The following is a 115343-nucleotide window of genomic DNA, read 5'->3' as shown; positions in this document are numbered from 1 at the left end:
ATCGAACCTTGCATAACACCCTGAATAATATATTTCTGGGCGAACAAATAGATGATAATGATAGGAAATACCGTCAGTACCAAACTTGCCATCAGCGGACCGTAATCCACTGTGTAGGTTCCGTAAAAGTTGTACGTGGACAATGGAAGTGTCCTTTGCTCTGGATCAACCAGAATGAGGGAAGGCAGCAGAAAATCATTCCAGATCCACAGTACATTGAGAATGGAAATGGTGGCTGTCGTAGGCATCAATACTGGAAACACGATCCGAAAAAATGTCTGAATCCGCGTGCAGCCGTCAATCAGCGCCGCTTCCTCCAGCTCCTTCGGAATGCTTTTCACGAATCCATGAAAAATGAAGACGGCCAGCGAGCTGCCAAAACCTATATACATGTAAATCAGTGACCACTTGCTGTTCAGCAGATCAAGCGAGCCGTAAATTTTCACCAATGGAATCATGATGGCCTGAAACGGAATAATCATGGAAGCAACCATTAGCATAAACGTATATTGGTTGAACTTGGTGTTGTTTCTAACAAAATAATGAGCCGTCATCGCCGCGAACAGTGAGATAAACAAGACACTTAACACTGTTATGACCAAAGAGTTAGTGAAAGCATCGATATAATTCATTTTATTAAACGCATTCAAATAATTAGCCATATTGAATACCTCTGGAAGCGATAACGGATTGGAGGTAATGGCTATGTTTTCCTTGAACGAATTGATCAGCAGAAAAACGAATGGCACGATGAACAATATGAGCACGACTGTCAGTACAATGAACTTGATGATGAAGGAAACGGCTTTTTGACTTGTCATTATGCCTCCACCTCCAACTTCTTGCTAAAATAAACCTGAAGCAGGGTGATGAGAGCAACCATCAGGAATAGTACGAATGCTTCCGCCTGCCCCACACCATAATCACGGGAAAGGAAAGCCTTTTCATACACATGCATCGACACCATTTGAGTACTGCTGAACGGCCCGCCTTTCGTGAGCGCCAAGTTCACGTCATAGACCATAAATCCGCGCTGCAGGGACAAAAATATACATACGATGAAAGAAGGAACCATCAAGGGAAGGACCATTTTCCGCAGTCTAATCCAGCTGTTCGCCCCATCAATGCTTGCAGCCTCCATAATATCATTCGGCACACCGGTCAATCCCGCGATGTAAATGACCATCATGTAACCCGCGTTCTGCCACACAGTTACAATCACGAGTGCCCAGAAAGCTTTGTCGGGATCAGCCAGCCAAGTTGTGCTGAGTGACTGAATGCCAGCATGTTGTCCCAAGTAGACAAGTACGTTGTTGAAGATAAACTGCCAGATAAAACCGAGTACAATGCCGCCGACAAGGTTGGGCAGAAAAAATCCCGCCCGGAAAATACTCTGTCCCTTTAACCCTTTTGTCAGCACATAGGCCAGCATAAAAGCGATAACATTGATAAGAACTACAGTATAAAACACATATTTGAGCGTCAAGCCGAACGATTTCCAAAACTCAGTATCCCGAAAAACGGCAAGGTAGTTTTGGACACCCACCAGCGATAGTGTCGTGGAAATACCGTCCCAGTTCGTGAACGTCAAATAGATGCCGTACAAAAACGGAATGATCATTACCGTTATGAAGGCCAACAAGGTTGGACCAGTAAACAGCAGCCGTGACCGGAGCCGGTTCCACACTCCCTTTTCCACAATCATGATGATCCCCCTCTTTACTCCGGGTGGTTTCGAGAAAAACTTATTTTACGTTTTTCCAGTAGTCTTCGATTTCTTTTACCAGTGTTGCGCGGTCGCCCTGTTTCGCCAGATATTTCTGCATGGAAGAACCTACCTTGGACCAGTGGTCAGCAGGCAGTGTACTCATCGACTGCTCTGACTTGCCTTTTGCGATATAATCCTGGATGGACTTGCCAAGCGGGTCGGCCGCAGGTAATGTAATATTTTTGAACGCCGGGATAATGTTCGCTTTGTTCACGAGGAAATCCTGGCCTTTCTTCTCGTAGACAATCCAGTTCAGGAACTTCTTCGCTGCCTCCTGCTGCTCCGGCGTAGCCTTCTCTTTGTCAATAACAATGCGTTTGGATACAGCGGACGAAATCTCCTGATTGCCGTAGTCATTGGCATTGTTGCTGATCGGTACAGGCAAGAAACCATACTCTTTGTTAGCGGTATCAAAACCACTGATTTGCGGCCATGCCCAGTTGCCCATGAACCAGATGCCGACTTCACCTTTGCCAAGCAGCTCTGGTCCGCGTTCATAAGTCCCTGCCAGCGGGGAAGCCTGATCGATATTGTATTTCATCATGACGTCAAATGTATCCATAAGTCCGTTAAATACCGGATTGTTAGCCAAGTGGGCTTTGCCCGCTTTCAGTGACGCTATGAACTTGTTCACTTCAGCCATGTCTTTGTTCTGGCCAGCATAAGCAAGAGGCAAATAATGAGCGCCCAGGGACCAGTCCATTGGAGATATTACCAGTGCTTTCTTTCCGGATGCCTCTATTTGCTGAAACAGTTTTTCAAGGTCATTTCGGGTTTTAATTGTGGCGGGATCAAAGCTTCCACCTACCGCTTTATCAACAACGGCTTTGTTGTAAATGAATCCGTAGCCTTCAACAGCCAGCGGAAACGCGTAATTCTTACCATCAAATGTCGTAGCTGTAGTAGCGTTCTCAACAGTGTCCGCATTCCACTTTTCTCCGTTCAGATCGAGAATACGGTCCTTGAATTTCTCGACATCGCCTGTATCCAGCATGATCATGGTCGGTGGATTTCCGGATGCATACAATGCAGAGGCACGCTCAAAAGGTGATCCACCGGTCGGAACCGGCTGGATTTCAACCGTGATGCCCGGATTGTCTTCCTGGAATGCCTTGGCGGCATCCTCCAGCTGTGTAAGGATCTCACCTTTGGAATTCAAAAGCGTAATTTTCACATTTCCCGAATCCGCTGATCCTCCTCCAGAAGCCGAATTACCGGAGCTTCCGCATGCGGACACTACCATAACCAAAAGAAGCAGCATTACCATCCATTGAACTCTTTTGAATTTCCTCACTTTGTCATCCCCCTTGTTCTTAGTTGCTCTGATCATCTAAATAAAGCGCTTACAATTGAATTGTATGTCAAAGGGTTGACTTGTGTCAATTGTTTGACATATTAAACTTTTACATGTACTTAAAAAAATCCGTCTCCCCTTGTTAGAGGAACATATTTCAGTCAAGTCATTGAACGATCAATCAGTTCAACAGGCAGCAGATTAACAATCCGCACCTGTTCTCCCTTCGGTTGCTTATGAGTCTGCTCGACTCAAGGCTGACGTTGTCTACAATCGGCAGTCTTAACGACGTAGGTTCCGGCCTCAGCCAACAAGGTTCTGATCGTGCTCGTGACAGTCGCGGCTATCGCTTCTTTTTCAGTGCCCAATTATATGCTGACCTTTATATGATCTTAGGTATAATCCTGATCGGAATTGCTGCACAGCTCAACATTTTTCCAAAATAGTTTACTTCTCGCTATGCACAAAGAGGCTATGAGGGTTCCTCAGACTCCTCAAAATTTATCGCGGACAAGCTCCGTCACTTTCTGCTAACCTGGTTGAAAATACAAGGCATCATGTGTTGATTTAACTATATTCCGGTCATAAAAGTAGTAAAACACTTGAGGTATGTTCAAAGATGACGATCACTGAACTGATGCGCAGTTTGAGTATAACGAGGTTATTAATAAATTTTTATTGTTTCATCATCAAATAAAGTAGAAAAACCTTGATCCATCAATGTTTCTGACAATCAAGGTCCCCACTCTATCTCAAAACTGTTTTGTATAAAAAATCTCATTTATTAATTTCGTCTGTCTCAACTATAACAGTTACTCACATTCATTCTGCTATTTCATTTGAAGCATGTTATAAATCATCTCAGCCGCTTCCGCACGTGTGACTTCCTGCTTGGCACGGAAGCTACCATCTGGATATCCTTGTACTAAATTAATCTCGGTTAGGCCAAGTACATCCTTTCTGGCCCACTCTACAATTTGAGAGGAATCCGAGTATGCACTGCTTTCTTGCTGTGGAGTAGCTTTGATAATGTTATTCACCATTTTAGCCGCCTGCTCACGGTTAATGACCCGATCTGGGCCAAATTCTCTATTACTAAACCCACGAGCGACCTGATCTCTAATCGCCGTTTTGAGCAGATCAACGTACCACGCCGATGGATTGATATCCTCGAAGCCTAAAGTCACATCCGTTTCGAGCGGTAATTTCAAGGAACGGACCAGCATAGAAGTGAACTCCATACGCGTTACAGGTCTGTTCGGCTCAAATAGCGTGTGGGTCGTCCCCTTCACTACACCCAAATCAGCAAGTGCATTTATTTTCTCTCTATTAAATATCCGATCAATGTCACTAAAATGATTGGACTTCGTCTCAACTGACGTGGCTTGAACGAACCCTGTTTCTATTTGCTCCTTCACAACAGGTTGTGGATCTACAACAGACTGAATCGGTTTTACACTCGCCGCCCCTCCTGCTCCGCCACCTGTGTCCACAGGTTTCCCTGTAGTTTTACCGTTCACCTGTTTTGCCTCTGTGCGTTTTCCTTGACTGTTTTCTGCCCAGAGTTGAACTGTGTACAACTGCTTCTCTCTGAGTTCTCTCCAGATAAAGCTTCGCTCCTTACCACGGTATAGTTCTGTTCCTCCTTCACTGGTGAGAACGAAAATATCATTATGATGCTCTGATTCCCAATGGATGATAAACTCGCTATCCGTTGTTTCTGTCTTCGATAATTTAAAGTCTGGAGACGGCAGCAGTTCCACTTCAACTTCGGTCGGCTTACCTTCACCACTCGTGTTAACCGGCTTAACGGTAATACGATACACTGTAGAACTATCTAATCCGCCTACTTTAAACTCAAGATGGTTCGTATGACCGATAAGCGCCCCATTTTGGTATATATTGTAAGCATGCGCGCCTGGAGCTTCTTTCCACGTAACAACCAGATTCGTATCAGTTACGTCTTTCACAATCAACCTATTATCTGGTATTTCATCTGGCAACACACGATACGTGAAGGGAGCTATGTCACCTGCACCGCTCGTATTCATGGCTTGAATACCAAACGAGTAAATCATACCGGGTTGAATACCCGAGAGCTTAATATGAGCATCCCTGGTGTCTAAGACTTCACCCGTATCTCTGCGGATTACAGCATATTGATAAGCGCTCTTTGTTCCATCCCAGCTCAGCAAAATCTGGTCATTCCCGAGTTCTGTAACTTTGACATTTTGCACTTGAGGCGGAAGCGTCAGCAGTTCACCCCGCGCTGGCTGACTGAAACCACTGCTGTTACCGCTACTCACTTGAAAATTGTAGTTTTTCCCACCTTCTAATCCAGATACAACTACACGTGGCTCGGTGCTGTAATAATCTTGATCGTTGATCGTTACCTTATATTGAGTTGCTCCATCAACAGGGTCCCATTTCAATGTGGCCTCGTGCTCCCGAACATCTACTGCTGCAAGCTGTACTGCCCAAGCAGGTAGCGTCAATTCATTGATAGTAGCATCCTCACCTATGCCACTCCGATTGTAGGCCCGTATACGAATACTTGCAGGTCTCCCCGCTGGCAAGCTCTCAAAAGTATAAGAGTGGATACCCTGGGGAATCTCCACATTCGGCTCATCGTTAACATTCAAAATGTATCCTTCAGCCCCCTGCACATCTTGCCACACTACACCGACAGAATATACATCCTTCGTCACACTCGCCAGCGTAGTCACCCGAGCCGGTAATGTGATGACTCCCAGATGAGCATAATTTCCGAATCCCGTTGTATTTTCAGCCGAAATGCGATAAACATACTCTGTTCCCGCCTGAAGATCAGTATCTGTGAATTCCGTATACACATCATGATAAACCGATACTTTGTCTCGATCTAATGCGTAGTATGTGGCTGTAACTACATTATTCCATTTCAATTCAACTCCATCTTCTCTTACAGTTACATTTTGGAATCCGGCTGGGCTGTCTGGCAAGCTTAAAAAAGATACATGCTTTGCCGCACCCTCTCCAGTCTCATTCATAGCTGATACAGAAACATCGTAATATTTACCAGGCTCCATTCCCATAATTGGATAAACATCCTGTGTAACCGTATCCCTAAATATGACTTCTCCCGTACTTACGTCCGTTGCTACAATATTATATTTGTTAGCAGAAGCAACTGGCGTAAAGTCGGCCATGATCTCTGCTGGGTAACGAGAAACAGTTCTTAACTGGATATGATCGGGCGCATCAGGTAGCGTTAAAACACGCACTCGATTGGAATATGCATTACCTCCCACATGATTACTGGAACGCACTTCATATTCGTATTGATGTCCTCCTTGTAGCCCTTTATTGGTAAAAGAATTTGTCGGATGCGTAACATCCCAAACCTCATGGGTTGTTAGATTCCGGATGGTATAGACGTAACCATCATTCAAGCCAGATGGAAGAGTCCATTGCAAATCGGCCTCTGTGTTTCGTACGGATGTCGCAGAGAGCACAACGGGTTGGGGCTGCTTTTGAATGCGAAGTGCACTACTGACTGTTTCAGAAATGTTACCCGCCCGATCTTTGGCCTTGGCATGAACATACCACTCACCTTCATTTGAAAGATTCAACTGGATTGCTGTATCGGCCGCTGCATCCCAATTTTCAGGTGAATCAGGACTGTTGGTGATTTTATACTGCATTGTCGCTGGTTCGATCCCCGAATGCTGGTCGACATATCGTATCGTCACATGAATACTGGAATCCTTCCATTCGCGTGAATCCGGCGTCAGCTCAATCGTCGGGAGTTCCAAATCGATATAAGACGTTGCCGACACCGGATCACTTCGATTTCCTGCTGCGTCTACAGCTTGAGCAGTCACTTTTACGATACCGGAACGATTTAATATTCCCGATGACCCAGGTACATAGCCGCCAGAACCCCATTGATATTCATAATGCACTGCTGTATTATCGGTCGCACCCGATAGAGAAAATTGCACTGGCTTATTGGTGTACCGGGTAGGCATCGTCACCTCGGAAAACGTAACTTCTGGAGGCGTTGGTTTGGTTCGATCAATCATGACCGATTGAGTCACGACTGGACTAGGAACATCCAGGTTATTGATTGTCCGTGCTGATAACTCGTAATTCCCTTCATCAGTTAATGTCACAATTCCATGATATGTCTGCCACTCCCCTGCTGGACTCAAGCGATACTGTGTCATCTTAATTCCATTTGTAGGGTCACTTCCTGAATCAATGGCAATATTCACATCACGGATCGTTGGACCTGCCTCACTAGCCCGGATGATAGGAGCAGTCGGCCCCTTTTTATCAATAGTGACTTCTTTGCTTACTTCTTGGCTCACATTACCAACGCTGTCTATGGAGCGTGCATAAACCGTACTTTTGCCGTCTTTATTCACATGAAACACTTCACGATAGTCTTGCCAATCCTGATTCACAACACCCGTCATACGAAATTGAGTATGGGCCAGTCCAGAATAATCATCTGTTCCCGGCTGCAATGAAATGGCATAGTCATTACTATTTCCCGTTGCACTTATGACTGGTGGGGTTGGCGGCATCTTGTCTATTCGAACTTTCCCGGAGGAAAGACCACTGTACTGATTATTCACGTCCACTGTCCGGGCATAGATCGTATTTACGCCATGTTCATATACAGTAAAAGGTCCTGTGTATGGCTGGAATGCTCCTCCATTTAGGCTATATTCAAAGTATTTTAGCCCTTCAGGCGCCACATCCCCGTTAATCCGAACGGTTACAGGCTCATTGGTCCAGCCTGTAACTGCTTGCCCCTCTGAGCCTGCATGAATCTGGGGCGGCTTAGGCATCAAGTCCAATTTGGGAACGATACGTATGCCAAACCTAGATATTTCATTACTTGTCTGCTGGTTGTACCCCATGGCTCTAAAATACCGTATATCTCTTAATGTAATAGAGTCAGTAATCTCTACCCATTTTCCTTGATAAAAGCTATCTGCATAGAATTTCGTTACATTAATCCATGTATATAAATTCGTTCCGTCAGGCCTCCAACTGCTCCCCGCTGCGGCATTAGATGCATATATATCTGTGTGGTAAGACCCTTCAATGTAAACAAAAACCCTATAATCAGAAGTTCTAATAGATCTTCCAATATCAACAAAACGATTGGTTGGCTGCACACTGCCCTCACATTTATATCTTGCCGAACCCATGCCGCTGTAAACTTCCGTTACTCCTATCCCATTTCCTGACGAAGACCCCCATGTGTTGCCCCCACCCGGCAAATTGTTTTGGCAAAAAGGGCCTCCAATGATCTCTTGAGTAGCGGCTGAGACCCTTTCAGGAAATATGGGAATCGTCGTTAATAGGAGTAGTAAAGCCAAAAATCCATACACCCACTTGCTGTACTTCCTTACCTTTCGCTTATTTTTTCGAACCATACACTTCTCCTTACTTTATTTGATTTTCAAAGAGTTTTAAACTCGCTTCGGCTAAAATAGAAAAAGCACCTCAAACGAAGGCGGTAATGCCTAAGTTTGAGGTGCTTCCTCAAGTTCACGAGTATGTTTTGAAGCTATTATACTTCGTTCCTAGCAGGATGTAAACAGAACTGTAAAATTATTTGCAGGTTTTAATCTACCTGAACACCCAAGTTCCGAAAAAATCCCCGCATATTCTGCATGTAAGAGTCCTGAGTAGCCGAGGATTCCTTAAGAAGGTTTTGCATACTGTTCATAAATGCGGAAGCCGATGTCGTATCAGCTTTGTCAAACCGATTGTTTAACGGCGTGTTATTCAACAACTCCTCGGTCTGTCCCGCACGCTCTTTATATTTAGCAATCCAATCGGGGTGTTGAGGAACCTTTTGTGCAAAATTTAACAGCTGGCTTAGCCCATTTCCTCCACCTTTAATATCAGTCATGTAGGCCGTATATTTTTGAGGGTCCACCTGTTTCATCACTTCCGACAGCTTGACATAATCCTCAGGTGCGCCTAACGGGCGATCTGTTGGAGTCGTGTAGCTAATATCTCCGGTCTCTGAATCTATGGATCGTGTCAAAGCAATTCCAGCTATCTGGTTCATGGTTTCCAGAAATTCCTTGGCCTTATCGCCTTCCATATAATGATCTGCGATATACTTGGATTGGGAAACTCCCATCTCCAGCAACACAGCTCGCTGATTTTCATCCGTTACCGTTCCGTCGACGATAAAATTGGATTGAATCATATTGTACACTGCATTGGATACTTCTTCTGGCTGACCTTCCAAAACCCGGTTTAATGAATCGTTGATCTGGGTTGTACCAAAATACTTGGCAGCCTTTGATACGATAGCTCCTTCAGCCAGTTGTCTGCCGCTTTCACTAATCTCTACGGAGTCTTGAATGACAAATCCCGAAAGTTTTTCTTCATGGAGCTGGGGTACTGAGGCTTGCTTGGTTGTCGGATTGATCCGTAAGCTGCTAGAATTAACAACAGCTTGCTGCGCTCTAAGAGGCCCAAAATTCATCCTGTTTCCTCCTGTCATGTTTGTAACAGGCAATCTAAGGCGTATGTATAATGTAATGTGACCCTGTTTCTATATATATCGGACAAAGCATATATGGAATGAATATATGCTTTGTCCTAGAAATGAACAAATATTGAAAAAAGATACCTTGGCTTCAAATATAAAATATTCAAGTAACAAGTTACTGTGGTGATTTCATTATGAACCCATCTATCACCCGCCGTAAATACTATAGGCAAAGTGATATACAATATCTGTATCTATAATCGAAGTACCTGACACCTGAGCGGCTACCCCCGATAGATCATAGTAGTGTGTAAAACTGATGGCTCCAGGCAGATATTCCGCAATACTTCCAGTTGAAGATGGCAGGGAAAGGGTTACACTAAAGGCTCCATTCTGATCCGTATATGCCGTACCTGTGCGAGTACGGTTTCCGCTGCTTTCGGTCCAATTCTGGTTCAACCAAGTCACATCCACTGGTGCATTTGCCACTGGATAACCGTCAGTTGTCTTAACGACACCCTTCACGGTAAAGTTACTACGTTGATTAACCCGATAATGACGACCATATGAGTAGTTCGGATAATCATTAGGACCATTACTGGAATCATAGCCGGTAATTTCAATTTTTCCGGCCCGAAGTACCGGCTTAAGTGTGAGTGTATACAAATGATCGGGTGAATACTGATTTGTTGTGTACACTCGCACATAGTAGGTTCCTGTATTTAAGGTAACGTTGTGATTCGTTTGCGGTAAAAGCACCATTTGGTTTCCTGTAAGAGCTCCATAAACTTCTGCGTTGTAGCCGTCGCTTTCCGAAGTATTGTCAAGCTTTACATTCAAAGCATCATAATTGCGGCTGGCCGGGATCGTGATTTGATACCAGTCGTTATCAATACCGGAATGAATAGAGCGCGAATTAAGCGATGAGCCACCCGTACTAAAGGTGAAATTATAGGCATGAAAAGCACTCTCATCCGGCTCATAGGCATCATAGCTGGAGCTTGTGTCGACCGTTAGATAAAAAGGATCATTAATGCTAGATCCCTTCTTGGCATGGACTGCAAGCGCGTAAGCCTTTTCATATCCAGCAGCGTTGCGGGTGCCTACGTTTTCAGGAAGTGATGCAGCCCCCTGTTCATAATTGTTGAAATAAGTACCATAGGTGGAAGCGTCAATAGCATTGGGATTAATATCACCTGTCGTCATATCAAACTCGTACAAGTATAAGTCATAGTCTAGCTGTGCTGAAAATGGACCATCTAACTGGGCCTGCAACAGTTCACCGGGCTGCAAATAGATCGGATATAAAAACTGTGTGCCCCCCTCTTGCGTAATCGTACCGGAATACGTAGCAGAGGAAGCTGTGGCTGATGCAGCCATTGGGCTTGCTTTCAGCGAAGAAATGGTTCCCCTTTTCAATGAGGTTGTGTCTGGGGTCTTGAAGTTGAGTTCTTCCTTCATTGCATAAACCGAAGATGTAACACTGTCAGGCTTGTCTGCCCGCGTTAAACGCTTAATTACGTCTTCATTTTCAGTTGTTAGCTGAATTCCGGACTCGGCTTTAATCGCTTGATCCGAGGCACCCTCCGTGCTTTGACTCGCATTTGCAGTCATCCCGAAAGCAAACAGGAGCATCGTGCTTAACATAACTGCAATAGCCTTTTTGAACCTCTTCATACTGAAATCCCCTCTCAAATGGTTTAGGAATTCCCGCTATTCCCCGGATAAACCAGGGCGTTTCTAGGCTGTATGGCTCTATCATAAAGCATTTTTGGTTCTAATGGAATATACTGTGCCAAATATTTTTATTTGTAATCTATGATAACAGTGCCATTTGCATAGCATTGATGAAAAAAAATGAAGAGTCGCCTTTTAAGAAATGGATAGCATCCGCAAGCCATTCTAAAAGGCGACTCTTTCATGAATTACGCTACATTAAAATAATGTGTTAATTTCTCAAGCTATAAGTAAAAAGATACACAATATCCGTTGTACTAATCGAGGTTCCATCGACCTGAGCCGCTACTCCTGTAAGATCATAATAATGTGTAGAGCCAATTTCACTTATATAATCCACGTTTTTCCCTGTCGATTGTGGGAGGGAAAGAGTCACACTGAATGCCCCGTTATTGTTCGTATACCTAGAAGCTGTTCTGGTACGACTACTGTTGCCCTCACTCCAGTTCTTATCCAGCCAAACGACCGTGACAGGAGCATTGGGAACCAGTTGACCATCCGTTGTTTTAACGACAAATGATCAAATGAACGTATTGTTTCAACGGGATAGGCCCGCTATTAGTGAAGTGAAAAACCGGACTAATTCCAAAAAAATCCTTGGATACAAAATCAGCCACCAATGATGACGCAAGTGATGCAGTCATGATTAAAGGCGAAAAGTTCAAATGAACTTCCTCCAACGTAAAAATAGCCCCTGCAATGGGTGCATTAAAAGCTGCTGCCAGTCCATACCCAATAAGTCTAAATCAACTATTGACTTTACAGATAAGTAACCATTTCAATACTTCTCGACAATTTTCGAGATGCGAAGGCCCCGGGATATCTATGTGCGCTTGGGATTCGCACCAAATCCACTTCCCTATTGATCATCTATTATTGAAGAGTAGGTCAATCAACTTATTTTCGACACTATTTTACCATAAAAACCCTACCATTCTCTTATTTATACGGTATAATAAAATAATATGGATAGTTCTTTTTGGCTACAATGCACATCGAATTACCTATTACATACATAAAAAGGGGAATACAGATGAAAAAATTCAGCGTATTAATGTTAGTTTTATTTTGCTTTTCCATTTTGGCAGCCTGCTCTACCGATCCGGTAAAAAAAGATTTAATCACCTATGTGAATGATGGAATGCTTCCATTGGCACAAGAGGAAAAAACAGTAACTGATAAGTATACAGCTGCGACCGGAAATAACTACACTGATGACGTAACACTATATAATACTTTAAAAGATGATATTATCCCTGAATACACCAAATATGTTGATAAAGTAGAAGCTGTAAAGACGGAAACGCCTGAGGTAAGAGCCGTCCACGAAACTTACATCAAGGCCGTTAATACTCAAAAAGATGCTCTCATTATGATGCTCGATGCGTTGGAAAAACAGGATATGGGCTTAGTCAGTGAAGGTAACACTAAGCTCACTGAGGGTAGAAAGCTACTCAGAGATTTTAATGAACAAGTCAACACACTTGCCAAAGAGCATGATGTGACTTTGAATAAAAAATAAGTTTTAAAACTCCCTAGAAAGGGAGTTTTTTTCTATGCACTTATGAATATTCGAAGCAAATTACCGCTTTACTTAATTCTCTATCATAGAATAAATAGACGGTGTCCGCCCCAAACGCTTGAAAATAATATCCGGTGAAGGAACCGATATAGGTAAATGTATCACCATTGGAACGTTTGGGCACATGGAGCAAATTGGTTTGCTCGAACCGGAGCATCTCTTCGATCGATTCATCATATTCCTTTGTATAGCTTTGAGCCTCATCAGACTGAAATGCGATATCATCCAAAATGCCGTTGACCTCTGGGAAACTCAGCCCCCAACCATTGGACTGCTTTTCCTCAAAATCACGGGTGAGTTCATCTACAGATTCTTTGGCATTCCCAAAGGAGGAATATGGATAGATTTGATTGTTTTTCTGGAAAAACGCTTTGCGAGCTTGATAGTCTTGCCCGTTGGCTATGTACACATGCTCCAGTTCATCTAGTGACATGACTTCTCTTTTCATGCGTAGACGTGCTTTATCTCCGTTTGATTTCAGCGTTTCATAGGTGGTTTTCAATTGCTCTTTCTGGTGAAGTCTAAAGTAATTCCAGTCCGCTTCAAATTTGTATTTACCATCAATTACATCGAATCCCAGCATATCTTCCTTGGTAAATGGAGTGTGAAACGCCTGGGTATCCTCACCTACACTGCCCTCGTGAATTTATTTTTACGGAAACAAAATGCAACCACTCATTCTGCTCCGGGAACAAAAATTGAAGATTAATCGAGCAAATCGGCAAAAAATGCTTCCGATAATGTTCAAGATCGCTAACAAATACGTCTTCATAGCTGGAAAACATTTGATGAATGACCCAGGTATGTTCATAGATACTCTCCCTAGATTGTATAGTTCTCTGGCTGCTTTTCGATCTGAAACGTTCCTTCACTGGAAGTCACGCAATAGAGTTCATCAAACCCTTCTGCGTAGCTCGGAGCCTCTAGTTTACTCATAACGCTTTTAATACCGATTTCAGGAATATACTCTTTGCCTGTGCGCTCCTCATTGCGCTTGATGGATTCTACAAAATTGGGTTCAAAATAGTAGCCAATAATCTTAAATCCCTTATTCTTACAAGCATCTATATATTTCTTCCGTTCCACGACCGTTGGATTCGTATTGTCTACAACAAAAGGCTGCATTGTTTCGATAGAGGCTTGAAGGTAAATGTTTTCCCTATTCCGAGTTTTAAGCATATCGAGATTTATCCGCATATGTGTTTTAAAAAACTGTTCTTTATAAAATATCGACTTGCCCGAAGCCTGAATTCCTATAAAAATAACACACTCCAAATCTCACACATCCTTATCCAAGTATACATATTGATCAATATAATTTCTGTTTTGCGAAAAAACTGGCGTCTTATGATCAACATCCCACTTACTTCTTATGGCCTCACCTTTGTGAAATTGCTGTTTAGTAATACAGATTCCCCGCTTTTGCCAGACCGGAAGGTCGTTCCAGTTCAATCCTTTTTCCGTAAACAGCTTGTCCTGTAACTGATTACCGTTTAATCCTTCAAGCTCCGAATGCCTGAAATGAGCTTGGGCTACCATAGAAATACTGTTTTTAGTAGCATCTTGTTGTCTCCATAGAAAGTAGTTCGTAACCTCATCGTGGGGCAAAACCCATGCTCTTGCATCAAAAGTGGCTAAAGGCTTATCAGGGTAAACTTTTTGAATTTCCTCATTAAATTTGGCTGTAGCGAGAGAGGCAGATATGGACACCATCTTTTGAAGATTATTTTCAAACCAGGACTGCGTTGTTAATTTATCATAATTCGTAAGAAGCAGGGAGATTTCATCGCTCTGATGATACACCAGTTTACATCCCATAATGTTTCGTGCCAGATATTTACATGTCTCCCATAATGCCAAAATTAGATTTTCATCAAAAGGTTTTTTCATTCCACGTGTAAAGGTATGAAAATGAGCCCCATCGATCCTGATAATTACGGGTAGACGGCGTGGCAGACTTAATCTATAGACATTCTCGTAACCTTTCATTCTATTCCCAAAATCATCTTTTTTCATAATCAATGTAGGTTCCTTTCCTATTCGTGATTTATTTATAGAATAAGCTATATTTGGTTTCTTCAATACACATGTATCTATTCCTCATAGGTTAGGCTATAATAAGCTCAACTATTGATTTTATTCCGATGTGAAAAGGATGATATATATGAGTCAAGCTGCAGCCTCGATTCCACGTCCGCTAGTCAGGGCTAACCAGTGGGTGATTGTGCTGTCTGTCGTTTTCACCTGGACTACAGGAGTATACTGGGTACTGGCTATTCCGCTTGTAGCGGGGTTGCTCGGCGTACTTTTTAACTTCAATCCGGTGATGCGGATAGCAAAGCTATTTTTAAAGAGAAGCCCTTCCTCGTATATACAAGAAGACCGGGGACAGCAAAGATTTAATCAACTCCTGGCCGTCTTTTTCCTGTTGATGGCTTTGGTAGGATTTACGTTCCAATGGAGTATTGTCGCTTATGTGTTCTCTGCGATGGTGCTGGTAGCAGCAACAGTAGCGATTCTTGGTTTTTGTATCGGATGCTTTATCCTCTACCAGTGGTCTCAATATCAATATCGAAGAAGAAATCACGTATAAAAAGCCCTGCTCATCTTCACTCTATTTCGCTGTTATATTGTCCTCAAACACAAAAACGGAGATAGCTATATCTTCTTCCACTTTAATATCTGAAAAGAGATGCAGCAGCCGGGAATCCATATAATCCTCCAGTTCTTTATTGAACTGTACGGGATAGATTTTTTGAACCATTTTGGTTCGGGCTGCATGTACCATCTCTTTTCCGGAAGCTTCTTGCGCCAGAAACTTTTCGGATGGAGTTAAATTACCGTACAGCATCGTGACGGCCATATTATCTACAAAGGTCGTATGTATGCGTTCTGGGCCTTTTCCGAATAGCTCCTTTCGCACTTTTCGAATAATTTCGTTAAAACCCGTTTCCTTCCTCATATCGCACCGCTCTCCTAAAATCTACTAAAATCCCTGTTACTATTTCCATCATAACCGATTCCACTCATCATATCGAGGGAGTTTGATTATTTAAAACTTGCTCAAAGGGGAAAAGACGAATCTGAGCACACTTATGTTCCAGCAAAAGTCAGACTACTCCAGTAAGAATATCACGGCACGTGATCCGGTGTTTTTTGATACTATGCAAGGAACATTGTAAGAAACATACAAACAGTGCGCACCGCATAGCGTCGGTACGCACTGTTTTTCATTGAATATGAGGCTTATTCGTAGGCGCCTATGTTCACAGCGGCTCCCTGTACTCTAGGCTTCTCGTCAATATCCAGCGTTCCGATGATGGCACGGTCCGTGTCACCGGCATCAATTGCCTGTGACGAAGATTGAAGATGGAAATCGTCTCCCGCAGCATTCACAAATTTGGGGTCGATGAACAAAGAATGTGCATCGTTGCCGGTTCCCTTTTTATAAGCGGAGAAACCCGTATATTCCTTATTTTTCCATTTCCAATTAGCTTCCGAGCTGCCGCCGGGTGCAAAATATAAATTATAATCCACAACATTGCCGGAATTTTTGGTGTATTCATTGGAGATCAACACATCCGTGGAGCTGGCCACGAAAATATTGTTCTTGATCACGTTGTTTCGCGTATCGTACTGAACCAAAAGCTGGCCGCTTCCGTCGTCAAATGTATCGTTCTTGAACAGCGTATTGTTCACGATCTTGCAGTTTACCGTTGAGCCGCGCTCCTCATTGTAACCGCCCATGGCGATGCCGGTCAGCCGGTTGTTATATATCACGTTGCTGCGGACCGTAATATTGCTGGTGGCTTTGCCGGCATGCTCGGAGGCAATTTCGATGCCGATGTCGTTGTTGTAGCTGTAGTTCTGCTCGATAATACTGTCCTTGCCGCCATCCACATAGATGCCGCCGGCCGAGTTGTCGTCTTTCTTGTAAGATGGGTTATTTCGAACAGAATTATTGTACACCCGGTTGCCCTTCACTAACCCGTTCCGCGCCTGATCGTAAGCGGTGTTCGGCGCGGTTCCCTCAAAGCCGATCAGATCGATTCCGATGTTGTCGTTATCGTGAATGAGGTTGTCGGTCACCGCGAAGCCGTCCACGTTGCCGTTTAAAACGAGCGATTCACTGGAGCCCAGCACGAGATTGTACAGCTCATTGCCGCTGATCGTAAGGTCGTGAAGCGAAGCCGGAGCTTTCGTGCCATAAACAGCGATACCGTGGGCGTCTCGGCCCAGCCGATCTTTGTCGGTCGGAGTGACCGTATTTTTGATGTCGTGGATTTTGTTGTTGGACAGATTAATGAAGCCGCCCGAACCGTGGACATAAATACCTACAGGCACCGCGTTCTTGGAAGCAGTGGTGAAATTGCGGATTTCAAACCCCTGAACGATAACGTAATTGACATCGGCCAGTTCGATCAGCCCTTCAGTCCCGCTGACCGAAAGTCCGGTACCGTCAATGATGGCGGTCTCCGTCCCATAGTTGGTGAACACAATGGGACCCTGCGAAGCAGAGCCGGAGCGGGCGATCTTCAGTTTCTGATTGTACACGCCGCCCCGGACGTAGACCGTGCTTCCCGCGGGAGCCACGTCAGCCGCATGCTGCAGTGTCTTCCACGGCGCGTCGGTCGTTCCGGCGTTGGAGTCGCTGCCGCTCGTGGCCACATAATATTCTGTACCGGCCGCGGAGGCGGCCCGGGGCTGCACATTTACGGCCGCCAGACCAAGCCCCAAAACCATGGCTAAACCTACCAACAAAATTCTCCCCAATTTCTTCATGATTCCATACCTCCCCTTGTTTGGCCTTGTAAATTATACCATAAATTCATTGAGGCTAGTCCAACCAGATTTGCTGTAGAAAAGGAGCGAGCCGTGTATCAATCACTCTTTGATACCAGGCGTCATAGCGGGGTAACACATGATTTCTTTAGAACGCTTGTATTTTATTTATGGCATACGACCCCGCTGTTCGAATGATCTTTGTCGAAAGTGGAGCGAGAGCGAATGAAGTCTAAGACTTTATTTTCTTAAGACAAATAAAACACAGCCTGTCCCATCGACAGACTGCGAATGTTCTTACTCCAAACAGACTAATCCTTTACCAGTCGATTCGAAAGCATAAGCATAATAAAAGAGAATAGAATGATGACGGCTACCCAGCTCCAGGACAGTGTCATATTCCCAGCCTCCGACGCGGTGTAGATGGCCGTGGGCAAGGTTTGTGTTTGTCCAGGAATATTCCCCGCAAGCATCAATGTAGCTCCAAATTCCCCTAACCCTCGAGCAAAGCCGAGAATGTATCCTGAGATGAGCGGGCGGTAAGTCAGCGGCATCGTAATGTAACGAAACACTTGCCATTCGTTGGCACCTTGCACACGTGCAATCTGCTCTACCTCGGGATCTACGGCTTCAAAGCCTGCTTTGATCATCCGATAAGCCAATGGAAAGGCAACGATCACGGCAGCCACTACCGCTGCTCCCCATGTAAACACGATCGTCTGCTGAAAAAAACTTTCAAAGGCTATACCGATCCAGCTTTTCCTCCCCAGCACAATGAGCAAAATAAAGCCGACCACTGTGGGAGGCAAAACAAGCGGAAGAAGTAAAACCGTCTCGATCACGCTAATTCCCCTCCGCAACTTGCAATTTGCCATCATCCGAGCCACAACGGTAGCTAACAGAAAGACAAAAATGCTGGCGACGAGTGCTACTTTAACGGATACGATAACTGGAGGCAGGAAAGCCGACCAATCCAACGGGACCCCCTCCTTTATATATGGATTCTATTTTCCAGTCGTTGTTGAAGGAGCTGAAAACCCATCTTTACTGAACACACTCATAGCTTCATCTGTACGTAGAAAATCGAGAAACTCGCCTGCTTCTTTACTGTGTTTAGTTGCTCTGACAATAGCTTCCGGGTACAGGATTGGTGCATGCAATTCCTCTGGTACTTCCAGCGCAACAACAGCTTTATCGGATGATTTGGCATCCGTCAGGTAGACGAGTCCAGCATCGGCGTTGCCTGTTTCAACATAGTTTAATACCTGTCTTACGTCTTTGGCGAATACCATCTTGGACTCCAGCTTGTCCCATAGTCCGGCCTTCGTCAGCGATTCTTTGGAATACTGTCCGGCAGGAACGGTAGCAGGCTCCCCAACCGCCAGCTTCAGGAAAGAAGGACCCGCCAAATCATTGAGCGTAATGCCTTTGTTATCCGTGCTTTTCGCCTTATCTCGCGGAACAACCACAACCAGTTTATTTTGAAGCAGTACGTTATCCTTTTCTACCAAAGAAGCATCAGTCAATGCCTTCATTTGCTTCATGCCTGCCGAAATAAATACGTCAGCAGGTGCGCCCTGCTCAATTTGTTTTTGCAATGTGCCGGATGAAGCATAGTTAAAGGTCAGCTTGATATCTGGGTGCTGCTTTTCATACTGGTCCTTAAGTGTGTTCAGACTATCTTGAAGACTGGCAGCAGCAGATACGATCAGTTCTGTTTTGGGTGCGGACGGTGTCGACTGTACAGCAGCCGGAGACGAGCAACCAGCCAGTACCCATGCCAACAATCCAACGAGTGTTAATATGTACCCGAATTTCATTTTCAACTTGTTCTTCCCCTGTCCTATAAATTTCGAAATGAGATGACGATCTACACCCCATAACGGTCAAATCTATTGGGTCAACCCAAATATTTGTGATAAATAGATCTCGCCTCGGCGATGTCCTTCGTGCCATGGATTAAGACACGTCCATCCTGAAAAAGAACAATTCGATGCGTCCCGATAACGACGGATACCAAGTATGGGTTATGCTCCACCTTGCCTCCCTGACGGGATAACAGGCGCGCCGCTTCGTTCAGATCACGTACAGCACCCGGGACCGGGCGGATTTGAACCGTATCTCGTCCGCACAAAACAGCCGTTTTAGCCTGATGCTCCGATTGTAAAAAAGGATACACAGGATGCTCACCACATGTCGGGCAGTCGGTCTTCTTCATGGCGTTTATATGGATCGCCTGATGCTGATTGCTCCACAGATCGAAGGAAATCAGCTTGCTCTGCAAGGCTGAATCGTCCCCGGTGAGCAGCTTCAATGCCTCGGCGCTTTGGTAAGCCGCCACCATCTGTACAGCCGGGCTGATCACACCGACTGTATCACAGGTTGCACCGCCGAGCGGTACGGTTCCGAGCAGGCAATGCAGGCATGGTGTCTGCCCCGGCACGATGGTAAAGGTTGTCCCGTAGCTGCCCACGCACGCCCCGTAAATCCAGGGGATTCGGTGCTTGACCGCGTAATCATTTATAAGCAGACGTGTCTCGAAGTTGTCGGTGGCATCTACGATAAGGTCCACTCCTGCTGCGATATCGTCGATTTCCTCCAGCGATACGTCTCGGACTAGCGCACGGATCTCCACGTCCGAATTGATTTGCTGCAATCGCTTCTGGGCGGCCACCGCCTTGGGCATCTGATCACGGGCATCCGCTTCGTCATAGAGCTGCTGGCGTTGCAGATTGCTCCAATCTACATAATCACGGTCTACCAGCGTCAGCCGTCCGATGCCCGCTCGCACCAGCATGTCCGCATTGGCGGTTCCCAGTGCACCAGCACCCACCATCAGCACGTGCTTACTGCGGATATTTCGCTGGCCTGCCGTTCCAATTTTCGAGAATAATTCCTGTCTGGAATAACGGGCATGTGACGCATGCGTAGGCGCTTGTACAACAGCATCCGTTTTCAGGTCCTTGTTCATTTCTGACATCTTGATTTACGCCCCCCCTGTCCTCGCACTCATTCGGAAGCTATTGGGTGTTATGAGGGTTCCAGCCACCCAGCTGATGCCCCTTCCACTCTGAGCCGTCCTCCCACACTTCCTTTTTCCAGATCGGTACGATTTGCTTTAACTGTTCAATGGCATAGCGGCTGGCTTCGTAGCAAGTATCGCGGTGTGCAGCAGAAACAGCAATCACCACACTGGTCTCCCCAATCCTCACTGTGCCAAGCCTATGTGTAATGGCAGTACGTGTAGACGGCCAACGCGCTGCAATTTCGTCACCAATTTGCTTCATCGTGTTCATCGCCATCGGCACATACGCCTCATATTCAAGCAGCACGGTTCGCTGACCTTGCGTATATTCCCGAGTCGTCCCATTAAAGGTCAGCGAGGCTCCATGAGAAGGGTCATGCACCTTGGAGGTTACTTCATCGGCATCAATCGGGTCGTATGTGATCGCGAATAATCCACATTTGGAAACGACCGTTTCCATTCCGGGCGCCGACTGAAGAAGAGCAATAGTATCTGATGGAAGAACAAGCTCGTCTGGAGAAGCCAGCCTTTTATGGTGGGTAAAAAAAGAACCCTGTAGCTGTGAAGCCACTTCGGGATATTGCTCATACAGCCTTTTTCGAATGTCTGCAATCGTCACCGTCTCCTGTGAAAACTCCAACGTGATTACGTCACCAAGTTGCTCCGCCATAGCCGTGCATAGTTGAATCCGGTACTGCATATGCATCTGGCCCCCCTTGTATCTAATCTGTCGAATTTAACCAGCCTGCAATGAAAATCTACCCTCCTGAAACCGGTGGAATGATCGCAATCTCGTCATGTATGCTTACTACATCCTCCGGAGCGGCGTAGGCTTGATTTCTGGCAACAAAAGAGCTTTGCAACTGGGCGGCAGCCTCAGGGAAACGCTCAGACAACAAGCTTTTTAACGCGGTAATGGTCATCGTTTCCTGATCAGTAGGCACGGTAATCATCGCTCCTCCCATCAGTTCCGCAAGGCCCGCAAATACTTGAATATGATATTTCATTTCACATGTTCACCCCGTTTCAGGTACATTGAGGATTTCCATATTATATTTTAGATTCAACGAGTTCATCAATCCGCCCAGGATGCGTATACACATTCAGCGAATGACTTCTTATAAAGCCGACTGTAGTAATCCCCAGATCCTCAGCCAATTCAAGTGCAAGCTCAGTGGGAGCCGACTTGGACAAAACGACTTCACAGCCAATCTTCGCGACCTTCAGCAGGATTTCAGACGAAATGCGTCCACTGAATACAATAATTTTATCATGTAATACAATATCATTTTTCAAGCAATATCCATAGATTTTATCCAGTGCATTGTGGCGTCCGATATCCATTCTCGATAGAATGATCCCGTTTTTGTCACATAATGCGGCATTATGAACCCCGCCGGTCTCCTGAAACGTATGTGCCGAACTTTGCATTAAATTCATCAGGCGGAAGCAGTCGTCAAACGACAGCGTCACATGGGTGTCATTCATTCTTTTGGCCACTTTAGCATCATTCACAAAGTAAAAGCCCTGTCTGCTTTTCCCGCAGCAGGAGGTAATATACCGTTTGGAATGAAAGTTTTGATAAAACTCGTTCATCCGACGGGTTTTGATATGAACAAAACCTTCTTTTTCCTGAACCCAAATATCTTCGATATCATCGTATCGTTGAATGACGCCTTCAGAGGCCAAAAAACCTACTGCCATATCCTCCACATACTCCGGTGTACAAACCATGGTGGCAAATTCCTGCTGATTGATTTTGATTGTCACCGGATGCTCCGTCACCACAATGTCCTCAAAACGCTTGATTTGACCGTCGTGATAACGCAGAATCTCGCGTTTTACCTCAGCCGGCTTTTCCATGTGCTCAACTCCCTTGTTTCTGGCAGGTTGGCTCTTCGGTTCACCCGCCGATGTGTGACATTTCAATTTTGGACGACGCTTGCTGCGTGTGGGTCAACCGTTCCTCTGAATAGCGATCGGTACGCCCTCTCCAAATACGCTCAATGTAAGCTCTAATCTCATCATCAGACTGTTCGGAACGCAGCATCGCACGAAGCTCGTACCCTTGAGAGGCAAACAGGCACGTGTACAAGGAGCCTTCGGCAGAAATTCTCGCCCGTGTACATGTGGAGCAGAATGCGTCCGTAACAGACGAAATAATGCCGATTTCCCCGTCTCTGTCCCGATATCTATAACGCGTCGCCACTTCGCCCGTGTATTGGGGCGGGACGGGCTCCAGCGGCATTTGCTCATGAATGGTATGAAGAATTTGCTGCTTGGAAACGACCTGATCCAATTTCCAGCCATTGGTGTTGCCTACATCCATAAACTCAACAAAACGCAAAATATGCTTTTTCCTTTGAAAATAGTCGGCCATAGGCACAATATCCTGATCATTAAAGCCCTTTTGCACGACCATGTTTATTTTCACCTGCATCCCTGCCTGAGCCGCAGCATCAATACCATCCAGTACGGCCTTTACGCTGCTTTTGCCCCCATTCATTCGGCGGAAGCGGTCATCATTAAGCGAATCCAGACTAACCGTCACTCTCGTCAGTCCTGCCTCTCGAAGTGCCGCAGCATATTTAGGCAAAAATACGCCGTTCGTCGTCATTGCAATATCTTCGACCCCTTCGAGCCCGGTTAACGAATGAATGAGCGAGGATAAGTCCTTTCTCAGCAACGGCTCACCGCCCGTAATGCGCAGCTTCGTAACGCCTAGCGAGACAAAAATACGGGAAAGGCGTGTAATTTCCTCAAAGGTCAATATTTTTTCTTTTGGCAAAAACGGATAGTCATGCCCAAATATTTCTTCCGGCATACAATACCGACACCGAAAATTACATCGGTCTATAACGGATATTCTCAAGTCCCGTAACGGACGATTCCATTGATCGTCGCTGCGGTTTGCCATTACGTTCACCTCAATCTGTCATCGTTATAGACTTCTACAACGTGTGCCTTCATTCCAGAAATCTGGGCAACAGCGATCAAGCACCCTCCGCCTATGCAGTGGTGCTTGATATGAGCCTTGATTTCAGCTTAATAGCCAAAAAACCGGCATCGCAACAACTTCTTCGCCTTTGAAACTCGAAGAATCTGCCAATGCCGGTTAATTTATCTACATCAGGATTTTACGAATCCTCCATCATGTGATATAGAAAAATCAAACTAACAAGCGCTGCGACAAATAAAATATACGCGATTACCCACGTACACTCCATTCACGAATGCTCTGCAATAGATTACATTCCTATTGTTAGCAATCCCCGAACGTTTGTCAATGACTTTTGAATTTTTCAAGCGATAATCATCTTCAATTAAAAATTTTAATAATGTACCGTTGAACTATCTTAAATTTTACGCTATAGTTACACCAGATGAAATGCAGAAAATGACATATCTAAATGATGAATAGGCTATTGATATACAAACGGTGCGTGCTGTTTGTTATTAATACATACTCCCATGGCGGATTGGCCTCTAGGACTTAGAGCTTGGGTACTACTCCACCATAAACACAAGTGCTTGATCATGAGCACTTGTGTTTATGGTGGAGTTTTTTTATTCCTAATTTTTAAATTTAAAATCTGAAAGGAGCCTGAACCGTGGTTGATAATACAATCAAAATTACATTAAACGGACAGGAACTGAAAGCGAAAAACAGTGCAACAATTCTTGAAATCATTAACGAAAACGACATTGCCCATCCCCAACTGTGTTATGTTCCCGAAGTTGATCCGATCCGCACCTGTGACACCTGTATCGTCGAAGTGGACGGAAAGCTTATGCGTTCCTGCTCGACACTGGCTTCGGATGGAATGAATATTCATTTACATTCAGATCGCGCGAAAGCAGCTCAAACAGAGGCCATGGATCGATTGCTGGAAAACCATCTCCTCTACTGCACGGTGTGCGATAACAACAATGGTAATTGTACTTTGCATAATACAGCAGAGCTTATGGAAATTGAACATCAAAAATATCCGTATCAACCGAAGGTCGATCCGACAGAAGTAGATATGTCGCATCCTTTCTACCGCTATGACCCCAATCAATGTATTGCATGCGGCCAATGCGTAGAGGTATGCCAAAACCTTCAGGTCAATGAAACGCTGTCTCTGGACTGGGAAGCTGAGCGCCCTCGTGTCAAATGGGATGACGGAGTCGCAATTAACGATTCCTCCTGCGTCAGCTGTGGCCAGTGTGTAACGGTCTGTCCATGCAATGCCTTGATGGAGAAATCCATGCTGGGAGAAGCAGGCTTCATGAGTGGCATGAATAAGGATTTATTAAATCCGATGGTGGATTTAATAAAGGAAGTAGAACCGGGCTATAGCGGGATATTTGCCATTTCCGAGGTGGAAGCAGCGATGCGCGAAACACGTACGAAAAAAACGAAAACCGTCTGCACGTTTTGCGGCGTAGGCTGCAGCTTTGAGGTATGGACCAAGGGTCGCAAAATTTTAAAGGTACAGCCTACCTCTAAAGGACCTGTCAATGGCATCTCGACGTGCGTCAAAGGGAAGTTCGGCTGGGATTTTGTGAACAGCGATCAGCGTTTGACCACGCCTTTAATTCGGGAAGGCGACGAATTTGTGGAAGCCACCTGGGAAGAAGCACTGAGTCTGATGGCCAGCAAAATGGGAGCTATCAAGGAATCCTACGGCGGCAAGGCAATCGGCTTTATTTCCTCGTCCAAATTTACTAATGAAGAAAACTATCTGATGCAAAAATTGGCACGTCAGGTCTTCCAAACGAATAACGTCGATAACTGCTCACGATATTGTCAATCTCCTGCGTCATGGGGGCTGCAATACACCGGAGGCATCGGCGGAGACAGCGGTACCATTATAGACATTGCTCAAGCAGGCTTGGTCATACTGGTCGGTTGTGCGCCGGGAGAAGGACATCCAGTGCTGGCTACCCGCATCAAACGTGCACATAAGCTGCACGGTCAAAAGCTGATTTCGGTGGATCTGCGCAAGCACGAAATGGCGGATCGCGCAGATCTGTTCATTCGTCCGAAGCAAGGTACGGATTATGTATGGTTATCTGCTGTAGCCAAATACATCATCGACCAAAACTGGCATGATGCTAAATTCATCGAAGAACATGTCAACTTCTATCCTGAATATTTAAAATTACTGGAGACCTTCTCACTGGAATTTGCCGAACAGGAAACTGGCATTTCTAAAGAAACGCTGATTCAAGTGGCAACCATGATTCATGAAGCCGATGGCACTGCCATTTGCTGGGGTATGGGTGTAACTCAAAATATCGCAGGCTCTTACACTTCGATTGCGATTGCCAACCTGCTGCTGGTGACTGGCAACTTTATGCGTCCGGGTGCAGGCGCCTATCCACTTCGCGGACATAACAATGTTCAGGGTGCTGCTGACATGGGCACCATGCCGGACATTTTCCCGGGCTATCAGCCGGTGACAAACGATGCCATTCGTGCCAAGTTCGAAGCAGCCTACGGCGTACAAATTCCGCATGAACGCGGACTGGACAATATTCAAATGCTGGAGGCCATTGAAACTGGTGAGCTCAAAGCGATGTATATCGCTGGAGAAGAGATGGCATGGGTGGATGCGGACTCCAACCACACCCAGGAAATGCTGGCGAATTTGGATTTTCTGGTCGTACAGGATGTATTCCTGAGCAAGACAGCTGAATTCGCTGATGTCATTTTGCCAGCCGTACCTTCACTGGAAAAAGACGGAACTTTCACCAATACCGAACGTCGTGTACAGCGATTGTACGAGGCGCTTCGCCCTGTAGGAGACAGCAAACCGGATTGGTGGATTTTTAGCCAATTTGCCAAGCACATGGGATTTGATTGGGATTATAGCCATCCGAGTGAAATTTTTGAGGAAATGGCGTCGCTTACCCCATTCTTCTCCCAATGTAATTATGATGTATTGGAAGGCTGGAACAGCTTCCACTGGGGATCACCGGATGGCAGCAATACACCGCTGCTGCATACCAATGGATTTAACTTCCCTGATAAAAAAGCGCGTTTGGGGCTTTTCGAATATGTACCCCCTAAACAGTACCCAACCGAATACGATCTGACCTTAAATAACGGTCGACTGCTTGAGCAATTTCATGAAGGAAATATGACAACCAAATCAGCAGGTATCCAGCTCAAGCTACCCAAAGTATTCGTGGAGGTGTCACCCGAATTGGCTGAGGAGCGCGGAGTCAAGAACGGATCGCTCGTTCGATTGGAATCGCCATATGGCGCGGTCAAGCTGCGTGTTCTGGTCACAGATCGGGTACAGGGAACTGAAATTTATGTACCTATGCACTCCACCAGCCATGATGGAGCTGTAAACCTGCTAACCGGTGGAGCGTTCGACGTGATTACCCGTACACCTGCCTATAAACAAGCCAAGGTTCGGATGCAAATTTTGGAGGTAGACGGTCAAAATCCACTGCCGCGTATCAATCCGCGTTACAAAAAACGGCATCCGCAAAATGGGGTTGAAGTGGACCGTAAGTGGAATCGTCCCGGTTACGTCGATTTGGTGGATCAAAAATAAGGAGGTCGGACCCATGGCTAAGCCAATTTCAATTGTGAGAAAACGTGTTTTGACAGCAGAAGAACGACAAAAGCAATCGCTGGATCAGCTTACTGCTGATTTGGCGGATAATGAAGCCGCATTGCAGAAGACGCTTGAAATTGTACGTGAGCTGCACGACAGCGGTCTGCTCGAAGCAGTACAGTCTATGCTGAAAGCCAAAGAAAGCATCGCCAAAATCGCTGTGGGACAAGCGACACGCAAACCTGTAACCAATATCATCAACAATCTGATGGGCGCAGCCGGAATGCTGTCGGAGATAGACCCCGAGCTGATGAACAAGCTGGCAAGCAGCGTGACTTCAGGCCTGAGCGAAGCCGAAAAGCATCTACAGCAGAACAAAAAGACTCGGCTGCGCGATCTTATGAAGGCACTAAATGATCCGGATGTAAACCGGGCGATGGGCTTTGGCATTCATTTTCTTAAAGGAATGGGAAAAGGATTGTCCAATAAATAGTTAATATAGCATGTAGTTGGAAGCAACCAGAGAATTAATGGCTGGAGAGTTATTGACGGGGACATCTTAGTATAAGGTATACAGAGCTGGCTCCGAAAACGGGGTCAGCTCTTTTATTTATTTTTTGTCCACCTGCAACAGCGTCACCGTTTTCAGAGAAACGGCATCTTTTATTTGCTCCTCCGCGATGACCTTCAGTTTAAGCAAGCTGGCAATCTTAGCAGTATCCGGCTTGGAAAACAAGCGCCATAGCTGCGGATCAGGCAGTGCATCATACAGCTTGGTGTGATCATATTCCTTGCGGTGCTGCTGTACAACCTTGACCCGGTAGCTGCCAATTTCCCAATCTGCCACTTCCTGTTGGGTGCAATGATTTGTAATGTCATTACGCAGATCACTCAGCTCGCCTTCAATTTCTTTTTGCTTCTGCTTTAACTGATAGTAGCGACGTACCTTGTTTTCCAAATCCATCACGCTCCTCTGCTTACATATGTATGTTTGCAGGAGCGTTTTAGGACAAGTTTTGTGATGTAAGGAAATGTAGTCTATCCGCAAAAGCATTTCCCGGGTAATGGAAACTTTATTTAGGTACATTCGCACCCGGATTTACAGGCCCTGAGCCTTGGGATTCGCCCTTGCGCTTCATATAATTAGCCCAATAAGCCGTCAGAATAGGCACCAAAATGGAAGTCACAATCACCGAAGCCGCAACTAATGCCGTTGCTGATTGCGCCACTGGCAGAAACTCAGGCTTGATGTTGGCGACAATGACCGGGTTAGCTACCGCTGCACCTGCCGTACTGGAGGCTGCAATCCCTGCTGTACCATTGCCGCCGCCGATATATTTATCCGCCAGAATCAGTGGAATACCAGTAATAATAATGACAAAGATACCCAACAAAATACCAAGCACGCCTGTTTGGACAATGACACTCAGGTCAATGGAGCAGCCAAGTGCAAAGCCGAAAAATGGAATGAGGGCCTGCGTTGCGTTACCAAAATATTTGCGAAAATCGTGGTCCAGATTACCTAATGCAAATCCGACCAAAAATGGTAATACCGCGCCCACAAATGTCTGCGGCTCAAAAACAGCCAAGCCGGTACTGCCCAAAATCAGCATTGTCACCAACGGACCCGATTCCAGAGACATCAGCACGAATGCTCCTGCCTCTTCCTTGGAGCCATATTGCTGCATAATAGAGGCGTACAGCCCGCCGTTCGTCATATCCATGGCGGAAATCAGCGCCAGCACGGACAAACCTGCAAACAGCCCGCTTTCCACGCCACCAACAGGCAGCAGTCTGGACGCAATGATCGCCACTACCCAGGCGACTGCGATTTTAGTCAATACGAGCGTGCCTGATTTACGCAATACTGTACCCGTTGCCCGCACATCAATGGAAGCACCCATACAAAAAAACCACACTGCCAAAATCGGTACTGTCCCTGTCATCAACCCCTTAGTAAAAGATCCAAAGTAGTCTCCTGCCCATGGAGTGAACGTATGAAATAGTGCGCCGATAAACAGCGGCACCAGCATTATGCCCCCTGGAATTTTATCAATGTTTTGTTTGATTTTCATAACTTCGTTCAGCCCTTTCGTTTTTGCCAATGCAAAAACAAGGCCGGTTTACTTGCGGCTCAAGCCGAGATCGGGAATCAGTTTTGCGAAGGTATCATGGCTCTCCTTCAGCTGCCGTGCGAATGCCTCTGCATCCTTGACACGCAATCCTAATCCATGCTTACGCATTTCCTCCCTGAACTCCTCGTCCTTCGTCCCCTTGATCAGTGCATCTGCTAGCGTCCCGGCAATTTCATCCGGTGTATCCTTGGGTACAGCCAGCCCCCTCCAAGTGCCAATAAAATGTACACGCAGCCCAGTGGCCTGCTGTAGGGTCGGCACATTTGGAAACGCTTCCGAAATGGTGTCTGCCTGAATCGCCAGTATGCGAAGCTTCCCTTGGTCCACATATGTTTTCACTTCTGCGGGACTGACGGGTACAGCATCCACGAATCCGCTCATCAAAGCAGAAACAGCTGGACCCGCTCCTTCATAAGGGATGTGAGTGAAGCGGACTCCGCTTTTCTGCTCCAGCATCGCGGCAGCGAGGTGCCAGATGCTCCCTGTGCCTGCATTGCCCATTTTCAGCTTACCGGGATGGGCCCCTGCATCCTCCATAAATGCCTCCGCTGTCTTCCATGGCGCATCCGCCCTGACCGTAATAGCAGAAGGGTCCATATTGGTTTGAAGCAGCGGCTTAAAGCGCTCATAGGTGAGCGGCAGCAGCCCCAAATGGGGTAACGTAGTCAGCTCCGCAACCAGATACGTTACGGTGTAGCCATCCGCCTGCGCCTCGGCCCCCTCCATCAGCCCAACGGAGCCGCCGCCGCCTGTCCGGTTAACGACAATGATCGGCTGACCGAGATGCTTTTCAGCGGCCTTTGCCAGCGCTCTAGCAGTAATATCTGTACCGCCCCCCGCCGCATAAGGAACGACGAGCGTAATTGGCTTCGCAGGAAATGTACTGCTGTGATCCAGCAGGGTACGGTGATCCACATATTCACTGATACTCAAGGCAGAAAGCAAAGCTACTCCTGCCGCAACCAGCACATATTTTTGCCATGACTTTTTCTTCATTACGTGCCCTCTTCTCTAAAAAATAGACCGGGCCCAGCATGCACCCGCTTTCACCCCCCAACGTTTTCGGCCATGTTTTGCGTTTACATGAAGCCAATGTACCGCACCGTGGAGGGCCACAGCTATCGCTTAATCTTCGTATTTATCTTCTAAAACACCAGCATATTAACCTTTTGGTCGATCTGCATATTCATTGGAACATTTGCTGATTTCCCGAAATTTTCCCGGGGTCACCTGTTTATGCTTGCGGAATACACGAATAAAGCTGTTCTCATTCCGATACCCGACCTGATCTGCAATTTCACTAATTTTCAGATGGGTTTCGCACAGTAATGTACATGCTTTTTTCATACGTAGTCCAGTCAAATAGTCGTAAACGGTGCTCCCCGTTTCTTCCTTGAACATACTGCTCACCGAGGACACGCTCATGTGAACGTGATCCGCAATCTCCTGAAGCCCTATGTTTACATGCAGATGATGCTCCATATAATCAATCATCTCTTGCACACGCACAAAATCCTTGGATCGTCTGCGACCATTCCATTTTTCTTCCATATCCGTCAAAATGTTGACCAGCAATGCCTCAATGTCTTGAAGATCCTGCGTCAGAATCTGATTCCAATGATAATCAGCAAGCTTATCCGGTGGCGTTACACTTTGGGTGGCACACCATTTTAGTAAATCTTCCAGCAACTCATGGACAGACAGGTAAACTTGGACTGGGTCTATCCTGTGCAGACGAAGTTCTTCTACCCATTGGCCCATCAGCTTGGCACTTGCACCCGGTTCCTGTGACTCCAGAGCACGAATCATTTCAATACGCCGATCGTCCAGCATCGTTGAATTCTGAGCCTGCTTCTTGGACAGCACATCCGCTGTGCCATCCTTTTCCACGCATATGTTGCAATTCATATTTGTATGTGAACGTCCATATCCCTCATATAAACGCAAGTTAAGGGCCTCTTTTCCTTTTATATAGGACTCCCGCGCCTCTTGAATGTTTCCGACTACATGACCAACGCCAATAGAAATTGTCAAAGGAAGATGCTCACCGACAACCTGAATTAGCCTATCTGCACTTTTGTAAAGCACAATGCCCTCTTGGACAGCAGCCTCCGTACCAGCTTCGTATGCCCTCTCACTGAACTGTAACAGCACAACAAAGCCACTCTCCTCATCCGGGGCGCTTACCGCTTTCCAGTAAGGCTCCAGTGTCTCCAGCAAAATATTGTTCAGCGCATACTTAAGCAGCATCTTATCCTCTTCTGGAAAACTTGCGGACCACGTGGAATAGCGGTCGATCGACACGACTATGACAACCAAGGAATTGCCGTCCCAATCGGAAAAATACTGATCCCATTTCATACGCATTTCCTGTATACCCATCCTACGCTGGAGGACATCTTCAATATATTTGGAACGCAGCTCTGGCAGGCTTCGCTCTACCACCAGTGATTTGCGGTGGAACTCTCCAACTAACTTGCTAATCACAGGCTCCAGGTCGTACAACCCTCCTTGGCGCGTTCCTTTATTGCCCGAATTCAACAGGCTGTTAATCTTTTTCATGGGGCGAAAAGCCGCATAATTATAATAGTAGACCGCTGAGCACCCAGCCAGTATAGAGATAAAGGCCAGCCACAACATCATATTGCGTGCCAGCTTTACATTTTTCAGCAGCTTGTCCATAGGAACGAGTGATACCAAGCGCCAGCCCGTTACATCAGAAAAGGTCTGGTTCGCCATATATTCCATGCTCCCTATCTCTACATAAGCATACGGACTCACATCCAGCTGTTCCAAAACCCTCTCCATTTCCTTTAAGGGTACAGACGATCTCAGCTTGGGATAGATCAGTTCGCCTTCCAGATCATACACGTATTGCGAGTTGGATAAATGAATATACAGTTTGGAAAAAAAACGGTCGTAATCCAGATTGATCAGCACCGCACCGATGACCTTCCCATCCTCTACTATGGGCCTGGCCAGCGAAAGCAACTCTACGGTCCCGTGCTGGGGGTCTGTGCCATACCACCTCCGTTTAATCAGCAACGGCTTTCTGTGAATGTCCTGAATCCAGGGAACCCAAGTGGTATCCGGTGCCTGTTTCCAATCAGGCAAGAAGCCGTAATTGCTGGATACAAGCGCATGATTCTCCAATGAGATCACCTCAATCGAATCAATTTCTTCGTGTGAAGAAAGGGCTTTCAAGTATTTATGGAGCCGTTTTATAATGACGGCATGATTGGATAACGATTTCCCATCTGCCTGGGCATGAGCGAATGCCTCCACATCGGGGTGATAGGCCACATCAAGTGCCATGTTATCAGACTCACGAAAAGCACAATTGGTCACATCCAGATTAATTTGCAGCAGTTCTATATTAGGTGTGTTCAGCTCGGTATCCAAACCTTCACGATATCTTGAATAGGATAGCAGCCCAATCCCGCTAATAACGAGCGAAACGCATAGCGTAAGCACCAGAATCAGTCTTGTCTGTTTATTTTTCAGCATTAGTCGAAGCTTAAGTCGCAGCATTCCCGTAACTTCATCCTTCCGGGCTTCCTTCTTGTCTTGCTCAGGATGTAGATGTAATAACAAACTCTTCTTAAATCTATTTGACACCAGAGGTGGAATTCCCTGCCTATGTAAAATGGAACTTCAGAGAAGCCACATCCTTAAAATCAAAAAAGAAGAAGTCCCCGTTGGCAAGGGGTAGACTCCTTCTTTTAAACTGCCTATATTCATTACAACAAACTTAGATAATTCCTACTGTTTAGCTCGTTTTCTCCACCTGGAAACGATCCAGTTCGCGCTGCATCTCCTCACGAATCTGACGAAGCTCTTTCACCTTCTCAGCCGATTCCTCAAAGGAACGCTTCTGTTCCACCGTGGATGCCGTAATTTCTTCACTTCCTGCGGCAGACTGCTGAGTGATAGCACTCATATTTTCAATAGCTTGCTGCACCTGTATACTTAGTTCCCGCGATACATTCATATCTGTCGATAGCTTTCTGACTTGGCCAGCAATTTGCTGCACTTTGCCACTAATCTCTGCGAACGATTCTCCGGTAGAGGAGGTTGCCTTCTCCTGCTCACGGAACAGCTCCTGACTTTGCGCCACAGAAGTCTTCACCTTATCCATGGCCTGCATAATACTTTCAACAGCTGTATAAATCTGCTTGACAGCGGATTCCGATTGGTTTGCCAGTTTTTTTACTTCATTGGCTACGACGGCAAAGCCTCTTCCCGCTTCACCTGCACGCGCAGCCTCAATGGAAGCATTCAAGGACAGCAGCGATGTCTGGCTGGCAATTTCAGATACGTAGCCGGTCATGGTTGTAATCTCGGCTGCATTGGCTTCCAACTCCTTGACCGTCTGTTCCACTTCGGCCATCGCTGAACGATTTTCTGCGACGATACGCAGTTGATCGCTCATGACCTGAGTACCCTGCTCAATGGCACGCAAAGCATCCTCACTATACACGGTCGACTGCGTCGTCTCCAGCAGATTGGCCTCAAACTTCTGCTGCATCTCGTCCACAACACCAACCGTCGTCGACAGATCCTCGGCAATTTTCTGGCTGCCTATCGCCAGTTCCTCTGTTGACGTGCTGACTTGAGTCACAATTTCCTTCATGGCTTCGTTATGCTGGTCAATATCTCGAGCCATCAGATCGACACGATTACCCGCCTGATCAATGGAAAGGACGATGTTACGCAAGTTGCCGATCATGACCCGGAACGACTCGTTGAGCTCATCCAGTTCATCGTGTCCCTTCGTTTGGGCGATTTGCACAGTCAGATTCCCCTCGGCAATTTGCTTCGCGGCATCCGTTAACTTGCGGGTTCTGAGGGTAAGTTGCCTGGAGGTATATGTATTATATAGCCCGACCGCCACCATAAGAAGAACAGCACCTGCCAAGGCCAATTGCCAGGTAAAACGAATGTTCCTGGTCAAGTCCTCTGTATATTCGTCATATCGTGCCTTAGTCAGCAGGTCCAGCATAAATACATCGTTTTGAATCCCTTGTACACGCATGGCCTCCCGCTTGGACTCTGGGCTGTTTTGAGTACTCATTGCTTTTTCCGTTGCTGCCTTCAACTCGCTGAATTTGGTTTTAATTGTATTTAAACGCTTTTGCTGCGCATCGGTCTGCATCATGCCCTGTGAAAGCAAATTAATCGTTTTTTCAGACTGAGTCAGCTGGTTTAGCACGTCGGCTTTATTACTTTCAGACATGGTTGAAGAATAATTTTGTAAAGCCTGCCCCGACTGAATCAAATAAGCATTAAGCTGCTGTACATTCAACATAGCCGGAACAAGATTACTGCTTTGTGAGTTAATACGGATTAATTCGAAAATAATATATGCCACTAAAGCTAGGCAAGCAATCAGAGAAACCATCGCGTTCAACACCAGTTTACCTTGCAGTTTCATCAGCATTCATCCTCCTTTTGCAAAAATTATTGTGTAGGTACAATAAGTGTGCCGGACTTGATTTTATCCATCAAATCATCCAACAACTTTTGCTGGTCCGGATTCAGTGTCACGATACGAATGGGGGCCAAACCTATGCCTTCTTCCGCAAGACCGAACACCATATTCTTGTCCGTAAATTTTCTTTGATGATCTGCAAAACTTTTGACTGCCTTATATATCGCTACATCCACATTTTTAATCATTGAGGTAACTACCGCTTTTTCCGCAATGAAAAACTGATCGCTGTCGACCCCGATAGCAAATTTTTGCTGTTTTTGTGCCTCCTGAAGCGCACCTACACCTGTAAGCCCTGCTGCTGTATAAATAATATCAATCTGATCCTGATCAATCATATTACGTGCAATCTCCGTGCCCAGCTCCGGCTTCCCGAAATCTCCTGCATATGTAGTAGTGACATTGGCATCAGGCTTCACCGACTGGACCCCGGCGCGATATCCAACCTCAAACTTTTTCAGCAACGGGGATTCCACGCCTCCGATAAAGCCTACCTGTTCCGTGCGACTCGTCAAACCTGCGACAACTCCGGCCATAAAGCTGCCTTCTTCTTCTTTAAAGGTGATAGAGGCCACATTCGGTAAATCCGACTTTTCATCCACGATTAAAAATTTACGGTCTGGATATTTTTTGGCTGTGGCCTCCAGACTGTCCTTCACCATGTAACCCAATCCAATGGTCAAATCAGCTTTTTCTTGAGCAAGCTGTTCAAAAGCAGCATCATACGTCTTGGTCTCAGATATTTCCCGGTATTCAAAAACAATTTTTCCTTCATCCCTAGCTTTGATCAAGCCTCGAAAAGCAGCGTCACTGTAAGATTGGTCACCCAGACCAATGTCTGACAGTACGATCCCTACCTTAATAGGCTGGGCCTTGGTTTGTGCGGCCGATTGCCCACATGCACCCAACAGTAATGCAAAAATGATGACTATGGGAATCCACCTAAAATTTAATAATACAGCTCGCTTCTTCATGACATATCACCTCAGCATAATTTGGAAATCCCCAACAATTTTATATCGGTTGTAACAGCATATTTTTTCATGATAATTTCTGTAAATTAAGTTCTTTTATTTTATTAATGTGAAAATAAAAGAACTGATCACCAGGCTTGAACAACGTCGCCTAACAATCAGTTCCCAAATTTATTTGGTTTTACTCCATTTAGAAGTGATCACTTCAGTTTTACTTTCTATTAGATCCATGACGTCCTCGCGGCGTTTCGTCTTGAACAAATCAATCATGTCCACCAAATCGTTGCGGTCCAATAATTTAACTCCGTTCACAGCTGCAAGTGTTTTACAGGAATCCGTATAACGCCCGGAGGTAATCACGACAGACTTGTCTGCTGCATAATAACGCATGGAGGTGTAAATTTCCTGCACCGCTCCCAATCCTACCGGATGTTGTACACCATAGCGCTTGGCCTGGATTACGACTCTGGCGCCTTCACGATCTGTAAAAACCAAATCCGCTCCAAAATCCCGGCTGCCGGTTGTTTTATAAATGTCCTTATAGCCGAGGGACGATAGTAGCCGCTGCAAATAAAGCTCAAATTCCGTGCCGTCCTCCATACGGTCGATGTCCTGAATTCCGATTTTACGTGGGTCCAGATCGCGTAAAATCCGATTCCGGCGCCCCCGGATGAGTCCCCTAATGATAAGTGCAAGCAATACGAAGACTACAATGAGTCCTATCCCTAATTCCCTATATGCGGATAATTGCTCCAGCAACATTCCTCTTCCCCTTTTCTACAATAAACGTGCAGCCGCATAATCCCTAACTGATAAGTCCCTGTGTTACGCCTAGCTCACATATTAACATCATAAAAGCCCCGCCAGATTCGACGGGGCTATCTTCGTCTTGCCTCAAAGCTGTCTAAACTCTATCTCCGCACAATTATTCACGCTTCAGTAAAGACTCTCCAGCAATCCCAGGCTGAGTCATTTGATATGGGTCCAAAATAATGTCCAGTTCTTCCTCGGTCAGAACATTATACAGCAAACATAGTTCACGTACCGATTTTCCTGTCGTAATTGCCTCACGTGCGATACGGGATACAACCTCATATCCGAGATGAGGATTAAGTGCTGTAATAATACCTACGCTGTTCTCCACATATTCACGGCAACGCTCTACATTGGCTTCAATTCCATCCACACAATGGATGCGGAAGACGTTGAAGCCCTGCTTCATAATTTCCAGCGATTGCAGCAGATTATAGACAAGCACAGGTTCCATTACATTCAGCTCTAGCTGCCCTGCCTCAGAAGCCAAACAAATGGTATGGTCATTTCCAATGACCTGAAAAGCAATTTGGTTAATGACCTCACACATTACCGGATTGACCTTGCCTGGCATAATGGATGATCCCGGCTGACGAGCAGGCAGGCTCAGCTCTCCGAGACCAGCACGCGGCCCAGAGGCCATCAGACGAATGTCATTTGCCACCTTGGACATGTTCATCATACAAATTTTCAACGCAGCAGATACTTCGGTGTAGGCATCCGTATTTTGTGTAGCATCAACGAGATTCTCGTCAGCTTCCAGAGGGAAGCCGCTGACCTCTGCCAGCACCTCAGCGACACGCTGAATATAACGGCGGTCTGCGTTCAAACCAGTACCGACCGCAGTCGCACCCATATTAATCGTCAGCAGATGCTGCTTGGTCGCACGGACGCGTCCGATATCACGGCCCAGCACACGTGCATAGGCTTGAAACTCCTGTCCCAGTCGAATCGGCACTGCATCCTGCAAGTGAGTTCGGCCCATTTTAATCACACTGTCAAATTCTTTCGCCTTACGGGAAAACGCTTCTTGAAGCTCACTCATGGTGACCAGCAACTTGTCAATCATACTTAATACAGCCAAATGAACTGCCGTAGGAAAAGCATCGTTCGTCGATTGCGCCATATTGACATGGTTATTCGGACTGATCTCCAGATAATCTCCACGCTGCTTGCCAATAAGTTCCAGGGCTCGGTTTGCAATCACTTCATTTGTATTCATATTAATAGACGTGCCTGCGCCGCCCTGAATCGGATCGACGATGAAATGGTCATGCAACTCCCCTTGAATAATCTCGTCAGCTGCCTGGATGATGGCCTCTGCTTTGGGGCGATGCAAGCGGGTCAATTCCATATTTACCGTTGCTGCTCCCTTTTTGACGATCGCCATAGCCTTGATTAACTCAGGATGCAACCGTTGGCCTGTAATTGGAAAATTTTCTCTTGCCCTCAGCGTTTGTACACCATAATAAGCGTCTGACGGCACTTCCTTGGTACCTAAAAAATCATGCTCCAGCCTCATATTCTTCGATTCCTCCGCTGTATGTGCTACGATCTTCAATCCAGACCAGCCAAATTGACATAAAGAGACCTTGGGATAGTCCCTCACTTCATTATACGTTCCCATTCCCGTGCTTTTCCAGTCGAATAAATGCGGAAAAAGATTTGGCAATCCTATGACAGGTTATGATTACCTGTATATCCCATGATTATTCGGCAAATACTCAGCAATGACCGGGAGGTGTATTCAGTGGCTTATAATAATAGCGAGTGGCATCCAGCTGACCATCAGCCGACCTGGCATAACCCGGAATCACGCCCGCTTCTATAAAACCGATAGACTCATATAGTCGATTGGAAGGATCACCTACCCGCGTATCCAGCACCAGTAACGTTCTATCCTGACGAAGTGCCTCTTCTTCCGCCGCTCTCATTAATTGTCGCCCAATCCCAAGCCTGCGCCCGGACGGATGCACCATAAGCTTTGCAATTTCCGCACGATGAATAGCATTGGCTTTTTGAGCCAAGTGAAGCTGAACCGTACCAACAGGTACTCCGTCCTTCTCAGCAATCCATAGAACTACACCATCCTCAAGCACACTATTCCAATAAGCACCTGCTTCCGTAAAGGACAGTGGCGGCAAAAAGCCTATAGAGGCACCATCTGCCACCACGTCAATTAACAAGCGAGCCAGTGTATCTGTCAGCTCTTTGTTCAGAGCTTGAATAGGACGAACTATTATTTGTTTGGACACTATAATTCCCCCCATATAAAGTCGATGGCATATAACAAAGAAAGTAAACTATCCTTTGGCGATAGCTTACTTTTCATGATATTTCTTTTACTTCATTATTACTTTCGCTACTGTTTTGTTTACTGCTCTGCCATATAAAAGAACTCCCACAGATGACCATCTAAGTCCTGAAAGCTCCATCCGTACATAAATCCGTGATCTTGAGGTTCGTTCGAAGACTTACCCCCTGCTTCCAAAGCCTTGTGGACAATCTCGTCCACCTTGGCTCGACTCTCCACCGCTAAAGCGATAATCGCTTCCGTGCTTTGGGTTGCATCTGAGATTTTTTTTGTAGTAAAAGCTTTAAAGCGCTCTTCAACCAGCAGCATGACAAAGATATTTTCACTAACCACCATACAGGTCGCGTGCTCATCGGTGAACTGAGCGTTAAATTCAAATCCAATTGCAGTAAAAAAATCAATGGAGTGCTGCAGATTTTTAACCGGTAAATTCACAAAAATTTGTTTGGCTGTTACTCCCACGACATTTCACCTCTTCATCTATCATAAATTCTATTTTTTAAACATTACTTCTCAACAAAAGATAACTTAACTATCGTATAAAGTCAATCAATCTTACATTGATATCATCTATTGCTACCAATTCAGCTTATCCAGGGTTCGAGATAATACAGCCGCCGCTTCCGCCCTTGTTGCGGATGCAGTCGGAGCAAAACGGCCTTTTTCGTCTCCCTTCATGATCCCTAGTCCAGACAAGGTTTTCACAGCCGGAGCTGCCCACGCAGAAATCGTTAGTGTATCCGATAAAGGCACGGATATACTTCCTATTGCTGTATCTTCTGTATTTCCGGCGAAACGCAGCGCTCGCTCTGTGATCACAGCCAGTTCTTCCCTTGATAGTAGAGTGTCAGGTCGAAAGCTTCCGTCGGCATAGCCATTAATCAGCCCAACAGCAGCTGCGGTCCGTACCGCGTCCGCATACCACGCTTCTGATTGAACATCGTTAAAGCTCACCACTGTGCGATCTGAACGCTCCAGCCCGAGCGTACGCACCAGCATCGCAGCCAGCTCTGAACGCTTCACCCGACCTTCAGGATCAAAGCGTACGTTCGCCAGGTCCATTTCATTTGTCTTATTTGCCGTATATGCTGCTGGATCAGCCCCCGCCACAACCAGGCGAGTTGCCAGTCGTGTAATGTCCTGCTGTGCCCAATGACCGGATATATCACTGAACGATTTGTTTTCTCCAAAAGCGCCTCCATCCAGCACAGCGTATGTTCCTCCCGAATGTCCGTACACGATTATTTCCTCACTCGAAACGTGAAAAGGAACCGGTTGATAAGACAACTGTATGCCTTGGTTGGTCAATACCTTCACTACAGCAAGCCGGCTTGCATCGGCCCCTACAGGAACACGTAACAGATAGCGTTCATATCCATTACCCGAGTCCATTACGTTACCTATCAGCGGCTGTTTGCTTCTATCCTTGCCTCTCAGTTCAGCCGCGATATCCACAGCACGTAACAGCTTGCGCCCTGCCGGAATATCCCACCGATTAGCCAGCTCTTCGTTTGGAGCGACGGTAAAGCTCAGGGTCATTTGTTTTACAGGCATCTGCCCGGTGTCAGCCAGCTTTTGAAGAGATAAGCGACCTGTTGCTACTTCATAGCCACCCTGCGGCGTTTCCAAACGAAGGCTGCGAATATGATCGTTCAGGATGGCTTCCAAAGCTTCTCCGTTCAGATTAATCTCGAACATCTTGGTATCTGCTTGCTCTCCTGCACGGATCACAAGTGTCCCCTTCGCTCCGTTTCGAATTGCATTTTGTATGTCAGCAGCCAATACTTGAGCGACCGCCCTTTTCTGTCCGTTTTGCTCGGCCCCGCTCACTACAGTCTTGACGTGCAACACAGTCGGACCTGAATCGCCGTTTCCATTCTGATCACCAGCGGCAGTCTGATTCTGTCCATTCACGGTTCCATTCGTACTACCGCTACTGCCGTTACCAGTACTGGGGTTATTCCTGTTCTCCTGCTGTTCCTCGTCATCATCGTCATTGCGGCCACCACCATCTGTTGGTGGTTGATCTGTTTGGCGTGGCAGATCGATTTGCGCAACCAGTGGATCATGATCGCTCACTCGCCCATCCGCCGCACTAAAATCGGCATTGATATGAACGATATCCAGCACGGATGTTTGACTCAAGGATGCGCTGACCAGCATGTGATCGAGTGTCTGTGAATTGCCTTCATAAATATAGGAGTATCGTTCCTTTTCATCCAGCTTGTCTATCAGATTAGTCAGTTCCTGTCCCCGCAGCAAAGCCAATGTGTCTGAGAATTGGAAATCATTCAAATCCCCCAGCACCACAACGTTAGCCTTAGGGTTTACTTGCAATACCGACTTCACAAAGCTGTTTACAATCGCTGCAATCTTTGCCCGCTGTATTTCGCTGCTTCGCACAGGCGGCTGTGCCCCTCCGAATGGCGCCTGGTCGCCCCCTTTGGAGTTAAAATGGTTAGCGATCACGATCACCTGCTGGCCTTCAAACTCAAACTCAGCCGCCAACGGCTTCCGTGAATCATCAAATGATGCATTCAGCGGATCAATCCGCCCCGGATTGAGCGAGAGCCCCTGTGCACCGTAGGTGACAGACGTAACTGAATCTCCCTTGGGCTTATCCGTCAGCATGACACGCTGCGGGTTGTAGAGAAAGCCGACGCGGATGTTGCCACCGGGAGCACCGCCATCCTTATTATTTTCAGGTGCAATATCCATAAAAGCATACTCCGGCCCACCATGAGCACGAATTGCCTCAATAAGCACACGAAAGCTTTCAGAAGCGTCTGTCGTGCCATCATCCTTCTCACCGTTATTGTCCTGCACTTCCAGCAGTCCTATGATATCCGGCTGATTCAAATTCACGGCGATAGCCTTCCCAAGCTGATCAATCCGTTTACCATCACCGGGATCGAAGTTTTCCACGTTAAAAGAAGCTACTGTCAGCTTGCGATCATCCTGCATCAGACGCGTGTTTGCCGGTTGGAGGCCACCTGGTACAATATCCGGCAGACGCTCTGGTAACAATTTGTAATTGCTGAAGCCATAGCTCACAATTCCCGTGATAGGTCCGGCAAAACGATCTCCTGTTTTCAACGGAACCGTAGGCTTTGCATCAATCAAAATCCGTTGCGGATTCAGGCTTCTTTCGGTCAGCATGAGTCCGCCAGCCTCCGTCATTACCTCACCTGTGTTCGGACCGTTATTAATTCTGACCGGAATTTCATAGACATAAGGACCGATCACTGTTGCATCGTTTAGCTCTACACGCATCGCTTCCAGACATTCAAAAAAGTCCAAGCCATCCTCCTGTGGATCAAACTCCGTCATTCCATCATTATCCACTACAGATGTCGGCAACACATGTCCCTGTTTTCCAAGCATGATTGGAGTCGGCAGTGGACGGTCCTTGGCAGTCACCGTAACCGAAGAGGCCACTATTTCCGTAGTCGTTAGGTCAATTGGTTTGCTGGCGTAGGTTCTTTCTGTGTATTCCTTCACTGAGCCGCTAACCCGTACCTCATCCCCAACTTGCACACCGTTGCCAGGCTTGTACACTAAAATGGCTTCGGATGTTTTTTCATCCTGATCCACTTGAGCATCCGCCTCTTGAATATAGAAGCTGCTTCCCTTCACCATCGTAACAATGCCTTCAATATCCGTTACCTTTTGCCCCTCATAAGGTGAACGGTGGGCTGCTCCCTGGATGTCGTGGATACGAAGCTTTTTAGGCAAATAGACATCTGCATATACACTGGCCCCAACAGTTGTGGGTATTTGCTGTACTTCCTTTTCCAGCAAAGGTGTAGGCTCTGCCTCAGCCTTTCCACTAGATAACCATCCCATTCCTACCGACAGCACCAGTATTGCACTGAGCCCTGTAAGCCCAAGCCTTTTTAATTTCATGGATAACATTTTTTCTATGTATACCTGTGTCATCAAAAAATGCTCTCCTCCCCATTTTTGCTGTGATTACGCTTACAATATATTTCCTCTTTTAAGATACCATAAATTAGTCAATTCAGTACCTTAATTATGTAAAAATGAATTCTTCTTGCCGTAGCATAATCAGATCATATTATTGTAAACTTGTTCTAATACAGAAAAAGGTGGCACATACGCTATGGAGCATTTGCTTAATGATCAGGTTAAAAACATTCAAATCAGTGGCATCCGCAAAATTGCCAATAAGGTTGCCGCATTGCCCGGAACCCTGTCCTTAACGATTGGACAGCCGGATTTCCCTACCCCTGCGCATATTATGGAAGCCGCCCATCGGGCGATTAACGAAGGGCGCACCTCCTATACGCCTAATCCCGGACTACCCGAATTAAGGGAAGCCGCAGCAGCGTTTGTAGCCCGTAAATACGGGCTGAGTTACCGTGGACAGGATGAGGTTATCGTAACCAACGGAGCCAGTGAAGCGCTGGATATTACCCTGCGCACCATTTTGTCACCTGGCGATGAAGTCATTTTGCCTGTGCCCATTTACCCTGGTTACGAGCCATTGATCCGTTTGTCAGGTGGCGTTCCAGTGTTTGCCGATACCCGCAGTAGCGGCTTCAAACTCACTGCCGAGGTGCTGGAGCCTTATCTTACCGAGCGGACGAAAGCAGTCATCCTTGGCTATCCTTCGAATCCGACCGGGCGAGTGATGAGCCGTGAAGAACTGGAAGCGGTCGCCGATGTGCTGAAGGAACGCGATCTGTTTATCATTTCGGATGAAATATACAGTGAGCTGATTTACGATGCACCCCATGTGTCCATTGCAGCACTTTCAGGTATGCGGGAACGCACCATCGTCATCAACGGCCTGTCCAAGTCACATTCCATGACGGGCTGGCGTATTGGTTTTACGCTTGCACCCGCTGAAATTTCACAGCACATGGTTAAGGTTCATCAGTACAACGTGACCTGTGCCAGCTCGATCAGCCAGTATGCTGCGCTGGAAGCCCTGACTGTCGGTGTGGACGATGCACTTCCAATGCGCGAGGAGTACCGCAAGCGCCGTGACTATGTGCATGGGAGACTGACAGAGATGGGAATTCCGCTGGAGAAACCCGAGGGAGCCTTTTATCTATTCCCTTCCATCGCCCATTTTGGCTTAAGCTCGATGGACTTCACCTTGAAGCTGCTGGAAGAGCATGGTGTAGCTGTCGTGCCGGGAGATGCCTTTTCTTCCTATGGCGAAGGCTATATTCGCTTGTCCTATGCTTACGGACAGGATGTACTGGAACAAGGGCTGGACAAAATAGAGAGGTTTGTTAGTGGAATTGTGAGGAGTTAAGGTGGGGAGAGGCGCTACGCCTTAAAGTCCCACAAGTTGTCTAACGTGTGTGGAGCAGCTAGGGTTAAAAACAATACTCATCGCTTTGCGCGGTGAGTAAAAATAAAACAGGCTCTTGAATCTCCTCCTACCAGGAGATTCAAGAGCCTGTTCGTTTTCCTCTACTCCCTCACGGTCGGCGTGGGATTTAAGTGCGCACCTTTAAGCACGGCGCAGCGGAGGGGGCGGAATGGTGCTGGATAAGCGTAAGCGGTCGCCTTTAAATTCCGATTTTAACCTTTATACTTCAAATCATAAAAATCGGAATTTAACAGCGATGGTAAGCACCATCCGCCACCGCAGCGGCCTTTAATCCGCAAACCTTGAATCCACGCGCCACTCCCCCTACTTTAAATGCATTTTGAATTGCAGGAACAATTCATTGTAGTGAGCCAGCATCCGCTTGCCGAGATTGTCATACACCTCTAGCTTATCCGTAATTTCGGACGGAGGATAGAAACGCTCATCGCCAGAAATATCTGCAGGCAACAGCATTTTTCCGTCTTTGTTTGGGGTGGAATAGCCTACAAACTCGGCATTTTGAGCAGCTACGTCGGGCTGCATCATAAAATTGATGAATTTATGTGCCGCATCCACATGGGTAGCTGTTTTTGGAATAACCATGTTATCAAACCACAGGTTGGAGCCTTCATCCGGCACGATGTAATCCAGCTTGTCGTTCTGGTCCATGATTTCGGACGCATCACCGGACCATACAACTCCGGCAGCAGCTTCCTCATTGGCCAGCAGCATTTTAATCTCGTCACCGACAACCGCTTTGACATTGGGCGCCAGTTTCTCCAGCTTCGTCAATGCTTGCTGCAAATGCGCCTTGTTTGTATCATTCAAGGAATAGTGGAGACTGTTCAGCGACATGCCCATAATCTCCCTAGCTCCATCAACCAGCAGCAGGTTATTACGCAGCTTCGGATTCCACAAACCATCCCAGCTATGAAAATCAATGCCTTTCGTCAGCTCCGGGTTAAACACAATCCCGACTGTACCCCAAAAATATGGAACCGAGTATTGGTTATTTGGATCAAACGAAAGGTTTAGATAATGAGAATCCACATGCTTCAAATTCGGCAGCTTGCTGTGATCCAGCGGAAGCAACAGATGCTCCTGCTTCATTTTGGCCAGAGCATATTCCGAGGGAACCGCTACATCAAACGAAGTTCCACCTTGCTCGATTTTCGTCAGCATCGCCTCATTGGAGTCAAATGTCTGATAAATGACGGTAATCCCCGTCTCCTTCTGAAACCTTTCCAGCAGATCAGGGTCAATGTAGTCTCCCCAGTTGTACACCGTCAATGTGTTGCCACCAGAGTAGCCTTGGCTGGAATTGAGCCATGCTGCCACTCCCATCAGGCTGAACGAGATGATAAAAATGGACAGAAACATGCGCACAAGCGACTTCATCTAGGTACCCCCATTTCCGCCGCAGGCTCTTTTTTTCCACTACGGTTTGCCTTGCGCATAATAAAGTAGTAACCCACCACCAGCAGCACCGTAAACAGGAAAATGAGCGTGGACAGCGCATTGATGGACAAGGAAACCCCTTGACGGGCACGCGAGTAAATTTCCACCGATAGGGTCGAATAGCCACTGCCTGTCACAAAAAAGGTCACCGCAAAATCATCCAGAGAATACGTTAGCGCCATAAAAAAGCCCGCATAAATCCCTGGCTTGATAAACGGCAAAATGACCTTGGTCAGCACATCCAGCCGACTGGCACCCAAATCACGTGCTGCATCGACCAGGGATGGACTCATTTCCTGCAACCGCGGCAAAATCATAATGACTGCAATCGGCACACTAAATGCAATATGAGACAACAAGACGGAGTAGAAGCCCAGCTTAATCCCAATCATCGTGAACAAAATGAGAAAGGACGCGCCAATAATGACGTCCGGGTTCACGATCAGCACATTGTTGAGCGACAGCAGCGTATTTTTGACCCGACGATTCTGCATCTGGTGAATAGCCAGCGCGCCCATAATGCCAATAATCGTAGCCAACGCAGACGACAGCAACGCAATCACCAAGGTGTTAATGACAATAATGATCAGGCGAGTATCTGCAAACACCTCTTTATAGTATTGGAGCGTAAAGCCTTCAAACTCGTGCATCGTACCGCCGCTGTTGAAAGAATAGTACATCAGATACAAAATGGGTGCGTACAGCACGAGAAAAACGATCACCAAATACATATTCCCGAATCGATTTTTATTTGCCATGCCGCACCCTCCGTTTCGTTCCCGAGGTGAGCAGCATAATGATCCCCATCGCCAAAATCAGGAACACGGCCACCGTAGAGCCCATACCCCAATCCTGAGTAACCAGAAAATGCTGCTCTATCGCCGTCCCCAGTGTAATCACACGGTTACCTGCAATCAGGCGGGTAATCATAAACAGCGACAACGCTGGAATAAACACAGCCATGCAACCGGATCGCACACCCGCAAGTGTTAACGGGAAAATAACCCTGCGAAACGCGGTCCACTTGGAGGCTCCCAAATCTCGGGCAGCGTCCAGCAATGAAGGATTTAACCCTTCCAGCGCGTTATAGATGGGCAAAATCATAAAAGGCACAAAAATATAAACCGATACAAACACAAAGCTGGAGCTGGTAAACAATAATTGCTGACCTCCCAACCCAACCATACCTAACACCGCATTCACCGGGCCATAGGTACCAAATATCCCGATAAAAGCATACGTTTTGAGTAACAGGTTAATCCAGGTCGGCAAAATAATGAGCAACAGCCACAGCTGCTTATGCTTGGTGCGTGTGAGCAAATATGCTGCCGGGTAAGCAACTAACAGTGAAAATACAGTGATCAGAAATGCATACCAAAACGAACTAAGCGTCATGCTCAAATATACGGGTGTCAAAAACTGTGCATAGTTGCTGAATGTGAAATGACCGTCTACATCAAATAAAGAGTAGTAAAATACAAGTACAACTGGTGCTATCACAAACAGCACAATCCATAAATAATAAGGCAGCAGATACGCCGCTCTTGTATTACCGGACATGCTGATCCACCTCTTCATAGGCCTCCAGACGCCGATCAAATTCTTCCTCTGTTTCCCCAAAGCGCATCACATGAATCGCTTCTGGATCAAAATGCAGGCCGATTTCACTGCCAAGCTCCGCCTTTTTGGTAGAATGCACGAGCCATTCCTGTCCCGAATCATCATAGCAGCTTATTTCATAGTGAACACCACGGAACAGCTGAGTATCCACCTTTACACGCAGTTTGCCTTCTGCAACACTGGTAATTTCCAAGTCCTCCGGCCGGATCACAATTTCAATCGGTTCATTCGGACGCAGCCCACCATCTACACACTCAAACTGTCGACCGTTGAATTCCACTTGATAATCCGCAATCATACGTCCAGGGACAATATTGGATTCACCAATGAAATCAGCAACAAATCGGTTGATCGGTTCATCATAAATATCATTAGGTGTGCCACTCTGTTCAATCTTGCCTTTGTTCATGACAAAAATTTCGTCCGACATGGCCAGCGCTTCCTCCTGATCATGCGTAACGAATATAAAAGTAATTCCAAGGCGCTGCTGCATTTCGCGCAAAATATACTGCATTTCTGTACGCAGCTTTAAATCCAGTGCAGACAACGGTTCATCCAATAAGAGAACCTCCGGTTCATTGACGATGGCCCGTGCAATGGCTACACGCTGACGCTGTCCCCCGGACATCTCGGAAATTTCCCGTTCGCCGTAGCCTTCCAGATTGACAAAGGACAATGCCTGTGTCACCTTCACCTGAATGTCTTTTTTGTTCATCTTTTTGATCCGCAGACCAAAAGCGACATTTTCAAACACATTCAGATGCGGAAATAACGCATAATCCTGAAACACGGTATTGACCTGCCGTTCATTAGCTGGAACACGATTAATGAGCTTGTCATTCAAATAAATCGAGCCTTCCGTCGGCTCTGCAAAACCCGCAATCATACGCAGAATTGTCGTTTTACCACAGCCGGAAGGACCCAGCAGTGTATAAAATTTACCACGCTCAATCTCAAAGCTGACATTCGCCAGCACCGGGGGATCGTTGTCATATTGCTTGGTCACCCGTTCAAAGCGGATGATGGTTTGCTCTCCCATAACACCCTCCTTCAAAGATTCGACTTCATTCCATTTCATTCTGTTCATTAAACATAATTATTCAGGCCGTATCATTTACCCTTGAGACTTCCATGTAAAATAGTCTGTCAGCACACGAATGGCTACCTCGATTGCTTCCTCCGCAGGCTCCAGCTTGGCATGGTGCAAGCCATATGGCGTATCAACACCGAGCCAGAACATCAGACCTGGAATTCGCTCCAGAAAATATCCGAAATCCTCGCCGGTCATCGCTTCCCCGCATTCAATGAGCTGCACATCCTGCCGATCACTGACCCAGTTCATGAATTCCTCGGTCACCTTGGCTTCATTGTACACTTGCAAATAATTTGAGCCATAATGAATCTCCGCCTGGCATTCAAATCCAGCTTCCATACCACGTACCAGTGCTTCAATCCGCGATTTAACCAGCTTCATCGTATCGGCTGACAGCGTTCGGATCGTCCCCTCCAAACGGGCTGTTTCCGCGATAATATTCTGCTTCGTACCGCCGCTAACCTTACCAACGGTAACAACTGCTGCATCCAGCGGATTCACATTACGGGCTACAATCGTTTGTAGCTGTCCCACCAACTGACAAGCAGCAACGACCATGTCATTCGCCTTGTGTGGGTAAGCAGCATGCCCGCCTGTACCCTTCAGATCGATGAAAAGCTCCGATGTATTGGCAAATAAAATGCCCGGGCGCGTTGCAATTGTACCGACTGGATACTCCGGTGCAACATGCAGCGCAACAATTTCATCCGGCAGCCAGTCTGCCAGCTCTGCGCTATCGCGCATCGGCAACGCTCCGCCCGGTCCCTCCTCGGCAGGTTGAAATATCACAACCAGGTCGTCCTTAATGGGGTGGTTTGCAAAATGATTAACCATCCCCAGTCCAATCGTCATATGTAAATCGTGACCGCAAGCATGCATATAACCGGGATGGGTTGAACGGAAATCATACCCCGTCTCTTCTTCAATCGGTAAGCCATCCATATCGCAACGATATCCATAGCGGCGTTCGGGGGCCGTTCCATGAATGAACACAATTACACCCGTACGCCATGTACGAATTTCCAGACGCTCCTGAGGGAGCGTTCCCAAATAATTCAACAAATATTGCTGTGTTTTGTACTCCTCAAAACCCGGCTCGGGAATTTGATGTAAATCTCTTCGTATTTTAACAAAAGAATGGTAATCGACTGTGCTCATTTCGCTGCTCCGCCTCCTTTTTCTAGCCCATCAGCTTTTATCCGGCAAAAGAACAAAAGGACAAAAGCCCGGCGCAGCCGCCGAGCCTTGTCCGTTGTGCTTCGTCCCTAAGTTGTGCTGTCAGTGCATCATGTCTCTGACAAGGAATCGTTCACCTTTGGTACATTCAAACACGTTTTTCTTACAGAACGCGTAGCTCTTTCAAAATCTCAGTTTTGGATTTCGTCTTATCATCGACCTGTTTGATCACACGTGCCGGTGTACCAGCAACTACAGAGTATTCAGGCACATCTTCAGTTACAACAGCTCCGGCTGCAACAACCGCGCCTCTACCGATTCGTACACCTTCCAATACAACTGAGTTTGCACCGATCAATACTTCGTCTTCTACAATAACAGGCTGTGCGGACGGTGGTTCAATGACACCCGCAAGGACAACGCCTGCACCGATGTGACACATGTTACCTACTTTAACACGACCGCCAAGTACAGCATTCATATCAATCATCGTGCCTTCACCAATCGTAACGCCGATGTTAATCACTGCACCCATCATAATGACTGCGTTGTTACCGATGCCAACCATATCGCGAATATATGCGCCTGGCTCAATGCGAGCATTGATGCCCTTCAGGTCGAGCATAGGTACAGCAGAGTTGCGACGGTCATTTTCCACCACATAGTCTTCTTCTTTAGCGTTTACGCTATCCAGTACAGGCTTGATGTCTGCCCAATCGCCAAATACAACACCACTGTCTCCGGAAATAAAAGCTTGCACATTCTCGCCAAATGAAGCGGAAGCCAAAGCTCCTTTTACATATACTTTAACAGGCGTCTTTTTCTTGCTGTTTTTAATCACGTTGATGACTTCTTGTGTGTTCATTTCGATGGACATAATAAATCTAACAACTCCTTCATCGCTTCATACGACTTCGCAAGCCGGAATGATCTTATTCTCTCATCCTTTATAGCACAAAAGTGCAGGTCTCGCAATTACAGATTAGACCTTCAGAGCGCTAACCTGGTACCTAAAATAACAAATTTCAGCCGCTCGACTGCCTTAAATTCATTAATGTAAGCCAGCGACCACCCAACTTTAAATCAGGGTTATTTATTAGCTTGTAAGCTCTCCAACGATGTATAAATGAAGGATTCGAATTCTTCAGCAGGTTCACCTTGGGGAATGTACACTTTCACGATGAAAGCGCCCGTTACATTTTCCATTACAATATATTGTCGTGTGATCTTCGGACCGTTCGCTTGTAAGAAGAGGCGACTGCTGGTCAGTGCTTGAGGCACGGCTGCTTTGTCCAGCTTTTGCACCTTGCCTATGGAAGCCAGATCCTTCTCGCCATCTTTTTGAAGCTCATCCAGATTAAAATCGGAGGGCAGCTTCGTAATTTCAGCATAATAGTTATCATCTACAGCCAAGGCAACACGGTTTTGATCGGGAAACAGGGACATCGGATCAAACACATACAGCGAATATCCCTCTCCTTTTGCCAATGTTGCTGTCTGCTTTTCCTTTTTCCCTTCAAGGTTAAGCTCAAAAGCTTGAGTTTTCGAGCGTTCTCCGCCTGCTTGTTGATCGGAGCTTCCGTTTTGATTGCCATCTGTTGCAGCCTCTGTTTTTTGTATTTTCGTTAAAATCAGTTGCTTCGCCGTCGCATCGCCCTCTACTGCTTTTTCGTTATATTCAAACGCTACTGTATCGCCTTCCTTAAGTTCAGCAATTACCGTGTCCAGTCCGTCACCCAGCTGGAAGGATTGAGCTTCGCCATTCATTTCAATTTCAACTGTATGCGGATCAGCGGCTCCGTTGTATACACCTGTGCCTTGTTTGACCTCCGGCTCATCGACCGGCTCCGGTTTCACTTGCGGCTGTTGCGTTTGCGGTTGGTCTGCACCCTGAGGTGTAGTGTTATTCGTTTGCGGTTTCGTTCCACAGGCTGACAGGGCCAGCACTGCCACTACAGTCAATAGTATGATTGAAAATGTGTTGCTTTTTTTCATAAAATCCACCTCCACTATGATAGACGAGTTTGTCGGGCAAAAGTTCTACGCAGCAGCACACTTAAATTCCTTCCTCCTGCTCCCGCTTATTATATTCTCAGGATTTTGCAAAATCCTAATACCACGGGAATGTCAGGTACGGTATAATGGGCTGTATTAAACCTAATTTTCGAGATACCGTTGAAGGAACAAAGAGAGTATTTATTTTCCTCCATAGGAGCTGCCACATGAACCAAGCACACAAACCGTCGTTTTCCTTTGAATTATTGTACATCATAGGTATTATCGCTATTTCGTTCTCCTCGATCTTCGTAAGATGGTCTGAAGCCGAGGTGTCCGTTATCGCTATGTACCGTTTGTACCTGACCAATCTTCTCATGCTGCCATTGGTCTGGAAATACCGCACCGAACTTTTCAGCCTCACTCGCAAGCAGTGGATGCTCATCCTCTGGTCCGGTATCGCGCTTGGGCTGCATTTCTTGCTTTGGATGGGCTCGCTGCGACTGACCACCGTTGCAAGCTCTACCGTTATTATGACATTGGAGCCGATCCTTGTCATGCTCGGTTCTTTTTTGTTTTTCCGAACGGGCACGAATCGCGCCATGCTCTTCGGAATGGGTATGGCCTTTGTCGGCTCACTGGCCATCGGAGCGGGAGATTTTCACGTCTCGGGACAAGCCCTGCTCGGAGACACACTGTCCTTCTTGGGTATGGTAGCTGTTTCCATCCATATGCTAATGGGCAAGCATCTGCGCGAGCATTTGAGCGCGTTTGTCTATAATTTTTGGGTTTTCGCCATCGCAGCCACATCGCTTGCGCTGTATAATGTGGTCAATGCCATTCCTTTTACCGGATATGCACCACAGGAATGGGGACTGTTCCTGCTGCTTGCGATTGTACCCACACTGTTCGGACATTACCTGTTTAACTGGCTGCTCAAATACATTAACGCTACCGCGGTGTCGATGGCAGTACTCGGCGAGCCCGTTATTTCTTCCCTGCTAGCTTGGGTGCTGCTCGGGGAAAGGCTGTCTACCTTACAATTTGGTGCAGGCTTTTTCATCCTGTTCGGGGTATGGATTTTTATCCGATACGGAACGGATTTTAAAAAGCAAGTTGTCCACCAAAGTGAATTGCCTAACACAGAGCACCCCCTGAAGGCCAGTTCTTAGCTTATTTACCCCATTTTCATAATCCATACTCAATTCGTAAATGGAAGGATTTTGTGAAAATCCTCATATCACTACTGAAAAAAGGAAGGCGGAATCCTCTATGAAATCCATCGTATCCAAACGCTGGCTGCTGGCCCGATTGTATGAGCCAGACATGATTATTGCCGACTGCCGTTCCCTGCTCGGACAAGTCGGGGCTGGACGGACTCAATTTAATGAAGATCATATTCCAGGAGCGGTTCACTTCGATTTGGAAGAAGACCTCACCGCTCCTCTTGGCGAGCATGGTGGTCGCCATCCATTACCTGATGTGGATACACTTGTCGCACGTCTGAGTCGTGCCGGAATCAACGCATCTTCACGCATCGTTGCTTATGATGACCAAGGCGGTATGATGGCTTCCCGCTTCTGGTGGCTCCTGCGCTATCTCGGGCATGAGCAGGTATATGTGCTGGAAGAAGGCTACAGCGCTTGGAAGGAAGCGAAGTTCCCCGTTACGGCAGACCAGCCGATTCGCATTCCAAGTACATTCACGCCGAATGTACAGACGCAAATGCTCACAAATATCCAAGAGGTGCAACGTATATCCGAAGGTACGCTTCCTGATGGCTCTTACATATTGATTGATTCGAGAGAGCGTCCGCGTTACTTGGGGCTGGAAGAACCTATAGATACAGCAGCAGGACATATCCCCGGTGCGGTGAATTTCTTTTGGAAAGAAGTATTGGACGAAAAAGGCAGCTTTAAAAATGCGGAGCAATTGCAGCAGCACTTTGCCAACCTTGACCCACATGCAGAAATTATCGTGTATTGCGGTTCGGGCGTATCTGCCTGTCCCAATGTACTCGCCTTGAATGAAGCTGGATTTAGCAAGGTGCGTTTATATCCGGGAAGCTGGAGCGACTGGATCAGTTATGAGGAAAATCCGGTGGCGACCGGAGAGGAATAAACAGTTTTTAACGGATATACAGGTTTTAACGACAAATACACTGTCCTAGCGATTAGGCTTACGGCAGTGTATTTGCTTTGTTCAAAAGTCAACAAAAAATCAACTTGAGCAGAGTGAAGCAACCTTCTACAGAACTCAAAGCTGACTTTTTTCTACGTTCTGACGATTTGGTAACCGATTCAACAACGAATCATGAAATCGTTTGGTGTGTAAAATTACCGACAAATTCTTTGTGAAGGAACTGTCGCGCTTGACTTTTTCATATGAAAGCGTAGGCTTGTGATCTCACCTGTTTTTATTGATTCAATCCGTTCAAGCTCTATATCTCCAGTTTTATTTCTCATCGAATTTATCGATCATTTAATCCCTTTCCATTGAGAATGTCCTGCATACATTTCTCAACCCTTGACTCCCGAGTTTTGGACTGTTTGGGTGCAGAAAAATACATAACGTATGCTCTTTGCCGTCCCGGCGTCAATGCATCAAAAGCAGTTTTCAAGGCAGGATTTTTATCTAATTTATCTTGAAATTCTTCAGGAAATATGAGTTCTGTATTCTTTTTAAAATCCACTTTCAAACCGGCTTTTTCCACTTCAATGGCTTCAACAATATAGGCCTTCAAGATGGTTTCCATCTCAACGATTTCTCCAACATTGGTGAACCGAATCTGGCGCCCCGCCTGCGTATCCTCCCCAGGTTTGATTAGAATACCACTGGGGTCATTTAACAAGGCACCTTTGAAAAACATAAGTGCACAGTGTTCTTTAAAGCCTTGTATTATAGCTATGTTACTATTCTGAAACGTGTAACATGGTTTACCCCACTTCAATTCTTCAGTTAGCTGGCAGTCAAGCATGATCGCTCTCAACTTCTCCATTTCCGCCTGCCATTTTTTCACTTTATCTAAATATACATCAATTTTAGGATTCATTTTATCCCTATCTGTCATGTAGTTCCCCCCTTGTTGTTTTTACTCATAATGTTTATTGTATATATGTTTACAGAAAATCGATTTCTGATACTAAAATAGACGAAATCACGATACCAGGGGCAAAGCCCGCAGCGTATATATTTTGTATATGTATTCAGTCTTTCGAAGAATAGCCACCAATCCTCTTTAATATTACATCTATAATTTCATCAGTATTTAATTTATCTGTTACTATATGTTCTTCGAATTTATTACTTCTAAATGCATTTACACATTTGTCTATTTGTTGAAATTGCCACCCTCCAATAATATCGCCTCGCATTGTCAGACGTTTTCTTAATGTTTCTTCGGAAGCAATCAAACAAAAATGATATAATTCCTCATCAATGTCTTTAAAACCATGATATATATAATCATAATTAATTGGTTTATAAATTGTCATTGGCACGATTAAATGTTTATTGTATTTCTGTTTCAGTTCTTTAGCTATACTAACTGTGAGAATTCTCCACATATCTATATCTTGAAAGTCATTAGTACGTTCGTAGTCATCTCTCATTTCCTCTGGAATAAGCTCCCTTAGCATATAACCAATCTCTTCTGGATCACATAACATACTATCTGGAACAACTTTCTGAAGATTTCGAGCTGTCGCTGTCTTCCCCGAGCCGAAGGCTCCATTAATCATTATTATCATTTGTAACTCCTATCTATTGAATTTATTAGTTTAGAATGAATTCATATTATGTCTCTGTATTCATGAGCCCATCAGGGGTTGTCTGCTGAAATGCCTCTTAGAAATTCTTCCCGCAGACCCTGGCTTCCATTGGAGCCGCAGCTTGAATATTATATTTTAAATGTCACTTCCTTCATTGATTTCCTCAACGTTAATTTTTGTTCAACTCCTTTGTCAGTATTATTTCCAGAGGTTCAATCTCAAGCATTAAACATCCAGCATCTCTATATCCAAGCTTTCTATAAAAATGTTGAGCTCCTTCATTTGAAAGTGTTGAGGTCATCACCATTTCAAATCCTCTTTGTTTCATTAATTCTTCCCAATAGTGGACAACTTTTTTACCAATACCTGTTCCTCTATACTCCTCATCTATCCATATCATATTCATAAATGGTGTGTTGTCCCAAAAAAATCCGTATCTCATCCAACCTATTTCTTGATTAGATTCTCTGATTATTAGAATTTCATTCTCTTTTATTTTTGGTCTTATAAGTGTCTTATGTATGTGTTTGTCTCTTAACGAGATATACTCATAATCTGATTCAATCGCAAAATCAATCTTCATTGTAGCTCCTCCCATTTCACTCTTTTTCATTGAATATCTTCCTGGCTAACACTTAGCACTATTTTCTGATAACACTCGGCTTTCCTGATGTTCAAGCAACTTAAGGTGACCATTGGGATTGGTCGTCCGAATTAGCTGGTTGAGTGTATCGCCTGAATTGACTTCTCTAAAATCCCCTTGGCGACCAAGGGCGAATCCCCCTAGTGGGAATGCTTTATTAAGTGATGTCGGGGACATCCTCGATTTACTAAAAAAATGTTTTCATGATCTTACTTCCTTTAAAAATCTTGTTATTATCGGTAGGTCGGGAGGACTTATTTGATTTGGTATCTTGTTTAAATCAAAAAATCGTATATCTTGTACTTCATCTCCATCGCCTCTAATTATTCCACTGTATTCTTTACATAAATAAGCTGCCACTACGTTATATACTTCATCTCCATGCGGATATCGATAATAAAGTTCTGGGCCTGAAAATATATCAAGTAATTCTAACTCTTCAGCTTCTAAGCCTACCTCTTCAAAAAGTTCCCGGCTTGCAACCTCCTTCATATCCTCACCAGGCTCCATTGAACCTCCTGGTAATCCCCATAGACCATTGTCAGTTCTTTGTTGCAATAATAATCGTCCCTCATCATCTATAAGAATCACACATGCTCCTGCCATAATTATAGGTCGAGTACCTACTAACTCTCTTAATTCTCTTATGTAATTCAATATCTTCACGCCCCTTTGAGATTCCTCCAACAGACCAAGGCTCCGTTAGGAGCCACGACTTGAATATGATGTTATACGACGGATTCACTTCTTGAATCTGCCCTCACTATTGATTATCTCCAGGTAAATATTCAATTAAATCAGATAATTTACAGTTAAATGTATCGCAAAGCTTGAATAAAGTCTCCAGCTTTGTTGTTTCAATATTCGTTTCCCTATATAGCTTATTAATTGAATTCCGACTCAATCCCGATTTCGCCATCAATTCTGTTATATCATCTATTCGATGTTCTGCCATGAGTTCCCTTATATTACACTTGATTACGGTCATCTTTTCCCCTCCATAATTCTATCTTATCTCCCATATCAGTAATCATCAACGAAAAGCAAAGATTTAACTCTACAAAGTCAAATATTCACCTTGTAATTAACTTTACAAAGTTATATAATAACTCTATAAAGTTAATTGGAGGAGGAACAACATATGATTAATGCATTAGAATCATTGACAGATCCACTTATAAGAATACGTTTAGAATTAGTCTTTGCTGAGCTTCTGGAGTACCATACGGAGTACAATCAGCTTTCTTCGGAGACAGATCGATACTTTAGAACGCTTCGTGAAGCGTTACCCGATCAACTTCAACATACGGTTTTTCTGTACGAAGATGCTCAAATTTCTCTCCAATCCATCTTAGAAAGAAGCATCTACATACAAGGTTTCAAAGACGCTCTACAACTCTTTAGTGAATTGAAAAATTCTAACATCTAGAGGATCATATGATCCTCTTTTCTATTGTTTGATTCTGTCGTATAACGTCTTTTATTTGAAGTTCCTTCCTCTTCAAATCACAACCAAAATCACTATTTAATCTTCTCAGTAATGTTTAGTCCTATTTCTCTAAAATAATTTATTAGTTCTTCTGATTCTTGTTTAAGTCCAGAGTAACTAACAGTAGAACCTTCATGGGTTGTATAAGTAAAACTAAATCCCTTAAAACCACCTCTTGGGCCTACATACTTAATTTATCTTTCGCACTTCTATATTCTTCTAGTCTCTTCTTCTTAAGGTCTTCGGCTTTTTTTAAATATTCCTCATCGATAATTTCAAGTGAAGACCAAAGCACATCCAAAGATCCAATACCTGGGAAATGGACACCAGTAAAGTTATCATTTCCACGTGACCACATACCGAATCTGCCTATGGTATATCCTTCTGATCCCATAACCAGCCCTTTCAGGTACTTAGTTAAATCTGTATTAAGTTTAACTTTGATTTTTTCCTCCATCTTTGCAACAACTCCTTTGAGTTATTAAATAATGTTGTTGGTAGGGAATGTCATATAACGTTTCTGTATTCATAAACCCCGCTAGGGGTTGTCTGCTGAAATTCCTCCTCGAAATCCATCCAGCAGACCAAGGCTCCAACGGAGCCGCCACTTGAATATTATGTTATACGACGGAATCACTTCTAGAATCTGCTTTCGGCATTGGACAAGGCACATAGTACGGGTGGCTCTGCCACTTAGCTGGTTAAATGTGTCCGGTGAATCCGCTCCTCCCAATGCTTCCGGACCAAGGGTCGGGTTTGTCCCGGCCAGCTGCGTTGAATGCGATGTTAGATGATGTCACTCACTTCTTCGAGTTACATTCAAGGTAATTATTATTCTTGTTTCCATTTATGTGTTTCGAGTAGTTTTCCAGTTTCATAATAATACTTTATTACTTCAAGCATAGGAATTAATTGTATACAAATGTTATCACAATAATTGCCTAACTGACCACCAGCAACCAGAAGAATTTCTCTGTTTCCCTGTTTATCGTTCATAAGAGTATATATATTACCATCAATTGTAATAGACACTATGAAATATTCCGGTCCGCCGTCCAACTAATGCTGAATCTGTGTCTGATACCTCAAAAAAACTAATGTAAATTTATCTCCGTCGAGTTTTCTTAAAAAACTTAAAGTGTCTGCCCATGTAGGATTCATAACAATTTCTTCATTGAATGTGGTCCCATTCCATTCATCAATACTAATAGATTTTAGCATTTTTTCTTTTCATCCTTTATAGATGGTTTTATTTATTTGGGTGCTTTCATCTATCGTTTCCGTATCTATGACGTGACCTGACCTTAGATAGCTCTTATCTTAGGTCAGGTCGTATGTTATCTGAATATGCTTCTGTGCTTGACACCTAATAATCAAGGGGCAAAATCCCCGCAGCTTAGATGCATTGTTATATGTTTTCGGCGACATTTTCGATTTTACTTCACTTATTCTTTTTCAAAATTCACTTACGTAATTCTAATGTTTTCAAGTCAATAATAAAATTTTGTTGTTTAAGAATATCCAATCCGAGGAGTCCTTTATGATCTTTAGGCAGTATGCCTACATCTATTTCTATATTTTGAATGCTATTTGTACCTATTTCAATCCTGTCCATAATTTTTGTGTAGAAAGGAATACTTCCTCCGATCCCATATGCTTCATATATTGAATCCCCTGTTTCGTAAGTCACACCGATTTCCTCTAAAATATCAGGACTAATTATAGTATGTGAAGATCCTGTATCTATAATTACATCATCTATTCTCAATACTCTTCCTCTAAATGTAATGGTAAGTGACGTTGTAATTAACTGACCATCATAGTTAATTTTCATTAGTATTACGTCTTACTCTCATTAATGGATCTCTGCGGAGGTGAATCACAAAGTCTTGATTTGATGTATGGTACACCATATTTCCAGGCTTTACTTGAAAAAACTCTTTATTCGCATCTTGTTCTGATATTGTGCGAATCGGCGCAACGTCATCTACTATTTTTTTGTTATCTTCCTCATGATAATTAATTATAGAAACCAGCACAAATTGGTCAGGAAACAGTTCTCTAACTTCTTGCCATTTCATGTGTTCTACCTCCTACAAATTCGTCCCAATTCTTCTTTTTATCATTTTAACATATGCCGCTGACATCATATAACGTTTGTGTATTCATGACGTCCGACGAAGTCGGATGTGTCCGGATCCTACCGGACCGAGGGCGTATGCCCGATGCGTGAATATTATGTTATGTGAAGGAAATGGCCTCTTGATATACCCACAATCATTCTGTTCTATTTATCAGATTTTCAATAAATCCTTCTTTATTAATAGAAGGATGACGTATAGCAGCATTTACTGTTATTTCTATCAATTTTGCTTTGTCATAAGTTTCAAGTAAATGGGGATAGTTTTGAGTTAAGTATTGTAGCAAATGCGCCAAAGTTAAAAAATAAGTGTTGCTTGCCATGTCAAGAATTTTCAATTCATCTTCAATATTTGATTTTGATAAATCCATCTTAAATACAACACTCGAGGAGTATTCTTCTAAAATCTGTGTTCGATAAACCTCTAACGAAGTTGGATCTGAATGCTCATACTTACTGGCTTGTCTGTACAAAGATATATAAATGCCAAATTGCAATTTATCTTCTCTCGCTAAACTCGCTACAGTAATTGGCGATAAGGTTCTCGTATTATTTAGATCATATCCATTTCTTCTTAATTCTCTTTTTATATTGTTTAATTTATTGATCCTATCTGGAAATTCACTATCTCTGTACCATCCCTTATCAATAGCTTTTTTCAGATCTTTCAAAAACTTATAATCAGATTTAAGCGGTTGCATTATGAATTCTTTGTATCTTGATTTTGAACTATCATCATGACATAAGTATTCAATCAACATATAATTATTAATTTGTGACCTCAGAAGTATATAAGATTCTTCTGTATAGTTATTCTCTAGTAAGACCAGTAATCCATTAAGCAGATTTGTTTGCTTAGCGTATAATAATATAATATCACGTACATTTTCATAATCTTCTTGGATAATCATTGGACTTTCTTCCTTGAGAAAATGAGTGCTCACTTCCTCAATAAATCTTTTAATAAATGAGAGTTTTTCTTCTTTCTCCATAGTATCACCTCAAATTAATATATCTTTTCATTTCTTTCACATAACGTTGTTGTATTCACGACGCCCCACCACCTTAAAGGAACGAAGTGACTGGCCGCAACGCGGTTGGGTGGTGGGGGTGTGTTCGCCTGAATCCACTTTCAGCTTTGCCTCATCGGGCGAACCGAGGGCCGAAGGGCCCGAAGCGTGAATATTTTGTTATCTGAAGGATCGGTCTGCTTGAACTACTATCAATAACTATTCAACCTTTACTTCAGCAATAAAGAAATTCTCTCCAGGTATTGAATCTCCAGCCATTCTTCTTATCATTGACAATTGACCAACATGTGTCATTGCATCTGATAATGGCCCTTGAATCAGTTTTTCGATAATTCTATCTTTGTTTGGTATTCCATTTGATTTCATTAAATTGTCTAAGTTATGCAGCTCATTAAAAAATGTCTGTACTTCGTCATTCCAGTTTCCTGATTCTTTCTTAAGTTGTACTTGGTTATCAAAAACGGATTGGGCATATCTTATGACATCAGACATGTGTGCCAAAATTTCAATTGGAGTTCTTACACCGTTACCGAGCTCATAATTCGGGTAATTACTTGGAGCATTTAGAATTGCTTTTGAACATCGATACTTGAGAGACGAGAGGTAATGTCTTAAAAAGTAAATTTCATCCATTTTTATTATCCCCTTTTCTAATTCTTCTCTTTTTAAAGGTCTACCGATCTTTCATATAACGTTTCTGTATCTACGAACCCGAGAAGCTTAAGAGCGCAAAGCGACCGGATCCGATGGATAGCCTCGCAGGGTTGTTCGCTGAGTCTTCTTCTATGCCTACCACTTCTGGCGAACCAAGGGCAACGCCCGTAGCGTAGATACAATGTTAGCTGGAGTTCAGACTTCCTGATTAACTTTCAAGAATACTCTTTTTAAGAATAGATTTTAAAGTGTTTGAGTTATATTTCTTTTTTTTAAATTGCTTCTTTGATCCAAAAAAATCGAAATTCCCACTAGATATCTCCGTTAATCTGCTACATTCATAAATTGCTTTATCATCTTCATTCAGTAAATTATAATAGTGGTCAATGTAAGCACATACCCTATCTTGATTATCCTTCATTAAGGTAATATTCAAACTTGGGTAATTAACGGTATAGAACTCTAGTGATTTATCCTCGTCATCATCAAAGATGAAAATATTAAATGCACTTGAATCAATATGAAAATCTCGTTCAATAAACATCTCCATTCTATTCTGCTCTAAGAACACCTGAAACTCGTTATCATTCTTGACCTCATCAATTAATTCATTCAAATCTTTAAACTCTTCTCCGAAATAACCAGACCAATAACTGTGCTCCTGATACCTAGCCAATTCTAAAGTTTCCTTAATCTTTGTAATTAGTTCATCTAAATTTAAATATTCAGTTCTGTCACTCATGAAAGTAGGAAATAAATTCTCAATAATAAATTCTATAGTATTATTTATTGTTCCAATGATTTCATGAAAATCAATTTCTCTATATATACCAAAATGTGTTACTTTATTTCTAATCCGCCCCATTGCATCAAGAGATAACCGATCGCTATCCTTAATTCCTATAAAGCTACTTACTCTGTTTATCGCTTCTTTGTACGAAATAGTTTTAATATGAATATCTCTTGAATTTACAAGCTCATTTAATGCTCTTTTATGATTAATTTGTTCATGAATTCTTATAACTTCTAATAGATTTGGATTTGAAAGTTCCTCATAAATTAATAGTTCATTTTTTTTGACAAATAATACTTTAAAAAGATTTCCGCTGCATTTTGAAAGCAAATAACTGATAATTTTAAATATCTAAATCCATTACTTTCAAATAAATTATCTGATTGTAGGTATTTATTATAAAATTCGTTGCCACTAGCAAAAGAATCGATACCATTATCATACAAATTAAATTTCATGTTTATCTCCTTTTTTTCGAAATTTCAGCTAACGTTTGGCATTCCTGACGTTCAAGCAGCTTAAGTGACCGAAGGGAACGGGTCGTCAGACTTAGCTGGTTGAATGTGTCGCCTGATTCCACTTCTCAGAGAATCTTCTAGGCGACCGAGGAGCGTCAGCGACGAAGCTGGAATGCATTGTTAGAAGATGTGGCCGTCCTCCTCGAATTACATCCTAAATGCTCTCCCAGACTTTATAGCAAACGCATAATCTTTTCGTCCGTTATCTTCAGCAATTGAACTAGCTTTATCCCAATCATAGTGAATCATTACATGTTCAAAACTCCACTTTTTTGTCGCAGCAGTCTTGTAGGCAATGACATATTCAGCATAAGGTGAGTTTGATTCCATCACATGTGGATATGGCAATTCATCATCATAGGCAGGCAAACCTACACTACCAGCATTTATAATTAACTTACCATTCGATAAATAAGCCGTTCTAAACACGTGACTGTGTCCACAAAATATATAGTTCTGCGGAACTTTCTCAAGTTCCATTGAGAGATGATCGAGACTCTTATATCTAACACCATCTTCATCTACTTCTTCTAACAAATACTGGTCATTTAAAAATGGGGTTCCATGACAAAACAAAAGGTCTTCAATTACCCATGTCTTTTTAAACGAACTAATCCAGTTCTTGATCTCATTATTTAGTAATGGTTTTACAAATTTATAGGTAGCTAAATTACTTTCTTCTTTTAAAAGAATTTCGTCACAATTCCCCATAATATTTATTATATTTTTGTTGTCCAATAATTGTTTAGCGGTACCTAATGGATCAATGGGACCGAACAAACTATCTCCTAAATTCACTATTAATTGAATGTCCCGTACTGAAATATCCTTTAGTACAGCTTCTAATGCAAAACTATTACTATGAATATCTGAAATAATTGCGATTGACTCATGCATAAGTTCTCTCCTAACTAATTTTTAACGGCCATTTCTTCTAACGTTCCTGTATTCATGAACCCCGAAGGGGTTGTCTACTGAAATGCTTCCCTGAAATCCTTCTCGCAGACCAAGGCTCCAAAGGAGCCGCTGCTTGAATATTATGTTATACGATGGAATCACTTCTTCGGTTAACCAACATTCATTCTTGATTCTAATCTGTCATTGTTCTGCTATATGTTCCAATAAATCTCCTGGCTGACAACCTAAAGCCGCACATAATTTATCAATCACTTCTAACGACACATATTCGTTCGTATTGAGTTTCGCCATTGTAGCAGACGAGATACCTGTCATTTTCAATAAATCCTGCTTCTTAATCTCCCTGTCGATCAATAATTTTTGAAAAGGTTTATAACTAATCATCTGATATTCCTTTCATACATCAAGTGAATTTTTCTTTAATTATATGAAAGTATATTTTCTTTATCAAAAACATCTTCAACATGTATTGACTTAATTATTTGATATGATAAAATTATGTTTAATAAGTTGAACTTTTATTCATAAAATCAAATACATTGGATGGTGTTCAAAATGCATAATTCTTTAGAAGTCTTACTTGATTCACTGATTCATACTCGAATTGAATCTTTATATGGCGAGCTTATCAAAAACAACTCCAGCTACAACCAGTTCTCATCCGAACGGAATCTCTACTTCAAGCAGTTACATGAAGGAGTACCGGAGAATATACAGAAGACCCTATTCCTTTACGATGATGCTGAGCTTTCTGTTCAAGCTATTTTAGAACGTGAAATTTATTTGCAAGGTTTTAAGGACGCTCTTCACCTGCATAACGAATTACATATATCTTTAGATTGAGAGCCTTCTGGCTCTTTTTCATTTTGATTCTATTGTATAACGTTGTTGTATTCACGAAACGCCCCTGCCTTAGATGGCTCTTATCTTAGGCTGGGGCGTTTGTTGTCTGAGCTTCTTCCATGATTATACATCTGGCAACCGAGGGGCGGTAGCCCCGATGCGTGAATACGTTGTTATAGGATGTAAGCATCTTCTTCGAAAAACTATTGGAAGCTTGTTGTTCCTTATCGAATCTCCTTCTTTCGCCACAGGGTAGGAACCTTCTCTTGAGGGTAAAAATATGCCTTTTCCATATCGTTGTTTTAACTTTTTTTAAGGTTTCCTCCTCCTCCGGCATAAGCCCTTTGGTAATGCTTTTTTTCTACTTCCATAAAAAATTCATTGAATTCTTCGACTAAATCAGCGCTCTTTGTCATACGACCGACACCTATCCTATTTTAGTAAAATCAGACTATCACCCTGCTCTATTTGTCTATACCATTCATAAAAACCGCAATACACTATATCAACCTTAGAAAAGGAGTGATTTAGTTGGCAAACAGTGATGTACGTCTTGCACTTTGGTCTGGTACCAATTTTTCTGGTCGTCGGATCCTCTTCAGACGTGGAGGGGTTGCGGTTCGTGATCTTGGAGCGTTTCGGTTTGACAATGCGCTTTCAAGCTTTCGACTCAGAAATGTTGTGCAAAGCACTCAAGTAACACTTGTACTGTTTTCGGGAATTAACTTTCAGGGGTCATTCCGGGTGTTCCGTGGCAGTCAAAATGTGGCTAACTTGGGTAATTTCAATTTCAACAACGTCACATCTTCGTTAATCTTGGTAGGCCGCAATCTTACTAGCACGGAAATATCTCAAATTCAAAGCACTGGAAGACCGCCTCGAGACATTCTTATTATAAGACAATAGCACTAAATAATATGGCCTTTTGGGATAGGAAAACGACAGTCTACTATACCAGCGGCAATCTAGGGCTTATTTATCGTCCAAGGCTTACGATTTTATTGAACGCAACAAAGGCTCAGGGTTGCTTATTCTACGCCCTGAGTCTTTTTTCAAATTGAATTTGGTTATTTTTTAACCATCTTTCTCTAACTGCTGAGTAAAAGTAGTTTTACCAGAGCCCGCTACGCCACACATCATTACCACCAATGAAACAGTTGGATCTTTCTAAAGAATCGTATCTTTTTTTCAGAGTTCTCATACATCAGTATTCTCCTTTCATCTTTGGTTTAGCTATGTTTATATTTTTGTTTTGCGCTGATTTCCTATAACGTTCCCGTATTCACGACTCAGCGTATGCTGAGTGTTCGGCGAATGCCGGACCCAGGACGAATGTCCGCAGCGTGAATATTCTGTTATCTGTAGTTGATATCTTCCTGAATTACTTCCTACTTTATGATTCATTAATAATCTCTATTAGTTCTTTACTACCTATTCCTGAGTAATTTTGGAAAACTGTTTTTATAAGATTCAATTCGCTCTTATAAATTTTTATAATCTTTGGCTTAGGCACGCCCGAATCAATTTTTTGCTGAATTTTGTTAGGAATATATGCAGCAAGATCAGCTAGTGAACTATAAAGTAAAGCAGCTTTTGAATGAAAATGTGGATGCTTGCATATAGAAATATACTTGTCCGGAAATTTCTCATACAATTGTTCAATTCCAGAATATAGTTTTCTGAAAGTAATATCAGCAACATTTTTTATCTTTCCATCTAAAGAGTACTCTTGTTCAAAAGATATATGATAAATATTATTCTGAGTATTTGGAATAGTTATTACTCTCTCGAAATTGTTCCAAAATAAAGTAAAGTATATCTCTTCATTACTCATCTCCCCCTCATTTAATTCGATCAGTAATTCTTCTCTACTTTTCCCAATAAATAAAGCGGCTTTAGGTATCTGATTTACAATTTCAGTGTACCCAATAATAAATTCATCTCTTCTGTTTTTGAGTTGTTTGGAACCATAAATATCAGTAAAGTGAATTTTCTCAATTCCAAATTGTAACACTAAATCCTCAAGCTTTTTTTCAAGTCCATTCAAAAAGTTAATGTCCAAAAAAGGGATCATAACTAAGCAAACCCCATAATTTCCTTTGAACTCTGACTCATCGGATAAAATTGTACACAAATCTCCGTCAGGATTTACTACTGGCTTTATATAATCATTAGAATGATGCCCTGTGACTTTATACAATTGTTTAGAAAGATCTGTGGAGTCATCCGGTTTCTCATCATCATTTGTAAATCTATAATATTTAAAGTTATGCATTTTAAAAATTCTCCTTTATCAATTACAGATAACGTCTTATTTACGAACTTCCGAAAGAATGCTCTCTTCGTCATATTCACGAACTTCGTGAATCCTGCACTTTTCTCCTTATTCCCACACTTTCTGCGCTTCAATCCTCCAGCCCACCTATCCGATCATAAAGGACTTTGAATCCGCCCAATGTCCCGCTTGCTCACGTGTGTATACCGCTCCGTCGTTCGCACACTCTGATGCCCCAGCAGTTCCTGAATATAGCGAAGATCGATCCCATTCTCCAGCAAGTGGGTCGCAAAAGAATGCCTTAGCGAATGGATACTCACCTGTTTGCGAATGCCCGCTTCAGCCAGCGCTTTTTCAAACACTTTCTGCGCTGAACGTTCCGTCAGGTGGCGGCCTTCCCTCTGCCCTGGAAACAGCCAGTCTTCCGGCTGCTCCGCCCCTATGTACTGCTCGACCACCGCAAAAGCCGCTTCGGAGAGCAGCGTTTGCCGATCCTTTCTACCCTTTCCCTGACGGACTTTCAGCACTTTCCGTTCCCGGTCGCAGTCCTCGGGACGCAACCTCACCACTTCGCTTACTCGCAGCCCGGATGTATACGTCAGGTACAGAATAGCCCGATGCTTCGGATTTTTCACTACTTTCAACAGACGCATGACCTCATTCAGGGACAGCACATCCGGCAGTTTACTTTCTTTTTTTGGACGAACATAAGCGGCGGATTTTGGCTGCTTTAGCACATGGCGAAAGTAAAATTTCAGCGCGCTGATCGCTTGGTTAACATAAGCGTGCGAAAGGCCTTTTTCGAGCAGCGCCAGCGCATATTTTTGCACCGCCGCATCATTTATACTTGCTTCGGTCCCTTGCAAATCGGCGAAAAAGCGTTCCGTTTGCGATATGTAAGCTTTAATTGTCTTGCTGCTGTATCCCCTTGCCACCAATGCATCGCGCAATTCTTTCCGCTGATCCGGATTCCATTCATCACGTTCCGAAGGAGATAGAACCACATTGGCCTGCGCGCCCCGCCGATCCAGCCATTCTCGGATGTACGGCAGCTCTTTATTCAGGCGCTCGTCCCATTCGAACTCGCAGCTCCGATACGCTTCCAACAGGCTTTCTACAGCCACGATGCTGTACGGAATCGTCCAGATTTTTTCGTCTGGAACCCATTTTCTGCCCGGTATGGACCGAATCCCTTCTCGCTCCTTGACTCCGTATCGCTCCAACCGTACGCCAATCGTTTTTTCATCCCGATAAAGTAGGTTAATCTTCATCTCGTTGCCTCCTTAGTATATCAGTCGTTCAAAAAATTGGAAATCCAATTTTGCACAAAAAAGGGCCTTAAGATGGAGATTCATCTTAAGGCCCGATTCTTTCGGAGCAAATTGTTGAACCGTTAAGTCCAATTTTCATTATCATAGAATGCCTTGCCTTTACTTGTCCAGTTCCTCCGTCACATCATCCCATAGCACCGCACCACCTTTCCAACAGATAACCCGGCTTCAGGTTCAGTAGGTATCCTTTTGGAACTCCCTCTTCGCATCGTCAGCCGCCTCGGGCGTCGTTTAAATTGCTGTTAAAATAGGATACGAAAAGGTAAAAAGCCCGCGCTGGACGCGAGCTTTGCTGTAATACCAAAATCATGGCTATTCATGTTCCTCGACCTTAAACTGTCTTAATTCGTCTTGAAGCTTATTGGACAAATGGCTTAATTGTTTGGATAGTTCAGCAACCTGTTCGAAACTCTCCAATTGTTCTTGCGTGCTGGCGCTGACCTCTTCGGTTGAAGCTGAATTTTCTTCGGTGGTGGAAGAGATGATCTCCAGTGCCTGCAAAATCTCATCTTTATGCTTGTGGACTTTGGAGGTGTTCGTGCTGATCTGGATCATTCGCAATTTCAAATCTTCCAAATCCTTATTAATGCTAAAGAATACTTGCTTCGTGTCCTCCACCGATCTCGCATTTTCTTCTGCAATTTTCAGACCGTGAGCTGTATGCTCCACCGATACGCTGGTTTTTTCTTCAATCACACGTACCTTCTTATAGATTTCCTGTGTCGCCAGTGCAGTCTGCTCCGCCAGCTTGCGAACCTCCCCGGCAACAACGGCAAACCCTTTGCCCTGTTCTCCTGCACGCGCAGCTTCAATGGAAGCATTGAGCGCCAGCAGGTTAGTCTGCGTTGCAATTTGATTGACCGTGTCCACGATACTCGAAATCTCATGACGGCTCATATCAATATCCTGAATAATAGATGACATCGCTTGTGTGGAATTATGATTTTCTTCCGCCCATCTGGATAACTGGTCTACTACAGCAAGCCCCTGTCCGCTTTGCTCAGCAGAGATTTGTACCATCGTTTCGATGGCTTTGGCATCATTGGCAATTTCGTCAATTTGGCCGGATAATGCTCCGGTTTTTTGTAAAATGTTATCCGTTTCGATGGATTGGTAGTTCGTTGCATTGGCAATTTCATTAATTGCTGTCGCAGTATCGTTCATCGTGATCGCGGTTCTGGAAGAAATGGATTGCAAATCATGAGAAGACTGATTCAAGACTTGAGCTGAGCCGCCTACCATTTGGAGCATTCCTTGAATTTTTTGAACCATATTGTGAATTCCTTGAGAAATTTGCCCGATTTCGTTATTGGAATGTGTATCAAACTGAACGGTTAAATCTCCATTTTCAATCAGCTTGATTTTTGCGAGCAGCTTCGGTATCGATCTCAACAGATAACGGAGCGTTATATAACAAATCACAACCAGCAGGATTGTGGCTGCGGCAAAACCGCCAATAGTAAGCCAAGTAAAGGTTTTTAATTCTGTGAGCACCTCTTCTTCAGAAATAGTTAAGCCTACAGACCACCCCGTATCTTTACTGGTTGCATACCCGATATAACGACGTTCCCCATTATCATTAATGAGCTGTACTCCGGACTCGCCGGCAATCATTTTCTTTCCGATCTCCCCAAGATCACCTGTGCTTTCGTTAATCTTTTCTTTCAGCACTTTATTTTGATCGGGGTGATACAAAATATCACCTGTTTTGGATGCAAGAATCGAATAACCTGTGCTTCCAAGCGAATAGCTTTGCATAACGGCAGGAATGTCTTTGAAAGCAATATCGACAGCAGCAAATCCGATTAATTGATTACTGCTATCTTTAATCGGATAGAAAATGCCCATGAGCACATTACCCGAATTGACGTCCTTATAGGGTTCAGAGTAGTATAAACCGTCTGCTTCAACAGCTGGCTTGAAGTATGGGCGTGTATGGATATCGAAATCCGGTTTAGAAGCAACACCATCATTCTGTAGAAAGAAGCCTTTACCAGATATTCCTGCAATCCAGGCGTCGGCAAAAGATGGCTCTGCCTTGACAATGGCTGCCAGAGTCGCTACTGTTTCCGCAGCGTAAGAAGAAGTTTTCACCATTTCTGCCGATGGGGTGGTTTCTAAATATTGCTTAAAAAGGTTGTTCGTTGACATTTGTTTGACAAGCGATCCCTTTTCCTTGAATAACGCATCAAATTGACTGACGATGGCCTGCGTCTTGGTCTGGAGCATGGCCTCTTGCTGCTTGACAAGTATGCTTTGCGTGCTTGCAAACATAAACGTCCCCAAGGTTGCAAAGACGACAACGATAATGACTAACAAGACCATGGCCAATGTGTTGGCGATGCTGGATGATCTGGATACGCGCTTCTTAATATTTTGTGACATGCTGCCATCTCCCCGAGGAATATTGAGCGAAAAGCTCTTAGATAATATGTCGGAAGTTTGCAGTTGTTTTAATAGGTTTTTAGTATACACAATTTAAAGTTTTGCTATCTTCGTCTTATTGCCATTGCTCCAGGTGTATCCGCTGCCCTTATGTGATTAGCTATGGGGAGAATCAGGTGGCGACTCGCGTGGAGTGAGCTAGAGAATACAGGGAAAAGCCCGCGAGAGACGCGGGCTTTTAGTGCTGCAGTTTTAGAGGCTACGCCAATTATAAACCGGACGCAATATCGGCCGAGCTCATTTCATAATCGCCGTAATAACATGATCAACCAGCGCTTTTGACGAGATAGGACCGCCAAACGTCCATGTCTTGCTATCCAATGCATAGGTGTGTTTTTCTTTGACAAAATTCAGGCCGTTCCAGACCGAATTATTTTTCAGCGCTGCACCGAAAACATCATCGTCCGGCTGTACAATATAGATAAAGTTGCTGTCCTGAACGGCAGATAGAGCTTCAATGCCTACAGTTGAAAAACCATACGCTTCAAGCTTGGCTGGCTTCCAATCGTTAATCAGCCCGATCTTCGCCAGTGTTCCAGCAACGACCGAATTATCCGAAAACATGCGCAGGCTGGCCGCATTTTGATAAGTGAACGCCTGTGTCAGAATGTAGTGGAAATCCGCTTTACCAGCAGCGGCGAGCTTTTCTTTGGCATCCACATAATGCTGATCCAGCTCCCTCAGCACCTGCTTTGCTTTGTCTTCTTTTCCAAGAGCGACCGCGATGTTGTTGAAAATCTCTACCATTTTGTCATAATCGTAGCCCTTGCCGTTATTCAGACTATATTCGACTGTCGGTGCAATGGCTTTTAGTTGATCATAGATCGCTGCATTTCCATCAACATTGGAAATAATCAGGTCCGGCTTCAATGCAGCAATCGCCTCCAGATTGGGCTCGTCGCGTGTTCCAACATCGGTCACGCTGCTATCCAGAGCCGCCTCTGAAGATACATACTGCTTGTATCCGGCATTATCCGCATTACCAATCGGCTGAACGCCCAGCGCAACCATATCCTCCGTAAATGTCCATTCCAGCACTACGACACGCTTTGCTGGTCTGTCTAGTGTGATCTCGCCACGATTATGCTTAACCTTCACAGGACCAACCGCAGCTTCATTCGGTGTGCTGCCCGAAGTAGCCGTCTGGCTTTCCGATGTATTGCTGGCAGCTCCGCAGCCTGCCAGAACAAGCGAAAAAATCAGCAACATTACAATCCCGCTCAAACCTTTTTTCATAGAACATATTCTCCTCGTGTATGTACATTTTATAGATAATGATAATCATTATCGTTTTTTGGATTGTGACGGAGAAATGTAATTTTGTCAATGATAAAAGGTTATGTCGAGCGTTCTCCCTTTCATGGAGTTTATGCAAGACAAATAGCTGGGGGATTGGATTTCTTACCCCGTAGCCGTTGAGAGCCAATGAAGGCAAAGAGCCTAAGCTGAACACGGCTTGTTACTTTAAATGGCTGCCGAGACATTCTCGGCAGCCTGAGTTTCCCCTAAATGCGCTCTTGCTACGTTGAAAATACACATAAAGGCGTATTTATCAATCTTCCTATTTTATAGTCAATTTGGAAACAGTGCTGTCATACTTTATCAAAGCTTCCTTGAGCAAGTTTAGCACATGTACTACGTTATATCCTTTTCCCGTTCCTAGAGGTTTAAGCAACACCATGTTTAGATAATCAAATTTTTTATTTGGGTTCAGCTGGTTATTAAAATGGTGGCGGTGTGCTACAAATATTTGATTCAGCCCTTCCTCAGGAGCTGTCTCTAACAGCTGATCCAGCTCTCTCTGCACCAGACGTGGCTCAATTTGAACGTTTTGCTGGCTAAAAGCAATTTCTGCCGTTTGTCTCGCTCGGTTAATCGGACTCGCGCTGACTGGAAGCTGTATCGGGATTTTTCTTGCCGTAAGCAGTTCACCCAGCCTCCAAGCCTGTTCCCGGCCGAGTGCACTTAACATGACATCATCATCAACTGTATTCTCAGGCTGTGCATGTCGAAAATAGAGATTGTATCCTCCTTGGCGAAGCAGCATAAAGGGATCTGCCACAGGATCTTCGGAATGCAGCAATTTGTTTAGCGCCCAGCCCGTTTTGGACATACCTGGCTGTAGCGGCAATAAATCTTGCTGTTGCAGCAGCTTTTTCATTAAATCCCGACTGCTTTCCGCTGCTATGTTTCCTGTCGCCTCCGTTGATATCTCCACGATTGAGCTGCCAGCAACATTCCAAACCTCCGCACTTTCCTGTATACCGCTCCATTCCCCTTTATATTTACGGGCTGTGATCGGGCCGAACAAACTTGTTTTCGATAGCATTGTGGTAAAATTTAAATCACCCCATTGCTTCCGTAGCAGCGTCCGGTGCATGCTTCAGGAAAACGGCCTTCCAATCATCGGGATGATGGAGTGCGGATACATTTACTTTCACCTCGTATGAAAGGTTCAACGATTGATGTTCTCCACTCCAATCTACTTCCTTGTTCAACAAAGGATCATTCAGATCAAAGCCTGATTCTTCCATTTCTCTCATCGCTTGTTCTATATTTTTATTCTCGGTAAGTTCAATTCGCTTCTTGTAAGTGATTTCCCATTGATCTTTGCCCTGCTTGAGACGCCCGCGCAAAATCCAGCCTGCATGGTACAAATCCAACGCAGATGTATCCAAAAAGCGAATATCCAGTTGTTGATGTGCTGCCTGATCCAGATGTACAAGGTCAACACGCAATTCATGCTCATCTGACAGTACCTGATTACCGTCTAAGATAAATTTAATCTCATACTGCATTTCTGTTTGGCTCATAGCAGTGCCCCTTTTCGTTTATGACCAGCTACAAATAAAAATTTCAAATTTTTTCACTTACTATACTCGAACTGCCTCTTTTATTACTGGATAGAAGGTTCTTGCATTTTTCGCTCCATCTTGTGTTCGGAATACAGTGATATCAAGTTTTTCTCCATTAAGCTCAACCGGGATATGCTGCCTTCCGTCCAGAAATGCAACCGTACCAAGGGCGAGTAAACCTTCCGCACTTGTGCCAACAAAGAAACCTCCAATATCTTTAAAAAGCTTGGTTTTCTCACCTGATTCCTTCTCTTCTTCCAAAGTATATTTAATGGTTATAACTTCAGCCAGTTTACTGGCTTCTATTTTATTTACTTCTACATGCTTGATGAATACTATGGAATCCTCTTTTTTCAATTGCACATAGGGACCATCGTTAATTAAATAATGATACCAAAAATGGTGCCCCCCCAATTTTCTTCTTCTGCTGCCTTGTTCACCTAAGAACACATGTTCAAAATAAGAGGTGCTTTTTCCTAGGATCAATTTGAACCAAAGTGCTTTTAGCACATCCATCCACTCTTCATCTGAACTGCCATCTGTAAGATGTCCGTTGGATTGGGCGTATTCTCGGGCAAGTTGCATCGGTTTAGTTCCAATTGCAAACTGTAGAAACTCATTGACTTCAGCCTGCTCCTCAGGGGTGATATCTTCTTTCTTACCTTTGAGCCATTCAAAGTTATCATGCAGTTTAATAAATAGATCGTAGGATTTTTGTTTATTTTGCGGAATGTGGGTTTCCTTAAATACGGAAATTTCATTTTTTTCACTTCCGGGGGTTGTAACTTGATCCGGGGTCGGGTCCATATCAACGATAACATAACCTTGTTCCGAATCCTTTTGATTATCACTCAATCCTTTGATCAAAGGAATTATACCGTTTTCCTTCATGTCTGCTTCCCAAATTTGTTGAAATATCATAATTTGTCCCTCCCAGGTGGATTTATTTTTGAACCTGTATCATCTTTTGTATGTATCGTTACATTTATGTATAAACTCTAATGGTTCAACAAACAAAGTATGTTAATCTATTAATTCATTTTGTAAACATTATTTAGGGAGATGGGACGATTGAATTGTCCTCTTGGGGTCTGTCTATGATTACACAACATAATTTGGAGGGAAAGGTTGCCTTTTTGTGCTTTTCGTTCAACAGCTTGCAAACAAGAAGTCGGAGAAAGCAGTGTAGCAGCGCCAAGATACGATAGAAGACTCCCTTACCTTCGCAACCGGATTAATAATTATGGTAAAATAATCTCATAGTAATACTCCCTGGAGGTTGCGATAACTATGAAAATCGTATTCTTTTAAGTCCGAGGTCCGCCGTCTCACTCCATACACTCCACCAGTTAAAATCAGGCTTAAAATTAGGAGGATGATATGGATATTGTGATTCAGGAGATCATGGTCGGAGATGAAATGAACTGTAAGGAAATAGATGACAGTTTTACTGTTGATTCTACCATCGTCCTGTCCCTGACAGGTCGACAAATCGGATTTACGGTGAAAGAAATTCCTGGCTATACGAAAAGCTATTCAGAAGAACAGTTTGAAGAAGCAGCGGACGAAGACTATTCAGAATACATCGATAGCCCGGATCAAATCGTGTACTTGGCCTGCGTCGAGAATCAAGTAGTAGGCCGTATCGTACTGAAACGAAACTGGAACAAATATGCTTATGTAGAAGACATAGCAGTTGACAAAAAATATAGAGGGCGGGGAGTAGGCCGTAAACTGATCGAACAAGCCAAGCGGTGGGCGAAAAACGGTGGAATGCCCGGAATCATGTTGGAGACGCAAAGCAATAACGTGAATGCATGCAAATTTTACGAAAGTTGTGGCTTTGGAATAGGCGGATTTGATCTTCACTTGTATCAGGGTATTCATAAACACAGTGATGAAATTGCGATTTTTTGGTATCTGATCTTTGAATAACTTCAGTAGGTCTAGCCGAGATGTTGTAAACACCCGCCAACAGGCTAAGTACATCAATTATGCTCCATTCAGGCCCGCGTCAACATCTGCGCGGGCCTGATGCATTCTCAATCCCTTTCCTACACACAGAATTCCGATAACTGGATTTAAATTCACTGCGTTAACCCAATTGCATCGTGGTAATGCAGGTATCGTCGTTCTCAAACGTGGAGACTTGGGATTTTGCAGTTTTTCCTTTATGCTCGACCGTAACGCTATAGGTTTTGTCACGCGGTAGCCATAGATCAATAAATCCATTGGACTGGGATTTTACTAAGGCTTTATTCATGACTGAATTCCCAGCGGAATCATGAATCGTTACATTGAACTCTTCATCCTTCATTTCGCCTTGACAACCGGTCAGGCTATGGGTTGCACAAGGGTGGGTCTGTTCCATATATGGTGCTATCGAAACAAAAAACTCGTTAGCAGGTAAATCGTAGGTCTTTGTTGTGGTAGCATCCTCCGATACGCTCAACTGACTGGATGTGATGGAAGCAGACTGGGCCGTTGCCTTTCTTGTACTGAAATCATGCACCAATTGCTTGATATTTGACACTCCCTGGTTGCCAGCTTCTTCTCTCTGGGCATTTCCTGCAATCAGATATGTCCCTATGGCGACCACAACTAACCCAGTAGCTATCCCAGTAGTTATTAAGGTTATTTTTTTCATCTTGAGTTCATCTCCTTGTCCCTTTTTTTATTATTATAAATGAGAGCACATCATGATAGGCAGGATGAACGCTTAATGTCACCATATGCTCACATTCATCTCTGGTACAGGTCAAAAATTGAGCAATAGGCGGTTTTCTCTCCCGAACCGATGATGCCCAGCGTCTCATTTCTACTCAGTTATTGGGGATTCATTTCACTCTATTTCTTGTAAAAAATCCTGCACTTCACATAACCACACCATGTGACCTCCATCCTTGCCCCAGTAATCCTTCGCAATGGTGTAGGGTGCCCCGAATTTCCGCAGCCATTTAGTCTGGGCTATTTTGAAGCCGCTATCCAGGCAAAAATGCGTAACTTCCATTTCCTTCAGCCTGGTCATCAAAGCTCGAATTAACGCCGAGCCTACCCCTTGTCCCTGATAAGCGGGCAGCACATATAAACTTCCCAATGTCCCCACATGCCCGAGTTCATCGTTGGTGCACTTTCCGATATCTTCACCGCAAGGGCCATAAGAGATCGTTCCAACGACGTTATGGTTATGTTTGGCCATCAGAAAAAACAAATCTGAATTCGAAGCTGACAAAGATACTCGCAGCAACTGTTTTTTGTGCTCAATCTCATGCTGCATATCGTCGATTAAGGCTTCCAGACCCTCCTGTTCAAATGCCGCAGTTATGGAACTTTCAAAAACGACATCTGCTGCCTTCAGATCCGAAGGAGCAGCGGGTTGAATACTGAACTGTTTTTTCATACTGTCAAAACTCCTAGAACTCATATTCATCCTTCATTTAGGCTCTTTTCGGCCTTCTTCCATAATGCCTCAGTAAGTTCATCAATCGTCTCTTTCATCGAAAGCTTTTCACGCCAATGGCCCGGAATTCCACTTTGCCCGTAATAAGCCCCGGCAATCTGCCCGTACACCGCTCCGGTTGTATCAGCATCATCCCCAAGGTTTACTGCCAGCAGTGCCCCATTTTCAAATGAAGTTGAATGATAAAATGCCCATAACGCAGCCTCGAGGGAACGAATGACATAACCGGTTCCCTGTATTTCGGGCGGCTCCTTATGGCGGTAAGATCCCTGGATGATTTCTTCAATTGCTGCCGAATAAGCTAGCTTGTCCCGCCGCCACTTTCGGCACACGTCGGCCGATAACATTGCTTCTTTGTCTGCCCCACGCAGAGCTTCTACAAGGATTGAAGCAAGCACAGCACAGGCCTCAACACTTTCCGCTGCTGCATGGGTGGTGCGTGAACTCATCTCGGCATACATCAGCGCCTCTTCCGGACGGTTCGCATAGGCCATAGCAACAGGTGCAAGCCTCATAATGGAGCCGTTTCCTGCGCTCATAGGGTCAACAGATCCGCTGTACGGATCTCCAGTGGCTTCGAACCGATGCAGCGCCCCTCTCGTCGCACCACCGATATCAAAGCACGTTCCTGTGCTGCTCATATATCCCATATAGTACCAATTGGTATATCGCCGCATTTGGTCTGCCGGATCAAATTCATCTTTACGCACCAGACTCTCGGCTAAACAGAGCGCCATGGACGTATCGTCCGTCCACTGTCCCGGCTTTAATCCAAACACACCGCCGCCCACGATATCCGTTACAGGTTCAAATGTACCTGGACTGCTGAATTCCACCGTAGTTCCCAAAGCATCTCCCGCGGCCAGCCCGACCAGACATCCAAAAAAACGATCCTTGATAAGTGCCATTCTGGTTCTACCTTCTTTACAATTGTGATAATTAACGTATATTTTCCATGTTACCAGGAAGGAGCATAATCATAAAACACAGTACATTCGAGCTAAAGGTCTTCATAAATATTCTTGCATCTACGAAAGGCTTATTGAAACATCGTATTGAAAATCATATTCATCATGACTGCCCATAATGAAATTGATTATTTTGTGAGTTTTCCATAGCCTACATTATAAATTAATCTCGCTGGACTTCTATATTATAATATCTTTAAAAGATGAAGACACATACGAAACCCAAAAATGAATTTATCGAGCACGTAGGCCCGTTGCTGCGTCATTTGCTGGGCGAAAACCAAACCGCGTATTTATTTGAATACCTATCCCTTTGTTAATAAAATACTTTTGTACAAGAGAGGTGGACCTTATATGATCTATGTCGCATTGCTGCGGGGCATTAATGTGGGCGGCAATAACAAGATTAATATGAAAAAGCTCAAGGAAACATTTAAGAAGGCTGGTATGAGCCATGTGACGACTTACATCAACTCAGGAAACATCATTTTTTCCAGTGAAGTTCAATCCAACGAGGAGTTGTCGCTCCAACTGGAGCAGGCGATTCTGGAGGATTTTAGCCTACCCATCCGGGTCATTGTCCGCAATATGACTGAAATCCAGACCATTATGGAGGCATTACCGGAGGAATGGTCTAATGATACACAGATGAAAAGTGATGTATTGTTTCTGTGGGATGAAATTAACGATATCTCTGTTCTGGAGAAGCTTCCTTTGAAGCCGGAAATAGGCAATGTAATGTATACGCCTGGGGCTATTCTGTTTTCTGTCAGCAAAGAAAATGTCACAAAAAGCGGGATGACGAAACTGGTTGGCACCAGTTTGTACAAGCATATGACAGTGCGGAATGTGAACACAACCCGGCAAATTTATAAGCTGATGCAGATGGCTGAGCAAGAAGAGTTACGGGATACGGACTCCTGACTGGAATACGAAAGCAATCCTAGTAGAGTATGCTCAAAAAGGGAGCCTTCTTACGGCTCCCCGACTGTTTTTCTTCGTCCTTCATTTAAATACCCATCACTGTATGGACCTCGTTAAATTTTAAAGCCTTCGACCAGTTCATTCAGTCGGGCAGCGCTTCCCTTCACCTGATCGGACTGCTGTGCCACTTCAAGAGACTTTTCCGCCGAAGAAACCATATTCTCAGCAATGTGTTGGGTAGAAACGGCGGATTGTTCACTGGCTGTTGCAATCTCATGGATCGCTCTCACCATGGTTTGGATCGTGCATTCACCTGCTTAGAGGTAGCGTTCAAATCATTAACTGTATTCGTATGCTCAACGACATCATTGTAATATTGTTCTGCGGTATCCTCCAGCAGCTGATAATCCTTGCCCACCTGGGCTTGCAGAAAGTGCAGCAATTCTTCAGCATTAGTTGTCAGATTGGCTACAGATTGTACAACCTCTTGCGTAACACTCTGGATTTGGTCTACCGCCTGCTTAGACCCATCTGCCAACTTGCGAATCTCGTTAGCCACAACCGCAAATCCCCGGCCTGACTCACCGGCACGAGCCGCTTCAATGGATGCATTTAGAGCCAGCAAATTGGTTTGCGCCGTTATTTCCAGAATAGACTGGGAGAGTATGCGAATTTGGTCTACCGCTTTGGCTTGTTCCAGCGCTTCCTTCATCTTTTCACTGGTCTTCCGGTAAATCTCTTTGGACGCTTTATTGGACTCACTAGCCTCATGCTTTAACGCTTCGGCCTTTAGGCTTGTATCATAGGCAGACTGCGCTCTTTCTTGAGTTTTAACCGAAATGTACTCTGCCGCCCGCTGCATTTCACCCGCAGAATGATTCATGTTTTCTGTATATGCCGAAGTCTCCTCCATCGCTGCAGACAGCTGTTCGACTGTAGCTGATACGTCTCTAATCCGCTCATTGAGATCTGTCATATTATGATTCGTCTGGTCACTTAGCTGATTAATTTGACGAGATTCATTGATAACTCCCGTAATAACCATCGAGGTTGAATCTGTCATTTGTTGATGGCACGTGCAATGACAGCGATTTCGTTATTCCCCTTGAGTAGAGTCGGATCCAGTGCTGCCGTTAAATTTCCCTGGGTAATCTCTTCACAGTATTTCGTAATGATGCTCATCCGAGAACGAATATTCCGAATGGCCGAAAAGGAGATCATACTAAGTACAGCCAGTACCAGGGCCAGAATCCCGATCAAAATAATCGTGCGCATTTTAATCTCATTTTGCGTATTTTGATATAAGTTGGCCGATTGCTCATTGTTGTAATCAGAAATATCAGTCAGTATCTTAACAATTGCCGTACTGGATGTATTAATCCGGCCTCTCTCTTCTTTGTCATACGTTCCGGTATTTTTTTTGACTGCCATGATCTGCTCAATATCCTGATAATATGTGTTTATACTGCCTCTTAGCTCCTCGTATAATTTCTGTTCCTGCGAGTCGAGATTTTTTTGGGAGAATTTACTTAACCCTGATGAAACACTGTCCTTCCCCTTCTGTACCTGCTTATATTGTTTATCTGTGAACTCGTCATTATCGAGTACTTTGGTATAGTTGGCCCGCATGTTATAAAAATCACTTTTTACTTCCAGAATATTCGTTTGGTGCTGAAAGCGATCCATATATAGAATACCTTGGCCCTCTTTGGCTTGATACATGCCGAAAACCCCTACCAACGATACAATGAGCAAACCCACTAAGCTGATCATAATCATGAAGACCATCGTTGTCGTGACCTTTAAATCTCTAAATCCTTTTACTTTTTTAGTGCTGTCTGATAGTTTTGTTCTCATCAAAACTCCTCCAGTCGTCTATGTATAATAGATCACGCTGCTCCCATAAACACTATCCCCCAAACCATAAGAATTAAGAGATTACATCGTGATGATATATATATCGGTAGAAAACGCTTAATTTTATAAGAGAAATAACATTACTGCTAAAATAAAGAATATTCATTCAATGATAGTGAGCTTGGAACAGACCAAATATGTCTATGAATTTAGGTACTCATGAGCTTGGAAAATTTGCTAAACTAGAAGAGAATAAACTCAGAATAATAGGAGAGAACGTATAGTGACAAACCTGCAAAATCAAAAACAAGTGTATATCATCCATGGCTATACTGCTTCACCATCTGATCATTGGTTTCCTTGGCTACAAGACAAGCTACAGGAAGATGGCGTTTCTGTAGATATATTGGATATGCCCAACTCGCAAGCTCCCCGGCTTCATGAGTGGACCCAACATTTATTATCAAGTATTGAGGTTCTACATAAAGATACCTATTTTGTTGGCCATAGCTTGGGGTGTGTTTCCATATTAAGATATTTGCAGCAAGTAAGTATCTCAGAGCCACTCGGTGGTCTTGTCTTCGTCTCCGGTTTTACCGATCCAGTGCCAACCCTGCCGTCATTAGATGAGTTTACAATGGAACAGTTGGATTATAAGCAAATCATGGATTCGGCAAAGATGCGTACAGTTATTGCTGCAAAGGATGACACGATTGTCCCCTTTGTATTAAGTAAGAAACTAGCGCAAGATATCCAAGCTGATTTTCACGAAGTAGAACACGGAGGCCACTTTTTAGAGCGCGACGGTTTTACTTCCTTACCCATTGCATATCAAGTTTTAATGGATATGATCAAGAATTGAACCGCTGCTTTACTCTAACGCAAAATACCCCATCGCTTATATTAAGCAATGGGGTATGCACTTTTTTAACGGTCCCGATTAACCATATAATTCATTAAATGCTTCAAAAAAGCGGTGTTGCGGGGTACCTCTTTCAACGCTTCTATAGCAAGACAATAGTGTTCCCACATCTCTTTGCTGGCACCTTCCTGACCCAGGATGGACACGAAATTCGAATTGTTATTTTCAGAATCCTTGCCAACAGGTTTCCCGAGTAAGAGCAGATCTCCTTCCACATCAAGCAAATCATCTTTAATCTGAAAGGCAATCCCCGCGTGATAAGCGAATTTCTTCAAAGCAGCAATTTCCGGCTCCTTGACCTGTGCAAGCATGGCAGGCATAACCAGACAAGCCTCAAATGCCACTCCCGTTTTGTAAAAGCACACCATATTCAACTGCTCCAATGTCAATTCTTTTCCTTTAGAATCCAGATCCATCGCCTGCCCCATACACATATCCTCTGCTTTTTGGGCCGAGTATTGTATCAAGGCAAGCACAGTCTCAGCATTGAACTGGTCAAGTGACGATTGTTCCCCAATCGCTTTCTGGATCAGATACAGACCGGTTAGTTCCGCCGTAGCGCTATTGTGCACCTGATGTAAAGTCAGACGTCCTCTGCGGATAGATGCGTTATCCTGGGTTGGCAGATCATCAAAGATCAGGGATGCGGTATGCATATACTCCAATGATCTCAGCAGCGGCACGATTGCTGATGGGTCCAGTCCATATTCGTTTACGCCCATCACCCAAGTCAATATAGGCCGTATACGCTTCCCATCCCCTTCAAGACTGTAATTTGCGGCATCGATAAGCTGTTCTTTCATTGCCGGAATCCCTTGCGGTTTGGTAATTTTCAATTGCTTGTTTATCTGATGGCGAGCTGTTTTGAGTGTATTAAAAAAATCTTCCTTTTCTCTCGAATCGTTTTTCAGATAGGTAATCATCTGGTCCCGAAGCAGCTTATCGAAGAAATCAACATCGTCCGCTTTTTGCACCATCTGCTGGATGAGACGATTGAATTCCGGATTTCCGGATGCAAAGATCTCCATGATCTCGTTATACTTTTCAGTACCTACACGTTCTTTGTAACGTTTGAGTCCATTCATTGCACGATCCAGTATCACCTCACGAGCCATAGCATCGGAATCATACACGTTGTGGATCAAGTAGGAAATGACCACCCAGTATAATTCAAAGGGGTTGATAAGATCCGAACGCTTGTCATGATATTTTAAATAGTAGGTGTAGGGTGTTACCGCACCATCTCTCATATCGTCAACCATATCCGCAAAATCATCAGCTAACTGGTTATAGATACCATAAAAGAATGTTCGTTGCTCAAAGCCCTCATTCTCTGGAGCACCAATCACAGAACGAGCAATCAATCGGGAAGAAGAAGATTTTAAAATGACAGGTATATAAAGCTCTTCATTGGTGTAATTTGCTCGCGTCAGAACCTTCACGCGATCGATATCCTGAGAATGAAAAAAGACATAGGACTGCTCAAAAAATGTTTGCTGTGTGTCCGGCCGCTGATGTTCCTTAATATACTCAAAAGCATCCGTGAGCTCCGAATGTATGTATTGAATTAACTTCATATTATTTCCGGTCCAATCGCCCAACTCAGGCACTGATCCCGTGAGAAGCGCAGCACGTATCATGCGGGAGTATTGTTCTTTCTCTTGAGCGGTCAAAACCTGGGAATCGAGAAGATCGTCAATGAAAGGGTAAGTTAGACCATAGGAATAACCAAGCCTGATGGCTTCATCCAGTCTGCGAGTACGTTCCGCAGCTGATACTTTATCGTCCATTTCTTCCATCACATGCAGAATAACTCCAATTATGATCTTAATCAGTTTGCGCTGGGCTTGCTCTGCATCCATTTCCTTTGGAATATGGGAGGATACGGATCTAAGTTTGTTGATTACCCAGATCGTGGCGGTTTCTATGCCTTCCTTCTGGGCCCACCGATACAACCCGGCCAAATTCATAAATGCTGGCTGGTCTACCCCGTTTTCACTGGTTGATTGAATCAAGTGTTTTTTTATGTCAACAATGGCACGCTGAATCCGGAGCTGTGTGTCAGGAGAATTCAGAGCTTTGCCTAAATCCCTCATATAAATATAGGAGACGCTTCGATCCAGGTAAGCATCCAATTTGCCTGTATAATTCAGCCATTGAATGTATCTGTGATAATCCCGAGTATCAGGTTTTCTCTTGGTCCGCGAAAAAAAAGATAACCATGAAGAATGATGAATATGATTCATTTTCCACATTTGAATATCCTCTGTCAGGGTAGTCACATAAGTCTTGTCTCTGACCTGTGTATAAAGTGATGCAAAATACTGAGCGGCCTTCTGCTCAGCTTGCTGATATCCTTTATCGGCATGATTAATAAATTTCTCATTCATACAATGCATTACCTCAACTTCTATTTTTGTTAAACATGGTTGCATGTCTTCCCTAACAGGAACGGATTCGGGTCATGTTTTTATCTTTATACGGGAAAGAATCAATGAGGTTACGAAATTATCATACTGCTTGACAAAATGCTCTCCTTGGTTTAATCAAGCCGATGTAAAAAGCCCCGGCGCTTAGCACCGGAGCTGGTCACCATATGATCCCTTCTTCGTAGGCGTTTCAGTCCCTTTTGCATCCACCAGTTTAGCAACTGTTAAAGTATGTATGATCATTCCCCTTTCAGTATTCCAATGCCCACTTTCAACCCGCGAACTGATTTTTGAAAACCTGCGTTTGATCTAAAATCACCCACTGATTCAGCTCGTCGTATCCTTTTACAATTGCTGTGATCTGATACTTCGGATACATCCACTCAGGTGGTGTCTTTTCCGCATATGAACGAGTGTCTACCAATCCGACCGCATCATGCTGGAAAATATGTATAAGCGTTCCTTGTGGAAAAAATGCTTCAATATAACCCTCTACCTTAGTCCCAACGGGCAGTATGGTTTTGATTCGATGCCATTCCGCACTGGTGGTGTGGAGATAATGGGACCAGACTTCTTCAAACTCTTTTTCTGTAATTTTAGTATAAAAGGGCTCCATGTCATCTATCGCTTTCTCGGCTAACAAGAAATGATATTGCTCGTGCTTGCGATTAGAGGCAATATAAGTGCCGTCATCTTGGATGACAATTTGTCGATACGCTACACCATCTGAATCTATTTCAAAATACCACGTTCCCATGCCTGGCTCCGGGCAATCTTTAAGATATTTCATATGTCTCCTCCTCATCTTGTGATAAAGTTCATTCATGTGCCATTCCGGCGAGGACTAACTCCTCCTGAACCCAGCTACTTCGGGTAGACAGTTGCAGCAAGTCGGCAGAGACCTGCTTGACCTGCTCTTGTAGTACATGTGGCTGATCCGTTCCTTCCAGAAAGCGACTCAAAAAATGAAGAAATATATCTACCTTCCTGAGCAGCATCAATACAGGTAAAGCATCAATCTCGGTGTAGGACAGATGAACCCAGCGGCTGAAGCCCCGACAAAAATCCCGAACGGCTTGTGTCTCCTCCGGTTGTCCCAACAATCCTGATAAGATGACTGCTGGTTCCATGACCCGAACGTCCAGCGTACAAAATTCAAAATCAAGCAGTGCAGCCACTTGGCTATGATTAGTATTTTTTACCAACAAATTAGAAGCGTTCAGATCCCCATGTACCAGCTGATGCGGCAACTCTTCCAATGTATGAAGCGAATCTATAATCTTTTCATATACTTTTCCAATCCATCGCATCTCGTCATGCAAATCCTTTAGAGGCTCAGGCGGGTGTTGGCAAAGCTCTCGAACTCTCTCTTGGTTGCACAATGGATAGGATTGCTGCAAGGCATAATATGGTTGGTAGACTGGAGCCATATCAAGCTTGAATGCCGCAAGTACAGCAGATAACTCCCCCGCGGCCTCACCAAAAGAATAGGCAAAGCTTGAATCCTGCTCCAGCGGTGATTTGCCTTCTATGTATTCGAACAGACAAACATATTTGCCGTTTTCCTTCTCAGGCTGAGCGAGTGTTTCTCCCGTTATCGTTGGAATTGGCATCGGTATCCTGAATGATAGAGATTGCTTGCTCAGGGCCTGCAAAACCGCATGCTCAAATTCTATTTTATCCCTATCCCTGTGTGTATCGTAGACGCGCAGCACCCCGTTTCGTCCACTTCCCTTAACAAAATACGTCGTATTATTCCAGCCGCCGGATCGTTTTTGCAACGTTCCGTTCCATTCCGGCCAGTGCCGTCTTAGGATCGCTTCCAAGGATGTATCCTCCCTTTTGCCGGAGACAAAGGTATCCCGCAGCCTATCATTTCATCAGCCTTGAGCTGATGAATTTGCAGCTATTATAACAAATATAGACGCCCATTAGAATTGGGCGTCCTTTTATATCCTTCATTTCCTCAACTGTTTGTTTCGGATATTCTGCGGGGTGGCACCATACGCCATTTTGAACTTTTTATAGAAAAAGCTCATGCTGTTATATCCAACTTGTTTAAATATCATTTCGAACGGCAGGTTGGTATTCACAACTAGAGAATAGGCTGCATTGAGTTTAATGTTGGCAATAAGCTGAGTGTAAGTAAGACCGGTTACTTTTTTTAACTTATTACTTAAATACGTACTATTGTAATTAAAGTGATGAGATAGCTGTTGCAGGCTTAAATGCTGATAATGCTCTTCCATGTAATTCAGAATAGATGTAATATTATTCTCCTGCTGGTTTAAGTGAATATTATGCTCGCTTTCCAATACACGAACCAATTCTCCAAAAACAATTGGCAAATAAGCCTTGACCAATTCCATCGAATCCTCTTGCCTGGAGAAATATTCGATTAAGATTCTGTGCAGTATATATTGAAGGTTTTCATTATGCTGCGACTCAAAAATGATAAAGTGATTATGGTGCTGATGCTGGAGGACAGAGTTGGCGAGAAATTCGCCAATCAGACTTTTTTTCTTAGATAACCGTTGTAGAAACAGGGATGAAATCGTTTCTCTTTGCAGCAAGATATTAATAAGGATATCGTCTTCCCCCAAAGGAGCGATGCTGTGCGGCACATCCTTATCCAGAACACACACTTGGCCTTCACAAAGCTGAATTTCTTTGCCTGCTATGATTTGATTGCACTTACCTGAATAAACATAGTTTAATTCAATAAATTCATGCATGTGCTCCAGCATCGGAGCAAATCTATTGTGCTTGCTAATATAAATATCATGTTCGCCGAAGAAGAACAAAGCGGGCATACGATACATATTCTGATTCATATCATAGTATCGTTCGTCCTCCGCTTCTTCGGAGAGGTCATTAATCACCTGATTGTTTTGTTGCTGTAACCGTTCAATTTCCGTTTTGGTTCTCAGCAACTGATCCAACTCATGAAGGTTCATAAAACCGCCCCCTCCCCTTAACTGTGAACTGCCGCCTGAGCTTTGCTCCCCTTTCCTCTAATAGCGATTCCCAGACAGATGAGTGCAGCAATCATAAACACTATCGCAGAAACGAGGAAGGAAAATGAGGCGGTTTCATTTCCAAACAACATGCCAACTAACTTGATGACATAAGGCGAAGCAAACGCTCCCAAATTGGAGCCTACCATTGCAATCGAAATCGATATCGTCTCACTGCCTTTAGGCACGATTTTAGTTAGTATGGTAAAGATATAAGGAATAAACAGCGCAAAGCTAAAGCCAATGATAAGCATGGCAACGGTAACCATAGTCACATTCTGAGCAAACCACAGCAGTACAAAACCTGTTGCTGTTAATAGACTGGAGATAAAGGGAGCGTAATTTCTAAACCATTTATATATTTTACCAAACAAGAAGCCTGCAATCATGGTTGACAAGGAGAACAGCGTTAACGCGGTTCCTAAAAAACCGGGATTAGGCATATTCCTTTCCGCAATCATAATGCCTGTTTTGGTATACACAATCATGATAAAGGTCATAAACAGGAAAAGTGCAGCTCCTAATCCAAGTACAGGTAGGGATACCCCGCCGCTCTTGTGGCCCGTTCCTGTCGAACTCTCCACATTAGGCTCCCCACGCTCTGGTTCCGAAATGATAAAAAAGAATAACAGTGCGATAGGAATGGTGATTGCATAGCATAAAAAGGCAAACTGCCAGTTGATCAAAGCAAGCTGTCCTGCCACAAAGGTAGCCAGGCTGCTTCCGAGCCCTTGAACGGCGCTTTGAAAGCCTACTAATTGGGCACGTTCGTCCCCTTCAAAAAAATCACTAATTAAGCTGACGGCAAGTGAATTGAACATCCCGAGACCTGCACCTAACACCAAACGCAACGCGAGAATCCATGTAATGTTCGTAGTGAACATGGGAAGTATTCCGCCAATGACCACGAGCAAAAGTCCTAGCAGGACTGTATTCTTCTTGCCCAATCGGGAAGAGATCGGACCACTCAACAGCACAAACAGCATCATCGAGAAGGATGGAATCGTAACTACGCTTTCAATCAGCGAGCTGGAAACTCCTGATAATTGGTTCAGCATCATCGGTATGATCGCTGAAATGGCACTCGCTGATGTCAGGACTAAGGAAATGGACAGCAGCGCCGCTTTAAACAAACCTTTGTTTTTTATATTCATCAAGTTTCTCACCTCTAGTCTATGTTATTTAGCCTCTGGTTGCATGTGCAGGAACCTGGACAGCCTGGTAGTATCTGTATTGGAAGGCGTACTGCCCTGAACCGACCGTAAACGTCATCTCATGCTCTCCGTTCTTTTGGAAAATCTCCTGTTCCCCGGCAATCCCCATTCTCCCAGCCAGCTCCTGTGGTATATAAACTGGCGGATTCTGAATCGACGGATATTGCATAGCAATGGTCTTCTGTAATGCATCCGGCTCCATCACTCCCGGAAGTGTAATTTCAGCGGTCGTATTATGCGGGACGTGAACCGTCATCTGCATTTCTTCATTCACGATTTCCCAATGGACTTCAAGCGCACCATATGGCGTCTCCAGTTTCCCGTGGGCCGAAGTAAGATTGGCAGGCGGTTTGGGAGCTAGTCGTGATTTTTTATAACCCGCTTCAAGTACATCGATTCCGGCAATATTTTGGTACATAAAGTCTCCTACTGAACCGTACGAATAGTGATTGAACGAGTTCATATCCGTACTCCAGAACGAGCCGTCCACTTTGATGCTGTCCCAATGCTCCCACATGGTCGTCGCCCCCCGTTCAACCTGATAGAGCCATGAAGGATAATCATTTTGAAATAAAATCTGATAAGCTACATCCGTATAGCCATTGTCGGATAAAACCAGACATAGGTAGGGTGTGCCTACAAAGCCGGTATCCAGATGCATATCATTTTTTTCTAAGAGACGTACAAGCTCCTGAATCACTTGCTTTTTATATTTTTCTGGCACCAATCCGAAGTGCAAAGCCACAACCTGTGCAGTCTGGGTATTGGAGGTCAGTTTGCCAGCGTCATCGAAATAACGGTCCGCAAAAGCGGTTTTAATCCCCTCATGCAAGCTTCTATATGTGCTGTAATCGGTATAACGATTAAGCAGTTTGGCCGTCTGCGCCAAAATATGAGTCGAATACGCAAAGTATGCAGTCGCTACCAGCGTTCCATCTGTGGCCCCAAAATAGCTTCCTTCCTCGCTATCCAGCGCCAGCCAGTCTCCAAGCTGTAGACCCGTATCCCAAAGATGTTCTTCGTTCCCCTGGGCGCGGATGTAATCCACCCATGCTTTCATACTGTCATACTGCTGAGCTAAAATTTGCTGATCCCCATAGCATTGATATATAGTCCACGGACATATAACCGCCGCGTCTCCCCATGCTGCCGTCGTTTTGTCCATATTGTCGGCAAAGGTTCCTTTGAGGACATCCGGCACTACAAAAGGCACTGCCCCATTCTCCAACTGGTTGTAAGCCAAATCCTTCAGCCACTTTCGGAAGAATGAAGCCGCATTCATATTGAAGCTGGCCGTTCTGGCAAAAATCTGTGCATCACCGGTCCAGCCTAGTCGCTCATCACGCTGCGGACAATCGGTTGGCACATCCAGGAAATTTCCCTTTTGCCCCCACACAATATTGTGCTGTAGTTGATTAAGCTTCGGATCGGATGTCTCAAACCATCCGATCGTCTCCATGTCCGAATGCAAAACAACCCCCGTAAAATCATCAATTGTAACGCTATCCGGGAAACCCTCAAGCTTCACATATTGAAAGCCTTGAAAAGTGAAATGTGGCCGATATATCTCCGTCCCCTTCCCGCTGCAAATGTACGTAATCTGCTGCGCTGCGTCACGGATGTTATCTCTGTAAAAGTTTCCTTGCTGATCCAGCACTTCACCATGAACCAAATTCAAAACTGTACCTGTGGGAGCTTCAACCTTAAATTCCAGCCAGCCGACCATATTTTGACCCAAGTCAAGCACCAGCTCACCTTTGGGGGTCCGAATGAGTTCAACAGGCTTCAATCGGTTCATCACACGGACAGGCTCGTTTTCCTGAGCAACCAGATGACTTAATGGGAACAGGACGACCTGCATCATTTTCCGTTCGGTTAAAGAGCTATGTTCGGCTGTCCCCTGTTCAAGTCTGGCATCATAGATTTCGCCGTTATAAATATCCGACATTAAAATGGCACAGCTCGTTTCCTCCCAAGAAGAATCAGAGCATATGAGCTCAGAACGACCATCTTCATAGCTAATCTTCATTTGAAGCAGCAATGCATTCGTGTTCCCGTAGGTATCCTTGCGCTTCTGCCAGCCCAGATAACCGCTATACCAGCCTTCTCCCACCGTTGCTGTGATTCGGTTATGTTGTTCTCGAATGGCAGAAGTCACATCATAGGCTTGCACCTGGATACGATCGTTATAATCCGTCCATCCCGGGGTAAAGTAGGCATCACCCACTCTTTGTCCATTTAACTCCAGTTCATACAGACCAAGGCTTGTAGCATAAATGACTGCTTTTTTCACTTTTCCCTCAACCGAAAAGCGCTTGGAAGCGGCAAAAGGAGCCCTTGTCTGAAACTGTTCATTTATGCTCCGCTCTTTCACGGTGATCCACTGTGCCTTCCAGTCCTGCTCATGGAGCAGCCCCATTTCCCAAAAGCCGGACTCACTCCATTCCGATTCTTCCGGTTCCGTGTCACCCGCTCCCTGAGCCCATACTTTTACCCGATAATAATATCGTTGTCCTGATGCCAGTGGAGGACCTTCATATGGAAACAAAATAGATTGATCCGAGTAGGCAAAATGATTCCAGATCAGTGGTTCAAAAGTGGGATGAACAGATACTTGCAATTGGAACCGTTTTTGGGAAACATATATTTTGTCAGATTCAATCTGCCAACTTAACCGCGGCTTTAGACAACCTAGTCCAATCGGATTATTTAAATGTTCGCATCTAAGCGCTTTCACTTTTAGCATTCTTATGTCCTCCCTGAGGTCTTCTTTTGTATTTCTATACTCAAATTAAAACGCTTCCATCGATTATGCGCAATGTTGTATCCATGCATGTTATATGCTTGATTTACAGGTGTTGAAATCCCAGCCCTTATATTGAATCTTAAAATGGGTCTATTAGAAAAATATGTACGCTTGTGAACAGCTACACTCATTAAAAAAGCCCGAATCCGTTTGGGGCGGATTCAGGCTTGATTTCTACTACAAGAATCTATCTATTTTCAGCTAACCTATGCCTGTCCGGCTATCGCTTGTTCCGGCGAGGAGGTCGGATACAAGTGGCAGGCTACCTGCCGACCTGGTGCAGCTTCGGCAAAGATCGGCTGTACTTTGCTGCAAATATCCATGGCTGCCGGGCAGCGGTTATGAAACGCACAGCCGCTTGGCGGATTTTCCGGGCTGGGCACATCGCCCTTGAGCACAATCCGCTCACGTTCCGCTTCCGGATCAGCTACGGGTACCGCAGACATTAACGCCTTCGTATACGGATGCAGCGGCTCCTTGAACACTTCTTTGATCGGTGCCAGTTCGACCATCTTGCCCAGGTACATCACACCAACGCGGTCGCTGATGAATTTGACGACCGACAGATCATGGGAAATGAACATATACGTCAGGTCATATTGCTTTTGCAGGTCCTTCATCAGATTGAGCACCTGGGCCTGGATGGACACATCCAGGGCTGACACCGGCTCGTCACAAACGATAAATTTAGGATGAAGCGCCAGCGCCCGTGCGATCCCGATCCGCTGGCGTTGACCACCCGAGAACTCATGCGGGTAACGTTGGGCGTGATAAGGAGATAAGCCGACCACTTCGAGCAGCTCCTCCACACGCTCCTTGAGCTGTTCTTTGCTCAATTTTTCATGCGTGATGAGCGGTTCTTCCAGCACCTGCTGCACCGTCCATCTAGGGTCCAGCGAAGCAAACGGGTCTTGAAACACCATTTGCATATCCGTTCTGAATTTGCGCAGTTGCTCTGTATTCAGCTTCCGTATATCCGTGCCGTTAAACAGAATCTCTCCCTCGGTTGGTTCGATTAATCTGAGAATGGCCCGCCCTGTTGTGGATTTCCCGCAGCCGGATTCCCCTACGATTGCCAGGGTTTCACCCTGCTGTACAGTCAGGTTAATACCATCCACCGCTTTGACTGCTCCCACTTGTTTGGAGAAAAGTCCTTTTTTGATCGGATAGTGTTTTTTCAGATTACGTATTTCAAGCAGTGTACTCATGATATCCCTCCTGCTGTAACAAGCAGCGGCTTTTGTGCCCGAATTCTACTTCCACAAGCTCCGGGGCCTCTGCAAGGCAAATTTCCTTGGCAAACTGACAGCGTGGTGCAAACCGGCAGCCTTTTGGCATATCGAGCGGGTTGGGGACCTGGCCCGGAATAGAAGCCAGCCGCTCCTGATCACTGTACAATTGCGGCAAAGAGGCTAACAGACTTTGTGTATACGGATGCTTGGGATCTTTAAAAAGCGTTTTGACATCCGTTTCTTCCACCACTTGTCCAGCGTACATAATAACAACCCGATCACACATTTCAGCAACGACACCAAGATCATGGGTAATCATCAGAATAGAAGTTCCTTCAGACTTCTGCAGCTCACGCATCAAATCAAGAATTTGCGCCTGAATGGTTACATCAAGTGCCGTCGTCGGCTCATCTGCGATCAGCAGCTTCGGATTGCAAATCATCGCCATCGCGATCATAACCCGTTGGCGCATACCACCCGAGAGTTCATGCGGGTAAGAGACGGCTACCTTCTCAGGACGCGGGATGCCAACCTTCGTCAGCATTTCCACAGCCATGTCTTTCGCCTTCTGTTTACTTACACCGTGATGGTATCTGGCAGACTCCGCAATCTGCTTGCCGATTTTGAATACGGGATTCAGCGAGGTCATGGGCTCCTGAAAAATCATGGCCATCTCATTGCCACGAATCGAACGCATTTTCCGCTCTGAAAAATCCAGCATGTTCTCACCGTTAAATCGTACTTCACCAGCCGCTACTTTCCCAAGTCCTTTGGGGAGAAGCTGCATAATGGAAAGGGAGGTAATGCTCTTGCCACACCCGGATTCGCCAACGATTCCAAGTGTTTCCCCTTTGCCAACCGACAAATCGACGCCGTCCACTGCCCGGATGGTTCCGGCCGCAGTCTTAAACTCCGTCCGGAGATTGGTTACTTCAAGCAGTTGTGCCATGCCCTTTTCCTCCTCCTTGACCATCATGAACCTTCACCTTTTTTTATCTAAGAGAACAAGCTTATTCGGCCTTGCCCATCGTTTGCAGATGCTTCATGCTGCCATACAATTTTGTAATATGCTGAAACTCTTTTTCCGAATGAAAAGAGCATTGTCCACGTCCATAGGCCTTAGCTGTTTCAACAGCAAACTTGGCCGCCAGTGCAATATCGCCTTCGTGGCTGGCACCCGTCGCACTGCCTGGCACGGGAGCAGCGGCTGTAATGGCTACACCAACCACCGGAGCAGATGTTGCCACCGCTGGCTGCAAAATGCTGTTGATGTGGTACAAATCGTTGCCATAAGGCGTGATATCCTGCGTCGTTACAGCAAAAGTGACACATGGTTCACCGGTTACGGTCTGAGCAATATCGACAAGGTCTTCACTGATTCGTAGCACATAGCCTTCCCGTACCGTCGGGGAAATGGCAATACCTTTATGGTTGATGACACGGTTCCCCTTGGTCGTATCTATCGACAGGATCGCTTCCATGTCAGCAGTCACTTCATATTGGTTCATCGTCAAAATATCTACGGGTGAATCCATAAATGGAACCGGATCATGGGGCTGCGTGGGTGCATCCGGGCAAATATGTGTACAAATGATCACGTCTCCGTCAAGCACATCTCCTTTGGACTGCATACACAAAAGCTTGGCTGCCGCCGAAATTGCCGCTGCCGCTCCATCACCATCGGATACAAATCCAATCATTTCCGGTCTGGCTCCAAGCCCGCCAAGGCGGCCAACTACGCCCAGAGTTGGAGAATCTCCTCCCTGAATGCGACCGTTTTTCCCAGCAATGACGATTTTAATAAAATCCGTAGAGCCCTTTTCACCTTGCACGGTTGAGACCGTAATCTCCGCTTGACCCAGCTGCTCCAGGTAAGCTTTGACCTCTGCCCCGCTGGCAGACGGGCTATCCAAGAGTTCATAGACTTCATAGACTTGTTTCATCATGTTGCAAATCCCCTTATGCTTCTTTTTGTGTTGTTTTCAGATATTTAAGCGCCGTCAAAGCGTATACTTTCGCAGATTGAATGATCTGCCACACGGGAGCCTTTTCATTGAAGTTGTGAATAGTCCGCAGCTCGGCAGGCCCGTATTGCAATACCGGAATGTTATATTTGCGGAACGCACGTGCATCGCTGGTTGCCCATTGCAGTACACCATAGGCCTCTTTACCGCTGACTTCAGTGATCGATTCCACCAGATCATGCACAATCGGTTCGGTTGGCGGGGTCCAGTTGGCATTACCATAAAACCCAAACTGTTTGGGTTCAGCATCAATGCCCACACTGGCAAGCAATTCCTTCGCCTTTGCCAGTACGTCCCGGTGATCTACGCCAAATGGTACACGGGAATCCACCTGCACTGTACAACGGTCAGCAACCACATTAACTTTGGTGCCCCCCTGAATCGTACCAATGTTCACTGTTACATGGTCAAACGCTTGTCCGTAGCTCGGGTTTTCCCGTTCGCTTGCATAACGCTTGGAAATTTCAATGATTTCTTGGACTTCCTCCGGAATATCCGGCTTGATGTCCCACAGTTGTTGCAGCGCTTCAATTCCTCTTGCCGCCTTCAAAATAGCACTTTCACCTGCAATTGGCTGCAGACTGCCGTGACCCGGCGTGCCTTCAACGGTAAATTCAAACCAGCAGCTTCCTTTTTGCCCGATGGTCGGGTTTTGTGGGCCCGAAGGCTCTGCAATCACAGCGGCCGTTCCTTCAATCAGTTTTCTTTCCAGCACCCAAGGCACGCCAAGATGTCCCCCGGTCTCTTCATCTGGAACTACAAGCAACGACAACGCACCTTCGAGTGGTACGCCAAGCTTGGAAAACAGCGCCACGGTAAATATCAATCCAGCCAGTCCAGCTTTCATATCCGATGCGCCGCAGCCAAGCAGATAGCCGTCACGAATTTCGCCGCAGAACGGATCAAAATCCCAGCGGGTAAGATCCCCTGCTGGCACAACATCTGTATGTCCACAGAAAATCAGCTTTTTCCCATCCGCTGTTTCAGCGCCATAATCGGAAATGAGGTTCCACATATTCGGCCCGGATTCATGTACAGTTGTTTCAATTCCTGCTTCTTTAAGGTAATCCATAATAAACTGACTGATTTCACGTGAATCACCCGGAGGATTTTCCGAAGGAAACTGAATCAACCGCGAACAAAGCTCAAGCAGTTCATTCTGCCGTTTATCTATTTCATCAAGGACTAACGCTTGCCAATCTGTCATTTCATTCCAACCCCTTCACTTTTTCATTGCATGTAGTCAACTTCATCTTCCATTCCCGGAACATCAGCCTGCTTCAGATGTAAAATGATAGCCTTCGGCTGTAATCAACCGAAGGCATCCAGATAAGATGAACAACCTACTCTTTCTTCAATGAATAGAATCGAATGACTTCATCCGGATAGTACACATATCCTGTGATATCCTTGCTCATGCCGACAACCCGGTTGTATTCATATAGGTACGCCCAAGGGGAATCTTGATTGATAAGCTCTTGCGCTTTGCCATACAGTTCTTTTCGTTTATTTGCATCCTGCTCTTTGCCTGCTTGTTCCCACAACTTATCCACTTCCGGATTAGCGTAATGGATATAGTTCGAGGAACCACCACTGTACATCAGGAATCCAAGATGGTAACCCGGGTCGTTGACAAAGGAAGTCCATTTAGAAATGTATGCAGTCAGATTACCTTCTCTTTGCTGTTCAAGGAACTGTGCACGGGCAACGTTGACAACGTTCATTTTTACGCCGATTTTGGCAAGCTCAGCTTGAATCAACACAGCGTCATCCGCCCAGTCCTGGAAGCCGGAGCCCAGAGTCATATCGAAGCTAAAGCCATTAGGATAACCCGCTTCGGTAAGCAGCTGTTTCGCTTTGTTCAGATCGTACTTATAGTTGTAGCCTGCATCGGTGTAGCCCGGTGTGTTGCTCGCTACGGAACTCTTCATTTGCTTCGCTTGACCGTACATGACATCGTCGATTAATTGGTCGTAAGGAATAGCATAAGAAATCGCTTGGCGCACTTTTGGATTATTAAAAGGTTCTATTTTGTTATTCATGGCAAAATACAGAATCCGGTTGCTTGCGTTGGATTGAACCTTCAGATCGGTGTTGGTTTCCAGTTTGGCAACGTCCTTGGCAGGAATTTCAATCGCCATATCGACATCGCCTTTATCCAGCAGGAGTACACGGTTGGAAGCTTCCTTGGTAAACTTCATCGTTACTTTGCTCAGGCTTGGTGCTCCTTGCCAGTAGCTGGCATTGGCATTAAAGACGGCTTCTGTCGCAGGGTCCCATTTTTCAAGCTTGAACGGACCGGAACCTGCTGCATTTGTTTTCAAATACTCGCCATCGCCCTTTTCTTTGACAAGCACGTCATCCACGATGGAGAAGTTATACAAGGACAGAATTTGCAGGAACATATGATTAGGCTGGGACAAGGTAATGACAACGGTATGCTCATCTGGCGCAGTAGCGGTTTTGATCGAGCTCATGCCGTAAAGAAAGCTGCCGGAATCGGAATTTTTAAGCCGCTCAAAGGAATACAACACGGAATTGGCGGTCAGCGGGTTACCGCTTTGGAATTTAACGTCTTTACGCAGGTGCATTGTATAGGTCATGTTATCAGCGGAAACGTCCCATTTCTCAGCCAGCATGGGCTTGATTGCTTCCGTGTCTGCGACCTCACCGCTGTCGGTAGATTTTTTGCCGTAGGTCACAAGCTGATCATAGAGCGCAAGCACAAGTGTATCGGATGTAAGGTCACTTGCTTCAGCAGGGTCCATGGTTGACCCTCCCTCCGAGTAGGCAAGCGTAATCGCCTTTGGCGGAGCTGAAGCCTCTGTGCCTTTCTCTCCGGATGAAGCGGACGGGCTATTGGCATTGCTTGCGCAGCCTGCCGTCCAAAGCAACGTAGATAAGACGACAATTAGAGAAAGACTTTTTTTCAACATGGCTTACGCTCTCCCCTTTGATGATCTATTATTTTTTATTTGCTAGAGCGAAGTCTAGGATCAAGGACATCCCGCAAACCGTCTCCAAGCAAATTGAAGCCCAAAATAGCTGTTGCGATTCCTAGACCCGGGAAGGTTACAATCCACCACTCACCGGAAATGATATACGCCCGCCCTTCTGAAATCATGGCCCCCCATTCAGCAATCGGGGGTTTGACACCAAGCCCCAGAAAGCTAAGACTGGCAGACGTCAAAATGGCGAAGCCCATTCCGAGGGTTGCATTCACAAGCAGCGGAGCAAGTGCATTCGGCAGAATGTGGCGAAACAAGATCGTTCCGTTCGTTACACCAATGGCCCGGCTGGCCTCCACAAACTCCTTCTCCCGAAGAGAGATGGTTTGTCCGTGAATCAGTCTGGCGAATTCGGGGATACCCACAATCCCCACAGCGATGAGAGCACTCATCAGTCCTGGTCCCATGGCTGCGGCAATCGCCATGGCGAGTACCAGCGACGGGAAAGCAAGCAGGATATCCATACAGCGCATAATAAGACTGCCCATCCGACCGCCATAGAACCCGGCGACTGCTCCAAGTGGTACGCCGATGATAAACGAAATTGACACGGCGATCATCCCTGTCCAAATGCTGATTCTGGCCCCGTAAATAACACGGCTAAGAATGTCACGACCATAATTGTCGGTTCCAAACCAATGCTCTGCACTTGGTGGCAACAGCTTGTTCGCCGGGTCGGTTACATAAGGATCATGTGGAACGATCCATGATGAGAGGATGGCAACGAGCGTCCATCCAACAATAAAGATGAAGCCGATTAAAGCGAGCTTGTTGCCAAACAATAAGCGCCAAAAAGTCTTTCTTTTCGGTATAGCGGCTGTATTGGACTGAGGCACAGCCGCTTTTGCCACCAAATCACTTGCAGTGCTCATCCGAGTACCTCCCCCCTACTTTTGTGCTGCGTTTCATCATTCGTACCGGATACGTGGGTCAATTAATCCGTAAATCAGATCCACTCCGAGGTTGATAAAGCTGTAAATCAGCGCACTTACAAGGGTAAATGCTTGAATCGGTGCGTAATCAGCCGCTAATATGGAATCCGTCACATAGCTGCCCACCCCTGGCCAGGTAAAGATCGTTTCGGTAATAACCGCCCCACCAATCAGATAGCCGACCTGCAAACCCAGTACGGTTAGTGTTGGAATAAAAGCATTAATGAGTGCGTGCTTGTAAATGACACCCCCCTCACGCAAGCCTTTGGCTCTCGCTGTACGGACAAAATCCTGGCCGATGACTTCCAGCATGCTTGAACGCATCATCCGTGCCACAATCGCCATAGTGCCTGTGCTGAGACAGATCGCGGGCAGGAGCAAATGGGATAAGCTGCTTTTTAAAGCTACAAAATCTCCCGTCATCAAACTATCGAGCACATAAAATCCCGTAATGTGTGTGGGAGGATTGATGTCACCGCTAATCCGACCCATTGGTGCAGGAGCGATACCCCATTTAGCATAAAAAATATAAATGAATAACAATCCAATCCAGAAGATAGGCATACATGCACCGATTAAGGAAAACACACGTGAAATGTGGTCAACAATCGATTCTTTACGGGTCGCCGCCAGGATGCCGATCGGGATTGCTACCAGGATCGCAATGATCAAACTTGCCAATGCCAGCTCGATCGTTGCCGGAAACCGGGTAGCAAAGTCACTGGCCACCGATTGCCCGGTGTGGTAAGCCTGACCCAGATCACCATGGAACAATCCGACAACATAATGAAAGAACTGAATGTACTTTGGTTGATCCAGTCCCATGCTGCTGCGAATATTTTCAATCGTCTCAGGTGTAGCCTGTTCCCCTGCAAGCATCACAGCAGGATCACCTGGAAGCACTCTCGAGATTATGAATGTGATGACGACAATACCAAGCAGTGCCGGAATCATTTGAATCAGTCTACGCAGTGTGTAAACGGCCACAGCCTGTCCCCCCCTTGTTCTAAATCCCTTTCTCCCTGTCAAGTTTCTTTTCATTTGTTGTTATTTTGAATAATTGTACTAAGGAAACGAAGTAGGTTCCACGTCCTGAGTAACTAAAAATAATGACGAAATTTGTCGTTCGTGCACTAAAATAACTCTCCATGTAATTTAAATGTTATGTATTATGTAAAAATCAAAAACATGGAAATATTATAGTAAGCAGCATTACAGCAAAGGTCCTTCATCCAACAGGACAAAGGACCTTTCTCAACTGTGTTTTTGTTTAAAACCACCCATTTTTGCTGGATATCCGTAAGTCTCGCCTCATTCCACTTCCTGCTGATTTTCCTGAAATTCCTTATAATTTATTATACTTTTCCTCTTCTTATCCCCAACATAATGATAGCCATAACAGCTACCAAAACCGCTATAAGAGCAAAGGGGATATATTGTCTACTCGGTACAAGGTGGTCGTCAAAATAGGAGCAATAATTGCTGAGATTCCCTGTACCGCAGCAACCAAACCTGCAGCTCCCCCTTGCTGTTCCTGACTTCTTGGGACGAGGACAGCACCGCCGGGATAAAGCCACCTATTAAACCGCGTGTAACAGTCAGCAAGACTAACAGCAGTCCACCATTAGGCCATCCATGTAATCCACCAACAAGAGTAAGCGTAAACAGCAAACAGCTTACACACATCCCCATGAATCCAAGCAGGATTACAGGCTTACAGAAGTATACGGGTCATACCAAAAGCCTACTGCCTATACACGGATGAATCTGCGGTAAAAACGGATTTAATTTATTTTAGGCTCTATTAATAGATTTTGAGCAATTTGAATGGTATCGTGAAGTTGGTGAAACTGACTACCTTATATATGAATAGATGATATGAAGGAGAGGTAATTTTGAAGGAATTAGTTATTTTATTTCTATTCTCTATCACTTTGCATAATTTAGAAGAAGCATTATGGTTACCAGCTTGGTCTCAAAACGCCTCAAAATTTCAAAAACCTGTAGAAAAAAATGAATTTTATTTTGCGATAATTATTATTACTTCTTTGGCTTATCTTTCGACCTTTTTTTATTTGTTTTCCCCAGATTCCAGTTTAGCTAAATATATTCTTACTGGTTTCCTTGGTTCTATGATTGTTAATGCACTTTTTCCGCATTTACTTGCAAGTATCATATTAAAAAGATATGCACCAGGAGTTTTAACTGGGGTTTTATTAAATATTCCTATAAACAGTTTAATTCTATATCAATTTTTCCAAAGTCATGAATTAACATTTAAAATGTTGCTTCTCTCCACATTGGTTGTAGGAATAGTGCTGGTAGGTCTAATTCCTATTTTATTCAAGGTAGGAAAATCTCTTACGAAACAAATATATTAGAAATGTTAAAATACTTTCTTTACTGCTGATGGCTTCACTCCGTATTCACGGAAAAATTGCTCCGAGAATGCACTCACATTGCTATAGCCTACAGCCATCGCCGCTTCTGTCACATTAATGATAACGAATTTGAATCCACAAGCATTCACCTCAAATGTATTCATTCAATTTGATACTATAAGTGAGAATTATAATCATTAATATTAGCTGAATATGAACGGTTTGAACAGATGAATCTCATTCATAAATCCAGTGCTCAATGATCTCCTTCACCTTTTGCACATGATGCTTTGAAGGAGACAAAGCGGTGTTTGCAGAAATAAGATATAATGTTAATACGAATGTTAAAGGAGCTGAAAAAAATGTCAGCACAGATCATCCCTTTTCCAAAATCGGCTAAGCAACCGACTAAGGAATTTGACCCGTTTGAGGAAGCTCTTGTTGAAATGGAAGAAAGGCTCGGTGTTTCTGTTTCTGACTATTTAGGCTTTTCGGGAAATCCTAAAAAGACAAAAAAAATCGTAGAACGAAACATGAACCGTGAGACTTTTAAAATCCTCACTGATCTTAGCTATAACCGTTAAATGATACTTACCCATAGCTACAACCTTTCGGGTTGTAGCTTATTTTATTGTCAGGAGTTGGGTGGCGTATTTGGCCGCCCTAGACCTGGTTAAGCGTGAGCCCTTATTCCTGCGTTTGTTTTATTTTGTTGTCATGCCCTGGTTAAATTCGATCTGTCAGGTGCCTGCATATAAACACAAAAAAAGTCTGGTAAATGAGACAATCCCCTTCACCAGACTTAAAGTATGGATGTTAAAGATCAATATAAACCCACTATTTTGATTATTTTAGTATGTGATGATTCAATTCTGACCGATTCCGGTCATTTTTGAGCATTTTTACGTCAAAAATAAATGAATTCATCTTTTATTGAATAGAGAACCATGATATAATGACTACATAAGATATTTAGAATTCTATTGACTATAGTCAAAAAAATAACCGCAGCTATATGGGCTACGGTGCAGATTTATGTTTGGTGGAAAAATGCACAATGAATCACCGGCATAAAAAATCGTCTAAAAAGGATTACTCAAACTTGGCCGTGGGAGTAATCCTTTTTTGTGTTAATTGTAAAGCGTGTTCAAGTACATCAACAAAGAAATCAGACCAGTTATGGTCGTAACAATTAATTGAATTATTGCTATTGTATTTTTCATTTTTTGATCCTCCGATCAGCCGGAGGATTTGCTTCAGTTGCTTATTTTTCCAATCCTTAATCTGTAAGCATATTATAGCATAGACTCAGACAAGCGACCAGCGCTAAAACGGCTTAAACCCCTGTTATATCAAGCTCTAACATCCCGAAAACCTCAATTATATAAGGGAAATAGACATTCAAAAACTTGAAAAATTTTTTTTCAAGGCAAAAATTGCATCTCAAAAACTCCCAAATCCCCTCTTATTACGGAATAACAAAAAAAGCGGCCAACTGGCCGCTCTTTTAATCATGGTTGATACTTAATACCAAGTGCCTCTTGAATGGAATTTTGAAGCAACTGAAAACAATATAAATTACTCAACGCCTTTAAAGGGTTTAAGATAATCAAAGGCCGGGGTAATCCGGGCTTCCTTTTAAGCCAAGGTACGCAGAAGAGAATCTGCCTGGAAACCAAAGCCTCAAGGTAGATCCTTACGCATGCTTCTGCCTATTCCTTTAAATCATATAAGGAAACAATATCTGCACCCTTGTAAGCTTGTACAGGGCGGCAAGTGCCATAATAGGCCGTCCTAATGGAGCATCCGGAAGGCTACCATGCTTGTAAAAAGCCAAATAAAAAAAGCCGACGCTACGCCGGTGGTCTAAAACTTATGCATGTTTAGGAACATTACTGCTGAAATTTTTGTGTGATGGGGTAATAAGATACTATGAAAAGGGGCATTGCGAGTACCTTTTCGCAGAAAACGTGTTATAATAGTAATATACAGTGGAAGTCCAGGGTACAATAAAAAATAGCCGCGATGTTGGACGCATCGCAGCTATGACAAAGTGCCTGTAGGCAACCACGGCGAGAATTTCAGGAACGAAAAACCACCGGATTATGCAGGCGCTCACCTACTCCCGGTGGTTTTTCTTGTCTTGCGCTTGTTTCTTTCCAGGCGTTAAGTATACTCAACTTCTCGCTTTCCTTCTTCTGTAAAAATGATCTGAGTTTTTTTTCCCATCAGGATATTCTTTAATCATCTTTCCATTTTCCTCATAGACAGAAGGAACACCGTTTTTTTTGGCTTCTTGACGCGCTGATTCGGTCGCTCTTTTCAAAATATCTTTTAAGTCATTTGTAGAAATTCTGCTCACAAGACAACCTCCAAATCCCAAATATTTATCTTCTTATACATCAATTTTCACAGTTATACACGGTTTATGGATTCAGGATAATGACTTGGGCAGTATTTGCCCGAGCTTGATATTTTCTTTCATTATTTTTTCTCTTTCAAAGAAAGCATGGTTCCTTCCTGCCTATTCATATGGTCTTTCGGTCTAAATGTTCCGTCCGGATACCCTTGGACCATATTCATCTTCGTAAGACCCATAATCTCTCCTTTGGCCCACTGAGCAATCTTATCCTGGTCCAAGTATACCACTGATTCCCTCTCTCATTTTCGGCAGCCTGAAGCACTCTACCGATCATCTTAGAAGCTTGTTCTCGATTGAGTACCACCATTGCTGCAAACTCCATTCTCGTGACACTACGATTGGGCTCAAATATATCCGGTGTTGTACCACGAAGGATATTCTGATCCTGAAGGTACCGGATCTCTTTTTTAGCATAGGAATTACCAATATCCTTAAAACCACCATTTCGAGTTGAACCTTCAGCACCATCCGAATGATCCTTTTTTGGAAGGCATTGTTGACGGCCCAACTACCGGTTGTACTTTGGATGACCCTTCAGTATCCCCGTCAATTTCATCTGAGCCCTCTTCTTTTTTAGCGTGTAAGCTTCGGTTCGCTTCGAATTTCAGCCTCATTTTCGGTCCATATAAGAACCTCATATTTGGTGTTAGTCGTAAGTCCATCCCAGTGGAATTCTCGCGCCTTTCCCTTGTAGATTTCTTGGTTTTTGTGAGAAATAACGAAAATCTCATTCGGGCGGTCTTATTCCCATGTGTAATCAATAAAAGTTTCTGCCCAGTCAAAGACGTTAACCTGTCAACACGAAAAACGGACGCTGTCCTTGAAGAGACGGCATCCGTGTGAATATAAGAAACGCTTTAGATCGAAAAGCTCGTTTTCTTCAGTTCTTCCGTGCTGAACAGAATATCGTAATCCTTGATGTCTTCGAGCCGAACAAATTGCTCCGCAACTTTCTGAACAGACGCTTCATCGGGTCCATGAATCATGGCGTATAAATTATACGGCCAATCGGGATGCGCCCGGCGCTTGTAGCAGTGGCTGACTTCCGAATAACCGGCCAGCCTTTTTCCTGCCTCAGGTATATGCTCCTCAGGAAGTACGCAGATGAACAGGCCATTTGCTGAAAATCCCGCTTCCCTATGCTTTAGAACGGCTCCGATTCGTTTGAGTGCTCCTCCTGCCTGCAGCGCCTGCAAGCGCAGAAACACCTCTTCCAAGCTGCAACCTGTCTTATTGGCAATCTCGGTATACGGTTCAGTTGACAACGGAAGATCTCCCTGCAGTTCGCGGATCAGCTGCAAATCCGTTATTTCTATTTTGCATGGTTCCTGTTTGGAAGTTGCGACTCCATTCAAGTTCGGGCTGGGTGTAATGGCTGATGCATCAGCCTTATCTTCCATATTCAAGAAGACCTTTAGTTTGAATAATTGCTCGGAGGGAAACTCAAATAGAAGCGGCCCGCCCGCCGCTTCACGGATCGTTTCAAGAATAGCCCCCCGTTCTTCCTCGGTCCGGGAAGTCAGCGTGAACCACATATTGAGCCTGCTGCGCCGGCGGTAGTTATGGGTTACGCCTCTATACCTGTTGACGACAGCAGCGGTCTGGTAAAAAAGCTCCTCCCTGACTGCCATCGCATACAAACAGCCCCTAAATCCCAGTCCCGTCGGATTAAACACCCCGCCGATCCGCCGGATGAATCCCTCTTTCTTCAGCCTTTCAAGCCTTTGAAGCACATCTTCCTGGCGCAATTCCAGTTCCTCCGCAATGGCATTCCAAGGGCGTCTGACCAGAGGAAGCCCGATTTGCAGCCGATTCAGCAGCTTCCGGTCGTTCGAATCCAGGTCCACTGTTCCCACCTCCCCAGCTTACAGCGCCGCCGATCTTTTGTAACACCACGGCTCTTCGGCCATGAAATTGCCGCCGCTGTAATAGTACGATCTCGCCCGGCAGCCGCCACAAATGCCCACATCGGGACAGGAGCCGCATTCTCCTTCATATTTCTTGAAGTCTCTTAAATCCCGAAACACCGGATTATCCCGCCATATTTCATCAAAAGGCTGCTCGCGAACATTCCCCACCTTGACCGGCAGGTACGGACAAATATGCACCTCGCCACTCGGCAGCACCGAACAATAGGAGACCCCGGCCAGACAACCGCGCGTGTACCGCATTTCCAGCCCCATGCTCTTGGCAAGCGGCATGAACTGGGGAGCGCATGTCGGTTTGATTTCAAGGGATGTTGATTTCTGTTTGGACAGAACACTGCGCAGAACCGAGTAATACCGTTCCCGCTTCAGCCCGTCTTCTTCGATATGGATGGCCCGTCCGGTCGGGACGAGAAAGAACGGGTGCAGAGAGGATACATGAAGCTCCTCGGCAAGCTGGGCAACCTGCACGAAATCATCCATATTGCCCTCGGTCAGCGTCATGTTAATCTGCACTCTCAGCCCGGCTTCCTGGGCATAACGGATGCCCTCCAATGCTTGCTCCCAGCCTTCCGGCGCATTCCTGAACCGGTTGTGATACTCAGGCGTGGCGCTGTCTATGCTGATCGCAATGCCCCCCAGCCCCGCTTTTTTCAGCTCCGCAGCTTTGGCGGCGGTCAGAAGCGTGCCGTTGCTGCCAAGTGCGGGACGAAGGCCGATAGACGATGCATACGCGATCAATTCGCAGAGATCTTCACGGATCAAGGGCTCGCCGCCGCTGAATATGAGAAGCTTGAATCCGGCCTGCTTGATCTGATCAATGAGCCGGATGCCTTCCTCCGTGGCTAGCTGGTCTTCTACAGACGATGTCGGCCCCGAGTCGCGATAGCAGTGTTCGCAGTATAAATTGCATTTCTTGGTCACATTCCAGGAAACGAGCATGCGTATTCAGCCTTCCTTTCCAGTGTTATACGATTCCAATTTCACGGTCACTTAAATAACAGGATGGGTCCTCCGCCCAGAAATCACCGCTTACCGAAGCCCGGGCGCGGAAATTTCCGTTACAGATATCCAGCCAATTGCATTCTCTGCAGCGTCCCTTTAGCAGCGGTTTACGGTCGCGCAGGCCGGCCATTAGCGGATGAGCGGCATCACGCCAAATCTCGCTGAATTTCTGCTTGCGGATATTGCCGATTTCGATATCTCTCGTGAACTGATCGGGATAGACGTTGCCGTGCCAATCCACGCAGCCAATGGCTATTCCGGAACGGTTGCCGCCGTTTCTCTGAAGCAAGCCAAGCAGTTCAGCCGCGCGCTCCGGGTCGTGCTCCATCATCCGCTGGTATAAGTAAACGCCATCCGCATGATTATCAACGGTGAGCAATTCCACCGGTTTGCCTTTGCCATGCAGGTCCATCGTTTTAGCCATAATCCGGTCAAGAGCATGCCGAGATTGTTCATGGGTAACATCCTCTTGCTGCAGGGCGCTCCCGCGGCCGGAATAGACGAGATGGTAGAAGCAGGACCGAGGAATATTTTCCCACTCGATCAAATCAAGAACTCCATCCAAGTCTTCATATGTATGTCTGCTGATCGTGAACCGGACCCCTACCTTCTGGTCGATGGCCAAGCAGTTTCGGATACCCTGAAGCGCCTGTTCAAAGGCTCCTTTTCGCCCGCGAAATTCATCATGGCGCTCTTTCAGCCCATCCAGGCTTACACCGACATATTTAACCCCTGCTTCTTTTAGCATCTTCGCTCTGTCCATGGTAATCATTGTGCCATTGGTCGATACTACCGGCCGAAGCCCTTTGCTTGACGCATAAGAAATCAGCTCATAAATATCTTTACGGATCAAAGGCTCTCCACCGGAAAAAAGCAGTACCGGCACCTGGAAGGCAGCCAGATTATCAATAAACACCTTAGCTTCCTCCGTCGATATTTCATCGGGATCATGGACAGGACAGGCATTCGCATAACAATGTTTACAGGTTAAGTTGCAAGCTCGTGTCGAATTCCATACGACGACAGGCCCTCTGCCCGCGGAAACGCCATGCGGTTTGTGTTCCGGCTTAATGGTATAACGAAGGTCATCGCCTTCTCCCTTCATACCGGTAAGTAGTTTCGTTACATTAATCATTTCCGCTCCCTCATCTCCCTATAAATTAGATACCAGTTCTTTTTATCTTAAAATATCTTGTGATAATAAGGATATGCGCTATTATCTTGCTCTTGCGCCGCATTAATGCTTGGGTCTGCAATAAGAAGAAACGCCTGACGGCGTCTTATTAGAGCTTAAACTTCCGAAGTAGCGATACGAGTATCGCTTTTAGGTACGTTTTTCGTAAAAATATAAGACCATACGATAGGTGCGAAGCCTAAAAAGTCTTATATTTCAAGAAAAAAACCCGCAATGCTGCGGGTACCAAAAAGGTCGTGGCCGAAATGATTTTTTCTTACCGTTAGCCAGTTCTATGATCATAACAACAAGAACGAGCAATGAAATGAGCTAACTTTCCCGGGTCATGTACACAACGTCCATCATACTAAAGAAACAGCTGTAAAGTTGCAGAGAAATCCTCCGCAATGGACGCACCTATTCCAATAGTCTAATTACATTCAAATTATTATTACCCTTTTAATAATTTATCTTCTTTAATCGGAGCAGTAATTTCTTTGATCTCCACTTCATCATTCATTTTTTGCAAGTTCATTGGCATGGAGTCTAAATATTTGTATTCCTCGACTCTAACGGAGTCTTCTGTCCAATTCCCCTCTTTATCTTTCACAAAGACCTCTCTCTTCACCGGGAGCCCTGTTTTAGTATCAATGGTTACAGTCTCTTTTTTAAGATTGGTTTCTGCTACAACCTCTTGAAGTGATGCGTCATTTGATTGTGGTCGTAAAGATTTCACCCAATTTTGCTCTTTCATTTCTTTTTTCTGTTCTTCCATTAGAGAGATATTTAAAATTTTCTTATTTTCATTAGCCAGGTTAACTGGCAATATCCAAGTGTTCCCTACAAGTTTTCCTGTTACATGATCCCTTCCTATAGAAGTGACTCGTCTTCCCTCTTCAGAAACTATAATTTTATTTTGTAGGACTCCTCCGACATAATCTTCAGTAACTTCACTTAGGTTTTTCCGATCACGGATGCGTATTTGATAAGAACTATCTGAATAAGTGCTTGAAGAAACAGATAATTTGATATACTCCACCTGACTATTCGTGGCTTTGTCAGCAGCTGCGATCGTTTCACTCTGGGCACTGACAACTCTATCTGCGTTTAGATAGAAAAAACCTGAAGCAGCCACCACTACTAATGGAACTGCAAGGATACTAGTTAATGTTTTCTTTTTCATCATCTTCGCCTCCTTTACTCCGCTTTTAAATTCCAGCCATTCACATATCCGTCAGTATGGTAGTCCGTATCAAGAACCCTCCATGCATTAGGATTACATACCGTTGCTTTTAACTCATCATCATAAGCAGGGAGGTACTTCCCTTGAGGTTCAGTAATACCACTACTGCCCCCAAGATTCGGACAAGCATCCCTATAAAGCGTGCTCGATCGTGCTACCTTTGTTGTATGTGTATATTCGTAATTAAAAGGCCCTTGTTCTGCAGAAATATACCAAGCGGTATAGCCAACAGCCGCATTTGAATAATAACCAATACTGGCATCTGGGTAGTAGTTGCGGTTCCATTCCTGTCCATTACCCGTAATAGGGGCACATCCATTGGGTGTCGTTGGACAGTAACTAATAATATCTTCTCCATAGCTTACTTGGGCAATTACTGGATAACTAAATCCTGGTCCAGTTCTTACATTTAACCCTCCGATCACTACATCCATCACACTCGTCGTTTTTTCATATGGAGCAAGTTGTGCATGAGAAATTCCAGGCACTTGGGTTAAAAAAATACAAACAATGAGGGTGAAAACAAACTTCATACTTGATTTTAACATAAAAACCAAACACCTCCTATTTTTATGTAGCTGTCCTAGCCTCTTTGTTCAATAACGGTATCGGCATGACCGAACAATGGACTGTACCATATATCCTCACATCCGATTGTGTTGAGGGCTAGAATCTTTAGAACAAACGTTTTTCCTCACAAGTTCGATCTTTCTCTTTACTTTCATTAAATGTTTACCAGCAAAACCCCCACCTTCCCAATTAAATATTTAAAGCTCGTTGATAGGTGATGCTTATACAAATTCCAATCTATTTTTAAAAGATTAGGAAGTGTATACCTTTCAATTTAGATATTCATAAATATTTAATTAATGGTAATTATTTCAATGTTGATTATATCATATGGCTTCAGTTTTTCTAGAAATATATTCGTAAAATTACTATATTTGATTCTTCTTTCCCAGATACCTACATATCAGAAAGTTTATTTGCCTCAAAATAAGGCTAAAATATCTAAATTCTTTTTAGGACGTTAGATAGATTCACCTCATAACTGGTCAATTTATGAAATTAAAAAACTGGATTCGTTCGCTATTAAAGTAGTTAAAGGTATGCATTATATAAAAGCAAAAAAGCGGCTCTCGCCGCTTACAAAACATCTTATTTTATTAGCAGGAAGGCAGACAGCCTCTATTCTGGAGTTCTCTAATCTATCTCGATCGGTACAGCTTGACGAGCCCTTGGATCATCGGAAGCGTTATTCTCCCACCTTCTTATTTAAATCGACATGCGTAGAATAAGTTCCTGCATAACTTGTATATGATAGGGAAAAAAACCGCCAACACGTTTGGGATGTTGGCGGTTCTCTCTACATATTCCATTTGTGTAGAGGTAAGCAATGCAAACACATTTTATCATGTCTTAAACATACATACAAGAAATCTTAAGCCAGCCACTAAGGTTGATTCACTGCGATGAATTGTTTATTATTTTAGGTTCACTACTCTATTTGTTCTTTTTATCATTCGCTGATAATATATAAAAGTGTTAATGGAAAACCCCAAACGTAGAGAATTACCAAAATCAGAATTTGGTGCAACTATTGTCTATAGTTACTTGATAACTGAAGAATATCTAGTATTGAGGTGATATGTTTGTATTTAGTAGATTCTGCTATTAATGTAGATTTGGATATATCTGATCTCATAGAAGATAATATTAATGAAATGAAGAATAGTATGCTAGATATTACTTATTTTGATACATTGACAAATAGGGCCTCTCTCTATGAGGACCAACAGGGTAACTATGACTATTCATTGTTTTCAAATATTGGAGTGACATATCTTTACGTACGTCAAAAAGATAAGAAGCGCGGTCTACAGACAAAAAAAGAATATATATCGATAATATTGAATTTTTTAATTATTCTTCCTTCTTTGTATAATAAGAATGATATAGAGAACTGAGCCGTTATGATATGGAGAATTACCAAAAGCATCTGGAGAAACAGTATCCCAAAAAAACTACCCGCTCTAAAAAGGTAACTATTTTAAAAGGCTTTTTAGATTGGTGCTTTGAAGAAGGGTATCTGAAGAAGAAAATTTCACGGGGACTCTCGCCAGTTAAAATCGATAAAGAGGAAATTCCTCATCGCGTTATTGATCCGGCTACGGTTGAAGCAGCAGTTCGATATTACAATGGGAATCCAAAGATAAAGTCCCTCATTTTACTGCTGGCCACTACTGGCCTACGGCTAAATGAAGTAATCACCCCACAGATGAAGCATATGTCTTATGATCCTAGAACAAACCAGTATTATCTTCAGACGATTACAAAGAACAAAAAAAGCGTTTTGCACTAATCAAGCCATACGTACTTAGTGAATTACGTGAGTATCGTAAAAGAATCGGCCTTCGTACAGATATAGATGCAGATGATGAAACCCCATTTTACCCTAACAAATTTGGTAAACACTATAACCGTTCGTATCTTTCTACGATGCTATCAGACCATATGCTAGCAGCTGGCCTGGTAACTATTGATAATAAAAGAATTACTCCTCACTATGTACGGCATTTCTTTGCACAAAGTGCATGGCATGCAGGCGCTTCACTTGATGATATTGCTGAAACACTTGGCCATAGCAGTACAAAAACACCGAAGGAAAATTATCTCCGGACGCAGCTGAAAAAGGAAAGAGATGTTAGTCATTTCGTAGATATAAATATCTAATGCAAAAAAACACGACATTAAGTGCCGTGTTTTTTGCTATGGATTATACTGCAGCCATTCATAAATATAGAACAAGATAAGGATTTACAATACTATATACATAAGAAAGAGTCACAAACATACGCCTCTTCCGCCTCTTCCTCTGAGGCTCTATTTAATCAACCTATGCGTCTAACCTCAAGGCAATCTCACGTAATTTCATAATTTTATTATGTTCTTCTATAGTTATCTCTTCATGATCGGATGTATTGGGAAACATGGACAATGATTTGCCGTTTTCTGATTTTACCAAATAACTGGGAAGTATTACTCAAGAAAAAGATGCATTTATATTCCCTCAGTGGATATTAAAGAAATACACCGTAACTTAGCGTTAAAAACTTTTAATGCTGGCTGTTTGGTGAAGTAGGGTAGTTCCCACCTGTTCCATTTTTCGCCCAGCTTAAACCCTTGAAACGTAATCATCCCCATCTATGGCTTAAAAATGTTCTCCATCGATTTTAGCAGGTTTAATAGTAGAGTGTAATAGTGTATAAAGTTATTCCCATCAAGCATTTTCATGTGCACATAGTTTCCTAAATTCACTCAATTTACATTGATTGAGAACTTTGCTTTTATTAAGTTCGATAAAAATAATACTTTTTCAAAAAAGATAATCTCCTTTTTTTAGAAAACTATCAAGATCGTATGCTGTATATTTTGGCCTATTGCCTGTTTCATTTATATTAAAGTTATATATTTGCTGAATGTTTTCGGGGTATAGTGGGACTAATTCATTTATCATTCTTGTTGTCATAAAACAAGCAACAGGATCAGCACTAAAGATATTACCCGTTAGTATACTAGCTCTAGCACGGCATCCTGAATTACAAATCAAGATATATTTACAATTAAGACAATCTTCAATTTTATTTAAAGGGATTTCATTTTCAGTAACGTATTTTTTTTCTTTAAATGCCTGTTCGACACTCTTACATCTAAAATCCGCTATTTCGTTATGAAAAAATTGACAAAATGTTGATATTCCATTGCTACGAATTGAAAGTTGATGTGAAATGTAGTGACAAGGTGATTTGGGTAGTCTATAGGATATCAAATCATCAAGTTTGATGTCGGTGTAATCTACTTCTACTTTTTGCATTTCAGAGGTGAAGATATTATTAATCTCCATATTTAATCTTTTGTGAATTTCATACGTAATAAAATTTTTTATTATTTTCTTTGAAACTTCAAAAAACTTATTGTAGTAATCATTTAAATTCATTTCTTTTTTGTTGCTTGTCACACCACCTTTATATCCAATATCAAATATACGCCATCGATGTGCTCCTATCTGTAGTATTTTTTCATAGACATTGTATAAATTTTCTACATTGTGAGGTGAACATACTGTGTGTATACAAACATTTATATCATTCCTTTGCACTAAGAGGGCAGCTATATCCCACAATTGCTTGTAAGAACTACCTTTTCGATATTCGGTGTGCTCTTCAAATCCGTCTATGCTCAATCGTATTCTTTTTAAGCCAGCTCTTATTAATTTATCTGCCATATCTTCTGTAAGCAACATCCCATTAGTAACCATGTCTGCTTTAATATCGAGTCTAGTGATTGATTCAACAATTTTCACTATATCCTTACAAAGTAGAGGCTCCCCACCAGTAATCAAAATCTTGTTAATCGGAAATTTGCCTTTAAGTTCATGAATAAGTGAAATTATTTTCTCGGTTTTCATATCATCTTCTCTATTTAAATGATCTTTATTGTGACAATACACACAATTTATATTGCAGCGTGAAGTAATTTCTAATCTTATTGAAGAATATTCTTTATTAGCTACTGTAACCACATCCCTTTGAGTTTAAGTTATCGTTAATTTCCAGTTATTATATGCCGCATGGTTTTTTCGTTTTTCTTTTTCTCATCTTCTAAACTACGCTTTGTTATTTCTTTTCTTTTTATTTCTGTTATAGTAATTTCTTCTTCGTTATCCCCATTTTCAGATGTCTTGTTTATAATTGTCTCTTTTTCGATTAACTCTTTTTCCGTGGTTTTTTTAATTACTTGCTCATCTTTCTCATGATTTTTCTCATTTGACATATTCGACACCTCCAATTGTATTACTAACATTAATGTCCATTATTTTTAATTTAATAACAATACATTTCATTTTTAACAGTGCGAGGGTCCGAAACGAAATGGGCAAACGTCATTTTGAAGGGAAATTTTTGATAGTGAATTTGAGTCATGTCCCCCAGTGTTCCATGACATCAATGCTTGTAATACCAATTTTCATAATCAAAAAGCTCCAGTTCCAGATGACGCAGGCTCTGGAAGTTCATCTGGTGACGAACTCCGTTTTCATGTAGAAGGTGGCCTCATCCACGGCATTATCGTAAGAACAGCTTTTCATACTGAGCGATCGGCCAATACATCTTCACAGGGATTGTTCTTTACTGAAGTAAATTGTAAAAAAATATTTTAGTATTTCCTGCTCTTGGCCGCTTATTTCCCATTGCTCATAGGCAATCTCATATAAAATCCCATGTCATTCCCACCGATTACACTTTGTTTCCTTAATTATATTATGACTCCCTCTAGTATCTGCTATTAAATGATGTCCTCATTCTTGAATGCTTGTACCCCTGAGAACGCACACGAATTTTCATTAAAGACTAAATAAAAAATGCACAGTAATGCGCTCTATTTGAATAAAGGACGTTTTTAAGTATAGTATACATGTACTTTTATAATTATTGTCTAGGGAAAGTTGTATGATTCTCGGTGATAGAATTAGAATTACGTATGAAAGAAAAAAGAAAAAGCTAACTCAAGAGGAGCTAGCTTTAAGAGTTAACTAAACAAATGCTGCTATTAGTAACTATGAGAATGGGTACAGTGCCCCGTCAAATGAGACATTAGTAGCTTTGGCTGTTACCCTCGATGTAGATTACATCAGAGCTCTGATAGATCGCAATTGTATATCTAATCAGTGTGAATAGGTCATATATATATCATTCCTTAAGCCTAACGGTTCACTTTGAATTAAGAGGAACTTCATCGATTAAACTTGCGTTTGTATGGCGAACATTGCCTACAGCTTTTGAAACTGGATACGAGTTCATTAGCCCAGCAGGGTATGATCGAAGCATTTCTAATGCATGTTCTGTTTTTGTTATTCCAGGGTCCAGCCATTCATCAACCGCGTCCTTCTCCAAAATCACCGGCATGCGATCATGAACAGATTGTACTAGTTCATTGGGCTGGGTTGTGATAATGGTGCAGCTACGAAGTATGTCTCCCTTAGAGTCCGCCCATTCGTCATATAGGCCAGCAAAGCCAAATACCCCTTGCTCTTTGATAACAAAACGATAAGGCTGCTTTCCATCATCTTCTTTCATCCATTCATAGAATCCATCCGCTGGAATGACTACTCGATTCTTGGCCAATAGATTGCGGAAGGCGGGCTTGGTATCCAATGTTTCAGCTCGTGCATTGATCATACTAAAACCAATTTTGATATCCTTTGCCCATCGCGGCACGAGTCCCCATCGGTAACCATCAAGCACTCTACGCCCATTATTATTATTTATTACAGCAATGGTCTGGGATGGTGCAATGTTATATCGGGGTGTGTGCTCATAGTGCATGTCCTCTACCGAAAAAGTGTCCATTACTTCGATTGTATCAGCTGCAAGCGTAAATCTTCCACACACTTCAACATCCCTCCTTTATCATAAGAGTAGAAGACGAGAATTTCTATCCGTTGTTAAAGAGAAATGTAATGGCAAAAGTTGAGGTGAATAGAGAGAAAAAACCCAAGGAAACAGCGAAAGCCCTAGCTGGTAAATTGCTTGAAGACCAAGAGTTAAGCGCATTCGTCGAGTACATTGCCAAAGGCTATGAGAAGGATATTGCCAGCAGCAAGCGTGCGCTTGTATCCTACCATGCAAAAAAAATCCCCATTAAGGGGTTGCTTNCGTCCTACTCTCCCAGGACCCTGCGGTCCAAGTACCATCGGCGCTGGAGGGCTTAACGGTCGTGTTCGGGATGGGTACGTGTGGAACCCCTCCGCTATCGCCACCAAACATGTATTTGATTCGCAAATACTTTACTCAGGAACAGCATCGCCAAATGCTGTGTGTTCGCTTGACTTATATAAGCTACTCGAACTTATATGGTGCAATGCTTACACCCTGAAAACTGGATCCGAAACTTCATTGCGTCTTATTTTTAGGATAAGCCCTCGACCGATTAGTATTGGTCAGCTCCATGCATTACTGCACTTCCACC

Annotated in this window: 102 protein-coding genes, 1 rRNA gene and 5 pseudogenes (1 of these 108 running past the window's edge); 18 read left to right on the top strand and 90 right to left on the bottom strand. The window is 44.1% G+C overall.

Going from position 1 to position 115343, the window contains the following annotated elements; all coding sequences use genetic code 11:
- The 8 genes and pseudogenes from LCF57_RS22840 to LCF57_RS22810 all read right to left on the bottom strand — a co-directional run.
- On the bottom strand, window positions 1-821 hold the 5' portion of the coding sequence (locus LCF57_RS22840) for a carbohydrate ABC transporter permease (protein ID WP_226002760.1). Its footprint begins 7 nt before the window's first position; only the first 821 of its 828 coding nucleotides appear in the window; it begins with the start codon at window positions 819-821; its stop codon lies beyond the left edge, outside the window.
- The gene (locus tag LCF57_RS22835; protein ID WP_025719533.1) at window positions 821-1705 is read right to left on the bottom strand and encodes a carbohydrate ABC transporter permease; all 885 of its coding nucleotides are present in this window, start codon (window positions 1703-1705) and stop codon (window positions 821-823) included. The genes LCF57_RS22840 and LCF57_RS22835 overlap by 1 nt, the downstream gene beginning before the upstream one ends.
- Window positions 1706-1745: 40 nt before the next feature.
- A complete protein-coding gene (locus LCF57_RS22830) occupies window positions 1746-3062 on the bottom strand; it encodes an ABC transporter substrate-binding protein (RefSeq protein ID WP_226002759.1) in 1317 nt (438 codons plus the stop codon).
- 830 nt (window positions 3063-3892) lie between these two features.
- Entirely contained in the window at window positions 3893-8494 is a 4602-nt protein-coding gene (locus LCF57_RS22825) for a fibronectin type III domain-containing protein (protein ID WP_226002758.1), read from the bottom strand.
- A gap of 191 nt (window positions 8495-8685) precedes the next feature.
- The gene (locus LCF57_RS22820) at window positions 8686-9564 is read right to left on the bottom strand and encodes a hypothetical protein (RefSeq protein WP_226002757.1); all 879 of its coding nucleotides are present in this window, start codon (window positions 9562-9564) and stop codon (window positions 8686-8688) included.
- 213 nt (window positions 9565-9777) lie between these two features.
- The gene (locus LCF57_RS22815) at window positions 9778-11247 is read right to left on the bottom strand and encodes a hypothetical protein (protein ID WP_226002756.1); all 1470 of its coding nucleotides are present in this window, start codon (window positions 11245-11247) and stop codon (window positions 9778-9780) included.
- A 271-nt stretch (window positions 11248-11518) separates the two neighbouring features.
- Window positions 11519-11821 (bottom strand): annotated as a pseudogene (locus LCF57_RS28350) (hypothetical protein); the annotation flags it as partial.
- Window positions 11814-11987 carry a chloride channel protein gene (locus LCF57_RS22810; RefSeq protein WP_264083764.1) on the bottom strand — a complete coding sequence of 58 codons (174 nt, stop codon included), beginning with the start codon at window positions 11985-11987 and terminating at the stop codon, window positions 11814-11816. The pseudogene LCF57_RS28350 and the gene LCF57_RS22810, both read right to left, overlap by 8 nt.
- A gap of 353 nt (window positions 11988-12340) precedes the next feature.
- Between LCF57_RS22810 and LCF57_RS22805 the strand changes: the two genes are divergently transcribed.
- Window positions 12341-12829, top strand: coding sequence for a hypothetical protein (locus LCF57_RS22805; protein ID WP_226002755.1), 489 nt, complete (start codon window positions 12341-12343; stop codon window positions 12827-12829).
- Window positions 12830-12869: 40 nt separating this feature from the next.
- On the opposite strand, the pseudogene LCF57_RS22800 reads toward LCF57_RS22805, so the two are convergent.
- The 3 genes and pseudogenes from LCF57_RS22800 to LCF57_RS22790 all read right to left on the bottom strand — a co-directional run bounded on the left by LCF57_RS22800 (window position 12870) and on the right by LCF57_RS22790 (window position 14905).
- Window positions 12870-13700, bottom strand: a pseudogene (locus LCF57_RS22800) (siderophore biosynthesis protein).
- Between the two features lie 11 nt (window positions 13701-13711).
- Entirely contained in the window at window positions 13712-14164 is a 453-nt protein-coding gene (locus LCF57_RS22795) for an ATP-binding protein (RefSeq protein WP_226002754.1), read from the bottom strand.
- 3 nt (window positions 14165-14167) lie between these two features.
- Window positions 14168-14905 (bottom strand): tRNA(His) guanylyltransferase Thg1 family protein, encoded by a 738-nt coding sequence (locus tag LCF57_RS22790; protein WP_226002753.1) that lies wholly within the window; start codon window positions 14903-14905, stop codon window positions 14168-14170.
- Window positions 14906-15053: 148 nt separating this feature from the next.
- On the opposite strand from LCF57_RS22790, the gene LCF57_RS22785 reads away from it, so the two are divergent.
- Window positions 15054-15482 carry a DUF4395 domain-containing protein gene (locus tag LCF57_RS22785; protein WP_226002752.1) on the top strand — a complete coding sequence of 143 codons (429 nt, stop codon included), beginning with the start codon at window positions 15054-15056 and terminating at the stop codon, window positions 15480-15482.
- Window positions 15483-15503: 21 nt separating this feature from the next.
- Here LCF57_RS22785 and LCF57_RS22780 read toward each other — a convergent pair whose 3' ends face one another.
- The 9 genes from LCF57_RS22780 to moaA all read right to left on the bottom strand — a co-directional run bounded on the left by LCF57_RS22780 (window position 15504) and on the right by moaA (window position 23613).
- On the bottom strand, window positions 15504-15851 hold the full coding sequence (locus LCF57_RS22780) for a DUF2294 domain-containing protein (protein ID WP_226002751.1): 348 nt from the start codon (window positions 15849-15851) through the stop codon (window positions 15504-15506).
- A 284-nt stretch (window positions 15852-16135) separates the two neighbouring features.
- Window positions 16136-17671 (bottom strand): right-handed parallel beta-helix repeat-containing protein, encoded by a 1536-nt coding sequence (locus LCF57_RS22775; RefSeq protein WP_226002750.1) that lies wholly within the window; start codon window positions 17669-17671, stop codon window positions 16136-16138.
- A 311-nt stretch (window positions 17672-17982) separates the two neighbouring features.
- On the bottom strand, window positions 17983-18648 hold the full coding sequence (gene modB, locus LCF57_RS22770; protein WP_226002749.1) for a molybdate ABC transporter permease subunit: 666 nt from the start codon (window positions 18646-18648) through the stop codon (window positions 17983-17985).
- A gap of 27 nt (window positions 18649-18675) precedes the next feature.
- Window positions 18676-19497, bottom strand: coding sequence for a molybdate ABC transporter substrate-binding protein (gene modA / locus LCF57_RS22765; protein ID WP_318840755.1), 822 nt, complete (start codon window positions 19495-19497; stop codon window positions 18676-18678).
- A gap of 74 nt (window positions 19498-19571) precedes the next feature.
- Complete coding sequence (locus LCF57_RS22760) at window positions 19572-20642, bottom strand: thiazole biosynthesis adenylyltransferase ThiF (protein WP_226002831.1); 1071 nt, start codon at window positions 20640-20642, stop codon at window positions 19572-19574.
- A gap of 49 nt (window positions 20643-20691) precedes the next feature.
- A complete protein-coding gene (locus LCF57_RS22755) occupies window positions 20692-21396 on the bottom strand; it encodes a molybdenum cofactor biosynthesis protein MoaE (RefSeq protein WP_226002748.1) in 705 nt (234 codons plus the stop codon).
- A gap of 58 nt (window positions 21397-21454) precedes the next feature.
- Window positions 21455-21703 (bottom strand): MoaD/ThiS family protein, encoded by a 249-nt coding sequence (locus tag LCF57_RS22750; protein ID WP_226002747.1) that lies wholly within the window; start codon window positions 21701-21703, stop codon window positions 21455-21457.
- Between the two features lie 43 nt (window positions 21704-21746).
- Window positions 21747-22559: a formate dehydrogenase accessory sulfurtransferase FdhD gene (fdhD, locus tag LCF57_RS22745; protein ID WP_226002746.1), complete on the bottom strand. Its 813-nt coding sequence runs from the start codon at window positions 22557-22559 to the stop codon at window positions 21747-21749.
- A gap of 40 nt (window positions 22560-22599) precedes the next feature.
- Window positions 22600-23613: a GTP 3',8-cyclase MoaA gene (gene moaA, locus LCF57_RS22740; protein ID WP_226002745.1), complete on the bottom strand. Its 1014-nt coding sequence runs from the start codon at window positions 23611-23613 to the stop codon at window positions 22600-22602.
- 694 nt (window positions 23614-24307) lie between these two features.
- Here moaA and fdhF point away from each other — a divergent pair.
- The gene (gene fdhF / locus LCF57_RS22735; protein WP_226002744.1) at window positions 24308-27250 is read left to right on the top strand and encodes a formate dehydrogenase subunit alpha; all 2943 of its coding nucleotides are present in this window, start codon (window positions 24308-24310) and stop codon (window positions 27248-27250) included.
- Between the two features lie 13 nt (window positions 27251-27263).
- On the top strand, window positions 27264-27746 hold the full coding sequence (locus LCF57_RS22730) for a DUF1641 domain-containing protein (protein WP_226002743.1): 483 nt from the start codon (window positions 27264-27266) through the stop codon (window positions 27744-27746).
- Window positions 27747-27863: 117 nt separating this feature from the next.
- Here the strand turns inward: LCF57_RS22730 and LCF57_RS22725 are convergent, their stop codons facing one another.
- The 11 genes from LCF57_RS22725 to LCF57_RS22675 form a co-directional block, all read right to left on the bottom strand.
- Complete coding sequence (locus LCF57_RS22725; RefSeq protein WP_226002742.1) at window positions 27864-28217, bottom strand: hypothetical protein; 354 nt, start codon at window positions 28215-28217, stop codon at window positions 27864-27866.
- 109 nt (window positions 28218-28326) lie between these two features.
- The gene (gene kdgT, locus LCF57_RS22720) at window positions 28327-29328 is read right to left on the bottom strand and encodes a 2-keto-3-deoxygluconate transporter (RefSeq protein ID WP_226002741.1); all 1002 of its coding nucleotides are present in this window, start codon (window positions 29326-29328) and stop codon (window positions 28327-28329) included.
- A gap of 48 nt (window positions 29329-29376) precedes the next feature.
- Entirely contained in the window at window positions 29377-30384 is a 1008-nt protein-coding gene (locus LCF57_RS22715) for a tripartite tricarboxylate transporter substrate binding protein (RefSeq protein ID WP_226002740.1), read from the bottom strand.
- Between the two features lie 165 nt (window positions 30385-30549).
- Window positions 30550-32919, bottom strand: a complete 2370-nt coding sequence (locus tag LCF57_RS22710; protein WP_226002739.1) for an AraC family transcriptional regulator — start codon at window positions 32917-32919, stop codon at window positions 30550-30552.
- 238 nt (window positions 32920-33157) lie between these two features.
- On the bottom strand, window positions 33158-34822 hold the full coding sequence (locus LCF57_RS22705) for a methyl-accepting chemotaxis protein (RefSeq protein ID WP_226002738.1): 1665 nt from the start codon (window positions 34820-34822) through the stop codon (window positions 33158-33160).
- Window positions 34823-34848: 26 nt separating this feature from the next.
- Window positions 34849-35853: a BMP family lipoprotein gene (locus LCF57_RS22700; RefSeq protein ID WP_226002737.1), complete on the bottom strand. Its 1005-nt coding sequence runs from the start codon at window positions 35851-35853 to the stop codon at window positions 34849-34851.
- Window positions 35854-36024: 171 nt separating this feature from the next.
- Window positions 36025-36615, bottom strand: a complete 591-nt coding sequence (locus LCF57_RS22695; protein WP_226002736.1) for a restriction endonuclease — start codon at window positions 36613-36615, stop codon at window positions 36025-36027.
- 163 nt (window positions 36616-36778) lie between these two features.
- Window positions 36779-38188, bottom strand: a complete 1410-nt coding sequence (aspA, locus tag LCF57_RS22690; protein ID WP_226002830.1) for an aspartate ammonia-lyase — start codon at window positions 38186-38188, stop codon at window positions 36779-36781.
- Window positions 38189-38390: 202 nt separating this feature from the next.
- On the bottom strand, window positions 38391-38921 hold the full coding sequence (locus tag LCF57_RS22685; protein ID WP_226002735.1) for a GNAT family N-acetyltransferase: 531 nt from the start codon (window positions 38919-38921) through the stop codon (window positions 38391-38393).
- Between the two features lie 119 nt (window positions 38922-39040).
- The gene (locus LCF57_RS22680) at window positions 39041-39442 is read right to left on the bottom strand and encodes a VOC family protein (RefSeq protein ID WP_226002734.1); all 402 of its coding nucleotides are present in this window, start codon (window positions 39440-39442) and stop codon (window positions 39041-39043) included.
- Window positions 39443-39556: 114 nt separating this feature from the next.
- Window positions 39557-42919 (bottom strand): S-layer homology domain-containing protein, encoded by a 3363-nt coding sequence (locus LCF57_RS22675; protein WP_226002733.1) that lies wholly within the window; start codon window positions 42917-42919, stop codon window positions 39557-39559.
- 184 nt (window positions 42920-43103) lie between these two features.
- On the opposite strand from LCF57_RS22675, the gene LCF57_RS22670 reads away from it, so the two are divergent.
- Window positions 43104-44267 (top strand): aminotransferase A, encoded by a 1164-nt coding sequence (locus LCF57_RS22670; protein WP_226002732.1) that lies wholly within the window; start codon window positions 43104-43106, stop codon window positions 44265-44267.
- 384 nt (window positions 44268-44651) lie between these two features.
- Here LCF57_RS22670 and LCF57_RS22665 read toward each other — a convergent pair whose 3' ends face one another.
- The 7 genes from LCF57_RS22665 to LCF57_RS22635 all read right to left on the bottom strand — a co-directional run bounded on the left by LCF57_RS22665 (window position 44652) and on the right by LCF57_RS22635 (window position 51669).
- The gene (locus LCF57_RS22665) at window positions 44652-45725 is read right to left on the bottom strand and encodes an ABC transporter substrate-binding protein (RefSeq protein WP_226002731.1); all 1074 of its coding nucleotides are present in this window, start codon (window positions 45723-45725) and stop codon (window positions 44652-44654) included.
- Window positions 45722-46543 carry an ABC transporter permease gene (locus LCF57_RS22660; RefSeq protein WP_226002730.1) on the bottom strand — a complete coding sequence of 274 codons (822 nt, stop codon included), beginning with the start codon at window positions 46541-46543 and terminating at the stop codon, window positions 45722-45724. The genes LCF57_RS22665 and LCF57_RS22660 overlap by 4 nt, the downstream gene beginning before the upstream one ends.
- Window positions 46533-47345: an ABC transporter permease gene (locus LCF57_RS22655; protein WP_226002729.1), complete on the bottom strand. Its 813-nt coding sequence runs from the start codon at window positions 47343-47345 to the stop codon at window positions 46533-46535. Before LCF57_RS22655 ends, LCF57_RS22660 begins: the two co-directional genes overlap by 11 nt.
- The gene (locus tag LCF57_RS22650) at window positions 47335-48444 is read right to left on the bottom strand and encodes an ABC transporter ATP-binding protein (RefSeq protein ID WP_226002829.1); all 1110 of its coding nucleotides are present in this window, start codon (window positions 48442-48444) and stop codon (window positions 47335-47337) included. The genes LCF57_RS22655 and LCF57_RS22650 overlap by 11 nt, the downstream gene beginning before the upstream one ends.
- 75 nt (window positions 48445-48519) lie before the next feature.
- On the bottom strand, window positions 48520-49656 hold the full coding sequence (locus tag LCF57_RS22645) for an N-acetyldiaminopimelate deacetylase (RefSeq protein WP_226002728.1): 1137 nt from the start codon (window positions 49654-49656) through the stop codon (window positions 48520-48522).
- A 181-nt stretch (window positions 49657-49837) separates the two neighbouring features.
- Window positions 49838-50551 carry a 2,3,4,5-tetrahydropyridine-2,6-dicarboxylate N-acetyltransferase gene (gene dapD, locus LCF57_RS22640; RefSeq protein ID WP_226002727.1) on the bottom strand — a complete coding sequence of 238 codons (714 nt, stop codon included), beginning with the start codon at window positions 50549-50551 and terminating at the stop codon, window positions 49838-49840.
- A 212-nt stretch (window positions 50552-50763) separates the two neighbouring features.
- Entirely contained in the window at window positions 50764-51669 is a 906-nt protein-coding gene (locus LCF57_RS22635) for a hypothetical protein (protein WP_226002726.1), read from the bottom strand.
- Window positions 51670-51896: 227 nt separating this feature from the next.
- Here LCF57_RS22635 and LCF57_RS22630 point away from each other — a divergent pair, with 227 nt between their 5' ends.
- Window positions 51897-52841, top strand: a complete 945-nt coding sequence (locus tag LCF57_RS22630) for a DMT family transporter (RefSeq protein WP_226002725.1) — start codon at window positions 51897-51899, stop codon at window positions 52839-52841.
- Between the two features lie 100 nt (window positions 52842-52941).
- Window positions 52942-53790 (top strand): sulfurtransferase, encoded by an 849-nt coding sequence (locus LCF57_RS22625; RefSeq protein ID WP_226002724.1) that lies wholly within the window; start codon window positions 52942-52944, stop codon window positions 53788-53790.
- A 349-nt stretch (window positions 53791-54139) separates the two neighbouring features.
- Here the strand turns inward: LCF57_RS22625 and LCF57_RS22620 are convergent, their stop codons facing one another.
- From LCF57_RS22620 to LCF57_RS22600, 5 genes are all read right to left on the bottom strand, one after another.
- Window positions 54140-54739, bottom strand: a complete 600-nt coding sequence (locus LCF57_RS22620; RefSeq protein ID WP_226002723.1) for a YdeI/OmpD-associated family protein — start codon at window positions 54737-54739, stop codon at window positions 54140-54142.
- A gap of 136 nt (window positions 54740-54875) precedes the next feature.
- Window positions 54876-55418, bottom strand: a complete 543-nt coding sequence (locus LCF57_RS22615) for an AAA family ATPase (protein WP_226002722.1) — start codon at window positions 55416-55418, stop codon at window positions 54876-54878.
- Between the two features lie 190 nt (window positions 55419-55608).
- The gene (locus LCF57_RS22610; protein ID WP_226002828.1) at window positions 55609-56022 is read right to left on the bottom strand and encodes a GNAT family N-acetyltransferase; all 414 of its coding nucleotides are present in this window, start codon (window positions 56020-56022) and stop codon (window positions 55609-55611) included.
- 261 nt (window positions 56023-56283) lie between these two features.
- Window positions 56284-56739, bottom strand: a complete 456-nt coding sequence (locus tag LCF57_RS22605; protein WP_226002827.1) for an NUDIX hydrolase — start codon at window positions 56737-56739, stop codon at window positions 56284-56286.
- A gap of 106 nt (window positions 56740-56845) precedes the next feature.
- Window positions 56846-57070, bottom strand: a complete 225-nt coding sequence (locus tag LCF57_RS22600) for a helix-turn-helix domain-containing protein (protein WP_069291285.1) — start codon at window positions 57068-57070, stop codon at window positions 56846-56848.
- 153 nt (window positions 57071-57223) lie between these two features.
- On the opposite strand from LCF57_RS22600, the gene LCF57_RS22595 reads away from it, so the two are divergent.
- Complete coding sequence (locus tag LCF57_RS22595; protein WP_226002721.1) at window positions 57224-57511, top strand: DUF6809 family protein; 288 nt, start codon at window positions 57224-57226, stop codon at window positions 57509-57511.
- A gap of 241 nt (window positions 57512-57752) precedes the next feature.
- Here LCF57_RS22595 and LCF57_RS22590 read toward each other — a convergent pair whose 3' ends face one another.
- From LCF57_RS22590 to LCF57_RS22550, 9 genes are all read right to left on the bottom strand, one after another.
- Entirely contained in the window at window positions 57753-58028 is a 276-nt protein-coding gene (locus LCF57_RS22590) for a hypothetical protein (RefSeq protein ID WP_226002720.1), read from the bottom strand.
- Between the two features lie 374 nt (window positions 58029-58402).
- Window positions 58403-58567, bottom strand: a complete 165-nt coding sequence (locus LCF57_RS22585) for a hypothetical protein (RefSeq protein WP_226002719.1) — start codon at window positions 58565-58567, stop codon at window positions 58403-58405.
- A 466-nt stretch (window positions 58568-59033) separates the two neighbouring features.
- The gene (locus LCF57_RS22580; RefSeq protein ID WP_226002718.1) at window positions 59034-59405 is read right to left on the bottom strand and encodes a retropepsin-like aspartic protease; all 372 of its coding nucleotides are present in this window, start codon (window positions 59403-59405) and stop codon (window positions 59034-59036) included.
- Window positions 59395-59652, bottom strand: coding sequence for a hypothetical protein (locus LCF57_RS22575; RefSeq protein WP_226002717.1), 258 nt, complete (start codon window positions 59650-59652; stop codon window positions 59395-59397). The genes LCF57_RS22580 and LCF57_RS22575 overlap by 11 nt, the downstream gene beginning before the upstream one ends.
- A gap of 196 nt (window positions 59653-59848) precedes the next feature.
- A complete protein-coding gene (locus LCF57_RS22570; protein ID WP_226002716.1) occupies window positions 59849-60703 on the bottom strand; it encodes a DUF5677 domain-containing protein in 855 nt (284 codons plus the stop codon).
- 237 nt (window positions 60704-60940) lie between these two features.
- Window positions 60941-61375, bottom strand: a complete 435-nt coding sequence (locus tag LCF57_RS22565; RefSeq protein WP_044788082.1) for a hypothetical protein — start codon at window positions 61373-61375, stop codon at window positions 60941-60943.
- A 229-nt stretch (window positions 61376-61604) separates the two neighbouring features.
- A complete protein-coding gene (locus LCF57_RS22560; RefSeq protein ID WP_226002715.1) occupies window positions 61605-62519 on the bottom strand; it encodes a hypothetical protein in 915 nt (304 codons plus the stop codon).
- 335 nt (window positions 62520-62854) lie between these two features.
- Complete coding sequence (locus LCF57_RS22555) at window positions 62855-63604, bottom strand: metallophosphoesterase family protein (RefSeq protein WP_025717122.1); 750 nt, start codon at window positions 63602-63604, stop codon at window positions 62855-62857.
- A 201-nt stretch (window positions 63605-63805) separates the two neighbouring features.
- Window positions 63806-64009 (bottom strand): helix-turn-helix domain-containing protein, encoded by a 204-nt coding sequence (locus LCF57_RS22550; RefSeq protein WP_010345194.1) that lies wholly within the window; start codon window positions 64007-64009, stop codon window positions 63806-63808.
- 171 nt (window positions 64010-64180) lie between these two features.
- Here LCF57_RS22550 and LCF57_RS22545 point away from each other — a divergent pair, with 171 nt between their 5' ends.
- Window positions 64181-64468: a hypothetical protein gene (locus LCF57_RS22545; RefSeq protein WP_103049512.1), complete on the top strand. Its 288-nt coding sequence runs from the start codon at window positions 64181-64183 to the stop codon at window positions 64466-64468.
- Between the two features lie 531 nt (window positions 64469-64999).
- On the top strand, window positions 65000-65374 hold the full coding sequence (locus tag LCF57_RS27980) for a hypothetical protein (RefSeq protein ID WP_318840753.1): 375 nt from the start codon (window positions 65000-65002) through the stop codon (window positions 65372-65374).
- A 487-nt stretch (window positions 65375-65861) separates the two neighbouring features.
- On the opposite strand, the gene LCF57_RS22540 is transcribed toward LCF57_RS27980, so the two are convergent.
- The 7 genes from LCF57_RS22540 to LCF57_RS22510 all read right to left on the bottom strand — a co-directional run bounded on the left by LCF57_RS22540 (window position 65862) and on the right by LCF57_RS22510 (window position 74295).
- Window positions 65862-66743 carry a hypothetical protein gene (locus tag LCF57_RS22540; RefSeq protein ID WP_226002714.1) on the bottom strand — a complete coding sequence of 294 codons (882 nt, stop codon included), beginning with the start codon at window positions 66741-66743 and terminating at the stop codon, window positions 65862-65864.
- A gap of 155 nt (window positions 66744-66898) precedes the next feature.
- Window positions 66899-68014 carry a site-specific tyrosine recombinase/integron integrase gene (gene xerA / locus LCF57_RS22535; protein ID WP_226002713.1) on the bottom strand — a complete coding sequence of 372 codons (1116 nt, stop codon included), beginning with the start codon at window positions 68012-68014 and terminating at the stop codon, window positions 66899-66901.
- A 372-nt stretch (window positions 68015-68386) separates the two neighbouring features.
- On the bottom strand, window positions 68387-70459 hold the full coding sequence (locus tag LCF57_RS22530; RefSeq protein WP_226002712.1) for a methyl-accepting chemotaxis protein: 2073 nt from the start codon (window positions 70457-70459) through the stop codon (window positions 68387-68389).
- A 297-nt stretch (window positions 70460-70756) separates the two neighbouring features.
- Window positions 70757-71755, bottom strand: coding sequence for an ABC transporter substrate-binding protein (locus tag LCF57_RS22525; RefSeq protein ID WP_226002711.1), 999 nt, complete (start codon window positions 71753-71755; stop codon window positions 70757-70759).
- Window positions 71756-72080: 325 nt separating this feature from the next.
- The gene (locus LCF57_RS22520) at window positions 72081-72848 is read right to left on the bottom strand and encodes a histidine phosphatase family protein (protein WP_226002710.1); all 768 of its coding nucleotides are present in this window, start codon (window positions 72846-72848) and stop codon (window positions 72081-72083) included.
- 16 nt (window positions 72849-72864) lie between these two features.
- Window positions 72865-73332 (bottom strand): hypothetical protein, encoded by a 468-nt coding sequence (locus LCF57_RS22515; RefSeq protein WP_226002709.1) that lies wholly within the window; start codon window positions 73330-73332, stop codon window positions 72865-72867.
- Window positions 73333-73392: 60 nt separating this feature from the next.
- Complete coding sequence (locus tag LCF57_RS22510) at window positions 73393-74295, bottom strand: hypothetical protein (protein WP_226002708.1); 903 nt, start codon at window positions 74293-74295, stop codon at window positions 73393-73395.
- A gap of 459 nt (window positions 74296-74754) precedes the next feature.
- Between LCF57_RS22510 and LCF57_RS22505 the strand changes: the two genes are divergently transcribed.
- Window positions 74755-75309 carry a GNAT family N-acetyltransferase gene (locus LCF57_RS22505; protein WP_226002707.1) on the top strand — a complete coding sequence of 185 codons (555 nt, stop codon included), beginning with the start codon at window positions 74755-74757 and terminating at the stop codon, window positions 75307-75309.
- A 160-nt stretch (window positions 75310-75469) separates the two neighbouring features.
- Here LCF57_RS22505 and LCF57_RS22500 read toward each other — a convergent pair whose 3' ends face one another.
- The 3 genes from LCF57_RS22500 to LCF57_RS22490 all read right to left on the bottom strand — a co-directional run bounded on the left by LCF57_RS22500 (window position 75470) and on the right by LCF57_RS22490 (window position 77742).
- Window positions 75470-76021: a CueP family metal-binding protein gene (locus tag LCF57_RS22500; RefSeq protein ID WP_226002706.1), complete on the bottom strand. Its 552-nt coding sequence runs from the start codon at window positions 76019-76021 to the stop codon at window positions 75470-75472.
- Between the two features lie 195 nt (window positions 76022-76216).
- Window positions 76217-76774: a GNAT family N-acetyltransferase gene (locus LCF57_RS22495; protein WP_226002705.1), complete on the bottom strand. Its 558-nt coding sequence runs from the start codon at window positions 76772-76774 to the stop codon at window positions 76217-76219.
- Window positions 76775-76800: 26 nt separating this feature from the next.
- Window positions 76801-77742, bottom strand: a complete 942-nt coding sequence (locus LCF57_RS22490; RefSeq protein ID WP_226002704.1) for an ADP-ribosylglycohydrolase family protein — start codon at window positions 77740-77742, stop codon at window positions 76801-76803.
- A gap of 414 nt (window positions 77743-78156) precedes the next feature.
- Here LCF57_RS22490 and LCF57_RS22485 point away from each other — a divergent pair, with 414 nt between their 5' ends.
- Entirely contained in the window at window positions 78157-78726 is a 570-nt protein-coding gene (locus tag LCF57_RS22485) for a DUF1697 domain-containing protein (RefSeq protein ID WP_226002703.1), read from the top strand.
- 113 nt (window positions 78727-78839) lie between these two features.
- Here the strand turns inward: LCF57_RS22485 and LCF57_RS27975 are convergent.
- A pseudogene (locus LCF57_RS27975) lies at window positions 78840-80583 on the bottom strand (methyl-accepting chemotaxis protein).
- Between the two features lie 283 nt (window positions 80584-80866).
- On the opposite strand from LCF57_RS27975, the gene LCF57_RS22465 reads away from it, so the two are divergent.
- The gene (locus LCF57_RS22465) at window positions 80867-81445 is read left to right on the top strand and encodes an RBBP9/YdeN family alpha/beta hydrolase (RefSeq protein WP_226002699.1); all 579 of its coding nucleotides are present in this window, start codon (window positions 80867-80869) and stop codon (window positions 81443-81445) included.
- A 65-nt stretch (window positions 81446-81510) separates the two neighbouring features.
- Here LCF57_RS22465 and LCF57_RS22460 read toward each other — a convergent pair whose 3' ends face one another.
- From LCF57_RS22460 to LCF57_RS28345, 14 genes and pseudogenes are all read right to left on the bottom strand, one after another.
- Window positions 81511-83904 (bottom strand): polyprenyl synthetase family protein, encoded by a 2394-nt coding sequence (locus LCF57_RS22460; protein ID WP_226002698.1) that lies wholly within the window; start codon window positions 83902-83904, stop codon window positions 81511-81513.
- 301 nt (window positions 83905-84205) lie between these two features.
- On the bottom strand, window positions 84206-84724 hold the full coding sequence (locus tag LCF57_RS22455) for a hypothetical protein (protein WP_226002697.1): 519 nt from the start codon (window positions 84722-84724) through the stop codon (window positions 84206-84208).
- Between the two features lie 28 nt (window positions 84725-84752).
- Window positions 84753-85760 (bottom strand): phosphotransferase enzyme family protein, encoded by a 1008-nt coding sequence (locus LCF57_RS22450; protein ID WP_226002696.1) that lies wholly within the window; start codon window positions 85758-85760, stop codon window positions 84753-84755.
- A gap of 132 nt (window positions 85761-85892) precedes the next feature.
- A complete protein-coding gene (locus LCF57_RS22445; RefSeq protein ID WP_226002695.1) occupies window positions 85893-86891 on the bottom strand; it encodes an AraC family transcriptional regulator in 999 nt (332 codons plus the stop codon).
- A 17-nt stretch (window positions 86892-86908) separates the two neighbouring features.
- Entirely contained in the window at window positions 86909-88105 is a 1197-nt protein-coding gene (locus tag LCF57_RS22440) for an MFS transporter (RefSeq protein WP_226002694.1), read from the bottom strand.
- A gap of 28 nt (window positions 88106-88133) precedes the next feature.
- Window positions 88134-90911, bottom strand: coding sequence for an alpha-L-rhamnosidase (locus tag LCF57_RS22435; protein ID WP_226002693.1), 2778 nt, complete (start codon window positions 90909-90911; stop codon window positions 88134-88136).
- A gap of 266 nt (window positions 90912-91177) precedes the next feature.
- Window positions 91178-92179 carry an ABC transporter ATP-binding protein gene (locus LCF57_RS22430; protein ID WP_226002692.1) on the bottom strand — a complete coding sequence of 334 codons (1002 nt, stop codon included), beginning with the start codon at window positions 92177-92179 and terminating at the stop codon, window positions 91178-91180.
- Window positions 92163-93152: an ABC transporter ATP-binding protein gene (locus LCF57_RS22425; RefSeq protein WP_226002691.1), complete on the bottom strand. Its 990-nt coding sequence runs from the start codon at window positions 93150-93152 to the stop codon at window positions 92163-92165. Before LCF57_RS22425 ends, LCF57_RS22430 begins: the two co-directional genes overlap by 17 nt.
- 61 nt (window positions 93153-93213) lie before the next feature.
- Window positions 93214-94149 (bottom strand): DUF1177 domain-containing protein, encoded by a 936-nt coding sequence (locus LCF57_RS22420; RefSeq protein ID WP_226002690.1) that lies wholly within the window; start codon window positions 94147-94149, stop codon window positions 93214-93216.
- Between the two features lie 13 nt (window positions 94150-94162).
- A complete protein-coding gene (locus LCF57_RS22415) occupies window positions 94163-95434 on the bottom strand; it encodes a M20 family metallopeptidase (RefSeq protein ID WP_226002689.1) in 1272 nt (423 codons plus the stop codon).
- Window positions 95435-95570: 136 nt separating this feature from the next.
- Window positions 95571-97163 (bottom strand): ABC transporter substrate-binding protein, encoded by a 1593-nt coding sequence (locus LCF57_RS22410; protein WP_226002688.1) that lies wholly within the window; start codon window positions 97161-97163, stop codon window positions 95571-95573.
- Window positions 97164-97198: 35 nt separating this feature from the next.
- Entirely contained in the window at window positions 97199-98107 is a 909-nt protein-coding gene (locus tag LCF57_RS22405) for an ABC transporter permease (protein ID WP_226002687.1), read from the bottom strand.
- 36 nt (window positions 98108-98143) lie between these two features.
- Window positions 98144-99154, bottom strand: a complete 1011-nt coding sequence (locus LCF57_RS22400) for an ABC transporter permease (protein ID WP_226002686.1) — start codon at window positions 99152-99154, stop codon at window positions 98144-98146.
- 555 nt (window positions 99155-99709) lie between these two features.
- Window positions 99710-99883, bottom strand: a pseudogene (locus LCF57_RS28345) (MFS transporter); the annotation flags it as partial.
- A gap of 179 nt (window positions 99884-100062) precedes the next feature.
- On the opposite strand from LCF57_RS28345, the gene LCF57_RS22395 reads away from it, so the two are divergent.
- Complete coding sequence (locus tag LCF57_RS22395; protein WP_226002685.1) at window positions 100063-100548, top strand: HXXEE domain-containing protein; 486 nt, start codon at window positions 100063-100065, stop codon at window positions 100546-100548.
- 5 nt (window positions 100549-100553) lie between these two features.
- Here LCF57_RS22395 and LCF57_RS22390 read toward each other — a convergent pair.
- Window positions 100554-100664: pseudogene (locus LCF57_RS22390) on the bottom strand (helix-turn-helix domain-containing protein); the annotation flags it as partial.
- 246 nt (window positions 100665-100910) lie between these two features.
- Between LCF57_RS22390 and LCF57_RS22385 the strand changes: the two are divergent.
- Window positions 100911-101132 carry a hypothetical protein gene (locus LCF57_RS22385; RefSeq protein ID WP_226002683.1) on the top strand — a complete coding sequence of 74 codons (222 nt, stop codon included), beginning with the start codon at window positions 100911-100913 and terminating at the stop codon, window positions 101130-101132.
- Between the two features lie 1592 nt (window positions 101133-102724).
- On the opposite strand, the gene LCF57_RS22380 is transcribed toward LCF57_RS22385, so the two are convergent.
- From LCF57_RS22380 to LCF57_RS22345, 8 genes are all read right to left on the bottom strand, one after another.
- Complete coding sequence (locus LCF57_RS22380) at window positions 102725-102910, bottom strand: hypothetical protein (RefSeq protein ID WP_226002682.1); 186 nt, start codon at window positions 102908-102910, stop codon at window positions 102725-102727.
- A gap of 122 nt (window positions 102911-103032) precedes the next feature.
- Window positions 103033-103197 carry an S-layer homology domain-containing protein gene (locus tag LCF57_RS22375; RefSeq protein WP_226002681.1) on the bottom strand — a complete coding sequence of 55 codons (165 nt, stop codon included), beginning with the start codon at window positions 103195-103197 and terminating at the stop codon, window positions 103033-103035.
- Complete coding sequence (locus tag LCF57_RS28340) at window positions 103128-103478, bottom strand: S-layer homology domain-containing protein (RefSeq protein WP_226002680.1); 351 nt, start codon at window positions 103476-103478, stop codon at window positions 103128-103130. The genes LCF57_RS22375 and LCF57_RS28340 overlap by 70 nt, the downstream gene beginning before the upstream one ends.
- 349 nt (window positions 103479-103827) lie before the next feature.
- The gene (locus tag LCF57_RS22365) at window positions 103828-104817 is read right to left on the bottom strand and encodes an AsnC family transcriptional regulator (protein ID WP_226002679.1); all 990 of its coding nucleotides are present in this window, start codon (window positions 104815-104817) and stop codon (window positions 103828-103830) included.
- 18 nt (window positions 104818-104835) lie between these two features.
- On the bottom strand, window positions 104836-105837 hold the full coding sequence (locus LCF57_RS22360) for a radical SAM/SPASM domain-containing protein (protein ID WP_226002678.1): 1002 nt from the start codon (window positions 105835-105837) through the stop codon (window positions 104836-104838).
- A 25-nt stretch (window positions 105838-105862) separates the two neighbouring features.
- Window positions 105863-107035 (bottom strand): radical SAM/SPASM domain-containing protein, encoded by a 1173-nt coding sequence (locus LCF57_RS22355; protein ID WP_226002677.1) that lies wholly within the window; start codon window positions 107033-107035, stop codon window positions 105863-105865.
- A 490-nt stretch (window positions 107036-107525) separates the two neighbouring features.
- Window positions 107526-108257, bottom strand: a complete 732-nt coding sequence (locus LCF57_RS22350; protein ID WP_226002676.1) for a hypothetical protein — start codon at window positions 108255-108257, stop codon at window positions 107526-107528.
- 14 nt (window positions 108258-108271) lie between these two features.
- Window positions 108272-108865: an SH3 domain-containing protein gene (locus LCF57_RS22345; protein ID WP_226002675.1), complete on the bottom strand. Its 594-nt coding sequence runs from the start codon at window positions 108863-108865 to the stop codon at window positions 108272-108274.
- Between the two features lie 1430 nt (window positions 108866-110295).
- Here LCF57_RS22345 and LCF57_RS22340 point away from each other — a divergent pair.
- The gene (locus tag LCF57_RS22340; RefSeq protein WP_226002674.1) at window positions 110296-110679 is read left to right on the top strand and encodes a hypothetical protein; all 384 of its coding nucleotides are present in this window, start codon (window positions 110296-110298) and stop codon (window positions 110677-110679) included.
- Window positions 110679-111050 carry a tyrosine-type recombinase/integrase gene (locus tag LCF57_RS22335; RefSeq protein WP_226002826.1) on the top strand — a complete coding sequence of 124 codons (372 nt, stop codon included), beginning with the start codon at window positions 110679-110681 and terminating at the stop codon, window positions 111048-111050. Before LCF57_RS22340 ends, LCF57_RS22335 begins: the two co-directional genes overlap by 1 nt.
- A 643-nt stretch (window positions 111051-111693) precedes the next feature.
- Here the strand turns inward: LCF57_RS22335 and LCF57_RS27970 are convergent.
- Both LCF57_RS27970 and LCF57_RS22325 read right to left on the bottom strand, forming a co-directional pair.
- Window positions 111694-112899, bottom strand: a complete 1206-nt coding sequence (locus LCF57_RS27970; RefSeq protein ID WP_226002673.1) for a radical SAM/SPASM domain-containing protein — start codon at window positions 112897-112899, stop codon at window positions 111694-111696.
- 23 nt (window positions 112900-112922) lie between these two features.
- Window positions 112923-113150: a hypothetical protein gene (locus LCF57_RS22325; RefSeq protein ID WP_226002672.1), complete on the bottom strand. Its 228-nt coding sequence runs from the start codon at window positions 113148-113150 to the stop codon at window positions 112923-112925.
- A gap of 773 nt (window positions 113151-113923) precedes the next feature.
- On the opposite strand from LCF57_RS22325, the gene LCF57_RS22320 reads away from it, so the two are divergent.
- On the top strand, window positions 113924-114052 hold the full coding sequence (locus tag LCF57_RS22320) for a helix-turn-helix domain-containing protein (protein WP_226002825.1): 129 nt from the start codon (window positions 113924-113926) through the stop codon (window positions 114050-114052).
- A 33-nt stretch (window positions 114053-114085) separates the two neighbouring features.
- Here the strand turns inward: LCF57_RS22320 and LCF57_RS22315 are convergent, their stop codons facing one another.
- Window positions 114086-114766 (bottom strand): SOS response-associated peptidase, encoded by a 681-nt coding sequence (locus LCF57_RS22315; protein ID WP_226002671.1) that lies wholly within the window; start codon window positions 114764-114766, stop codon window positions 114086-114088.
- Between the two features lie 255 nt (window positions 114767-115021).
- Window positions 115022-115138: ribosomal RNA gene (gene rrf, locus LCF57_RS22305) — 5S ribosomal RNA — on the bottom strand.
- Between the last annotated feature and the right edge of the window lie 205 nt (window positions 115139-115343).

Origin of the sequence: Paenibacillus sp. BJ-4 (assembly GCF_020404765.1) — a bacterium.
GTDB lineage: Bacteria > Bacillota > Bacilli > Paenibacillales > Paenibacillaceae > Paenibacillus.
This window is presented reverse-complemented; position numbering and strand designations above follow the sequence as displayed.

Bases quoted from the DNA above. Each gene is read 5' to 3' on its own strand.
- LCF57_RS22835 (WP_025719533.1), bottom strand. From the start codon at position 1,705: ATGATTGTGGAAAAGGGAGTGTGGAACCGGCTCCGGTCACGGCTGCTG.
- LCF57_RS22825 (WP_226002758.1), bottom strand. From the start codon at position 8,494: ATGGTTCGAAAAAATAAGCGAAAGGTAAGGAAGTACAGCAAGTGGGTG.
- LCF57_RS22820 (WP_226002757.1), bottom strand. From the start codon at position 9,564: ATGAATTTTGGGCCTCTTAGAGCGCAGCAAGCTGTTGTTAATTCTAGC.
- LCF57_RS22815 (WP_226002756.1), bottom strand. From the start codon at position 11,247: ATGAAGAGGTTCAAAAAGGCTATTGCAGTTATGTTAAGCACGATGCTC.
- LCF57_RS22805 (WP_226002755.1), top strand. From the start codon at position 12,341: ATGAAAAAATTCAGCGTATTAATGTTAGTTTTATTTTGCTTTTCCATT.
- LCF57_RS22790 (WP_226002753.1), bottom strand. From the start codon at position 14,905: ATGAAAAAAGATGATTTTGGGAATAGAATGAAAGGTTACGAGAATGTC.
- LCF57_RS22785 (WP_226002752.1), top strand. From the start codon at position 15,054: ATGAGTCAAGCTGCAGCCTCGATTCCACGTCCGCTAGTCAGGGCTAAC.
- LCF57_RS22780 (WP_226002751.1), bottom strand. From the start codon at position 15,851: ATGAGGAAGGAAACGGGTTTTAACGAAATTATTCGAAAAGTGCGAAAG.
- LCF57_RS22775 (WP_226002750.1), bottom strand. From the start codon at position 17,671: ATGAAGAAATTGGGGAGAATTTTGTTGGTAGGTTTAGCCATGGTTTTG.
- LCF57_RS22760 (WP_226002831.1), bottom strand. From the start codon at position 20,642: ATGAACAAGGACCTGAAAACGGATGCTGTTGTACAAGCGCCTACGCAT.
- LCF57_RS22755 (WP_226002748.1), bottom strand. From the start codon at position 21,396: ATGCAGTACCGGATTCAACTATGCACGGCTATGGCGGAGCAACTTGGT.
- LCF57_RS22750 (WP_226002747.1), bottom strand. From the start codon at position 21,703: ATGAAATATCATATTCAAGTATTTGCGGGCCTTGCGGAACTGATGGGA.
- fdhD (WP_226002746.1), bottom strand. From the start codon at position 22,559: ATGGAAAAGCCGGCTGAGGTAAAACGCGAGATTCTGCGTTATCACGAC.
- moaA (WP_226002745.1), bottom strand. From the start codon at position 23,613: ATGGCAAACCGCAGCGACGATCAATGGAATCGTCCGTTACGGGACTTG.
- LCF57_RS22730 (WP_226002743.1), top strand. From the start codon at position 27,264: ATGGCTAAGCCAATTTCAATTGTGAGAAAACGTGTTTTGACAGCAGAA.
- LCF57_RS22725 (WP_226002742.1), bottom strand. From the start codon at position 28,217: ATGGATTTGGAAAACAAGGTACGTCGCTACTATCAGTTAAAGCAGAAG.
- kdgT (WP_226002741.1), bottom strand. From the start codon at position 29,328: ATGAAAATCAAACAAAACATTGATAAAATTCCAGGGGGCATAATGCTG.
- LCF57_RS22715 (WP_226002740.1), bottom strand. From the start codon at position 30,384: ATGAAGAAAAAGTCATGGCAAAAATATGTGCTGGTTGCGGCAGGAGTA.
- LCF57_RS22710 (WP_226002739.1), bottom strand. From the start codon at position 32,919: ATGCTGCGACTTAAGCTTCGACTAATGCTGAAAAATAAACAGACAAGA.
- LCF57_RS22705 (WP_226002738.1), bottom strand. From the start codon at position 34,822: ATGAAACTGCAAGGTAAACTGGTGTTGAACGCGATGGTTTCTCTGATT.
- LCF57_RS22700 (WP_226002737.1), bottom strand. From the start codon at position 35,853: ATGAAGAAGCGAGCTGTATTATTAAATTTTAGGTGGATTCCCATAGTC.
- LCF57_RS22695 (WP_226002736.1), bottom strand. From the start codon at position 36,615: ATGTTGCTGGAGCAATTATCCGCATATAGGGAATTAGGGATAGGACTC.
- aspA (WP_226002830.1), bottom strand. From the start codon at position 38,188: ATGAGGCTGGAGCATGATTTTTTAGGTACCAAGGAAGTGCCGTCAGAC.
- LCF57_RS22675 (WP_226002733.1), bottom strand. From the start codon at position 42,919: ATGACACAGGTATACATAGAAAAAATGTTATCCATGAAATTAAAAAGG.
- LCF57_RS22670 (WP_226002732.1), top strand. From the start codon at position 43,104: ATGGAGCATTTGCTTAATGATCAGGTTAAAAACATTCAAATCAGTGGC.
- LCF57_RS22665 (WP_226002731.1), bottom strand. From the start codon at position 45,725: ATGAAGTCGCTTGTGCGCATGTTTCTGTCCATTTTTATCATCTCGTTC.
- LCF57_RS22660 (WP_226002730.1), bottom strand. From the start codon at position 46,543: ATGGCAAATAAAAATCGATTCGGGAATATGTATTTGGTGATCGTTTTT.
- LCF57_RS22655 (WP_226002729.1), bottom strand. From the start codon at position 47,345: ATGTCCGGTAATACAAGAGCGGCGTATCTGCTGCCTTATTATTTATGG.
- LCF57_RS22650 (WP_226002829.1), bottom strand. From the start codon at position 48,444: ATGGGAGAGCAAACCATCATCCGCTTTGAACGGGTGACCAAGCAATAT.
- LCF57_RS22645 (WP_226002728.1), bottom strand. From the start codon at position 49,656: ATGAGCACAGTCGATTACCATTCTTTTGTTAAAATACGAAGAGATTTA.
- dapD (WP_226002727.1), bottom strand. From the start codon at position 50,551: ATGTCCATCGAAATGAACACACAAGAAGTCATCAACGTGATTAAAAAC.
- LCF57_RS22635 (WP_226002726.1), bottom strand. From the start codon at position 51,669: ATGAAAAAAAGCAACACATTTTCAATCATACTATTGACTGTAGTGGCA.
- LCF57_RS22630 (WP_226002725.1), top strand. From the start codon at position 51,897: ATGAACCAAGCACACAAACCGTCGTTTTCCTTTGAATTATTGTACATC.
- LCF57_RS22625 (WP_226002724.1), top strand. From the start codon at position 52,942: ATGAAATCCATCGTATCCAAACGCTGGCTGCTGGCCCGATTGTATGAG.
- LCF57_RS22620 (WP_226002723.1), bottom strand. From the start codon at position 54,739: ATGACAGATAGGGATAAAATGAATCCTAAAATTGATGTATATTTAGAT.
- LCF57_RS22615 (WP_226002722.1), bottom strand. From the start codon at position 55,418: ATGATAATAATGATTAATGGAGCCTTCGGCTCGGGGAAGACAGCGACA.
- LCF57_RS22610 (WP_226002828.1), bottom strand. From the start codon at position 56,022: ATGAAGATTGATTTTGCGATTGAATCAGATTATGAGTATATCTCGTTA.
- LCF57_RS22600 (WP_069291285.1), bottom strand. From the start codon at position 57,070: ATGACCGTAATCAAGTGTAATATAAGGGAACTCATGGCAGAACATCGA.
- LCF57_RS22595 (WP_226002721.1), top strand. From the start codon at position 57,224: ATGATTAATGCATTAGAATCATTGACAGATCCACTTATAAGAATACGT.
- LCF57_RS22590 (WP_226002720.1), bottom strand. From the start codon at position 58,028: ATGGAGGAAAAAATCAAAGTTAAACTTAATACAGATTTAACTAAGTAC.
- LCF57_RS22585 (WP_226002719.1), bottom strand. From the start codon at position 58,567: ATGAACGATAAACAGGGAAACAGAGAAATTCTTCTGGTTGCTGGTGGT.
- LCF57_RS22580 (WP_226002718.1), bottom strand. From the start codon at position 59,405: ATGAAAATTAACTATGATGGTCAGTTAATTACAACGTCACTTACCATT.
- LCF57_RS22575 (WP_226002717.1), bottom strand. From the start codon at position 59,652: ATGAAATGGCAAGAAGTTAGAGAACTGTTTCCTGACCAATTTGTGCTG.
- LCF57_RS22570 (WP_226002716.1), bottom strand. From the start codon at position 60,703: ATGGAGAAAGAAGAAAAACTCTCATTTATTAAAAGATTTATTGAGGAA.
- LCF57_RS22565 (WP_044788082.1), bottom strand. From the start codon at position 61,375: ATGGATGAAATTTACTTTTTAAGACATTACCTCTCGTCTCTCAAGTAT.
- LCF57_RS22555 (WP_025717122.1), bottom strand. From the start codon at position 63,604: ATGCATGAGTCAATCGCAATTATTTCAGATATTCATAGTAATAGTTTT.
- LCF57_RS22550 (WP_010345194.1), bottom strand. From the start codon at position 64,009: ATGATTAGTTATAAACCTTTTCAAAAATTATTGATCGACAGGGAGATT.
- LCF57_RS22545 (WP_103049512.1), top strand. From the start codon at position 64,181: ATGCATAATTCTTTAGAAGTCTTACTTGATTCACTGATTCATACTCGA.
- LCF57_RS22540 (WP_226002714.1), bottom strand. From the start codon at position 66,743: ATGCATAACTTTAAATATTATAGATTTACAAATGATGATGAGAAACCG.
- xerA (WP_226002713.1), bottom strand. From the start codon at position 68,014: ATGAAGATTAACCTACTTTATCGGGATGAAAAAACGATTGGCGTACGG.
- LCF57_RS22530 (WP_226002712.1), bottom strand. From the start codon at position 70,459: ATGTCACAAAATATTAAGAAGCGCGTATCCAGATCATCCAGCATCGCC.
- LCF57_RS22525 (WP_226002711.1), bottom strand. From the start codon at position 71,755: ATGAAAAAAGGTTTGAGCGGGATTGTAATGTTGCTGATTTTTTCGCTT.
- LCF57_RS22520 (WP_226002710.1), bottom strand. From the start codon at position 72,848: ATGCTATCGAAAACAAGTTTGTTCGGCCCGATCACAGCCCGTAAATAT.
- LCF57_RS22515 (WP_226002709.1), bottom strand. From the start codon at position 73,332: ATGAGCCAAACAGAAATGCAGTATGAGATTAAATTTATCTTAGACGGT.
- LCF57_RS22510 (WP_226002708.1), bottom strand. From the start codon at position 74,295: ATGATATTTCAACAAATTTGGGAAGCAGACATGAAGGAAAACGGTATA.
- LCF57_RS22505 (WP_226002707.1), top strand. From the start codon at position 74,755: ATGGATATTGTGATTCAGGAGATCATGGTCGGAGATGAAATGAACTGT.
- LCF57_RS22500 (WP_226002706.1), bottom strand. From the start codon at position 76,021: ATGAAAAAAATAACCTTAATAACTACTGGGATAGCTACTGGGTTAGTT.
- LCF57_RS22495 (WP_226002705.1), bottom strand. From the start codon at position 76,774: ATGAAAAAACAGTTCAGTATTCAACCCGCTGCTCCTTCGGATCTGAAG.
- LCF57_RS22490 (WP_226002704.1), bottom strand. From the start codon at position 77,742: ATGGCACTTATCAAGGATCGTTTTTTTGGATGTCTGGTCGGGCTGGCC.
- LCF57_RS22485 (WP_226002703.1), top strand. From the start codon at position 78,157: ATGATCTATGTCGCATTGCTGCGGGGCATTAATGTGGGCGGCAATAAC.
- LCF57_RS22460 (WP_226002698.1), bottom strand. From the start codon at position 83,904: ATGCATTGTATGAATGAGAAATTTATTAATCATGCCGATAAAGGATAT.
- LCF57_RS22455 (WP_226002697.1), bottom strand. From the start codon at position 84,724: ATGAAATATCTTAAAGATTGCCCGGAGCCAGGCATGGGAACGTGGTAT.
- LCF57_RS22445 (WP_226002695.1), bottom strand. From the start codon at position 86,891: ATGAACCTTCATGAGTTGGATCAGTTGCTGAGAACCAAAACGGAAATT.
- LCF57_RS22440 (WP_226002694.1), bottom strand. From the start codon at position 88,105: ATGAATATAAAAAACAAAGGTTTGTTTAAAGCGGCGCTGCTGTCCATT.
- LCF57_RS22435 (WP_226002693.1), bottom strand. From the start codon at position 90,911: ATGCTAAAAGTGAAAGCGCTTAGATGCGAACATTTAAATAATCCGATT.
- LCF57_RS22430 (WP_226002692.1), bottom strand. From the start codon at position 92,179: ATGAGTACACTGCTTGAAATACGTAATCTGAAAAAACACTATCCGATC.
- LCF57_RS22425 (WP_226002691.1), bottom strand. From the start codon at position 93,152: ATGGCACAACTGCTTGAAGTAACCAATCTCCGGACGGAGTTTAAGACT.
- LCF57_RS22420 (WP_226002690.1), bottom strand. From the start codon at position 94,149: ATGATGAAACAAGTCTATGAAGTCTATGAACTCTTGGATAGCCCGTCT.
- LCF57_RS22415 (WP_226002689.1), bottom strand. From the start codon at position 95,434: ATGACAGATTGGCAAGCGTTAGTCCTTGATGAAATAGATAAACGGCAG.
- LCF57_RS22410 (WP_226002688.1), bottom strand. From the start codon at position 97,163: ATGTTGAAAAAAAGTCTTTCTCTAATTGTCGTCTTATCTACGTTGCTT.
- LCF57_RS22405 (WP_226002687.1), bottom strand. From the start codon at position 98,107: ATGAGCACTGCAAGTGATTTGGTGGCAAAAGCGGCTGTGCCTCAGTCC.
- LCF57_RS22385 (WP_226002683.1), top strand. From the start codon at position 100,911: ATGTCAGCACAGATCATCCCTTTTCCAAAATCGGCTAAGCAACCGACT.
- LCF57_RS22360 (WP_226002678.1), bottom strand. From the start codon at position 105,837: ATGCTCGTTTCCTGGAATGTGACCAAGAAATGCAATTTATACTGCGAA.
- LCF57_RS22355 (WP_226002677.1), bottom strand. From the start codon at position 107,035: ATGATTAATGTAACGAAACTACTTACCGGTATGAAGGGAGAAGGCGAT.
- LCF57_RS22350 (WP_226002676.1), bottom strand. From the start codon at position 108,257: ATGAAAAAGAAAACATTAACTAGTATCCTTGCAGTTCCATTAGTAGTG.
- LCF57_RS22345 (WP_226002675.1), bottom strand. From the start codon at position 108,865: ATGTTAAAATCAAGTATGAAGTTTGTTTTCACCCTCATTGTTTGTATT.
- LCF57_RS22340 (WP_226002674.1), top strand. From the start codon at position 110,296: ATGGAGAATTACCAAAAGCATCTGGAGAAACAGTATCCCAAAAAAACT.
- LCF57_RS22325 (WP_226002672.1), bottom strand. From the start codon at position 113,150: ATGTCAAATGAGAAAAATCATGAGAAAGATGAGCAAGTAATTAAAAAA.